General features: G+C 40.5%; 109 protein-coding genes, 1 pseudogene and 3 other annotated features (1 of these 113 only partly in view). Of the genes and pseudogenes, 79 read left to right on the top strand and 31 right to left on the bottom strand.

Going from position 1 to position 115,343, the window contains the following annotated elements; all coding sequences use genetic code 11:
• The 6 genes from sat to KYJ26_RS18140 all read right to left on the bottom strand — a co-directional run.
• A protein-coding gene (sat, locus tag KYJ26_RS18165; protein WP_219168796.1) for a sulfate adenylyltransferase crosses the window boundary here: on the bottom strand, positions 1-388 show its 5' portion. It extends 767 nt beyond the left edge of the window; 388 of the gene's 1,155 nt are visible here — the first part of the coding sequence; it begins with the start codon at positions 386-388; its stop codon lies beyond the left edge, outside the window.
• A gap of 455 nt (positions 389-843) precedes the next feature.
• Complete coding sequence (locus tag KYJ26_RS18160; RefSeq protein WP_257475140.1) at positions 844-1,578, bottom strand: sulfotransferase; 735 nt, start codon at positions 1,576-1,578, stop codon at positions 844-846.
• A gap of 50 nt (positions 1,579-1,628) precedes the next feature.
• Positions 1,629-2,402, bottom strand: coding sequence for a glycosyltransferase (locus tag KYJ26_RS18155; protein WP_219168794.1), 774 nt, complete (start codon positions 2,400-2,402; stop codon positions 1,629-1,631).
• A 12-nt stretch (positions 2,403-2,414) separates the two neighbouring features.
• On the bottom strand, positions 2,415-3,353 hold the full coding sequence (locus tag KYJ26_RS18150; protein ID WP_219168793.1) for a glycosyltransferase: 939 nt from the start codon (positions 3,351-3,353) through the stop codon (positions 2,415-2,417).
• Positions 3,354-3,912: 559 nt separating this feature from the next.
• The gene (locus KYJ26_RS18145) at positions 3,913-4,575 is read right to left on the bottom strand and encodes a galactosyltransferase-related protein (protein WP_219168792.1); all 663 of its coding nucleotides are present in this window, start codon (positions 4,573-4,575) and stop codon (positions 3,913-3,915) included.
• Positions 4,576-4,890: 315 nt separating this feature from the next.
• Positions 4,891-5,772: a glycosyltransferase gene (locus KYJ26_RS18140; RefSeq protein WP_219168791.1), complete on the bottom strand. Its 882-nt coding sequence runs from the start codon at positions 5,770-5,772 to the stop codon at positions 4,891-4,893.
• Positions 5,773-5,933: 161 nt separating this feature from the next.
• On the opposite strand from KYJ26_RS18140, the gene KYJ26_RS18135 reads away from it, so the two are divergent.
• Entirely contained in the window at positions 5,934-7,139 is a 1,206-nt protein-coding gene (locus tag KYJ26_RS18135) for a hypothetical protein (protein ID WP_219168790.1), read from the top strand.
• A 316-nt stretch (positions 7,140-7,455) separates the two neighbouring features.
• Here the strand turns inward: KYJ26_RS18135 and KYJ26_RS18130 are convergent, their stop codons facing one another.
• On the bottom strand, positions 7,456-8,496 hold the full coding sequence (locus KYJ26_RS18130; RefSeq protein ID WP_219168789.1) for a coiled-coil domain-containing protein: 1,041 nt from the start codon (positions 8,494-8,496) through the stop codon (positions 7,456-7,458).
• A 360-nt stretch (positions 8,497-8,856) separates the two neighbouring features.
• Here KYJ26_RS18130 and KYJ26_RS18125 point away from each other — a divergent pair, with 360 nt between their 5' ends.
• Positions 8,857-9,612 carry a CsxC family protein gene (locus KYJ26_RS18125; RefSeq protein WP_219168788.1) on the top strand — a complete coding sequence of 252 codons (756 nt, stop codon included), beginning with the start codon at positions 8,857-8,859 and terminating at the stop codon, positions 9,610-9,612.
• Positions 9,613-9,762: 150 nt separating this feature from the next.
• Here the strand turns inward: KYJ26_RS18125 and KYJ26_RS18120 are convergent, their stop codons facing one another.
• From KYJ26_RS18120 to KYJ26_RS18110, 3 genes are all read right to left on the bottom strand, one after another.
• On the bottom strand, positions 9,763-11,241 hold the full coding sequence (locus KYJ26_RS18120) for a hypothetical protein (RefSeq protein WP_219168787.1): 1,479 nt from the start codon (positions 11,239-11,241) through the stop codon (positions 9,763-9,765).
• Between the two features lie 90 nt (positions 11,242-11,331).
• A complete protein-coding gene (locus KYJ26_RS18115) occupies positions 11,332-12,087 on the bottom strand; it encodes a CsxC family protein (RefSeq protein ID WP_219168786.1) in 756 nt (251 codons plus the stop codon).
• A gap of 188 nt (positions 12,088-12,275) precedes the next feature.
• Complete coding sequence (locus KYJ26_RS18110; RefSeq protein WP_219168785.1) at positions 12,276-13,043, bottom strand: CsxC family protein; 768 nt, start codon at positions 13,041-13,043, stop codon at positions 12,276-12,278.
• 235 nt (positions 13,044-13,278) lie between these two features.
• On the opposite strand from KYJ26_RS18110, the gene KYJ26_RS18105 reads away from it, so the two are divergent.
• Positions 13,279-14,460 (top strand): ParM/StbA family protein, encoded by a 1,182-nt coding sequence (locus KYJ26_RS18105; RefSeq protein ID WP_219168784.1) that lies wholly within the window; start codon positions 13,279-13,281, stop codon positions 14,458-14,460.
• 12 nt (positions 14,461-14,472) lie between these two features.
• Positions 14,473-14,859 (top strand): hypothetical protein, encoded by a 387-nt coding sequence (locus tag KYJ26_RS18100; RefSeq protein ID WP_219168783.1) that lies wholly within the window; start codon positions 14,473-14,475, stop codon positions 14,857-14,859.
• Between the two features lie 45 nt (positions 14,860-14,904).
• Here KYJ26_RS18100 and KYJ26_RS18095 read toward each other — a convergent pair whose 3' ends face one another.
• Positions 14,905-15,477: a CotY/CotZ family spore coat protein gene (locus KYJ26_RS18095; protein WP_219168782.1), complete on the bottom strand. Its 573-nt coding sequence runs from the start codon at positions 15,475-15,477 to the stop codon at positions 14,905-14,907.
• A gap of 375 nt (positions 15,478-15,852) precedes the next feature.
• Here KYJ26_RS18095 and miaB point away from each other — a divergent pair, with 375 nt between their 5' ends.
• Positions 15,853-17,418 carry a tRNA (N6-isopentenyl adenosine(37)-C2)-methylthiotransferase MiaB gene (gene miaB / locus KYJ26_RS18090; protein ID WP_219168781.1) on the top strand — a complete coding sequence of 522 codons (1,566 nt, stop codon included), beginning with the start codon at positions 15,853-15,855 and terminating at the stop codon, positions 17,416-17,418.
• A gap of 1 nt (position 17,419) precedes the next feature.
• Positions 17,420-17,851 (top strand): YlbF/YmcA family competence regulator, encoded by a 432-nt coding sequence (locus KYJ26_RS18085; protein WP_098351694.1) that lies wholly within the window; start codon positions 17,420-17,422, stop codon positions 17,849-17,851.
• A 73-nt stretch (positions 17,852-17,924) separates the two neighbouring features.
• On the opposite strand, the pseudogene KYJ26_RS24255 reads toward KYJ26_RS18085, so the two are convergent.
• Positions 17,925-18,080: pseudogene (locus tag KYJ26_RS24255) on the bottom strand (hypothetical protein); the annotation flags it as partial.
• 211 nt (positions 18,081-18,291) lie between these two features.
• Between KYJ26_RS24255 and KYJ26_RS18080 the strand changes: the two are divergent.
• Positions 18,292-18,828 (top strand): outer spore coat protein CotE, encoded by a 537-nt coding sequence (locus KYJ26_RS18080; protein WP_138777630.1) that lies wholly within the window; start codon positions 18,292-18,294, stop codon positions 18,826-18,828.
• Between the two features lie 150 nt (positions 18,829-18,978).
• On the opposite strand, the gene KYJ26_RS18075 is transcribed toward KYJ26_RS18080, so the two are convergent.
• Positions 18,979-19,968, bottom strand: coding sequence for a YeiH family protein (locus KYJ26_RS18075; protein ID WP_219168780.1), 990 nt, complete (start codon positions 19,966-19,968; stop codon positions 18,979-18,981).
• Positions 19,969-20,117: 149 nt separating this feature from the next.
• Between KYJ26_RS18075 and KYJ26_RS18070 the strand changes: the two genes are divergently transcribed.
• The 13 genes from KYJ26_RS18070 to KYJ26_RS18015 all read left to right on the top strand — a co-directional run bounded on the left by KYJ26_RS18070 (position 20,118) and on the right by KYJ26_RS18015 (position 36,836).
• Positions 20,118-22,286: a DNA topoisomerase III gene (locus KYJ26_RS18070; protein WP_219168779.1), complete on the top strand. Its 2,169-nt coding sequence runs from the start codon at positions 20,118-20,120 to the stop codon at positions 22,284-22,286.
• Positions 22,287-22,386: 100 nt separating this feature from the next.
• Positions 22,387-22,905 carry an ankyrin repeat domain-containing protein gene (locus KYJ26_RS18065; protein WP_219168778.1) on the top strand — a complete coding sequence of 173 codons (519 nt, stop codon included), beginning with the start codon at positions 22,387-22,389 and terminating at the stop codon, positions 22,903-22,905.
• Positions 22,906-23,134: 229 nt separating this feature from the next.
• A complete protein-coding gene (locus KYJ26_RS18060; protein ID WP_219168777.1) occupies positions 23,135-24,583 on the top strand; it encodes a carbon starvation CstA family protein in 1,449 nt (482 codons plus the stop codon).
• Positions 24,584-25,007: 424 nt separating this feature from the next.
• Complete coding sequence (locus tag KYJ26_RS18055) at positions 25,008-25,898, top strand: nitrilase-related carbon-nitrogen hydrolase (protein ID WP_219168776.1); 891 nt, start codon at positions 25,008-25,010, stop codon at positions 25,896-25,898.
• Between the two features lie 72 nt (positions 25,899-25,970).
• Positions 25,971-27,326, top strand: a complete 1,356-nt coding sequence (locus tag KYJ26_RS18050) for an NAD(P)-dependent oxidoreductase (RefSeq protein WP_219168775.1) — start codon at positions 25,971-25,973, stop codon at positions 27,324-27,326.
• A gap of 24 nt (positions 27,327-27,350) precedes the next feature.
• Entirely contained in the window at positions 27,351-28,637 is a 1,287-nt protein-coding gene (preA, locus tag KYJ26_RS18045; RefSeq protein WP_219168774.1) for an NAD-dependent dihydropyrimidine dehydrogenase subunit PreA, read from the top strand.
• A gap of 16 nt (positions 28,638-28,653) precedes the next feature.
• On the top strand, positions 28,654-30,081 hold the full coding sequence (hydA, locus tag KYJ26_RS18040) for a dihydropyrimidinase (RefSeq protein WP_219168773.1): 1,428 nt from the start codon (positions 28,654-28,656) through the stop codon (positions 30,079-30,081).
• A 145-nt stretch (positions 30,082-30,226) separates the two neighbouring features.
• Positions 30,227-31,696 carry an NCS1 family transporter gene (locus KYJ26_RS18035; RefSeq protein ID WP_219168772.1) on the top strand — a complete coding sequence of 490 codons (1,470 nt, stop codon included), beginning with the start codon at positions 30,227-30,229 and terminating at the stop codon, positions 31,694-31,696.
• Positions 31,697-31,741: 45 nt separating this feature from the next.
• Positions 31,742-31,948 carry a hypothetical protein gene (locus tag KYJ26_RS24065; RefSeq protein ID WP_257475120.1) on the top strand — a complete coding sequence of 69 codons (207 nt, stop codon included), beginning with the start codon at positions 31,742-31,744 and terminating at the stop codon, positions 31,946-31,948.
• 19 nt (positions 31,949-31,967) lie between these two features.
• The gene (locus tag KYJ26_RS18030; protein ID WP_219168771.1) at positions 31,968-32,153 is read left to right on the top strand and encodes a hypothetical protein; all 186 of its coding nucleotides are present in this window, start codon (positions 31,968-31,970) and stop codon (positions 32,151-32,153) included.
• Positions 32,154-32,205: 52 nt separating this feature from the next.
• Positions 32,206-33,807: a PucR family transcriptional regulator gene (locus KYJ26_RS18025; protein ID WP_219168770.1), complete on the top strand. Its 1,602-nt coding sequence runs from the start codon at positions 32,206-32,208 to the stop codon at positions 33,805-33,807.
• A gap of 185 nt (positions 33,808-33,992) precedes the next feature.
• Positions 33,993-35,459: a CoA-acylating methylmalonate-semialdehyde dehydrogenase gene (locus KYJ26_RS18020; RefSeq protein ID WP_219168769.1), complete on the top strand. Its 1,467-nt coding sequence runs from the start codon at positions 33,993-33,995 to the stop codon at positions 35,457-35,459.
• Positions 35,460-35,480: 21 nt separating this feature from the next.
• Positions 35,481-36,836 (top strand): aspartate aminotransferase family protein, encoded by a 1,356-nt coding sequence (locus tag KYJ26_RS18015; protein ID WP_219168768.1) that lies wholly within the window; start codon positions 35,481-35,483, stop codon positions 36,834-36,836.
• A gap of 97 nt (positions 36,837-36,933) precedes the next feature.
• Here the strand turns inward: KYJ26_RS18015 and KYJ26_RS18010 are convergent, their stop codons facing one another.
• Positions 36,934-37,860 carry a VanW family protein gene (locus KYJ26_RS18010; protein ID WP_219168767.1) on the bottom strand — a complete coding sequence of 309 codons (927 nt, stop codon included), beginning with the start codon at positions 37,858-37,860 and terminating at the stop codon, positions 36,934-36,936.
• A 130-nt stretch (positions 37,861-37,990) separates the two neighbouring features.
• Between KYJ26_RS18010 and KYJ26_RS18005 the strand changes: the two genes are divergently transcribed.
• The 4 genes from KYJ26_RS18005 (at position 37,991) to mutL (ending at position 44,203) form a co-directional block, all read left to right on the top strand.
• Complete coding sequence (locus KYJ26_RS18005; RefSeq protein WP_219168766.1) at positions 37,991-38,809, top strand: hypothetical protein; 819 nt, start codon at positions 37,991-37,993, stop codon at positions 38,807-38,809.
• 133 nt (positions 38,810-38,942) lie between these two features.
• Positions 38,943-39,545 (top strand): DedA family protein, encoded by a 603-nt coding sequence (locus KYJ26_RS18000; protein WP_257475119.1) that lies wholly within the window; start codon positions 38,943-38,945, stop codon positions 39,543-39,545.
• A 158-nt stretch (positions 39,546-39,703) separates the two neighbouring features.
• Entirely contained in the window at positions 39,704-42,325 is a 2,622-nt protein-coding gene (gene mutS, locus KYJ26_RS17995) for a DNA mismatch repair protein MutS (protein WP_219168764.1), read from the top strand.
• Between the two features lie 12 nt (positions 42,326-42,337).
• Entirely contained in the window at positions 42,338-44,203 is a 1,866-nt protein-coding gene (gene mutL, locus KYJ26_RS17990) for a DNA mismatch repair endonuclease MutL (protein WP_219168763.1), read from the top strand.
• 49 nt (positions 44,204-44,252) lie between these two features.
• On the opposite strand, the gene KYJ26_RS17985 is transcribed toward mutL, so the two are convergent.
• The gene (locus KYJ26_RS17985; RefSeq protein ID WP_219168762.1) at positions 44,253-44,699 is read right to left on the bottom strand and encodes a DUF4385 domain-containing protein; all 447 of its coding nucleotides are present in this window, start codon (positions 44,697-44,699) and stop codon (positions 44,253-44,255) included.
• A gap of 183 nt (positions 44,700-44,882) precedes the next feature.
• On the opposite strand from KYJ26_RS17985, the gene KYJ26_RS17980 reads away from it, so the two are divergent.
• From KYJ26_RS17980 to spoVK, 5 genes are all read left to right on the top strand, one after another.
• Entirely contained in the window at positions 44,883-45,920 is a 1,038-nt protein-coding gene (locus KYJ26_RS17980; RefSeq protein WP_219168761.1) for a class I SAM-dependent methyltransferase, read from the top strand.
• A gap of 257 nt (positions 45,921-46,177) precedes the next feature.
• Entirely contained in the window at positions 46,178-48,562 is a 2,385-nt protein-coding gene (locus tag KYJ26_RS17975; RefSeq protein WP_257475118.1) for a penicillin acylase family protein, read from the top strand.
• Positions 48,563-49,054: 492 nt separating this feature from the next.
• On the top strand, positions 49,055-50,020 hold the full coding sequence (gene miaA / locus KYJ26_RS17970; RefSeq protein WP_219168760.1) for a tRNA (adenosine(37)-N6)-dimethylallyltransferase MiaA: 966 nt from the start codon (positions 49,055-49,057) through the stop codon (positions 50,018-50,020).
• 22 nt (positions 50,021-50,042) lie between these two features.
• Positions 50,043-50,279, top strand: coding sequence for an RNA chaperone Hfq (gene hfq / locus KYJ26_RS17965; RefSeq protein WP_219168759.1), 237 nt, complete (start codon positions 50,043-50,045; stop codon positions 50,277-50,279).
• 375 nt (positions 50,280-50,654) lie between these two features.
• On the top strand, positions 50,655-51,599 hold the full coding sequence (gene spoVK / locus KYJ26_RS17960; RefSeq protein ID WP_219168758.1) for a stage V sporulation protein K: 945 nt from the start codon (positions 50,655-50,657) through the stop codon (positions 51,597-51,599).
• Positions 51,600-51,649: 50 nt separating this feature from the next.
• Here spoVK and KYJ26_RS17955 read toward each other — a convergent pair whose 3' ends face one another.
• A complete protein-coding gene (locus KYJ26_RS17955; RefSeq protein WP_219168757.1) occupies positions 51,650-52,258 on the bottom strand; it encodes a trimeric intracellular cation channel family protein in 609 nt (202 codons plus the stop codon).
• A gap of 203 nt (positions 52,259-52,461) precedes the next feature.
• Between KYJ26_RS17955 and hflX the strand changes: the two genes are divergently transcribed.
• The 4 genes from hflX to glnA all read left to right on the top strand — a co-directional run bounded on the left by hflX (position 52,462) and on the right by glnA (position 56,938).
• Positions 52,462-53,715 carry a GTPase HflX gene (gene hflX, locus KYJ26_RS17950; RefSeq protein ID WP_219168756.1) on the top strand — a complete coding sequence of 418 codons (1,254 nt, stop codon included), beginning with the start codon at positions 52,462-52,464 and terminating at the stop codon, positions 53,713-53,715.
• A gap of 18 nt (positions 53,716-53,733) precedes the next feature.
• Positions 53,734-55,002 (top strand): methionine gamma-lyase family protein, encoded by a 1,269-nt coding sequence (locus KYJ26_RS17945; RefSeq protein WP_219168755.1) that lies wholly within the window; start codon positions 53,734-53,736, stop codon positions 55,000-55,002.
• A gap of 148 nt (positions 55,003-55,150) precedes the next feature.
• On the top strand, positions 55,151-55,567 hold the full coding sequence (locus tag KYJ26_RS17940) for a MerR family transcriptional regulator (RefSeq protein ID WP_219168754.1): 417 nt from the start codon (positions 55,151-55,153) through the stop codon (positions 55,565-55,567).
• A gap of 36 nt (positions 55,568-55,603) precedes the next feature.
• Complete coding sequence (gene glnA / locus KYJ26_RS17935) at positions 55,604-56,938, top strand: type I glutamate--ammonia ligase (protein WP_219168753.1); 1,335 nt, start codon at positions 55,604-55,606, stop codon at positions 56,936-56,938.
• 194 nt (positions 56,939-57,132) lie between these two features.
• On the opposite strand, the gene lexA is transcribed toward glnA, so the two are convergent.
• Positions 57,133-57,753, bottom strand: coding sequence for a transcriptional repressor LexA (gene lexA, locus KYJ26_RS17930; protein WP_206850846.1), 621 nt, complete (start codon positions 57,751-57,753; stop codon positions 57,133-57,135).
• 156 nt (positions 57,754-57,909) lie between these two features.
• Between lexA and yneA the strand changes: the two genes are divergently transcribed.
• The 9 genes from yneA to KYJ26_RS17885 all read left to right on the top strand — a co-directional run bounded on the left by yneA (position 57,910) and on the right by KYJ26_RS17885 (position 67,511).
• Positions 57,910-58,236: a cell division suppressor protein YneA gene (gene yneA, locus KYJ26_RS17925; RefSeq protein WP_219168752.1), complete on the top strand. Its 327-nt coding sequence runs from the start codon at positions 57,910-57,912 to the stop codon at positions 58,234-58,236.
• An 11-nt stretch (positions 58,237-58,247) separates the two neighbouring features.
• Positions 58,248-58,898, top strand: a complete 651-nt coding sequence (locus KYJ26_RS17920) for a YneB family resolvase-like protein (RefSeq protein WP_219168751.1) — start codon at positions 58,248-58,250, stop codon at positions 58,896-58,898.
• A 104-nt stretch (positions 58,899-59,002) separates the two neighbouring features.
• Entirely contained in the window at positions 59,003-59,236 is a 234-nt protein-coding gene (locus KYJ26_RS17915) for a DUF896 domain-containing protein (protein WP_219168750.1), read from the top strand.
• Positions 59,237-59,467: 231 nt separating this feature from the next.
• Positions 59,468-61,474 carry a transketolase gene (gene tkt / locus KYJ26_RS17910; protein WP_219168749.1) on the top strand — a complete coding sequence of 669 codons (2,007 nt, stop codon included), beginning with the start codon at positions 59,468-59,470 and terminating at the stop codon, positions 61,472-61,474.
• A 261-nt stretch (positions 61,475-61,735) separates the two neighbouring features.
• Positions 61,736-62,176, top strand: a complete 441-nt coding sequence (sirA, locus tag KYJ26_RS17905) for a sporulation inhibitor of replication protein SirA (protein WP_219168748.1) — start codon at positions 61,736-61,738, stop codon at positions 62,174-62,176.
• 84 nt (positions 62,177-62,260) lie between these two features.
• Positions 62,261-62,482 carry a YneF family protein gene (locus KYJ26_RS17900; RefSeq protein ID WP_034759902.1) on the top strand — a complete coding sequence of 74 codons (222 nt, stop codon included), beginning with the start codon at positions 62,261-62,263 and terminating at the stop codon, positions 62,480-62,482.
• Positions 62,483-62,662: 180 nt separating this feature from the next.
• On the top strand, positions 62,663-63,784 hold the full coding sequence (locus KYJ26_RS17895) for a CamS family sex pheromone protein (protein WP_219168747.1): 1,122 nt from the start codon (positions 62,663-62,665) through the stop codon (positions 63,782-63,784).
• Between the two features lie 169 nt (positions 63,785-63,953).
• A complete protein-coding gene (locus KYJ26_RS17890; protein WP_219168746.1) occupies positions 63,954-65,702 on the top strand; it encodes an ABC transporter transmembrane domain-containing protein in 1,749 nt (582 codons plus the stop codon).
• 3 nt (positions 65,703-65,705) lie between these two features.
• Entirely contained in the window at positions 65,706-67,511 is a 1,806-nt protein-coding gene (locus tag KYJ26_RS17885; protein WP_219168745.1) for an ABC transporter ATP-binding protein, read from the top strand.
• A gap of 106 nt (positions 67,512-67,617) precedes the next feature.
• On the opposite strand, the gene KYJ26_RS17880 is transcribed toward KYJ26_RS17885, so the two are convergent.
• Positions 67,618-67,797 (bottom strand): aspartyl-phosphate phosphatase Spo0E family protein, encoded by a 180-nt coding sequence (locus tag KYJ26_RS17880; protein WP_219168744.1) that lies wholly within the window; start codon positions 67,795-67,797, stop codon positions 67,618-67,620.
• Positions 67,798-68,062: 265 nt separating this feature from the next.
• Here KYJ26_RS17880 and KYJ26_RS17875 point away from each other — a divergent pair, with 265 nt between their 5' ends.
• The 9 genes from KYJ26_RS17875 to KYJ26_RS17835 all read left to right on the top strand — a co-directional run bounded on the left by KYJ26_RS17875 (position 68,063) and on the right by KYJ26_RS17835 (position 77,875).
• A complete protein-coding gene (locus KYJ26_RS17875) occupies positions 68,063-68,770 on the top strand; it encodes a cytochrome c biogenesis CcdA family protein (protein WP_219168743.1) in 708 nt (235 codons plus the stop codon).
• A 127-nt stretch (positions 68,771-68,897) separates the two neighbouring features.
• Positions 68,898-69,260, top strand: a complete 363-nt coding sequence (locus KYJ26_RS17870) for a response regulator (protein WP_219168742.1) — start codon at positions 68,898-68,900, stop codon at positions 69,258-69,260.
• Between the two features lie 120 nt (positions 69,261-69,380).
• Positions 69,381-69,860 carry a CcdC family protein gene (locus KYJ26_RS17865; protein ID WP_219168741.1) on the top strand — a complete coding sequence of 160 codons (480 nt, stop codon included), beginning with the start codon at positions 69,381-69,383 and terminating at the stop codon, positions 69,858-69,860.
• A 729-nt stretch (positions 69,861-70,589) separates the two neighbouring features.
• The gene (locus tag KYJ26_RS17860; RefSeq protein ID WP_219168740.1) at positions 70,590-71,591 is read left to right on the top strand and encodes a DUF3231 family protein; all 1,002 of its coding nucleotides are present in this window, start codon (positions 70,590-70,592) and stop codon (positions 71,589-71,591) included.
• A 416-nt stretch (positions 71,592-72,007) separates the two neighbouring features.
• On the top strand, positions 72,008-72,805 hold the full coding sequence (locus KYJ26_RS17855) for an alpha/beta fold hydrolase (RefSeq protein WP_219168739.1): 798 nt from the start codon (positions 72,008-72,010) through the stop codon (positions 72,803-72,805).
• Between the two features lie 236 nt (positions 72,806-73,041).
• Entirely contained in the window at positions 73,042-73,761 is a 720-nt protein-coding gene (locus tag KYJ26_RS17850) for a YwaF family protein (protein WP_219168738.1), read from the top strand.
• 66 nt (positions 73,762-73,827) lie between these two features.
• Positions 73,828-74,397, top strand: coding sequence for a glycerol-3-phosphate acyltransferase (locus tag KYJ26_RS17845; RefSeq protein WP_257475117.1), 570 nt, complete (start codon positions 73,828-73,830; stop codon positions 74,395-74,397).
• Positions 74,398-74,414: 17 nt separating this feature from the next.
• Positions 74,415-76,025 (top strand): aminotransferase class V-fold PLP-dependent enzyme, encoded by a 1,611-nt coding sequence (locus tag KYJ26_RS17840; RefSeq protein WP_219168737.1) that lies wholly within the window; start codon positions 74,415-74,417, stop codon positions 76,023-76,025.
• Positions 76,022-77,875, top strand: a complete 1,854-nt coding sequence (locus KYJ26_RS17835) for an LTA synthase family protein (protein WP_219168736.1) — start codon at positions 76,022-76,024, stop codon at positions 77,873-77,875. Before KYJ26_RS17840 ends, KYJ26_RS17835 begins: the two co-directional genes overlap by 4 nt.
• Positions 77,876-78,144: 269 nt before the next feature.
• On the opposite strand, the gene KYJ26_RS17830 is transcribed toward KYJ26_RS17835, so the two are convergent.
• From KYJ26_RS17830 to KYJ26_RS24060, 3 genes are all read right to left on the bottom strand, one after another.
• Positions 78,145-78,492 (bottom strand): hypothetical protein, encoded by a 348-nt coding sequence (locus KYJ26_RS17830; RefSeq protein WP_219168735.1) that lies wholly within the window; start codon positions 78,490-78,492, stop codon positions 78,145-78,147.
• A gap of 148 nt (positions 78,493-78,640) precedes the next feature.
• A complete protein-coding gene (locus KYJ26_RS17825) occupies positions 78,641-79,882 on the bottom strand; it encodes an ATP-binding protein (RefSeq protein ID WP_219168734.1) in 1,242 nt (413 codons plus the stop codon).
• Between the two features lie 107 nt (positions 79,883-79,989).
• Positions 79,990-80,121, bottom strand: coding sequence for a hypothetical protein (locus KYJ26_RS24060; protein WP_257475116.1), 132 nt, complete (start codon positions 80,119-80,121; stop codon positions 79,990-79,992).
• 229 nt (positions 80,122-80,350) lie between these two features.
• Here KYJ26_RS24060 and KYJ26_RS17820 point away from each other — a divergent pair, with 229 nt between their 5' ends.
• The 6 genes from KYJ26_RS17820 (at position 80,351) to KYJ26_RS17795 (ending at position 85,955) form a co-directional block, all read left to right on the top strand.
• The gene (locus KYJ26_RS17820; protein ID WP_374939780.1) at positions 80,351-81,208 is read left to right on the top strand and encodes a YitT family protein; all 858 of its coding nucleotides are present in this window, start codon (positions 80,351-80,353) and stop codon (positions 81,206-81,208) included.
• A 175-nt stretch (positions 81,209-81,383) separates the two neighbouring features.
• The gene (locus KYJ26_RS17815) at positions 81,384-82,205 is read left to right on the top strand and encodes an undecaprenyl-diphosphate phosphatase (RefSeq protein WP_219168732.1); all 822 of its coding nucleotides are present in this window, start codon (positions 81,384-81,386) and stop codon (positions 82,203-82,205) included.
• Positions 82,206-82,278: 73 nt separating this feature from the next.
• Positions 82,279-82,500, top strand: a binding site (T-box leader).
• Between the two features lie 34 nt (positions 82,501-82,534).
• Positions 82,535-82,753: a binding site (T-box leader), on the top strand.
• A gap of 52 nt (positions 82,754-82,805) precedes the next feature.
• On the top strand, positions 82,806-84,008 hold the full coding sequence (gene thrS / locus KYJ26_RS17810; protein ID WP_219168731.1) for a threonine--tRNA ligase: 1,203 nt from the start codon (positions 82,806-82,808) through the stop codon (positions 84,006-84,008).
• A gap of 235 nt (positions 84,009-84,243) precedes the next feature.
• On the top strand, positions 84,244-84,972 hold the full coding sequence (gene pyrH / locus KYJ26_RS17805) for a UMP kinase (protein ID WP_219168730.1): 729 nt from the start codon (positions 84,244-84,246) through the stop codon (positions 84,970-84,972).
• Between the two features lie 72 nt (positions 84,973-85,044).
• Complete coding sequence (locus KYJ26_RS17800) at positions 85,045-85,521, top strand: GNAT family N-acetyltransferase (RefSeq protein ID WP_219168729.1); 477 nt, start codon at positions 85,045-85,047, stop codon at positions 85,519-85,521.
• A 14-nt stretch (positions 85,522-85,535) separates the two neighbouring features.
• Entirely contained in the window at positions 85,536-85,955 is a 420-nt protein-coding gene (locus KYJ26_RS17795; protein ID WP_374939779.1) for a GNAT family N-acetyltransferase, read from the top strand.
• A gap of 43 nt (positions 85,956-85,998) precedes the next feature.
• Here KYJ26_RS17795 and KYJ26_RS17790 read toward each other — a convergent pair whose 3' ends face one another.
• From KYJ26_RS17790 to KYJ26_RS17775, 4 genes are all read right to left on the bottom strand, one after another.
• Entirely contained in the window at positions 85,999-86,292 is a 294-nt protein-coding gene (locus tag KYJ26_RS17790; RefSeq protein ID WP_219168727.1) for a 4a-hydroxytetrahydrobiopterin dehydratase, read from the bottom strand.
• A complete protein-coding gene (locus KYJ26_RS17785; RefSeq protein ID WP_219168726.1) occupies positions 86,289-88,019 on the bottom strand; it encodes an aromatic amino acid hydroxylase in 1,731 nt (576 codons plus the stop codon). The genes KYJ26_RS17790 and KYJ26_RS17785 overlap by 4 nt, the downstream gene beginning before the upstream one ends.
• A gap of 91 nt (positions 88,020-88,110) precedes the next feature.
• Positions 88,111-88,321: a binding site (T-box leader), on the bottom strand.
• Between the two features lie 147 nt (positions 88,322-88,468).
• The gene (locus KYJ26_RS17780) at positions 88,469-88,696 is read right to left on the bottom strand and encodes a hypothetical protein (RefSeq protein WP_219168725.1); all 228 of its coding nucleotides are present in this window, start codon (positions 88,694-88,696) and stop codon (positions 88,469-88,471) included.
• Positions 88,697-88,878: 182 nt separating this feature from the next.
• Entirely contained in the window at positions 88,879-89,325 is a 447-nt protein-coding gene (locus KYJ26_RS17775) for a DUF2062 domain-containing protein (protein ID WP_219168724.1), read from the bottom strand.
• Between the two features lie 209 nt (positions 89,326-89,534).
• On the opposite strand from KYJ26_RS17775, the gene pssA reads away from it, so the two are divergent.
• On the top strand, positions 89,535-90,209 hold the full coding sequence (gene pssA, locus KYJ26_RS17770; protein WP_219168723.1) for a CDP-diacylglycerol--serine O-phosphatidyltransferase: 675 nt from the start codon (positions 89,535-89,537) through the stop codon (positions 90,207-90,209).
• Between the two features lie 249 nt (positions 90,210-90,458).
• Here the strand turns inward: pssA and KYJ26_RS17765 are convergent, their stop codons facing one another.
• The 3 genes from KYJ26_RS17765 to KYJ26_RS17755 form a co-directional block, all read right to left on the bottom strand.
• The gene (locus KYJ26_RS17765; RefSeq protein WP_219169342.1) at positions 90,459-91,226 is read right to left on the bottom strand and encodes a nucleotidyltransferase domain-containing protein; all 768 of its coding nucleotides are present in this window, start codon (positions 91,224-91,226) and stop codon (positions 90,459-90,461) included.
• 324 nt (positions 91,227-91,550) lie between these two features.
• Positions 91,551-92,717 (bottom strand): chromate transporter, encoded by a 1,167-nt coding sequence (locus KYJ26_RS17760; protein WP_374939778.1) that lies wholly within the window; start codon positions 92,715-92,717, stop codon positions 91,551-91,553.
• A 33-nt stretch (positions 92,718-92,750) separates the two neighbouring features.
• Positions 92,751-93,056, bottom strand: coding sequence for a PadR family transcriptional regulator (locus KYJ26_RS17755; RefSeq protein ID WP_219168721.1), 306 nt, complete (start codon positions 93,054-93,056; stop codon positions 92,751-92,753).
• A 215-nt stretch (positions 93,057-93,271) separates the two neighbouring features.
• Between KYJ26_RS17755 and KYJ26_RS17750 the strand changes: the two genes are divergently transcribed.
• The 3 genes from KYJ26_RS17750 to KYJ26_RS17740 all read left to right on the top strand — a co-directional run bounded on the left by KYJ26_RS17750 (position 93,272) and on the right by KYJ26_RS17740 (position 96,950).
• The gene (locus tag KYJ26_RS17750; protein WP_219168720.1) at positions 93,272-94,744 is read left to right on the top strand and encodes an esterase/lipase family protein; all 1,473 of its coding nucleotides are present in this window, start codon (positions 93,272-93,274) and stop codon (positions 94,742-94,744) included.
• Between the two features lie 245 nt (positions 94,745-94,989).
• Complete coding sequence (locus KYJ26_RS17745) at positions 94,990-96,039, top strand: M14 family metallopeptidase (RefSeq protein ID WP_219169340.1); 1,050 nt, start codon at positions 94,990-94,992, stop codon at positions 96,037-96,039.
• A 143-nt stretch (positions 96,040-96,182) separates the two neighbouring features.
• Positions 96,183-96,950: an alpha/beta hydrolase gene (locus KYJ26_RS17740; protein ID WP_219168719.1), complete on the top strand. Its 768-nt coding sequence runs from the start codon at positions 96,183-96,185 to the stop codon at positions 96,948-96,950.
• Positions 96,951-96,980: 30 nt separating this feature from the next.
• Here KYJ26_RS17740 and KYJ26_RS17735 read toward each other — a convergent pair whose 3' ends face one another.
• A complete protein-coding gene (locus KYJ26_RS17735) occupies positions 96,981-97,397 on the bottom strand; it encodes a universal stress protein (protein ID WP_219168718.1) in 417 nt (138 codons plus the stop codon).
• A 269-nt stretch (positions 97,398-97,666) separates the two neighbouring features.
• Here KYJ26_RS17735 and KYJ26_RS17730 point away from each other — a divergent pair, with 269 nt between their 5' ends.
• Entirely contained in the window at positions 97,667-99,148 is a 1,482-nt protein-coding gene (locus KYJ26_RS17730) for a SulP family inorganic anion transporter (RefSeq protein WP_219168717.1), read from the top strand.
• A gap of 86 nt (positions 99,149-99,234) precedes the next feature.
• Here KYJ26_RS17730 and KYJ26_RS17725 read toward each other — a convergent pair whose 3' ends face one another.
• Positions 99,235-100,866 (bottom strand): M4 family metallopeptidase, encoded by a 1,632-nt coding sequence (locus KYJ26_RS17725; protein ID WP_219168716.1) that lies wholly within the window; start codon positions 100,864-100,866, stop codon positions 99,235-99,237.
• A 292-nt stretch (positions 100,867-101,158) separates the two neighbouring features.
• On the opposite strand from KYJ26_RS17725, the gene KYJ26_RS17720 reads away from it, so the two are divergent.
• From KYJ26_RS17720 to KYJ26_RS17700, 6 genes are all read left to right on the top strand, one after another.
• Positions 101,159-101,857, top strand: a complete 699-nt coding sequence (locus tag KYJ26_RS17720; protein ID WP_219168715.1) for a Type 1 glutamine amidotransferase-like domain-containing protein — start codon at positions 101,159-101,161, stop codon at positions 101,855-101,857.
• 47 nt (positions 101,858-101,904) lie between these two features.
• Entirely contained in the window at positions 101,905-102,645 is a 741-nt protein-coding gene (locus KYJ26_RS17715; protein ID WP_219168714.1) for a class I SAM-dependent methyltransferase, read from the top strand.
• A 183-nt stretch (positions 102,646-102,828) separates the two neighbouring features.
• The gene (locus KYJ26_RS24055) at positions 102,829-102,951 is read left to right on the top strand and encodes a hypothetical protein (RefSeq protein ID WP_257475115.1); all 123 of its coding nucleotides are present in this window, start codon (positions 102,829-102,831) and stop codon (positions 102,949-102,951) included.
• Between the two features lie 88 nt (positions 102,952-103,039).
• Positions 103,040-103,606, top strand: coding sequence for a GNAT family N-acetyltransferase (locus KYJ26_RS17710; RefSeq protein WP_219168713.1), 567 nt, complete (start codon positions 103,040-103,042; stop codon positions 103,604-103,606).
• A gap of 94 nt (positions 103,607-103,700) precedes the next feature.
• Positions 103,701-104,522, top strand: a complete 822-nt coding sequence (locus KYJ26_RS17705) for an MBL fold metallo-hydrolase (RefSeq protein ID WP_219168712.1) — start codon at positions 103,701-103,703, stop codon at positions 104,520-104,522.
• Positions 104,512-105,195, top strand: a complete 684-nt coding sequence (locus tag KYJ26_RS17700) for a serine hydrolase (RefSeq protein ID WP_219168711.1) — start codon at positions 104,512-104,514, stop codon at positions 105,193-105,195. The genes KYJ26_RS17705 and KYJ26_RS17700 overlap by 11 nt, the downstream gene beginning before the upstream one ends.
• 57 nt (positions 105,196-105,252) lie before the next feature.
• On the opposite strand, the gene KYJ26_RS17695 is transcribed toward KYJ26_RS17700, so the two are convergent.
• Positions 105,253-105,798 carry a GNAT family N-acetyltransferase gene (locus tag KYJ26_RS17695; protein WP_219168710.1) on the bottom strand — a complete coding sequence of 182 codons (546 nt, stop codon included), beginning with the start codon at positions 105,796-105,798 and terminating at the stop codon, positions 105,253-105,255.
• Positions 105,799-106,133: 335 nt separating this feature from the next.
• Here KYJ26_RS17695 and KYJ26_RS17690 point away from each other — a divergent pair, with 335 nt between their 5' ends.
• The 11 genes from KYJ26_RS17690 to KYJ26_RS17640 all read left to right on the top strand — a co-directional run bounded on the left by KYJ26_RS17690 (position 106,134) and on the right by KYJ26_RS17640 (position 115,184).
• Positions 106,134-106,400 (top strand): CD3324 family protein, encoded by a 267-nt coding sequence (locus tag KYJ26_RS17690; protein WP_219168709.1) that lies wholly within the window; start codon positions 106,134-106,136, stop codon positions 106,398-106,400.
• 169 nt (positions 106,401-106,569) lie between these two features.
• On the top strand, positions 106,570-107,211 hold the full coding sequence (locus tag KYJ26_RS17685; protein WP_257475114.1) for a FusB/FusC family EF-G-binding protein: 642 nt from the start codon (positions 106,570-106,572) through the stop codon (positions 107,209-107,211).
• 156 nt (positions 107,212-107,367) lie between these two features.
• On the top strand, positions 107,368-108,438 hold the full coding sequence (gene rlmN, locus KYJ26_RS17680; protein WP_219168708.1) for a dual-specificity RNA methyltransferase RlmN: 1,071 nt from the start codon (positions 107,368-107,370) through the stop codon (positions 108,436-108,438).
• A gap of 453 nt (positions 108,439-108,891) precedes the next feature.
• On the top strand, positions 108,892-109,935 hold the full coding sequence (locus KYJ26_RS17675; RefSeq protein WP_219168707.1) for an ArsR/SmtB family transcription factor: 1,044 nt from the start codon (positions 108,892-108,894) through the stop codon (positions 109,933-109,935).
• 16 nt (positions 109,936-109,951) lie between these two features.
• Positions 109,952-111,172 (top strand): MFS transporter, encoded by a 1,221-nt coding sequence (locus tag KYJ26_RS17670; RefSeq protein WP_257475113.1) that lies wholly within the window; start codon positions 109,952-109,954, stop codon positions 111,170-111,172.
• A 67-nt stretch (positions 111,173-111,239) separates the two neighbouring features.
• Positions 111,240-112,088 carry a DUF2785 domain-containing protein gene (locus tag KYJ26_RS17665; RefSeq protein WP_219168706.1) on the top strand — a complete coding sequence of 283 codons (849 nt, stop codon included), beginning with the start codon at positions 111,240-111,242 and terminating at the stop codon, positions 112,086-112,088.
• A gap of 15 nt (positions 112,089-112,103) precedes the next feature.
• Positions 112,104-113,468, top strand: a complete 1,365-nt coding sequence (locus KYJ26_RS17660) for an NAD(FAD)-utilizing dehydrogenase (protein ID WP_219168705.1) — start codon at positions 112,104-112,106, stop codon at positions 113,466-113,468.
• A 77-nt stretch (positions 113,469-113,545) separates the two neighbouring features.
• Complete coding sequence (locus KYJ26_RS17655) at positions 113,546-113,911, top strand: hypothetical protein (RefSeq protein ID WP_219168704.1); 366 nt, start codon at positions 113,546-113,548, stop codon at positions 113,909-113,911.
• 33 nt (positions 113,912-113,944) lie between these two features.
• Entirely contained in the window at positions 113,945-114,379 is a 435-nt protein-coding gene (locus tag KYJ26_RS17650; protein WP_219168703.1) for a hypothetical protein, read from the top strand.
• Between the two features lie 21 nt (positions 114,380-114,400).
• The gene (locus KYJ26_RS17645) at positions 114,401-114,685 is read left to right on the top strand and encodes a hypothetical protein (protein ID WP_219168702.1); all 285 of its coding nucleotides are present in this window, start codon (positions 114,401-114,403) and stop codon (positions 114,683-114,685) included.
• A 37-nt stretch (positions 114,686-114,722) separates the two neighbouring features.
• The gene (locus KYJ26_RS17640) at positions 114,723-115,184 is read left to right on the top strand and encodes a DinB family protein (RefSeq protein ID WP_219168701.1); all 462 of its coding nucleotides are present in this window, start codon (positions 114,723-114,725) and stop codon (positions 115,182-115,184) included.
• Positions 115,185-115,343: the final 159 nt, after the last annotated feature.

The following is a 115,343-nucleotide window of genomic DNA, read 5'->3' as shown; positions in this document are numbered from 1 at the left end:
AAACGAATAATGCTTCGGCTTTTTTACTGTATTGATAGATTTCTTCTATTTCCATCACTCCGTAAGTGACGTCATCTTCTCCCTTTAATGAAATGACTTGTCCAATGGACAACTTTTCTTTTGTCTCTTGTGAAACAGACAGAGTAATAGGAAGACTCCAAATTTCTCCAGTGCTTAGCCTCATTTCTTTTAGAACCTGCAGATAATCCTTTTGTTTCATGAAGCCATTTAATGGGCTAAAAGCCCCTATAGAAATTAGAACCAAATCGGAGAGACTCCATGCATCCAATGTAATAGAAAAAAAACTCTCTGCTTTTTCTAACAATTTAGTCCTACTTTCTCCTTCTGCTACCCGATTAACGAGGGTGCCTCCATGTGGAGATACCATAAAATCATTCTCCTTTCATTAGTAAATGTAGATATTCTTTCTATTATTTTATGTGATGGACATCATTTGGATAGGGCACTAAAGAAAAATGTTCAAATACCTATATCCAGTTAGTGGAAAGCATGTTGAAATAGATAGATGGTTTTTCAAAAGTAAAAGCACGGATCAAGCTTGGAATATGGCTTGCATTACTATCCTTACATATAGGTTCTTAATGACGAATATATAGTAACAGACTATAATACAACTGAGAAAATACATAAACTCGTTATTTTGAAAAAAGCAAACTTTGTATATATCAAATAAAAACAATGCCATATAGATTATTCGTACATGGCATTGTTTCCTATATTCACGTAAAAGGTAATTTTATTTTTGTTGGTAAATTTAATTTGGTGAAGTGGCTTTTTCATTTGAGTTTTATCAGATTCATGGCAAGAAAAAACCAAATGTTATTAATAACCAAATAGCTTCATAGTCTCACCACAAATGTCACGAATTCGCTTTTCTTGAATTTGTGGGATTTCAGTTGATGTGCTACTAATTTTTTTACCTATTACATTGTTAATCTGATTGATAGAAAGATCCCCTAATTTAGAAATAATCCGAAGAGCGTTTGGCTTCCTTTCTAATATATCCTCATATTTAATCAAATACATATTTGGATCTTTTTGGGATAGTTCATAATAATCTTTTGCTCTACTATTCCATTCATTAACGAATTGGTTGAATGGATTCTCATTCCTGGACCATGCACTACCATTCATACTTTTTCTTATGTCAATAGGGTTTCTTACTAATAATATGATTGGTGTATAAGGAAAACATTTTCTAAATAAATTTAATTCTTCTTTTCCATATCGTACTTCTTTAAATCCAATCTTATCGTACGAGTTTCTTTTTTCTGCATAAAGTTCATTTATAAAGGTCCTGACAGAGGTTTGCATGGCTTTTTCAATGTAAGACATATCTGGCATTAAGCAAGATGTTGAAATACCTGTATCTTCATTTTTGAAATATAATTTTCTTGTCCCTTTATGACGGTTGTAGAAAGCTGTCGTATTTTTATAAATATTATGAAAATCGGTTAATGCTCCAAAGTGTTCACCCCATATCAACGTATTTTTTCTTTCGTTAAATATCCTTTGCACTAATGTGGAACCTGTTCTTTGAGTAACGGCTGAAATCATGATATCCACTTGTTTTGCCTCCTTTAAGCGCTCTAATTCAAGCTTGCTGTTCAATTTTTTAACTTTACTGTTATTTGATAAGCACTTTCTAAATATTGTTGAGAATGAGAAACCCAATCATTTGATCTTTGATTTGAACTAGGAGTAGGAATTGGGCAATGAATTGCTATTGCATTCGTTGCAACAATTGTCTGATGAATATTCTTGTTTTTTAGTTCTAGAAAAAAGGCTTCATCATCCAAGGTATAAACCTTTGGAAAATTTATTATTGGCTCTATAGCTTTTCTGCACAACACGAGACAACCAAGAGGTCCCCAGTCTGCTATTTGAAAGTTTCTATAGACAGTTCGAAGTCGTTTGCGAATCAATGAATTTCCTTCGAATTCCATTTTTGCACCGAAAATCATCTCCGCACCACCAGGTCGCTTCATACCTGAAGAAAAAACGCTATGATGAGGATAGTAATTCATAGCTTCTTCTATATGCTCAAACCAATGTGGTGTAATTTGCATATCATCGTCCAGTGAAATGATAACGTCGTATTTACCTTTCATTGCTTGAAATAAATAGTGCCTTGACCCTCCAGCACCAACTCTTTCAGTATTGATTTCTCTCCGGTCATTCAAGACGATGATATCTACGTCATTTCTCTTACTACTCTTCATTATTCTTGTAAGCCTAACAGATAAAGGAGATGTGATATCGTTATAAACATACACTGTAAATGGCTTCTTTAAATAATTGAGTAGATGGAGGATTGTCCACTCCAAAGTTTTTTCTCTCCCGAGAGTTGTAGGAATCATAACCCCAATTCTGGTATTCATTTTATCTCCCCCTTATATTGATTCAGTTTCTAAAATCGAATGAATACTCTTCAGTAATTGTGCAGCTCTAATCTTTGTAGTATGATTTAGCCTGACCATTTTATATCCATTTTCAGCAATTCTTTCGCACTCTTTTTCATTTTTGGAATAATAATTCGATACTTCTACAAAGTTTGTTGAATTAATTTCAACAAAATGCTTGCCAGCAATAAACCCTAAATCTTTTAGTTCCGGAGATGATGGAGCTAATAAGAGGGTTCTACAAGCTAAAACTTGATAGTATTTAGAAACAGGATACTTATAAATAGAATCACATGTGAAAAACATCTTGGCACGATTGATTTCTTTTGCGTAATTTTCATAGATAAACAGTTTTTGCATTTCCTGTTTAGAAAACTTTCTATATCCCGGATGAGCATGGTAAACAAAATCTTTTTTGTTTTTCATAGTTTGAAGGATCTTTGCCCGAAGTGGGTATATTGAAGGGGATACAGAGCCCATTAATAATTTATTTATGCTCTTTGATAATCCATAATCTTTAAATAGCTCTGTATTTACGTGGTGCGGAAGCCATATGAGTTTATTTGCGAATTCAGGATAAAATTGGATAAAAGCATCCCTGTAATAAGAAAATATATAATCAATTTCATCCTGTAAAAACATTCTCTTTCTATTTGATTTCTCGTAATGAAGGTCATGAACAATTACCCCTTTAGGAATAGAGCTCGATCTTAAATTAGTGATTTTAGGTGTGAATTTTTCACCGTAGTCATTAATTAAGATGAAATCTGGTTCCTTGTCAATATTGAATAAAATCTCATTGATATCACTTGACTTTTGCCACAATATAATATTGGCACCCTTTTCAAGTTCATCCATAAGGTAATGAAAATCAGGAAAAGGTCTTTGTTTATAATCTGCACTAATGATTAAAATCGTTTTCTTCTGCAATTTTTCATCCCCCCTAAAAATCTGAGTTGTAATCAAATTTATTGTTCACCCCACTTCAGCTGTATAAATACAGTAGCAGTAGTTTACTATTGGATATTTAAACAGACTGATTGTCCATGAAATGTTCTGTATGAAGTAATATGGTGTTTTATCTAAGGACCACTTACTATTTCAAGGGTTTTCTCATTACAATTAAGAATTGTAATATATGATTAAGGAATTGCGATGACCGCATTTTAAACCTTGTCCCTCCTATCATTCACAATTTTATTCAGACGTAACTTTATTCTGTATATAATATACAAAGTCAGTGGCCAACGACAGGGCTGCTATCATTAAGAATTAATAATATTTAAGTGAACCAATATACACCTTATTAATGCTTTATCATATCTAAGTTTTTCTAGTCAATTGAGAGAAATTAGATAAGGGATTTAGAATTGAAGTCAATATAAAAAACTCCAATCAACATATATTAATTGGAGTTGTACTAAGAGGGGAAACCTTATTATTTTGAGAAATATGCTAATGTAGCTCTTTCTATTTTTAAACTAAGCACTTAATAATTATTTTTACTAATTTTGAAACTTTTACTTTCTTTAATTAGTTTTTGCATAGCGGTTATATCACCGCTCGAATTACAATATCGTAATGCAAGATTAACATTGTTATTATAATTTGGATTGCTCCTTGCTTTAGCAGGAGGGTGCCATAAGTGGAAAACATTTTGATCTATTCTAATAAAATCTCCACATATTGTATTCATTGCACAACGAAAGGCATCATCCTCTCCACCCCATCCAATGAATCTTTCATCAAATCCTTCAACAGAGTAAAAGGATTCTCTCTTTAGAATATTTATTCCACCAAAACTCACAAAATTTTTACTGCCTTTAAATCTTTTAGTTGACTTTATATTCGGTGGTAATGGCCACTTTGGCGTCTGAGTTAATAATTTTTTTGTACTGATGGGATAAATATCCTCAATATTTGTATAAGGAATAATCCATGTTGAATGTTTTAGTGTGTTAACGGCATTACGAATGACATATGGATTACAAATAATATCAGCATCTACAATGACAAACACTTCTCCAGATGCTTTCCTTGCAGCATTATTAATTGCTAAAGATCTTGAAAATTGATTAGTTGAGGAATGACCTATACAAATCTCAGCTTCAGGAAGTGTATTTTCATAAAATTTTACGAGCCATTTAAACAATAACTCTCGATCCTTGTTTGCTGGTTGGAAGGGAATAAGAATTGAAATCTTACTAATGTTAAACAACTCCTTTATTATTAATGTATGAATAAGGGTATAAGATAATATGGGACAAACATGGATATTTAAAAAAAGGGCTGAAACCCCCTTAAATTATCATTAACAATTAACAAAATTATTGTTGAATTTTTCTTTATATGAATCTAGAAATTAGAATGCCTTGGAAATATACAAGTGTTGTTAAATTACTAATTTTATGATGAGAATAAAAAACAGACCATTTCATTAGATGTAAGCAGAAATGGTCTGTTTCTTTTAAAAATGGATCTTAAAGTGTTTGAAATACCATTCGTCGTTATAAACCCTCTTTTGAAAATACTCTCTTCTTCTTTTTTCCACTCCATCTTTAAGAACCAGGCTTTCGATTTTTTTTGGACTCCGATGAATGATCAAATCCTTGGTTTTTTTAATTCTCTCCTGATCAAAGTGGAGGTAAGCCATCCTTAGTAAATTATAATAAACCCCGTCATAATCCACTTTGTATGGATGTGATTTTCTGAATAAATGCAGAATCGTGACTGATGGCTCACAGCTGCATCTGTAACCGAATAACCACAGTTTAATGGACAATTCTACATCTTCATGCCCCCAGGTTTTAAACCCAGTTTCGAATCCACCAACTTTGAAGAAGACATCTCGTTTGATCAAGAAACATCCCCCAGGAATAATCGCAGTATGGAATAAATAGGGCCTTTTCTTATGCCATTGTATTCTTAAACTACTATTTAAAGTTTGCCCGAACCCCACAATTTTCTGGTCGTCCATTGAGGCGATTGCAGGACAAACAACATCCGTCAAATCTGATTTCAAAGGAGTCAATAATTTATCTATCCAAAGAGGTTGGAATGTTAAATGAGCATCACAAAACATCAAGTAGTCAGAAGTAGCGCTTTCAGCCCCTATATTCCTGGCTACAGATGGCCCAACGCCCATTGTTCGAATTTTTTTCACTTTATTATTAAAGTGGGGTTGTTCCAGGAAATCACAGCATCCATCGTCAGAAGCATCGTCCACGATGATCACTTCATATTTAATATTAGTGGCAGTGGAAAATAGTGAGTTTAATGTTTTTTTTACATTGGAACCTTCATTTTTTACTGGAAAGATAATAGATACCTTTGAATGATCTTTATGCACTACATGCTCTCTCCTTTAATTTTTTATCCATCAATTTATCATATGTATATATGCTCTGTTGGTGTACATGGAATGAGAGATAGTGTTCATGCATCATAGTTGAACATATTGAGTCATAAGATAAAGAGACCAAATAAGAATGAAGAGCGGTGAGCATATTAATGAAATTAAAAATAAACAATTATGATTGGGGAACGATTCCGGCACATTCCATAGCTGCCATCCAACTTTACTGTGCGGAGAATAACCACCAATTTCATCTGAACGAAGAAGAACAAATGGTGGAAGTGAAAAGTTCGCTTCATGGAAAGAAAGTATGGTTATCAGTAACCACACCGAATGGTAGTATAAACAATCAAATTGATGAAAAAGTGACAGGGATATTAACCGATTATGGAATTGACGTTACTACAAAAAGTGATACCGGGAAAATCAGGAACGGGGATTTATTTATTGAACTAGTGTCGAGTAAAGGGAAGGGAGCCAGCAGAACTATATCTGTTGGTTATAATGAAAGACTGAATTCCATCAATGTCAAAAAAAGTCTCTCAATATATAAAGACGAGTTGCACTTTAAGGGATACTATTTGTTGTCGGAGAATCATTCCATTCCTCATTTGCGTTGTTCCATAAGTTGCGAAGACGAAGAGTTCTTGTTGAAAGAATCTCCTGCAATTCTAACCCAATGTATCTTGAAAACACTCCTCGGTAATCAAAAGCCCAGTTTACTGGATCTAAATATTCTCCATTTATTACAAACGAAGAGTAATCAAACAGGGCCAGCTGATCCAATTACGGTTGATAAGAAAAAGGCGAGTAAAGACATCCAAATGGATGATAAAACGTACGAAGAGATGAAAATGCGAAAAGCAAACCGAAAAATCCGTGAATCCCAGGAAAAGAAGCCCTATGCGGAAATATATTTTGATTACAATGTTATACCTAATCGAAAAACTGAACGTTATTCCATTAAAGCTGATTTTTTCATAAAGAACACAGGGAATGTAGATTTAACGAATCCGAAGATCTGCTTTCGGGTTGATCCACCTGATAAGATTGAAATTGGAGGACAGATTCTTCCACCTGAGATGAGCGAAATTTTTTCCATACAGGGGCAAAACGGTGCACAAGGATGGAAGTATATGGGGAAGGATTGGCTTGAAAAGGCATTCTCAACTGGAGAATATTGGGTTGAGTCGATACAGGAAACATTTATACCTCCAGGTGAAACGCTAGCAGTAGAAGGGCTACAATTTACGGTAGATAATCTTGAAGAACAGGAATCATCGACCATAATAGGGTTTGTTTTATTTGAAGATCAGGAACTCCAACTTTCTTCAAATAATAAAATCAAGATTACATTTTAACTAAAAGAGTCTGGGACAAAAGGGTTTCAGATAAAGAGAAATCCGAACGAGTGATTTGATAAAAATCTAACTCGTTCGGATTTTTAATTTTTATAATCCTTGTATTAAGCAGGTTCTAGATGTTGATTGGAGTGCAAGACGAAGACTCCTGCGGGAAAAGCGGAATAGGTGAGACCCCGCAGGAGCGCAAGCTGTGAGGAGGCTCGCCTTCCGCCCGAGGAAAGCGAAGTCTTGCACGGAAATCAACAGCGGTGTGACACGTAATCTCATTGTTCGTCTTTATAGTGTATAGATTTTGTTATGTCCCAGCCTCTTTTTATTCCTTCTCATCGTCAGAATATGGACTCTCAATCATTGTTGAGATCTTCTCTACAGAAGGTTTTTGACGTGCTGTTATAATATGTGTCTGACTGCGCTTTTGGCTCTCCACCAGCCTCTTAAGCTCAAATAAACTATGTGTCAATGTGGAATTATATTCACGTATGGAGTCGACTTCCGTAATGAAATTCAGAAACCTTTGCTCAACCTGCTCCAACTTCTCCTCCAACACCTCATTCTGTAGGGTAAACTGAATTTCTTGTTCCTGCTCGACCGCTTCAATTCGTTCATCCTGTTGTTTGGTTCGTTGATCTATATCCGCAAATTGGGAAGACAGCCACCATTCATTTTCTTCAAAGTGTTTTTGATATGAACTGATAAATGTCTTAATGTACTCCATCTTTTGTTTTTCTGCTTCTAATAATTGATCTTTCGCAATTTGCAATGAATCAATGGTATGTTTTCTCTCAGACATTACTTTTTCTAATTCTTCGGTTTTTGAAATCAGGTTATAAAAGATTTCTTTCTTTGTATCTTCAGAATGAGCCAGTGCCGAATTCAAATCTGAAATATGATTTTTTTTACCTTGGAGATCACTGTTTAAACTGTCAATTTTTCTTAGGTGGAGGATGTTCTCCTCCAGCAATGATTGATTTTTACTGGAGATGTCTTGTAGGTTCTTCTCTAATTCCGATATTTTCTGGGATAGCTGCTTCTGCTTGAGTCTGCTTGAAAGGAGCTCTTGTTGGAGTTCATTCTTGGTTACTTGATGCTGCTGCAGTAATTCTTCCTTGTCATGTAAAGCGTCATGAAGTGCCCGTACTTGAATTTCTAATTTCTCCTTGCCTTCTTGAAACAAGTTTCGGTCTTTAATGAGTTCACGTTCAACTGTTTCGTTCTCATCCAGGTGTCGGTGAGCAAGGGTCAATTCCTCCTGCACCTTTTGAAGTTGGTCCTTATGGTACTCATTTTCTGCATATAAATAACTACTTTTCAGCGTTCGGATCGTTTTATTCAGGCTCTCTATTTCAGATTTCAAATAAAGGACCTCTTGATCAGAAATCGTGTACATAGGTGATAATTTGGCTTCCTCCTTTATCGTAATCTCCTCCTATAGACTTTTACTCTATTGTATGGATCCATTTGGGTAAACGTTACAAAAAGCCCTGGCTGTTAAGATCATCTGTAGCTTACCTGAGTATGGGGCTTTTTGACTGAAGTTTACTAGAATAATAGAAGTAGTGCTAGAAATATGTTGAAGCCTACCGACACTCGTCCACTCATTTCATGAAAAAAATCATAGATTATAGTAAGTCGATAGAAAAGGAATATTCACTAACTTCGCAATACTTTTGGACTTTTCTATTGATAAATTTATGACTAACAGGAGTGAATAGATATGAAAAAGAATACAGGCTGCGGATTTGGTCAACATGGATGCCCTCCACAACCATCAAGCGATAAAGCAGAATCTAGAAGCTTATTTACAGAAACATACGTACCGGACCTTGACTTGGAAGAAGTAACGGTCGTACTTGGAGACGTATTTCTTCAATCTTTAACTGAAGCGGAGATTTATCTTCCAACTTATGCAAGTGCCATTAAAAACATCGAGAAAAACGTCTCACTCACCCAGTGTAAAGCAATTCCTGTACCAGGGTTCCCGGAATACGTGAAATTATTTGTAGAAGGAATCGTTCACAAGAACATTCAATATGTAGAAGGTTCCTACGGTGTAGTGAAAGATTATAGTGTTGACATTCCTTTTAAAGCGTATGACCGGGTGAGACTTGCTAATCCTGTCAATAAACCATTTGGAATTGACTTCAGCATTAAGGAAAATGTGTTGCAAAGAAGAGAACTTGCTAAAGATGGAATGGGTGCATCCCGTTGCGAATTTGGTTCATTAACGTTCGAAATCAATAACGAGCCTATTAAATGCAAACTTCTTGCATCTGCAGTAAATCAGTGGGATATTACAGAAAACTTTGATAATTGGGGACGTTTTAATAAAATCACAGAAAAGATGGACATTAACCTTCTTATTAAATTAACCCAAAAGAAACAACAAATGGCTGGAGATACTGATGCAGGTGAAGATCAGCAAGGTCCAGAAGTAGTCTTTGATCGTTTCCGAAACATCATCCAACGTTAATGATGAGATGTAACTGTTTTTAGGGAGACTCTATAACGCGGTTCTTACCGGTGGGCATGAAAAGAATACGAAGATAACAAATAGGATAAAGTTTATGAGGGCAAAAGGGGTTCACCTAGAGGGTGTACCCCTTCCTTTTTATACTTATCATTAAAGTAAATTTTCCGATTGAATCTGGACAAATTGTTCTTGTGTAAAATGAAGACATAACTGTAAACATCCTTGGATTTTTAAGGTTGCTCTTCCGTTTTGCTTTATACATTCTTGCTGACTGATAAACGTGTAATCTTGTAGAAAATGTTGAATAGAATCACAAAAGGAAGAATGACTTTCTTGATGAGTGATTGTATCTTGGCTGTCATCTTCGAGGAATGTATATTCTCTCTGATCACTCATAGGAATATTCGGTGGATGTATCCACCGTGTAGGACTGGTGTGATTCCATTGTATAGGGATTTTGACAGAATGAACAGAACTTGTTTCCCTTGAATTTACGTATTCAATCGAAGCAATAAGAGTCCCTTTCAGAAATACAATAGAAGACGGTGTAGGGATATGTGCCTTAAGAGATTTGATGGACCATTTGATGGACAGTATATGTTCAATTGGATAAGGTAAATCCAAATCTTCAAAAATGTCGACTTCAATGCGCAATGTAGACAGTACAACAGGGATCTTTACAGTCAACGAACGAGAACCAGAAAATGCTGTTTCGATCACATCTTCCGCGAGATGCTCCGCTGAAAGTAGTTCATGTTTGAAATGTTCTTTTAGTGCCGTCAGTTTAGTATCATCATGTTCGCTTTCCTTGATAATATCCTGAGTTTCGTTCATCTTTACCCGCTCAGTTGAAATTTTTTTGAGAACGGAGGTTAAGGAACCGATGGAACGAACGAAATCAGTGTTTTTACTTACTACCGGATTTGATTTTTTTTCACAGTAAATGGTTTCTAAAAATTGATTGAATGAAGGCTGATGATGATCAACAGAATCAAGATCCAGAATAGAGTTGAGATTACTTTCTTCAAATGTATCGTCGTTAGATATACCACTTTGTTCGATAGAGGATAGAGCATGTATTTGATCATTTTCTTGTACTTTAAGGAGATTTGCTTCTTCCTCCATCTCTTCCTCCAACATCATAAAGATCTCTTCTCTTATCGAGGCAGATTCAGTTCCTACTTCGAGATCCTCAATGGGAAGTTCATCAACCAATGAGGGCTCAATCTCGTTATCATCATCGGAAGTCAATTGATCGAGGCTGTGACTTTCATTAGGACTATCCATTTCCTCGTAATCCTGCACCAATTCCTTCATTTCCTTCGATTCATCTTCTGACCCATCGGTACCACTCATAGTCTCTTCTTGGTTTATTTCCACATCCATCACCTTTGGAGGAGGGAAAAATGTAGGGGAAGAATCACTCTTGACCTGAGATTCCCTGAGCAAAATAATATCTTTTGAAATATTCGTGTTATTCGTTACACTCTCTTCAACGGAAGAATCTTGTTTCTGGGTAAGATTAAATAGAGAAAATGAAGGCTGAGATGAATGATTATTAGTTATTTTTTGTCTGGTTTTTTCGTTTTCTTCCATCCGTTTCATGAAATGGTTTTCTATTTCATCCATGTTCTTATCTCTCATTTTCACGGGGATTGGTGCGCTTTAGGATTACACTCAATCCGCTGCCTCCTCTCAGTAATGAATGAATTGTCATTTTCAGTCGCAATCATCATTCGTAGTGGAGGTTACCCGGATTTGCTGGGTCTGAAGGACTTTAACACATAGGTCTATGACCATTTTTTCTTCAATTGTGCGGAAGTAGCCTTCTCCAATCGGACCGGAATGAGGAAGGGGACAGCGATCGATCGCTTCATCCCACTCGATGATTTTACTGGAAACTAATTCACAGTAAGGAATTTCGTTGTAATATTGATGACTTTCCTGATGGAACTGAGATAAATCGTGTGTTAGTAATTCATCTTTTTCTGGATACCCGGACGGCAATGGTTTCGAGATAAGGAAGTCAAATTCCTGACGATTATTTACTTCTGGCATGACAGGCATTGATAAGAAATGCTTAATGGCTGTCACACATTGAAAGGGTATATCTACGGTGTAAGAGTGAAGATCTGATGCGATCGAAAAGTTGGACGATTCTTCAATTTCTTTACAAGGGCTTGCATATTGGATGTTTTTTCGGACAAACCCTTTTACAAAGAGTTTATTAGAAGGAAGTAGAAGTCTGCACTGGGTTAATTTTATCGTTTTTTTAATATCTTTAATTTCCAGAACGGCTTCTGGAAAGGTAATCGTCGCATCTACATTTACCTGTAGTGTCAGTTCAGCCAATACAACAGGAACTTTGGTCACGATTTTTCCAATACTGACTTTTGGATGGTGACACTGGCTTTTACAATCATGCATATTTGACGTTGCATGACAATCAGACATTTTATTATGGTTATCAAACATAAGGGGCCTCCTAAAGCAAGATAATGCCATCTTATGATTTAGATTAATTGTTGTTTGGGCCTGAGCCTATATGTAAAAAGACAAATGAATCAAGAATGATTTACAACCACTTAGGGATACGTGAAAAAAAGCATTCCCCCTACTGTATTCATACAGTAGGGGGAGTGCTGATGATACTGGGCAACTGCTTATAATGCGTTAATACGGACTTGCTGTTTTTGTAATACTTTTACAGTAAAGTTGATGGACATTTTTTCAAGCATATTGTAAAAGTATCCTTCACCTACTGGACCTTCAGATACACGATCTGTAGATTCATCCCACTCTAGAATGCTGCTTGAAAGCAATTCGCAATATGGAAGTTGATTATAGTAATTCGTGCAGTATTGATGGAATTGGGAGATGTCATTTGATAAATATTGATCCTTTTCAGGATAGCCTGTCCCTAGTTCTTGAGCTCTAAAGAAATCAAATTCCTGACGGTTATTCGTTCTTGGGAGTTGGACTGGAGATTCAAGGGTAATCGTAGTCATGCATTTAAAAGGGACGCGGACCGTCAAGGATTTAATGTCTGAAGATACACAGGATCCATCGAATCCAGATCCCCCACATGGTGTAGCATATTGGATGTTTTTACGTACATAACCTGATAATAACAGGGGAAATTGTGTCCCATCTTCACTGAAGTCTCCATTGCTGGTTGGAATCGTCATTAATCGGCACTGGACAATTTCCACTTTCTTTTTCACATCTTTGATTTCCATCACTGGCTCAGGGAATTTAATATGTGCTTCAAGATTGCTAGATACACGATATACTCCTAAATCTACTGGAACATGGACAATTCTTTCACCTGCCGGGGTTAGAATGGGGTCGACTGTTGTGTTGTCGCAGTGATCGAGTGAAGCAGACTTATCTACGCTCACACAATTTCTATTCTTATTATAATCACTCATTTTTTTTCCTCCTATTTAATAAACATTATTTAAACTACACTTTATAGTATGCTGAAAGAATCTATTAAGAGTGGTTAAATGAATCAGTATAAGAGTGGAAATTTACTAGAGAAAAAGCTCCTAGTAGAAATCGTTCTTTTTACACATTACGATATAGGACTGAAAAATTTATGACTGGGTACGTGCACAGATGATTTCTATCCCGGCATAGGCTTTAAGGAAGGAGGAGGATGTAATGGATAGGCATAATTATGTTGCGGTGGACTTAGGGAACAGCTTTTATAAAGCGATTGTTTCAATAAAAGGTGAAACAACAGAGTATTTCATGCCAAATGCAATTGCTTTATTTGACGAGGAATTTTATGAGAAACCTTACGATGATGAGGATGTTTTATTAGAAGACAATTTAATTGTCGAAGTGAACAGTTCAGCGTTGTATGAGAAGAGAGATACCTTTTATATCGGTAAAGCAGCAGCGAGACAGCGTAATGTGAGCTTAACCTCGTTTAATAATCAGAAAGTAGACGAAGACCGTACTTATACCCTCTTGTTTGGACTGTTGGCCCATCATGCCGTAATAAACAATCAATCTGATACTGATGTCACTTTTGAAATCGATCAATTGGCGGTTTCATTGCCGACTACTCAATATAAAGAACGGAAAGATACATTGAAAAGCCGATTGATCGGGACTCATACCGTGTATCTCCATAAGGTTCCAGGAATGATCGCTCCTAAAGAAATTGTCGTAAGACTTCATATTAAAAATGCCATTATCGGTGCTGAAGGAGCCTGTGCCTACCTGGCGTTAACCCGGGATAGTGAGACATTGGGAGTGAAAGATGAATCTCTCTTACAGGATTCTGCCAAAGGAATCCTCATTGGTGATCTTGGGGGAGACTCAGTCGATTTTGTGGGGATCAAAAACAATAAGCCAGTGGCATCCATTGAGGGTGAGCCATTTGGGATTAACCAGTTTTTAGATCATATCATACAAAAGGTCAGTAAGTATGAGTTATACAAGTTCGATTCAAGATCTGAACTTGAGGAAAAGCTGGTGGCCGGTCAATCCGAGTGGTATGTAGAACCATTCGCAGGTGTGAAAAAGGATATAAGCAAATATATCATTCCACAGTTAAAATCATTGGCGATTAAATATCTGGAGCATTTCGACCGGGTCAGAAATAGCTCAAATGAAATCAAAGGGGCTGTCAAATACATTGCCGTAGGTGGAGCCGCTAAAATAGCCGAATCTCATATAAGGGAAGCGGCAGTGAAATGGGCAGAAAGAGGACGCCCAATAGAATTATTTTTCCCTTCCAATATGGAAAAGTTAAATGTGTCGGGTCTTATGATTCTTGCAAAATTAAATCAATTAAAAAACAATCCTGCACAAATTGAATATACAAAGAGCTAAAGGGTGATGGAAATGCCTAGGAAATACTCAGATTACTTTCAAGAAACGATTCTAACGATCCCAGAGAGTTTCATCAATGTAAAAACTGGGGAAACAGAAGCCATCACTTCAAAGATACAGGATCAAATCGCTTATCATTCTAAAAACAATACGTTGAGTCATTTTATTTTTTCTGCTTTGCATGATTACTTACATCACTCTAAAACTGTTCAAGGTAATGTGGCATCAGATCATGCCATACTTGAAGAATTATCAAGTTTAAAAAGACTTCTTCTTCAAAATGGATATGATTCCTCTAAGAGCTCAAACGAATGTACCATCGTGAGTCGAAAAGAACAGGATCCTACAACCGTAGGATTAAAAGAAATCGACGATTTGCTTGAGGCGTTTGGAGGATGAAAAAAGGTGAACGATTTTCGTTCACCTTTTTTTATGTGTGGATTTTTATAAATGGACGGCGGGCAGGCAGGTAATAGCACAGAAACAAGACAAGTCTACAGTGATACATATTCCGGTTTCCATCAAGTCCTCCACACTTTTGTGGTCTATCTGTTTACAAGGAGAAGAGAGTCCACACTTATGATCATGATGAGAGTGAGAATCACCCTTATGGTCCGATTTAAATGTTAATAATTCAAGGGTCGCACATTTGTGATCCAGGTCTATTATTTTGAAGACATAGGTTTCAATACATTTGAATGTTTTATTCTTTTTTGAATGACAATGATAGGTTGTGACACCAGTGCCTTTAAATGGCTCGCATCCACAATATAAAATAAAGGGGATGGTATTCTTTTTGTGTTTCTTTTTTTCACATAGCAAATCCTCAATGGACTTTTTACAGGATGTCTCGCAGCTGTGGTCTTTCTTTACTTTCTTCTGAGCTTCAAGGATGGCTTCTAATACGTCTTTGACGCAATGATCATAATGCTTGGAATGAGATTCCCGGCATTTATGGTTTGAATATTCCTCATGGAAATATGTGTCCTGGGTCTTTGAATTTTGACTATAACTCATTTTTTTACACTCCTTTACAATTTACTACTATTTATCATACGTCCATAAAGGAATATTCGATTGAGCCTCTAGCCTAAAACGATAAAAATAGACTTACGGTACAAAATCGCTCATTGTTTAACCTCAAAGGGCAGATGAAGATGTTTACCAGTTTGTTTGAAAAAGAATGGATATGTAGAGAAACTATCAAAGGACAGCTGATTTACTAGCTAAAATAGGAATGAAACATTTTTCAACACTTAAGCGCCTCTATTGTATGTAAGGTTGAAAACCTTTATACTATAGTAATGTGCAACAATGTATATCCTGTTAATTCGGCCGGCTTTATATATAGAAGAAAACGGTTTGGTTATAGAGGTAGAAAGGGGATTTTTCATGAACGAAGAGCAGCGGAAACATGGACAACAAGTGAAGTCTGTATCTCCAACGGACCAAAAATCTGATAAAGATTACAGCAAGTACTTTGAGAGTGTCTATATCCCACCTTCCTTAAAAGATGCAAAGAAGCGTGGGAAAGAAGAAATCAAATATCATAATGACTTTACAATCGATGACCTATATAGAGGACTTGGAGAAGGAAAGAAATTCTACATCCGGACCTATGGTTGTCAGATGAATGAACATGATACTGAAGTGATGGCCGGGATTTTCATGGCTCTTGGTTATGAAGCGACAAATTCGACAGACGATGCAGATGTCATCCTATTAAATACATGTGCCATCCGTGAAAATGCAGAAAATAAGGTGTTCGGGGAATTGGGGCATCTGAAACATTTAAAAAGGGAAAAGCCGGAGCTGTTGATCGGCGTCTGCGGATGTATGTCCCAGGAAGAATCGGTCGTAAATAAAATTTTGAAAACCTATCAACAGGTGGACATGATCTTTGGAACTCATAATATCCATCGCCTTCCTAAAATCCTTTCTGATGCTTATATGTCCAAAGCAATGGTCGTAGAGGTTTGGTCTAAAGAAGGTGACGTCATTGAGAACCTTCCAAAGGTACGCCGTGGCAACATCAAAGCTTGGGTCAACATTATGTACGGCTGTGATAAGTTCTGTACGTATTGTATCGTTCCGTATACACGAGGGAAAGAGAGAAGCCGTCGACCTGAAGAGATCATTCAGGAAGTAAGGCACCTTGCTGCACAAGGATATCAAGAAATCACTCTCCTGGGTCAAAATGTTAACGCCTACGGGAAAGATATCGAAGACATTGAATATGGTCTGGGCGATCTGATGGATGACCTTCGAAAAGTAGACATTCCGCGAATCAGATTTACGACAAGTCATCCAAGGGATTTCGATGATCATTTAATTGAAGTACTTGCCAAGAAAGGAAATCTCGTTGAGCATATTCACTTACCGGTACAATCAGGTTCAACAGATGTTCTCAAAATCATGGCACGAAAATATTCCCGCGAACAATTCTTAGAATTAGTGAGGAAAATAAAAGCCGCCATGCCGGATGTAGCTCTTACAACAGACATCATTGTTGGATATCCTAATGAGACAGATGAGCAATTCGAAGAAACCCTTTCGTTATACAGGGAAGTCGGATTTGAATCGGCATTCACATACATTTACTCTCCGCGTGAAGGCACACCTGCAGCAAAAATGAATGACAACGTGCCGATGGAAGTGAAAAAAGAACGACTTCAACGTTTGAATGCCGTCGTGAAGGAATACTCTGCTGAGGCGATGAAGAACTATACGGGTCAAATCGTAGAGGTGCTTGTGGATGGAGAAAGCAAGAAGAACCCCGAGATTTTGGCTGGCTATACCAGACGGAGTAAACTTGTAAACTTCAAGGCTCCTAAAACAGCCATTGGGAAGATAGTGAAAGTAAAGATCACTGATGCCAAGTCCTGGTCATTGGATGGGGAAATGGTTGAAGAAGGTCAAATTGGAACAGAATTTCAGGAAGCGGTAGAGGTGAAATAATATGGCAAAGTATACAAAAGACGATATTATGAAGCGGGCTGAGGAGCTTGCAACCATGATTGCTGAAACAGAGGAAGTGGATTTCTTTAAACGGGCTGAAGCACAGATCCATGAAAATCAGAAAGTCCGTGAAATGATCGCCAGTATCAAGAGTTTACAAAAACAGGCCGTTAACTTCCAGCACTACGGAAAAATTGAAGCACTAAAAATGGTGGAAGCAAAAATAGAAAATCTTGAAAAAGAAATCGATGAAATTCCGGTTGTCCAACAATTTAAGGAGTCACAAACAGATGTGAATGATTTACTTCAAATCGTTGCTTCGGTTATCTCTAATAATGTGACCGATCACATTATTGAAACCACCGGGGGAGACCTACTCCGCGGTGAAACGGGTTCTCATGTGAAAAACTCAACACCTGGAAGCTGTTCTTAACTGAAAAATAAAAACCAATAAAAAAACGATCTTTGCTTAAAGGGATATCATTTCCTGGCAAAGGTCGTTTTTTGTGTTTTGTCTGTTCTTTTAGCAATGATTCTTTTTTGGTTTTCGTTCTCCTCATCATGGTCGAAAAATCAGGAGTAGTACCCCGGTGAATCGATACGTCACGACCTGTATTCCGTAATTGATGGTCTCTTTTCTTCTTTGCTTTACTTTTTGCCATATTTGCTTCCTCCTCATTAATATGAACTTGAATTCTTTCTAAGTTTACCATTATTTCAATGTCAGCGTGAAGTGCATTCCGGAACCTTCAATGGGTATTCGCATACAATACATTATCTCGCAACAATCCCATTACGGAATTAAATTTACTCGCACAAACACCTAGTTAGTCGCATAAGATGAATTGAAAATGAATGAGGAGGTTCGCTCGAATGGCAGAATATAGAGAGATTATCACTAAAGCGGTCGTAGCGAAGGGACGCAAATTTACACAGTCTCATCATACGATTTGCCCGCCGCATAATCCATCGAGCATTTTAGGCTGCTGGATCATTAATCATCAGTATGAAGCACACAAAGTAGGCAAGAAGGTAGAAGTTCACGGTTCTTACGATATCAACGTATGGTACTCCCACAGCGACAACACAAAAACTTCCGTTGTCACTGAAAGAGTAGAATATACAGACTGCATCAAACTTAAATACCGTGACCCCGACTGCTTAGATGATATTGAAGTATGTGCTCGAGTACTACAACAGCCTAATTGCTGCGAAGCGGTAATTTCACCAAACGGTAACAAAATCATCGTTCACGTCGAACGAGAATTCCTAGTGGAAGTTATTGGAGAAACAAAAGTATGTGTCCTTGTGAATCCAGAAGGTTGTGACGATGAAGACTGGGATTGTGACTTGGATGATGAAGAGTTTGAAGAGTTAGATCCAGACTTCTTAGAAGGCGACGAAGAATAACGTTAACTAGGAAGACGGCCTCTTCCTAGTTTTCCTTCTTAGCTAATTTTATTCGTCGCAGAATGGATAAAGAAACAGCGGGCATCTGTCCAGATGCTCTTTTTTTATTCAAGAAAACCAATCACCGTGTGATGATTGGTTTTCTTTATGTTAAAGAATGAGAAATATGCTGATGATGGCACAAGTAAAAGAAGCAATAAGTCCCGTCAGGAGGGGTTTGATTCCTAAACGTTTGATATCATTCACTCTCACTTGAAGCCCTACAGCTGTCATGACCATGATGATCAAAAACTTGGAAGAATTCTGAAGAGCCGTCTCGATCGTGAAAGGTATCATTTCAAATGTGTGCAGCACGGACACAGCCAAGAACAATAACACAAACCATGGGAATACCTTTTTGTACTGAGATTCACCTGTGTGTTTCTTCCTTATAATGAAAGGGAGAATAAACATGACCGGAATAAGAAATAATGTCCTGGCTAGCTTGACCGTCGTCGCAACTTCCCCGGCATCATCTCCGTACGCATATCCTACAGCAACCGCAGAAGACGTGTCATGGACTGCTGTACCTGCCCAGATTCCAAAGGATAGATCTGACATATGAAGCAGGTGACCGATGACAGGGTAGGTGGCAAATGCAATAAGATTAAAGAAAACGACTGTAGAAAGCGCATAAGCGGTTTCATCTTCTTTTGCCCCAATGATCCCTTTTACGGCTGAAATAGCCGTGGCCCCGCATATACTGGTGCCGATACCGATCAACAGGCTCAATCGTTTGTCGACCCCCATCCATTTACCTACAAAATAAGTGGCGGTAATCCCGATTGAAACCGAGAAAAAGATTACCCAAAGTGCTTTTTGCCCAATATAGAAGATGTCATAGAGACTAAGTCCAACTCCAAGAAAAACGATTGCTACCTTTAATAGAATCTTTAAAGTGAACTGAATACCCGGATTAAAATCCTCAGGGAGATTCATTGTATTTTGGAGGAATGCTCCAATCAAGATTGCGAATAATAAGCTTCCGATCAGTGGGAAAAGCGTTCCAAGACCTTTAGATAGTATACTGATTAATAAAATGATGATAATGCCCCAAGCCTCATGAGGAAGGAAGGAGCTTTTTCGTGTATCTTGCTGCAATAGTCAATGGCTCCTTTATTAAAATCAACATTTCTAAGTATAGTACATTCTCCATGAAGTCGTGAACCAATATGCACTACTCTTTTTATTGTATGTTAAAATAGAAAAGATATAGAAAATATACACCCAGTAATGAAAGGATTTTTCACATGAAAAAGATCTTAGTCCTGGCAGAAAAACCTTCTGTCGGCAGAGATATCGCTAGAGTACTTCAATGCACGAAAAAAGGAAATGGATTTCTGGAAGGGGACGATTATATTGTCACATGGGCACTTGGCCACCTGGTGACCCTTGCAGAGCCTGAAAGCTATGATGATCGCTATAAATCATGGAAGCTTGAGGATTTACCCATGCTTCCACCAGCCCTCAATCTGGTAGTAATTAAGAAGACAGGAAAGCAATACAGTACAGTAAAAGCACAAATGAATCGTTCGGATGTAAAGGAAATCGTCATTGCGACAGATGCTGGTCGTGAAGGTGAGCTAGTTGCCCGCTGGATCATTGAGAAAGCCCGGGTGAACAAACCGTTAAAACGATTATGGATTTCTTCTGTGACCGATAAAGCCATAAAGGACGGTTTCCGCAATCTCCAAGATGCAAAAAGATACGAAAACCTATATGCGGCAGCTCAGGCTAGATCCGAAGCTGATTGGTATGTAGGGATGAATGCAACGAGAGCGCTTACAACCAAACATAACGCACAATTATCCTGTGGGCGTGTACAAACCCCAACACTAAGCATCATTGCTCAGCGGGAAGAAGAAATCAAGAATTTCAAGCCACAGACTTATTATGGAATACAGGCGGTAACAGAAAAAGGAACCTTCGTATGGACTAACAGAAAGAATAAAGATACACGAACGTTTTCAAAAGAAGAAATGACCTCAGTCATGTCATCAATTAAAGGAAAGAAAGAAATCACCATTCAATCAGTTAAGAAGACACTGAAGAAAAATTTTGCACCATCCCTTTATGATTTGACTGAATTGCAGAGAGATGCACATAAACTCTTCGGCTATTCAGCTAAAGAAACCCTTTCCATTATGCAAAAGTTATATGAGCAGCATAAGTTGGTGACTTACCCCAGGACAGACAGTCGACACCTATCGAGTGACATGGTGAGCACCCTTAAGGACAGATTAAGAGCTGTAAATGTACAGCCTTATCGAAAGATGGCGCATGTCGCATTACAGGGGCAGGTGCAACTGTCTAAAGCATATGTGGATGATCAGAAGGTGACAGACCATCACGCCATTATCCCTACGGAAGAAACACCTTCCTTACAGCGGTTACAGGATAGGGAAAGGAAAATCTATGATTTGATCGTAAAGCGCTTCATCAGCGTCTTTCTTGCTCCTTATCAGTATGAACAAACGACAGTAGAAGCTAAGATAGGATCCGAGTCTTTTCATACAAAAGGGAAAAGAATCGTTGAACCCGGTTGGAAAGAAGTATACGATTTTGACTCTGAAAACGAACAAATGCTTTCAAAAATGGAAGAAGGGGCTGTCTATGCTGTCCTCTCTATTAAGGAGACGGAAGGTCAAACAAATCCTCCAGGAAGATTTAATGAAGGTACCTTATTATCTGCTATGGAAAACCCTAAAAAGTTCATGAAAGAGACTGATAAAGACCTACTCGCCACAATCCACGAGGCAGGGGGGCTTGGTACCGTTGCAACAAGAGCCGATATCATTGAAAAGCTCTTCAATTCCGGAGTCATTGAGCCAAAAGGGAAAGACATTTTTATCACTTCTAAAGGAAAGCAGTTATTGGAACTGGCTCCTCATGAACTAAGATCACCGACTTTGACTGCAGAATGGGAGCAGAAGCTTGAAAAGATTGCTAAGGGATCTCTAAAAAAACAAGAATTTCTGAAGGAAATCAAAGATTATACGAAGAAATCCGTCAGTGAAATCAAGAACTCTACAAAGAAATTCTCACACGACAATCTTACTGGCACAAAATGCCCGGATTGTGGAAATTTGATGCTTGAAATCAACAATAAGCATGGAAAGAAACTTGTTTGCCAAGATCGTGAATGTGGACATCGTAAGAATATTAGCAAGAAAACCAATGCCCGCTGCCCGAACTGCCATAAGCGTCTGGAATTAAGGGGAGAAGGGGAAGGCCAAATGTTCACTTGTGTATGTGGGCATAGAGAAAAACTATCAACCTTCAACGATAGGAAAAAGAAAGAAAAGAATAGCAAAGCAACAAAACGGGATGTTAATAAATATTTGAAAACACAGCAAAAAGAAGAGCCTGTCAATACTGCTTTGGCCGATGCTTTAGCTAAGTTAAAATTAGATCAGTAATGATTCATAGGGATGACTGCCTATTTTGGCAGTCATCCCTATCTTTTGTTGAATGGAATTGGTAGAATATTTGTAATTATGAAAAAAAAGAGGTGAGTTCATGACAACTATAACAATTCAAGAGTTTTTTGAGGCAATCGAAAGAGGCGATAACACGAAAGTGGAACAAATGTTAAGAAATGATACAAATCTTTGTAACGCGGATAATGAACATGGTTTAACGGCCCTCGGGGTGGCGGCGCATTTCGATCATATGGAAATTGTTAAGCTCCTGCTTAATTTTGGAGCCGATATCAATTCCGTATCCAATTCAAAAGTTTCTTATATTCCTTCGAACTCCGCTTTGCATGCCGGAATTGCAGGTAAGGCTTCAAAAGAATTAGTGGAGTTTCTGCTTAACCAGGGAGCGAATGTAAATCAACCCGATTCATCGGGGCACACGCCTTTACATATTGCTGCTTTTGATGGGAGTGCAGAGATTGTGACTATGCTTCTTGCTTATGGAGAAGAACCATGCATGCAGTCAGAAAAGACTCAATCGCCCTTGGAGATTGCAACTGAAAAAAATAATAAAGAATTTTTGAAGGCTCATGAAGAATTTAGAAGAAGGAAGTTATAACAGTTTATGGAGTTGCGGCGCATTCCTGGAGGGGATGCGTTTTTGATTATATTATAAAAATTTTTTAACATAATGTATGCGTATTCATTATTGGTTTAATCAATTTTCATGAAATGATCTTTTATTGGTTTATTCTGAAAAAATAATATTTTTAGAAAATTCTGTTGTTATTTGTCGTTTTCCGTATTAAAATAAACGTTAATTTCAATTGTGAAGGGAGGACATCGTGATGCTCACATTTCTTGCATCCATCTGTATTCTAGTAGTTGGCTATTTCATTTATTCAAAGGTGGTAGAAAAGATTTTCGGTGTTGATGATTCAAATGTGACACCTGCATTTGCCAAAAAAGACGGCTTGGATTATATGCCTATGAGCTGGTGGAAAGCAAGCCTGGTTCAACTCTTGAACATTGCGGGGTTAGGTCCGATCTTCGGGGCAATACTAGGGGCATTGTATGGTCCTGTAGCCTTTATATGGATTGTTATCGGTACATTGTTCGCAGGTGCTGTTCATGATTATTTCTCCGGGATGCTTTCTCTTAGACATAATGGGGCACAGTTTCCTTTCATTGTAGGGAAATATTTAGGGAAGTCTCTCCAATCTCTCATGAATATTCTATCAATCGTATTAATGATTCTAGTAGCGGCTGCCTTCACTTCCGGACCCGCACAACTTATGGCAGAAGTGACACCGCTTAATTTTATGACATGCCTGGTCCTGATCTTTACATATTTTCTGATTGCAACAGTATTACCGATCAATAAAATCATCGGCAGGATTTATCCGGTTTTTGGAGCAATTTTAATTTTTATGGCGGTAGCAATCGGAATCGGTTTATTCTTCTTTGAACATCCGATACCGAATTTATCATTTAAAAACATGCATCCTGCTGAACTGCCTTTGTGGCCACTTTTGATGGTTACAGTTTCCTGCGGTGCCATTTCGGGATTCCATTCCACACAAAGCCCTATTTTGGCAAGGACGCTTAAAAGAGAGAGCGAAGGACGAAAAGTATTTTATGGGGCCATGGTTGCTGAAGGAATCATCGCTTTGATTTGGGCTGCAGCGGGTATGGCATTCTTCAATGGAACAGGCGGTCTTCAAGAAGCACTTGCTTCGGGAGGACCCGCAGGTGTAGTCAATGAGATAAGTAAAACGACATTGGGGACGCTCGGTGGAATACTGGCGATCCTTGGTGTTATCATTCTACCTGTGACAACGGGGGATACTGCACTCAGATCCTCCCGGATGATGCTTGCTGATTTATTAACTGACCTAACAAAGAAGGATGTAGAAGGAAAGTGGTTGCCGATACTTTTGGTTGTGCCAGTCGCAGTACCTACATTCCTCTTGACTCAAATCGATTATACCTTTCTATGGAGATATGTCGGCTGGTCGAACCAGGTAGTTGCGACAGTCATGTTATGGACGGCAGCCATTTATTTATTGCAAAAAGCAAAATTTCACTGGATATGCAGTGTGCCAGCTTTATTTATGACAGGGGTGGTGAGCACCTACATTTTTTATGCCCCAGAGGGGTTTGGGCTTTCCTATTCCACTTCGATGATGCTTGGATCGATCATATGGTTAGCTGTTTTGACTTGGTTTATTATACAAGTAAAAAGATACAGACCAGTAAGGCACCAATCACTGAAAATGAGATCTGTAAATTCATAACTTCGACAAAAAACAGCCTTTTCGATAGATTAGGCTGTTTTTTTATGATTGAAATTTATCCGCTGGAATGGTATCGATTAAGGGGAAGAGGGGGATGCTAAGAATTTTGTCGAATAAAAACTGAATATTTTTAATATTTAATTAAATTATTCTACAAAATTCGCAACGTGAGTATGGTACTTTATGAGAAACGGACAAGAAGACTTTTTTAAAAAAGAATATACATAGTGACAAATGATGAAGGACGTTCATTTTACAAAATGTTTAGTGCAATAAGAATCGGTACGAGTTAAAATAAAGTGAAAATAATAAAAATTCAGAAATTAATTATTCGTTGAAATCTAGTAAGTGTAAGTTCATGCAACAAAAAATAATGAAAGCGCTTACTATTTTTATATAATCTAAACGTATAGGGGGAAATGTAATGTCGGATTTGGTAACGATTGGCCTGATTCAGGCTTCTCATGATGTGGATGGAAGTGAGGCGGTTGAAACCCATAAGGAGCAGGCAATTAAAAAACATATATCCTTGGTGAGGGATGCAGCGAAAAAAGGTGCTCAAATAATATGCCTGCAGGAAATTTTCTATGGTCCCTACTTTTGCTCCGAACAAAATCCCAAATGGTATGATTCTGCTGAAGAAATCCCGAATGGTCCTACTACAAAACAATTTCAGGAATTAGCCAAAGAACTCAGTGTCGTAATCGTCCTGCCTATATATGAACGGGAAGGTATCGCCACTTATTATAATACGGCAGCAGTCATCGATGCAGATGGATCGTACCTTGGGAAGTACAGAAAGCAACATATTCCCCACGTGGGAGTCGGAGAAGAAGGATACGGATTCTGGGAGAAATATTATTTCAAACCAGGAAACCTTGGGTATCCGGTATTTGATACGGCTTATGCGAAAGTAGGGGTCTATATTTGTTATGACAGACATTTTCCTGAAGGAGCACGGTTACTGGGGTTGAAAGGTGCGGAAATCGTGTTCAATCCATCTGCGACTGTAGCCGGCCTTTCAGAATATTTATGGAAACTTGAACAGCCTGCTCATGCAGTGGCAAACGGTTACTATTTAGGAGCCATCAATCGAGTGGGGTATGAAGGTCCCTGGAATATGGGTGAATTTTATGGCCAATCGTATCTGGTCGATCCAAGAGGAGGCTTTGTTTCAGTTGGAAGCAGGGACCAGGATGAGGTGGTCATAGGAGAGATGAATAAAAAATTATTAAGGGAAGTACGGGATACATGGCAGTTCTACCGTGACCGCAGGCCGGAAACCTATAATGATATGACTGCTTTACTGCCTTAATATCATAAAGGTATGCATCGTTAGAACATAATCAGGTTTTTATCTCTATGAAATGAAGAGGGGGAAGTCAATATGTCCAGTACACCTTCGTTACTCAATCTCGAGAAGAATTTTCTTGAAGCTCATGAGGGCTTATCGGGCAGAGAGGCAGTGGAAGAGGCGAATCGTTGTTTGTATTGCTACGATGCGCCGTGCATTCAAGCCTGTCCCACTGGTATCGATATACCATCATTTATTAAAAAAATCGCTTCCGGGAACTTAAAGGGGTCCGCAAAGACAATCATGTCTGCCAATCCTGTCGGGGCCAGCTGCTCCAGGGTCTGTCCAACAGAGGAGCTTTGTGAAGGGGCTTGTGTATTGAACCATTCCACAAAGCCGATCATGATTGGGGACTTACAGAGGTATGCAACAGATTGGGCAAGGCATAATGAGACGGTTCTATTCGAAGCAGGAGAAGCAAATGGGAAGAGTGTGGGGATTATCGGAGGGGGGCCAGCCGGGCTTTCAGCTGCAAGAGAGCTTGCCCGATTTGGATATGCAGTCACCATATATGAGGCTGAAAAAGAGGCAGGTGGGTTAAATACCTATGGCATCGTTTCCTTCCGCCTTCCTCAAAGTATATCCTACTGGGAAGTGGAGCAAGTAAAGAAATTGAATGTTGATATCCGGACGAATGTAAAGGTAGGTCAAGATATTTCCGCTGAAGATATTACCTCAAGACATGACTTTGTCATTCTTGCTGCCGGAATGTCCGCTGTCCCGGATTTGAAAATTCAAGGAGAAGACCTGCATGGTGTGCATGATGCCATTGAATTTGTGAAGGAAACCAAAAGTGGCAGCTTGAATCACAATTATGTGGGTAAAAAAGTAGTCGTCATCGGTGCAGGGAACACTGCCATTGACGGAGCGACTTGTTCAGTGCGGTTAGGAGCGGAGAATGTAAAAATACTATACCGACGAACAAAAGAAGAAATGACAGCTTATGATTTTGAATATGAATTTGCCAAGCAGGATGGAGTTGAATTCCGCTGGCTGACGGCTCCTCAAAGAATCATCGGAAATGAAGCCGGTGATGTTACCGGGATTGAATGCATCAAAATGGAGCTTGGTCAAGCAGGAAGGGATGGAAGAAGACGCCCGATTCCAGTCAGGGGCTCAGAATTTACTTTACCTGTTGATGTCGTCATCAAGGCGATCGGCCAAACAAGACATTTGAATTTGATAGAACAATTCGGGTTAGAACACTCAGATGGTGTCGTTAAGGTTGACCGTGAAACCTTCCAAACGTCAAATCCAAGGATTTTTGCCTGTGGGGATATTGTATTTGGAAAAGGTGTAGGAGAGGCCATGGTCGTTACGGCAGCTGAACAAGGAAAACAGGCAGCCTATCATTTACATGAGAAATGTACAGCTGTCAAAGTGAATTAAGAGTGTATTAGAGGGGGGATTTTCATGGCAAACTTAAACATCGATTTAGCTGGAATCAAATCACCAAATCCTTTTTGGCTGGCATCTGCACCACCAACCAATTCGGGTTATCAAGTTCAAAGGGCTTTCGAGGCAGGTTGGGGAGGAGCGGTCTGGAAGACATTAGGCGAACCTATCATAAACGTTTCTTCACGCTTTGCAGCTGTTAGCTTTAATGGCCAAAGGGTGGCGGGATTCAATAATATCGAACTTATTACCGATCGCCCACTTGAAGTGAATCTGAAAGAAATATATGAGACGAAGAAGAGGTTTCCGAATCACGCCATCATTGCTTCATTAATGGTCGAACCGAAACAGGAGAAGTGGCATGAAATTGTAAAGAAGGTAGAAGATGTTGGGGTTGACGGGTTAGAACTTAATTTCGGTTGCCCCCATGGGATGGCTGAACGGGGTATGGGCTCTGCTTCCGGTCAGGTACCAGAGCTTGTTGAGAAACAAACCCATTGGGCCAAGGAAGTGGCAAAGACCCCTGTCATTGTAAAGTTGACCCCAAATATTACGGATATTACCGTGACAGCTGAGGCTGCTGTACGAGGGGGAGCAGACGCTGTAAGCATGATCAACACCATCAATAGTCTTGCCGGAGTTGATCTTGATTCATGGAATACCATCCCTCACGTTGCTGGAAAAGGGGCACACGGAGGTTATTGTGGACCCGCGGTCAAGCCAATCTCCCTGAATATGGTGGCGGAGTGTGCAAGGAATCCGAGAATCAATGTCCCGATTTCAGGAATGGGTGGAGTGTCAAACTGGCAGGATGCAGTCGAATTCATGTTAATGGGTGCATCGGGAGTACAGGTGTGTACGGCCGCCATGCATCACGGTTTCAGGATCGTGGAGGATATGCTCGATGGTTTGAATAATTACCTTGATGAAAAAGGCATATCATCCGTGCAGGAAATCGTCGGTAAATCCGTTCCTAGATTTTCCGATTGGGGTAACCTTGACCTCAACTATAGTGTTGTGGCCAAAATCAATAACGATGTTTGCATCAATTGTAATAAGTGCCACATTGCATGTGAAGATACTTCTCACCAATGTATCGACATGCTAAAGGACCCCAGCGGAAATAGCATCTTGAAAGTAAGGGAAGAGGATTGCGTCGGATGTAATTTATGCTCGATTGTCTGCCCGGTTGACGGTGCCATCGATATGATAGAAGTTCCGAGCGGCCAAATGCCGATGACCTGGAATGATCGTCAGGCTGTGATGAGTAATCTATCAGGATCCAAAATGAATGCAGTGAAATAAATCAGGAGGTATTGTAATGGATAAAATCATTCAAAATGGAACAATCGTAACAGCAACAGACACGTATAAAGCCGATGTCCTCATTCAGGACGGAAAGATTGCAGCAATCGGCAAAGGATTTGAAACAGACAAAGCAGAAGTGATTGATGCCAGAGGGAAATATATCTTCCCTGGTGGGATTGATCCACATACCCATCTTGAGATGCCGTTCGGAGGAACGGTTTCAAAAGATGACTTTGAGAGTGGAACGATTGCGGCTGCATTCGGAGGGACGACCACACTGATTGATTTCTGCTTAACCAATAAGGGAGAACCGCTTCAAAATGCCATTGATACTTGGCATGCCAAATCAAAAGATAAAGCTGTAATCGATTACAGCTTCCATTTGATGATCGGGGAAATTAATCAGGAAGTCCTCTCTCAGCTGCCAGAAGTCATGGAGCAGGAAGGAATCACATCATTCAAAGTATTTATGGCTTATAAAAATGTATTCCAGGCAGACGATGAAACGCTATTTAGAACATTGATTGCTGCCCGCGAACTGGGTGCCCTTGTCATGGTACATGCTGAAAATGGCGATGTCATCGAGTATTTAACCGAAAAAGCTTTAGAAGAAGGCAAGACCGAGCCTATCTACCATGCACTGACGAGACCTCCCGAATTAGAAGGGGAAGCCACTGGCCGTGCAGCTAAATTAACAGGATTAGCGGATTCCCAATTATATGTCGTTCATGTTTCATGCTCTGAAGCAGTTGAACAGATTTCAGCTGCAAGAAGCAAGGGTTTGAATGTATGGGGGGAAACGTGCCCTCAGTACCTGGTCCTTGATCAAACCTATTTAGAACGCCCGAACTTTGAAGGGGCCAAATACGTTTGGTCGCCTCCACTAAGGGAGAAATGGCATCAAGATGTTCTGTGGAATGCATTGAAAAGCGGGCAGCTCCAGACATTGGGCTCTGATCAATGCTCATTTGATTTCCAGGGCCAGAAGGATCTTGGGAAAGAAGATTTCACTAAAATTCCGAATGGCGGACCTATCATTGAGGACCGTGTTTCCATATTATTCTCAGAAGGAGTTGAGAAAGGGAGAATAAGCTTGAACCAATTTGTGGATATCATGTCTACAAGGAGCGCAAAGTTATTTGGCTTGTATCCGCAGAAGGGGACAGTTGCCGTAGGTTCTGATGCCGATATCGTCATCTTTGATCCTGATGCCGAAAGAGTCATTTCTGCCGAGACCCATCATATGGCCGCTGATTATAACCCATTTGAAGGCATGAAGGTGAAAGGTGAACCGGTTTCTGTTTTAACTAGAGGTAAATATGTCATAAAAGATAAACAATTCGTAGGGAAATTGGGTTCTGGAAACTACATTAAGAGAGCGAAATACGGTAAGCTTCTTTCAAACGAAGAGAGTGAAGCACTACAATCCTCCAAGTCCTGATCATGCATTTCTTAACACATCCAACTTAAATGTAGAACTACTCCTGTGAGCTGATTGGAAGGAAGTCCAATACCTCCATCAGCTTGCCACTCTTGTATAAAGATTGGTTTTGCCATTCGAAGCAAACGAAAATGGGGTGTTCAAGTTGAAAAGTAATTATTTAAAGTCTCCTGATCTACTACCGATTAAAGAAAGTGAAAGAAAAATCACAAAGCTTGGTTATTCATTTATGTGGGTGGGAATGGTTGTGGTTCTGGCAACCTTCGCCATCGGAGGGGCAGGAGTCGTATCATTGCCTTTACCACTTGTAGTTCTTGCCACGATCATCGGTTCTCTTGCCATCGGTTTTTTTATTACCTTAACCGGTGATATCGGGATCGAGCACGGAGTATCTTTCCCTGTCTACATGAGGGCACCATTCGGTACGATAGGAACCCACATCCCTTCAGTTGTTCGGGGACTCGCGGCTTCCATGTGGTTTGGAATCAACACATATTTTGGAGCGACAGCGATGAATGGAATTCTTAATATTTTATCTGGATTTGATAATTGGTTTGTTTGTTTCCTGATCTTTGCTGTTCTTCAATTGGTAAACACGGCCCTTGGAATAAAAGCGGTAGAACGTTTTGCAGACCTTGCTGCTCCGGTCATCATCTTGATTTCGGTTTGGATGTATTCTTCTTTATCTGAATCCGCTGCGAGTCAGGGAAGAGATATATGGAGCTGGGTGGAGAGTCCTGTGACGGGTGCTGCCACTATTACTGCATTTCTGGTTGTGATCTTTAGTAATATGGGATTTTGGGCGACACTCTCAGCTGATATCCCGTCCATTTCACGCTTCATGAAAGCTCCAAGTAATGAGCGAAACTGGTTCAAGAGAAATCGGAGTTCATTGATTGGTAACCTTGTAGCCCTTCCAATCACTCAAGCATTTATGGTATTGATAGGTGGAATCTCTTATATCGCCGTTTTAAATTATGATCCAGTGGTCGCCCTGCAGGAAGCAGCCGGCGGGTTTGTTTTAGGAATACTCCTGCTTATGATCGTTCTGGCACAGTGGTCCACGAATATTGCTGCGAATATTGTTCCTGCAGCCACTATCTTTTCCAATGTAGGAGGACCGAAATTCCCTTTCTGGGCAGGTGTCTTAACTGCAGGCATAGTAGGCACAATCGTACAGCCATGGAATCTTTTCGGTGTGATCATCCCGGTACTATTGTTTGTAGGGGGCATTTTATCCGCGATTGTCGGAATATTAATATCAGATTACTACTTCATAAGAAAAAGAAGGGTCAATGTACCTGATCTATACGAAGATAGAGGACAGTTCAGCTATATGAATGGAGTAAACCTTGCAGGTTTTATTGCATGGATACTTGGAGCGGTCGCTTCCTATTTCGTCCCGAATTTTTCGTTTTTAGTGGGATTTGGTGTCGGTGCCCTTTCTTATTACGTATTAGCAAAATTCTGGTGGTTCAAAAAATATGAGCAGGCAGAGCTTTCAGATCCTAGTGATGAGAAATATCTGGGGCTGTCTGTAGGTCGGGATTGGGTCATTGAAGAAGAGCATGAACCGGTCATCGAAAAATCCCCCACGGGCACAAGTTTTTCCTAAGTAGAAATAAAAATCCCCCATAGAAGATTATGAAAGGGTGTCGAGATGTCCGATTATCAAGAGTTTTTAAGTGAAAGGGATAAGATTGATTTTCTTTTGCAGAAAGGATTCAAAATTGAGAAAGTCACTGAAAATCTTAGTGGGGCGTTCGTCGTTTTTAAGCATACTGAAAATAAAAGAAGTGCCACTCTGCATGTGAAAACGGCGAATGCACGAAAGTATTTTTCAAATCTCTTATTTCATACACAATAAAAATACAGGGGGGCTTTTGATGAGTGACTTAATTTTCGATTCTGGTAATGAATGGTCACCGCGCACTCAAAATATGCAAACGACGGATGAATTCATAGACTGGCTGTTATCCGTCTTGTCTTCAGAACACCTGACAGAAGAAGATTTAGTGAAATGGTGGAATGAAGAGATACAGTTTGCAATCCCCCATTTTGAAGAAAAGTGAAGGATTGGTTCTGCCAATCCTTTTTCTCCATTTACTGAGAAAGGAGTAGAGGATGAAGAGTCATTACTATTTTTCAGTGGAAGATATTCTGGGAAGAAAATACTTTGAACATGCTAAAGTGATTGCTGGACAGAAGGGGCTCTCTAGACAGGTCAAATGGGTGCATGTAGTGGAAGTCACCTCGATAAAGAACCTGCTTAACGGAAATGAGTTAATTTTGTCAACTGGCCTTGCCCTGCAGGAAGAAGAGAGTTTCCTTTTTCTTATACATCAGTTGGTAGAGTGTGAGGCAGCTGCTATCTGTATCGAGCTTGATACGAATATCTCAACCATTCCGAAAACTGTATTAAAATGTGCCGATGCGTTTAATTTCCCTATCATTGTCTTTGAGAGAGAAGTTCCTTTTGTCAGTATCACACAGGATATACATGCTGTCATAATCAATCAACAATATGAGATGATTAAGAAACTTGATTCATTTGCTCAAAGTTTAAACAAGATGCTGCTTTCTATCAATCATTGTAAAGATATTCTTCAAGTGTTACATAAAGAGCTGGATGTAGTTGTCCTTTTTCAGGTGAAAGAGCAAGATGTAGAGGTTCACCCAAATATGTGTTCATCTGAAGAAAAGATCCTCCTTCAGAAATACTATAGTCACAAAAAGGCACAAGATCATCACTTTGCTTCGACGAAGGTGATCCTTTTTGATCAGGAATATGCCGAGCTTTTCATGTATCGTTTCAATCATCCTTTTAGTGAGTATGAGCTGTTAGTCCTGGATCGAACATCAACGGCACTCGCTCAATATCTAATGAGGGAACTGTATTTTCATGAACAAAAACGACTGGAAGAATCGAAATGGATCATGTCATGGTTAAAAGGGGATCAATCATACGAGAGACTTGCCACGTTCATGGATGAGCAGAATAGTGCAATTCATGGTGGAGTCGTATGTGTCTTACAGACTCATAACTTGGAAGAGAAAGAGACATTAGATTTAACCTTTTTCAACCTGGTGACAAAAAGTATTTTCGAACAATTCGGATTCCAACTCGTACCTGAAAGAATCGGGAAAGATTTAATCTTTATTCTCCTGGATACCCGGAGAAGCGGCGATTGGAAGTCCAGATTGACTAACGCGTATGAAAAGATTCTTAAATCAGGTTTCTTTACAACTTCAACCGATGCAGTATTTGCTACTGGTAAGTATCAATTGGAAATGATGGACATTCATAAAAGTTATGAAACGGCTAAAGAGACTCTTAAGTTCCGCTCAAAAAAGGCAGGAAGGGAAAATTATTTTTTCTTTGATGACCTTCATTTGCACAGGTTGATATCAATCGTAAATGAGAATGTGAATCTATGGGAAATGATAGAGGAGTATCTTTCCCCCTTACTCCATTATGACCGGGAGAATGCTGGGAATTTAATGAAGACCCTTAAAATTTTTCTGTCTTGTCAGGGGTCTAAACAAGAAACATCAAAAAAGTTATTTATTGTAAGACAAACACTTTACCATCGTCTTAAAAAAATAGAAGATCTCCTGGGCGAGGATTTCATGTCTTCGGATAAACGGGTGACAATTGAATTTCTGCTGGCTGCTCATGAGTACTTGCAGCCACTTAGCCTTATAGAAAAAACGAAGATAAATTAAAAGGGGTCCTTAGACGATTCATTTGGCCAACGAGTGAAAGTGTCCTATGAAAATGCATGGTTATTTTACACAATGTCTAATGAAACCCCTACCAACTTCTTTCATAATGAAAGTATCGAACATACAGAAAGTTCTGCACTTCGTTGAAAACATTTATTACAAAGAGTATTAAGGAGGAACTGAATATGACTGTAATAAAAAAGGATGTAGCCGTATTGAAGAATTATATTGGTGGTAAATGGGTGGATTCCCTCAGCTCACAAACTTTAGAGGTCCTGAATCCTGCCACGAATGAAGAGATTGCCAGAGTACCGATCTCAACGAAAGAAGATGTAGCGATGGCTGTGAAAGCCGCCAAGGATGCTTCACGAACATGGAAGAAGACTCCTGTGCCAAAACGAGCCCGCATCCTTTACAAATATCACTCCCTGCTTTCAGAGAATCACGATGAGTTGGCTAAGCTTGTGGTACAAGAAAATGGAAAAGCATTCAAAGAAGCTTATGGAGAAGTCCAGCGTGGATTGGAATGTGTCGAATTTGCTTGCGGTGCACCTACTTTAATGATGGGTGAGACCCTCAGCGGGATCGCGGAAGATATTGACTCGGAAATGTTTCGTTATCCCCTGGGGGTTGTAGGCGGGATTACCCCGTTCAACTTCCCTATGATGGTGCCGCTATGGATGTTCCCACTTGCCATTGCATGTGGAAATACCTTCGTATTGAAGCCGTCTGAAAGAACCCCGATTCTAGCCAACAGGCTGGCAGAGTTATTGACAGAGGCGGGTATGCCGGATGGAGTCTTAAATGTTGTCCACGGGGCCCATGATGTTGTCAATGGCTTATTGGAGAATAAGGATGTCGCCGCCATATCCTTTGTCGGTTCCCAGCCGGTAGCGAAGTATGTATACCAACAAGCGGCTTCTCAAGGGAAAAGGGTGCAGGCACTTTCCGGAGCAAAGAATCACCACATCGTCATGCCCGATGCGGATTTAAATAAAGCGGCAGAGCATATCATCAGCTCAGCATTCGGAAGTGCAGGTCAGAGGTGCATGGCTTGCAGTGCGGTTGTCGTGGTAGGTGAAAATGAAGAGTTCGTGCAGGCTTTAAGTAAAAAAGCAGATGAATTATGCATCGGCAATGGAATGGATGAGGAAGTACTGCTTACTCCGGTCATTCGAAAGGAAAATCGCGAAAAAACTCTTGGGTATATTGAAGAAGGAATCAAGGGAGGGGCGTCCCTCATAAGGGATGGCCGAAAAGAAATGGATGATTTCAAGGAAGGGAACTTCTTAGGTGCAACGATCTTCGACCATGTGACACCGGAAATGACGATTGCGAAGGAAGAAATGTTTGCCCCGATCCTTAGTTTATTGAGGGCAGAAGATTTAGATCAGGGATTGGATTACATCCGACAGTCAAGGTATGGGAATGGTGCAACGATATATACGAAAGACGCTGGCGCCGTTCGTCAGTTCAGGGAGGAAGCAGACGCAGGGATGCTTGGCATCAATGTGGGGGTACCTGCTACAATGGCATTCTTCCCATTTTCGGGGTGGAAGGATTCTTTCTATGGGGATATGCATGTAAACGGTAAAGATGGAGTAAATTTCTATACTAGGAAGAAAATGATTACTTCTCGATTTGATTTTTAATCAGGGTAAGGGGGAATCTTCATGGTAAAAGCAGGGCAATCTCAAGATGTATGGTCAAAGAGGGATGAAAAACTCATCTGGCACTCCATGAAACCATATAATCCCGACGGAACAATGGTTGTGACAGAATCCCACGGGTCGTGGATAACAGACCAGGACGGTAAGAAGTATCTCGATGGTATGGCGGGGTTATGGTGTGTAAACGTCGGGTATGGGCGACAGGAATTAGCAGAGGCTGCTTACGAGCAACTAAAAAAAATGGCTTATTTTCCTCTTACCCAAAGTCATCAGCCAGCCATTGAACTTGCAGATAAATTAAACGGGTTACTCGGTGATGACTATGTGATTTTCTTTTCTAACAGTGGATCAGAAGCCAATGAAACGGCCTTTAAGATCGCCCGTCAGTATCATCAGCAAAAAGGTGATCACGGAAAATATAAGATCTTCTCCAGGTATAGAGGGTATCACGGGAATTCTATGGGAGCACTAGCCGCTACAGGGCAGGCTCAGCGCAAATATAAGTATGAACCATTGGCTCCTGGGTTTCATCATGTTGCCCCTCCGGACGCATATCGTGATGAAGTGAAAGGCGGGGATTCCCGGGACCTTCCTGGAGTAAAGGCCATTGATCAGGCCATGACATGGGAATTGAGTGAAACAGTGGCTGCTCTGATTATGGAACCCATCATAACCGGCGGGGGGATCCTCATGCCTCAGGAGGGCTATATGAAGGCAGCCAAGGAAGTTTGTGAGAAGCATGGAGCCCTTCTGATAGTGGATGAAGTCATTTGTGGCTTTGGAAGGACGGGAAAGGCGTTCGGCTTTATGAACTATGACGTCAAACCGGATATCATTACGATGGCAAAAGGGATTACCAGTGCATATCTACCTCTTTCCGCTACAGCTGTAAAGCGTGAAATCTATGAAGAATTTAAGGGTTCTGAGGAATATGATTATTTTCGCCATATCAACACATTTGGAGGAAATCCTGCAGCCTGTGCCCTTGCTCTAAAAAACATTGAAATCATGGAAAATGAAAAGCTTTTTGAACGGTCGGCAGACCTGGGGGAAAAAGCATTAAACACGTTAATAAATCATCTGCAAGATCACCCGTATGTAGGGAATGTAAGAGGAAAGGGATTATTGATCGGAATCGAGATGGTGACTCTCAAGGATACCAAGGAACCATTAGACCTTGATAAGGTCAATGCTGTCATTGGATACTGTAAACAGCAAGGAGTCATCATTGGGAAAAATGGTGCCACTGTCGCAGGATTCAATAATGTTCTGACTCTATCCCCACCTCTAAATATTGAAGAAGAAGATCTAGATCGATTGGTATCAACTGTCATTGAAGGTATTCGGCAATTGAATTAATTAAGTGAAGGCATCTGCACATGCAGATGCCTTCTTTTTGATTTGAATGTTAGAATTTATTAGTATAGAATGCACCACTTGGAGTAGCGCGGTGCGTTTAATCTTGTAGTGAGTGATCGACTTGTTTTTCTTGCGGTAATTCCTGGGAAGCACTTGGAACCCTTCTTTTTTTCACATTGATGAGGTCCGAGGAATGGACGGTAATGATCACTTGCCCCCCTATTATTTTTGCCCGAATAAGAAGGGGCTGGTTGTAAGCATTCTTAAAGGTGAAGTCAGGACCGTACCAGCTGACCGTAGCATCCCTGCCTTTGGGTACGTATGGAACTCGTTTGGAATGGTGGTAACGTTCTAAAATGGAAACGCCCGCTTGATCCACTGCATTATATAAAGTGGATGATACCTGGCAGATACCTCCTCCAATATCTTCAGATAGTTCCCCTTTTACAATGACAGGCGCTTTTTTATATCCCTTTTCTTTCGTTCTTTTCCCCACTACTTTATTAAAAGAGAACACTTCCCCAGGAAACACCACCGTATTGTTGATTTTCTCGGTTGCCAAGGTTATATTTTCTGTCCTCTCTTCATTATGAGTATTAAAGTACGTGACATATTGTCCAATCTTTTGTGTTCGGATGTGCGCGAGAATCTCACTATCCACCTTGGGATAAAGAGTCAGCAAGGGAGGATCGACTCTAGCAGATCCCTTTGAGAAAAGGAAATCTTCCATCAGCTCACGAAATTTTCTTTCATTAAGCTTATATCCCGCCTCTTCGGAAACGATCCTGCCGTGTACGTTAATATAGGCATTTTGAGGAGGATGATAGACCATATTCTGCAGGTGAGAAACAACCTTCTCATAATGTTTTTCATTCATTAATGGTTCATCCAGCAACTTTACATCCAAGTCCTGTCGATCCACAGAAACAATTGCTTGATTTGGAATATCGATATGTATTTGATCAAGGTCTTCCATTGCCGGGATCACTAACAGTCCCATTGCAGCCAATTTAACCAATAGCATGTGAACCCTTCCTTTCGTTGGTAGTATCCGTTAAGTCGGTCCGTTTCATGTTCAGCTTTATTTGCCAAAAATTGAGTGAATGAAGTGGCAATTTCCTGACAAAAACTAAGGAAAAAAAGAGGTTTCGTACATGCTTTATATATTGAGAGTTGCCTTTGTCGCGTCATTGCTTTTATTCTTGGGAGGAGAGTCGGCAGGAGCTGTGCCAAGTTTTCAAGTGGAGATCCTTCCCTGGGAACAAGTAAAGGAAATCATTCCAAATAAATCCTATTTTACAATTATTGATGTGGAGACCGGACTGTCTTTTGAAGTCCAAAGACGAGCAGGAAGTAAACATGCGGATGTGCAGCCTGTTACAGAAAAAGATACGAAAATAATGAAGGAAATCTACGGTGGAACATGGAGCTGGGATCGTCGTGCGATACTTGTATTGGTGAATGACCAGCTCATTTCTGCATCCATGAATGGAATGCCCCATGGAGCCGGAGCCCTCCAAAATAATTTTCCAGGACATTTCTGTGTCCATTTTTATGGAAGTACGACCCATAAGACACCCACTCCAGATTTAGCCCATAAGGTCATGATATTGAAAGCGGGAGGTGAACTTGACAGGTTTTTGTACCGTTTAGATCCCTATGAATTAATCAGTGTCCTGGAGCTTGCTATTAATCAACAGGATGAAGAACTACTTTCACAAATAATGACGGGAAACAAACGTTTCATAAAAAAGAGCCTGGCATCCGTGAAGCATATCAAGGTTACACAAAGGTCGCTTCTTCCTGTAGAGGATTTGCCCTCCCTGGTGGCCATGAAATATCAGTTCAGGGTGAAATGGATCCGTTCCAATCAAGCCCAAGAGGAAAAACACATTCAGTTTTATTTTCGCAAAAATACATTGGAGGATCAGTGGAGAATAGATGGGCAAACATTTGCCAGTGAGATAAAGTAATGGAATCTTGAGCTAACATTATTTCCCTCCAGTGGATGAAATCTTATCCTTCATTTGTGTTATTTTAGGGCAAAACAGGGAAAAGGGTTTGTAAATGAATCGTGGAGGGAAAGAGTCGATGTTGGAGTTCGTCATGAATTTAATAAAGGAGTTAGGTATGTGGGGGTTATTCGCCGGAAATGCCATTGAAGCATCCTCGCTGCCTTTTCCAGGTGCCCTTGTCACGCTCACCTATGGATATGTACTGGATCCATCCTGGATAAAGCTAATCATCTTGGCAATCGCAAGCAGTGTAGTTTATACCATATTTAGTTACATCCCATATGGCATCGGATTTAAGCTAAAGGATAAAATAAAAGAGAAAACGAGCTCAAAGAAAATCGAAAAGGGTCAGAAATGGTTCCGGAAATGCGGTTTATGGAGCATAGCCATAACGAGGCCTCTTGGAATCGGTAATTATATCTCGTATGTTGCAGGGATCAGTAAAGTGAATAAATGGAAATTTGGTGGGTTAACTTTCATAGGAATATTCCCGATTACCCTCACGATGTTAATTGTCGGGAAAAATGGAAATTTGAAATCCGTCCAATCCATGATGAGCCATGTCCAAACCTATCTTCTGATCGGTGGAGCAGTCGTCATCACCGGTTACTTACTATATAAATATTTGTATAAGAGGAAAGCAAAATCCAATTGTTTACAAGATGAATCAAGTATTGCTAAGCAAGCAGAATAGCCCGTTGAAAGTTCGCTCCTGATGGTAGGAAGCGAATTTTTTTTGGATTTGGGTCATCCCATGCGCTTCCTCAATCTACTACATGCTTCAACCCTTGTCCGTATGATATAATGAATAGTCGAGAAAAGCAGATTTACTTGGAAAGGTTTGGATGAACCATGACACAATATACACCAATGATAAAACAATATTTACAAGTAAAGGCAGAATACCAGGATGCCTTTTTATTTTTTCGTTTAGGTGATTTTTATGAGATGTTTTTTGACGATGCCGTTAGAGCTTCGCAGGAACTTGAAATAACGTTGACAAGCCGTGATGGGGGAGGAAAGGAACGAATTCCCATGTGCGGTGTACCGTATCACTCTGCTCCTAATTACATAGAGCAACTTATCAATAAAGGATTTAAAGTAGCCATATGCGAACAGACAGAAGATCCAAAACAAGCCAAGGGGGTTGTCCGAAGAGAAGTGGTTCAGCTCATTACACCAGGGACGGTTATGGATGGTAAAGGGTTGAATGATAAAGAAAACAACTATATTGCTTCAGTAACCGATTTTGGAGATCACACCTATGGACTGGCCTATAGCGATTTAACCACGGGGGAAACAAAGGTTACCGTTGTGACAGACGGCCTTCAAGCTCTGTTGAATGAATTATCAACGATCGGGGGGAAAGAAGTCGTTATCCACCCAGATCTTTCGGAAGAAGTACAAGGAAAGATTAAAGAAAGAAATGATCTTACCTTATCATATGAAAAAGATTCCAGCCCCGGAGATGCTTTTTATCATCTCGTTGATCCATTGAAACAAGGAAAGCTCATTAAAGCTTCGTCCCTTCTATTTCATTATCTCTTCCGTACACAGAAGAGAAGCTTGGATCACCTTCAGATCGCGGAGCCGTATCAGCTTAATCATTATATGAAAATGGATTACTATTCAAAGCGGAACCTGGAGCTGACGGAAACAATCCGATCCAAAGGAAAGAAAGGATCCCTGTTATGGCTTTTGGATGAAACCATGACTGCCATGGGAGGTCGACTCTTAAAGCAATGGATCGATCGTCCACTCATTAACAAACAAGAAATCGAGAAGCGTCAGACCGTAGTGGAAGTATTATTGGAACGTTTTTTCGAAAGACAGGATCTGAGAGACCGTTTAAAAGAGGTGTACGATCTGGAGAGGCTTGCAGGGCGGGTTGCCTTCGGTAATGTCAATGCACGTGATTTAATCCAATTGAAGAAATCTTTGCAGCAAATACCCGTGCTAAAGCACCTTGTAGAGTCTTTGGGAAATGAAGCAACAGATGAGCTTGTCAATAGGCTGGATCCTTGTGAAGAATTGACAGATCTCCTGGAACAGGCATTAGTAGAAAACCCCCCCCTATCTATTAAAGAAGGAAGCTTGATTCAGGACGGATATCATGATGAACTGGATCAATATCGAGATGCTAGTAAAAACGGGAAATCGTGGATTGCACAGCTTGAACGGGATGAAAGGGAACGCACCGGGATCAGGTCTCTCAAGGTAGGGTTTAACCGGGTATTTGGTTACTATATTGAAGTGACGAGAGCGAACCTTCAACACCTTGAAGAAGGTCGCTATGAACGGAAACAAACGTTAACGAATGCTGAACGGTTTATCACCCCAGAATTAAAAGAGAAGGAATCGCTTATCCTGCAAGCTGATGAAAAGAGCGTGGACTTGGAATACGAATTATTCCTGGGGATTCGCGAGAGGGTTAAGGACTTTATCCCCCGTCTTCAACAACTGGCGAAACTTGTCAGTGAGTTGGACGTCCTGCAGTGTTTCGCAACAGTCAGTGAGAAACGTCATTACACTCGCCCTATTTTTAATGATGAAAGAAGGATCTTACTGAAAGAAGGACGTCATCCCGTGGTGGAAAAAGTCATGGGTGCCCAGGAATATGTCCCGAATGATTGTTATATGGATCAAGAAAGCGAAGTGTTCCTTATAACCGGGCCGAATATGTCGGGAAAGAGCACTTATATGAGACAGGTGGCCCTAACGAGCATCCTTGCTCAAATCGGCTGTTATGTCCCTGCCAGTGAGGCAAACCTGCCTATATTCGATCAAGTGTTCACCCGAATCGGAGCTGCAGATGACTTGATCTCCGGGCAGAGTACATTCATGGTAGAAATGCTTGAAGCGAAGAATGCGATTATTCACGCCACTCAACAGAGTCTCATTCTTTTCGATGAAATTGGACGTGGAACTTCAACTTATGACGGGATGGCACTGGCACAAGCGATCATTGAATACATTCATGAACATATTGGGGCGAAAACCCTGTTCTCCACTCACTACCATGAACTGACAGTGCTTGAGGAAGAGCTTCCAAAAGTGAGAAACGTTCATGTAAGTGCGATGGAGCAAAATGGTAAGCTTGTATTCCTTCATAAAATTAAAGAAGGTGCGGCAGATAAGAGTTACGGAATACATGTTGCGGAGCTTGCCGAATTGCCTGAAGTCTTAATTCGGAGAGCGAATGAAATTCTTCTTGATCTTGAACGGAAAGAAGACCAAATATCTTCCAATGAAGTGGCTGTTTCCAAGGAAACGACTTCAGAGATAAAGGAAAAAAGTGTAGAAGATCTTGCACAGCTATCCTTCTTTGAGACAGAGAAGTCAGGTGTAAAGGAAAAACTCACATCTAAAGAGAAGAAATGTTTGGATGAACTGAAGAAACTGGACATTCTGGAGATGACGCCACTGGACGCCATGAACACTCTATATGGTATCCAAAAGAAGTTAAAGCAGTAAGGGGGTGGGGTTTTGATGAAAATATTCCAGCTTGATGATTCGCTTTCTAACAAAATTGCTGCAGGGGAAGTGGTGGAACGACCTGCATCCGTTGTGAAGGAACTCCTTGAAAACAGTATCGACGCAGGTGGAACCGTCATTGAAATCCACATTGAGGAAGCAGGCTTACAGTCGATACGCATCATAGATAATGGGGACGGAATCGAAAAGGAAGATGTCACAACTGCCTTTAAGAGACATGCAACGAGTAAAATCAAGGATGAGAATGACTTATTCCGCATCCGGACATTAGGGTTCAGGGGAGAAGCCCTGCCGAGTATCGCTTCTGTTTCACACTTTTCTTTAAAGACGAGTACAGGAGATGGACCGGGTACGAGCATTGAACTTCAAGGTGGAGAGGTAAATTCAATAGAAAGCACATCTTCCAGAAAAGGGACAGATATCACCGTTTCACAACTATTCTTCAATACACCTGCGCGGTTGAAATACATGAAGACCATTCATACCGAGCTTGGGAACATAACGGATGTTGTGAATAGGATTGCCCTTGCTCACCCTAACGTTTCAATCAAACTGCTCCATAACGGTAAATCACTATTGCATACAAATGGAAATGGTGATGTCCTGCAGGTTCTGGCCGCCATTTACGGAGTGGGGATAGCGAAGAAAATGGTACCCATCGAAGTGGAGTCCCTTGACTTTAAAGTAAAGGGATATATATCCCTCCCTGAGGTTACACGTGCATCCAGGAATTACATTTCCACTATGATAAACGGTAGGTTCATCAAGAACTATGCACTGGCGAAAGCGATTGGGGAAGGTTATCATACACTTCTTCCGATAGGCCGTCACCCTATCGTGCTGCTCAGTATAGAGATGGATCCGATCCTTGTGGACGTGAATGTGCATCCGTCTAAGATGGAGGTCCGAATCAGTAAGGAAGCCGAGCTCAATGCGTTGGTGACAGAAGGAATCAAAGGGGTGTTTAAAGGGAAGGAACTGATCCCTGCAGGATCCGTCACCCCTAAAGCTCGCGAGCCGAAATCAGAGCAAACGTTTATGAACCTTGATCATTCAGTAAGACGACAGGAGGAGAGGCCAGGTAACGCAGACTCCGTTCGGGAGAGGCTGCTTCCTAATCAGGAGAAGGTTGAGTTATATGAGCCAGAGCACCCTGCCCCGGAAGTGAATGAAACAAGGAGACAGGTCCCCTATGAAAATCCCTCCTACGATCCGGTAGTAGAAGATACCATGGAACAGGAAATTGATCTCATAGAGGATGAAAAGGAAACACCGAGGGTTCCAGCACTTTATCTTGTTGGCCAAATGCACGGGACGTATATATTCGCTCAAAACGAACGGGGGCTTTATATCATCGATCAGCACGCAGCGCAGGAACGGATCAAGTATGAGTATTATAGAGAAAGAGTAGGGGAAGTAGCGAAAGAGCTTCAGGAACTTCTCGTCCCCCTCACCCTTGAATTTTCAACGGATGAGTTTATTAAGATCAACGAACACCGCTCGCTCCTTGAAGAAGTGGGAGTGTTTCTGGAAGATTTCGGATATAATAGCTTCATTGTACGTGCTCACCCTCAGTGGTTCCCTAAAGGGGAGGAGCAGCAAACCATTGAAGATATGATTGAGCAAATCCTTAAAATGAACAGGGTAGATATTAAAAAGTTGAGAGAAGAAGCAGCCATCATGATGAGTTGTAAAGGCTCCATCAAGGCCAATCATCACTTGCGAAATGAAGACATGCAGGCGTTACTGGATGAGCTGAGAGGGACAAGCGATCCTTTCACCTGTCCACACGGGCGGCCAATCATCATTCACTATTCAACCTATGAAATGGAAAAAATGTTCAAGCGAATCATGTAGGGAATGCAGCAGGGGATGGACCGATAAGCGGTTCATCCCCATTTAGTCATCATCCATATTTACGTTGGTGTTCTTTCTTACGCTTTAAATAGTCTTTATCCTCCCTCGCAAGCTTCCATGTGGATTCAAATATGGCGGCAGATTCGGCTTTCTGTTCATCTATTTTTCGATCGTTGATACCTCCATCATCATTATACTTCTTGCCCCCTGGATAATTGGCGTATCTTCTTGCCCTCGTGTAGCCCATCTGAAGGAATTTTCTTGCCATATCCATTCCTACGAAGTCATTGTCCTCTTTGTATTGAAGAAACATGTTATAGATGGTATTTGAAGATTCTTTAGCATGATCCGGTGTTTTGAAGCGCCACTCGGGGAGGATCTCGCTTTTGTATGGCTCTACGAGTAAAACGCCTTGTTCTCCACGACCGACACGGTATTTTTCTGGATTTTTTCGAAAGTCAATGGAATCAAAATCTAATTCGTAATCGAAGGACATGCGTCCACCTCCTAAATCCCTTCTACCCAATTCTCATATCATTATAAACGAGTTCAAAACTGATTAACGATAATAACATTATGGTAACTAAATACTTTTAGAAAAAAAGAAGGGTTTTGACACTTTTTCTTTAATGTAATTAAGGAGAAATGTAAGCGTTTTCTAAGAAGGGGGAAGGTTCGATTGATAAAGGTTGAAACATCATTAAACAATGAATCTTTTTGTGAAGAAACCTATCTTGAAGCATCTCATCGAGTGGATAAGAGGAAATTTTCTGAGAAGGAATATAATAAATTCGTAACATTGAAGGGTGTCAGAGATTGGTCCACCTTAACTTGGAAAGACGTTGGGAAGCCTTATGAGGTAACGACGTTTGCCAAAGAAAAAAAGAACTGGGAAGAGGAGAATCAGAAATCATTACCAGTCCATACGTCATGGGAAATGTTTAATCGTTCTTTCCACGAATGGTTTGTAAAGGACGTGCCTGCTGAATTGAAAGAGAGTAGAATCCGCTTAGTGAGGAACGCATTGAAGCTGGATGTGAAAAAATCCACAGAAGCGTTTGGGGATCACTTGAGGCTTCATTTATGGAATTATGTACATCGAGTCCAGGACGGGGTATGGGACCCCCGAGGGAAGAGAGCGTTGTTCAGTGGACTGGATGTCGTTAAGCCGAAAATACTATTTTTGGGAGCCGCGGAAGGATATGAAGCAATGCAGCTTTCAGCCCTATATCCTGGTAGTGAAATCGTTATGGTTGATTATGATCCATTTTGTCGTGCTACGCGCTTCGGCGAATTTCCGGAAAGCTACCCTTTCCTCGGGCCAAATCCTTCAACCGGCGGGTTAAAGACGTATTATAAAAGAGACTTCAATACGACATACATCGTTGCGGACATCAGGGACTTGGCCTTTGGAAGAGAGTTTGACATTGTTTTGAGCGTGGGACTATTAGAACATTTTCCGGATGAATTTAAATCTGAAGTAGTTGAGTGGCATCGTAAATTCCTGAAGCCGAATGGTTATATGGTCCTGACAACACCAAGAGCACAATTTAAATCGAAAGTGTATTACGAAGTGATGGCGGATGTGATGAACCACACTTACAGGGAATTGATGACCGTTGAACAAATGGGGCTTTACTTATATGAAAATGGGGCAGATATTTTACAGCACGGTTATATTAAGGTTCATAACGGTATCATTGCGAAAGCAAGGTAAGGGTTGAAGAGCTTTTGATTAATTCAATCAAAGGCTTTTTATGTTATTCACGGTAGGCGGATCATTGCCCGTAAATGTCAATGGGATGAAACCTAAATTGAAACGGCCTGTTCCCATCTGGGGTGAATAGCTTTGAAAGTAAATCGTTCATGATAAAATTCTCCTGCTTGGGAGAAGGAATTCCCCTCCTGAAGAGCTAATAATAGAGTTATGATTATTATTCAGAAAATTCTATATATAATTTAGGGGGAAATGAAATGAATGGAGGCATTGAGCTTCAGAAACAGAAAAAGAATAAGCGTCTTACCATTACATTGTGGACTGCAGGAAGTATTTTATTTCTCCTGCTTGGACTATTAATCTTTGTAAACTATTATATCGACAGGTCCCTTCCAGTTACATCAGGTACCATATCGTTGAGCGGTTTATCAGATGTTGTGGAAGTAGTAAGGGATAAAGACGGTGTACCGCATATTCATGCTCAAAATGATAAAGACCTCTATATGGCTCAAGGATATGTTCAGGCTCAGGATCGCTTATTCCAAATGGATCTAAGCAGGCGGCAGGCTTCGGGAAGATTAAGTGAGGTCGTAGGTGAGAAGGCTGTGGACCGGGACAAATTCTTCCGGACATTTGGCTTGAGAAGGGCAGCGGAAGTTTCCTTTACCGCATATCCCGATGAAGCAAAACAGCTTCTTGAATGGTATGCCGATGGAGTCAATGCCTATATGGAAGAAGCCGCAGACAAGGGCAGGCTCCCTGTCGAATTTACTCTCTTGGGGTATAAGCCTGAAGAATGGACTCCCATCGATTCACTGACGATTGGTAAATACATGGCTTTTGATTTAGGAGGTCATTGGCAGGGGCAGGCTTTCAGATATTGGGCACTCGAAAATCTTCCGAAGGAGAAGGCGTATGATTTATTTCCTTCCTATCCTGACGGAGCGCCTACCATTCTATCAGATATAGGTGAGAGTCAGGTAGATTTGGAGAAATCCTTTGCAGCAGCGGTTATCCCCCCTGAGTTTAACGGAAGCAATAATTGGGTGGTAAGTGGAGAAAAGACAGAGAATGGCAAGCCGTTACTTGCTGATGATCCTCATCTTTCATTAGGTACTCCTTCCATATGGTATCAGATGCACCTGGAATCCCCGGATGTGAATGTGAGTGGGGTGATTTTCGCAGGTATTCCAGGGATCATCCTCGGTCACAATGAACAAATAGCATGGGGTGTCACGAACACGGGGCCGGACGTTCAGGACTTGTATATAGAGAAACGGAATGAAGAGGATCCAGATCTGTTTTTGTATGATGGAAAGTGGGAAAAGGCGACTATTGTACAAGAACCGATTAAAGTAAAGGATAGTGAGACCATACCCTATACAGTAACCATAACGAGGCATGGGCCTGTGATTTCGGAGTTTGCCCATCAACAGGAGTCAGGGCAGGTCATGGCAATGCGATGGACAGCATTGGATCCAAGTCTTGAACTCTCTGCTATCATCAATATCAATAGAGCAAACAATTGGGCTGAATTCGAAGAGGCTTTGAAGGACTTTCATGTTCCCACACAAAATTTTGTATTTGCTTCTAAGGATGGCACGATCGCATACAAAGCAAATGGGAAAATTCCAATCAGGAAGAAAGGGGATGGACTACTTCCCGTTCCAGGCTGGGACCCTGATTATGAGTGGCAGGGCTTTATACCATTTGATGAACTTCCGAAAGTGATCAACCCTGAAGCAGGATTTTTAGCGACAGCGAATAATAAGGTTGTGACAGATGATTATCCATACCATATTAGTCATCATTGGGCACAACCATATCGCTATATGAGAATCTCAGAATACTTGAAAGATAAAAATAAACTGACTCTTAAAGATATGGAAAACCTGCAAATGGATCAAAAGAATTTACACGCCAGGGAATTTGTTCCTATGCTGACTGGAGATTTAGAAAAAATTACGATGACCGCTGAACAATCAGATGCTCTTGAGATTTTAAACTCATGGAATTATCTAGACGATAAAGATTCAGCAGCTCCCTTGATCTTTCATCAATGGATGAATGAAATCTCAACTGGGCTCTTTCAAAAAGAGGTACCGAAAGAAATGATGAAACTGTTTGAAGGACGCCAAAGTGTTGTCGATGAACTCATTCGTAAAGCACACGCTGGGAAAGAGTCAAAATGGTTTGAGGATCGAGGCGGATACGAATCATTTGTGGCTGCGTCACTCACAAAGGCTCTGAGTGAGCTTGAAGATGCATATGGAACTTCGATGGATGAATGGGAATGGGGGATGTATCATAAAGTGTATTTCGAACATCCATTATCAAGTGCCTCTCCTATCCTTAAAAAGTTCTTGAACGCTAAAGAGCCTATCCCTGTGGGAGGAAGCAGGGTGACAGTCGAGGCCGCAAGTTATAATGACGAAGGAATTGTCAATCACGGTGCTTCCTGGAGATTTGTGATTGATACTGCGGATATGGACAATGGATATCATATTGTAGGTCCAGGACAGGCAGGTCACTACAAAAGTGAGTGGTACCAAAATCAAATTGACGCTTGGGTAAAGGGAGAATATCATAAGACCTCCCTTGAAAAGTCCGGAGGTGATCATTTGATCATGAAGCCGGAATAAACATAGAGGCTGGGACAAAAAGGTTTCAGATAGGAAAAATTCGAACATCGATTTAACAAAACTCTAAATTATTAGTATTTTAATTTTTAAGTGCTAAAGCTTAATCCATGCATTAAGCAGGTTCTAGCTGTTGATTGGAGTGCAAGATGTAGACTCCTGCGGGAAAAGCGGAATAGGTGAGACCCCTCGAGGAGCGAAAGCTGTGAGGAGGCTAGCCTTCCGCCCGAGGAAAGCGGAGTCTTGCACGAAATCGGGCAGTGGTGTAACACGTGATCTCATTGTTCGTCATTAGAATGTATCGATTTAGTTATATCCCAGCCTCTTTATGACGTTTTAGTAAAGACAAAAAAGGGTACATTCTCTTCATAGAAGACATGATAGTTGGAATAAAACGCATGGAAACGGACATACTGACAAGATGTGATTTCATCCCCTCTATTATTATGGTACGATAATATGTAAAGAGATATTTACATAGAAAGCAGTGAATACATGACAAATTTGGTAAAAGAGAAAGTGATTGTCCTTATAGGCCCCACTGCAGTAGGGAAAACCAAGACGAGTATTGAGCTTGCTAAAAGGTTTGGTGGAGAAATCATAAGTGGTGATTCCATGCAAATATATAGAAAAATGGACATAGGGACCGCAAAAATCACCAATGACGAGATGGAAGGCGTGCCCCATCACTTGATCGATATTAAAAACCCTGAAGAATCATTTTCTGTGGCCGAGTTTCAGCAACTTGTAAGGAAGAAGATATCCGAGATTCATTCACGGGGGAAAGTCCCTTTGATTGTTGGAGGAACGGGGCTTTACATACAATCGGTCCTATATGATTATCAATTTACAGAAACACCAGGGGATGAAAAGTATCGGACAGAATTAGAAGCAGAGCTTGAAAAACATGGATCCGAATGGCTTCATCATAAGCTTACCGAGGTAGATCCTTCGTCGGCTGGTAATATTCATCCAAATAATACACGACGTGTCATCCGTGCTCTGGAGATTTTTCATTGTACCGGTAAAACTATGAGTGAGTTTCAGGAAAACCAAACACATGAGCTGCAGTACGATGTAGCGTTGATTGGTTTAACCATGGATAGGGAACTGTTATATAAGAGAATAAACTATCGAGTAGACCTTATGATGAATCAGGGTCTCCTGGATGAAGTGAAAGGACTATTCGATGAAGGCGTGAAGGATGTTCAGTCAGTCCAGGCAATTGGTTATAAAGAGCTTTATGATTACTTTGATGGTACCATTAGCCTGGTTCAGGCAATTGAAAATCTTAAGCAAAACTCCAGGAGGTACGCTAAGCGTCAACTCACCTGGTTCAGAAATAAAATGGAAGTAGCCTGGTTTGATATGTCAGAAGAAAGTAAGCATGCCAAAATTATTGAAGACATTTCAGAATTTATTGCAGGAAAGCTTCAATTAAAGTCGAATAAGTTAATGTAGAGATAGAAGAGGAGGACTAACCATGAAACAATCCATTAATATCCAAGATCAATTCCTGAATCAATTGCGAAAAGACAGTTCACTCGTAACGGTATTCCTTTTAAACGGCTTCCAGATCCGTGGGCAAGTAAAAGGGTTTGATAATTTTACCGTCCTATTTGAAACGGAAGGTAAACAGCAACTGGTATACAAACATGCCATCTCAACATTCGCACCACAGCGAAATGTTCAAATAAATTTTGAAGAACAAACGAATTAAGATTTATGCTAAAGCTGCCACTTGTGGCAGCTTTTTATATTATGGAGATTGTGATAAGCGCAAGAATAATTAATGAAATGCTCTATAAGTGAATAGGATGATAAGAGAGGCGTTTTTATTGCTACCATGAATAAAGAATGAACCTTGAAATCTGAAGATCGGGTGATTGGAAATAAATCACACAGGTTAATTGATAAACGAAAGGTACAGCACAAACCATTTATTCGCAACGTAATTCTATTTATTTCTCGGGAAAGCGCAGGAATAGACAGGATTCTTTTTATTTGTCGAAAAAAATCAACGTAGAATAGCAATCGTATCCTTCCCTTATAGTCTATATGCGGATATGGTTTTCAGAATGGTGAGGTGAAATGTTTGGATCAACCTATGAGAATGAAAAATAACGGTCAAATCAGCATTGTACTTAATTCTCAAAAAAGGAGTTCAATAAGAGAAACGCTGGAATCAGTCCCTCAATCCCTCCCTCAAGAGCACATGGCATTGAAAGAAATCGAAGAAGAACTTGGCTCTCTTGTTGGGATGGAAGACATGAAGAAAATGGTGAAAGAGATATATGCATGGATATATGTAAATAAAAAACGGGAAGCTATGGGCCTGAAAGCTGGAAAACAGGCTCTCCATATGATGTTCAAAGGTAATCCGGGTACAGGTAAAACAACTGTGGCAAGAATTATAGGGAAACTCTTCTTGAAAATGAATGTTCTTTCGAAAGGGCATTTGATCGAGGCAGAGAGGGCTGACCTTGTCGGTGAATATATTGGTCATACGGCACAGAAGACACGGGATTTGGTGAAAAAGGCTTTAGGCGGCATTCTATTCATCGATGAGGCTTATTCGCTTGGAAGAGGTGGAGAGAAGGATTTTGGAAAAGAGGCAATTGATACACTTGTGAAGCATATGGAAGATAAGCAGCATGATTTCATCTTGATTCTGGCAGGTTATTCGAGAGAAATGGAGCACTTTCTCACATTGAATCCAGGTCTTCAATCACGATTTCCCCTTGTGTTTCACTTTCCTGACTATTCAGTTGATCAGCTGATGGAAATCGGTAAGAGAATGCTGGATGAGAAGCAATATTTGTTGAGTCATGATGCAGAAAGGAAAATTCGCGAACATTTGAATGTAGCTAAAAATACTCTAACTCCAGTGGCATTTTCCAATGGCAGATATGTTCGAAATATACTTGAAAAATCGATTAGGGCTCAGGCGATGAGACTCTTGCTGGAGAATTGTTTTGATCGGCATGATCTGTTAACCATTCGGAGTAACGATCTCGTATTTACGAAGTCCTCAGAATAAATAAATGATAATCAAAAAACAATGCATTCAAATTTGAATGCATTGTTTTTTTATACATGGGCGCGTAAACTCCGATTCGGAAGCCTCCATTTATATAGATAGGAAAGAACGCGCAAAGCCGTCGTAATGACGAATAAGGAATACAATTCCAACGCAGTATGAACAACGCCAAGTCCTATTGCGGCTCCACAAAGAACGGCCCACACAGCATATATTTCAGATCTCAGAACTAAAGGCTTACGGCCTGCCAGAAGATCACGGATGATTCCCCCGCCACTCCCTGTCAACACGGCAGCAACGATAATCGCGCTGATGGGATGGTTCATCTGAGAGGCATATAATGCCCCTTGTATCGCAAAAGCGGAAAGACCGATGGCATCAAAGAAATTTCCCCATCTTCTCCAATGTTTTAAGAGATTGTTAGGAAATAGGAATACGGCTGTTATGGAAAGAAGGGCAATCTGAAACAGCATTCCTTGTTCCCAAAGTGCAGATACCGGTACACCAATCAGTAAATTCCGAATGGCTCCCCCACCGAAGGCAGTTACAATCCCTAATATATAAACACCGAGGATATCATATTCCTCTTCCATGGCGATGATAGCTCCTGAAATAGCAAAAGCAATGGTACCGATGATACTCAGTACTTCCCACGTCATACACATTCCTCCTCACCCTATTACAATATGCTACATGCCACTATGTAGAATCTTGAAGTGGTGTTATGTCATAATCAAACATACTGATTTTAACACGTATGTGCTTATTTGCAACCATTTTTCATTCCTTTTTACATAGAGTTTACGGGGAGGATTTGATATGATGAGAAATAGAATGAAAAGGAAAGAAAGAAGGATGATCATTGAAGAACGAAGCGATAGAAAAAGTCATACTGGGTGGGTGTCAGCTGGAAGAAGATGACTTGCGTTTTCAATATAGTTTAAGAGAGCTTGAAGATCTGACTGAAACCGCTCAAGGTAAGGTTATCGCTACCATCACACAAAAGCGCGACCGGATACACCCGAGTACATATATAGGAAAAGGAAAAGTGGAAGAACTGGTCCTTTTAGAAGAACAGCTTGAACCGGATATCATCATTTTTAATGATGAATTATCTCCCAGTCAGATAAGGAACTTATCGAGTGTGTTAGGTGCGAGGGTAATTGACCGCACCCAGCTGATATTGGATATTTTCGCCGGAAGGGCCCGTTCAAGAGAGGGGAAATTACAAGTAGAACTTGCTCAGCTTCAATATCTGCTTCCGAGATTAATCGGTCAGGGAGCATCCCTTTCAAGATTGGGAGGAGGAATCGGAACGAGGGGACCGGGTGAGACGAAGCTTGAAAGCGACCGACGTCATATTCACCGGAGAATCGATGAAATCAAGAAGCATTTACAAACGATTGTGGATCATAGAGAACGATACCGGGAACGAAGAAAACGTAATAAAGCCTTTCAAATCGCTCTCGTTGGGTATACGAACGCTGGTAAGTCCACATTGTTCAATAGAGTTTCTATGGCAGATTCGTATGAAGAAAATCAATTATTCGCTACATTGGATCCTATGACCAGGAAAATGACGTTGCCCTGCGGCTATCACACGTTACTTACAGATACGGTAGGATTTATTCAAGATTTACCGACCTCTTTGATCGCGGCATTCAGGTCCACCCTTGAAGAGGTTAAAGAAGCTGACCTTCTGCTTCATATAGTAGATAGTTCCAATCCTGATTACAGTCAGCATGAAAAGACTGTTCAATCTTTATTGGAGGATTTGAATATGGACGGTTTGCCACAATTAACGGTATATAATAAGAGGGATTCTATGATCCCGGAATTTGTGCCTGCCGGGGAATCGGACTGCATCCTGATCAGTGCCTTAAGCGAAAGAGATCGAGGAAAGCTATTATTAAAAATAGAAGATATCGTGAAAACACATATGGTACCTTATCATGCGTTTATTCCGGCTGATGAAGGAAAACTTCTTTCACAGTTGAAGAGTGAAACCATTTTAAAGAAATTGGAATTCCTGGAAGAACGTACTGTGTATGAATTGACCGGATTTCATCTTGAGGACCACCCAGTTGCAGGAAGCATCAAGAAATTTCATAGGTAAAAGGGGAACGAAAATCTTATGTTTGAACATTTAGTAAACGGAACTACATTAAAACCGCTGGTATCCAAAGTAGAGTCTGACATCAAGGAGATACACAAACAAATCGACGAACGTGCTGAAAGTAACCAATTCAACGTTCTAAGATCTTTTCAAAAACACCGGGTGAGTGATTCTCACTTTATCCCGTCAACTGGATACGGATATGACGATGCCGGGAGAGACACGTTGGAAAGTATTTACGCTGATGTATTCGGGGGAGAGGCGGGTCTTGTAAGGCCTCAAATCATTTCCGGTACACATGCGATCTCCATCGCGTTGTTTGGGGTGCTTCGACCTGGTGATGAACTTATTTACATTACAGGGAAGCCTTATGACACACTTGAGGAAATTGTCGGTATACGGGGAGAGGGGACAGGATCTCTCAAGGACTTCCAGATTGGCTATCAAAGTGTCGATTTAGATCAGTCAGGAAAAGTCGATTTTGAAGCGGTATCAAAGGCGATATCTACTAAAACGAAAATGGTGGGAATTCAGCGCTCTAAAGGCTATGCTAATCGACCTTCATTTACAATAGAAGAAATAAAGGAAATGATCAATTTCATTAAAGAAATCAACCCTGAAATCGTTGTGTTTGTAGATAACTGCTACGGTGAATTTGTAGAGGAACTCGAGCCTTGTCATGTCGGTGCAGATCTCATAGCCGGTTCCCTCATTAAAAATCCCGGAGGAGGTCTGGCTAAGACAGGAGGCTACATCGTTGGTAAGAATGAATACGTAGAAGCCTGTTCATTCCGGATGACTTCTCCCGGAATCGGTGCGGAAGCGGGAGCATCCCTGTACAGTCTGCAGGAGATGTATCAAGGATTCTTTCTGGCACCGCATGTGGTGGCGCAATCACTGAAGGGTGCTGTCTTCACATCGGCACTTTTAACAGAGATCGGGATGAACACTGATCCTTCACCATTTGCCGTTCGTACTGATTTAATCCAGTCGGTGCAATTCGATGATCGAGATAAGATGATTGCATTTTGTCAAGCTATTCAGTTTGCCTCTCCAATCAATTCACATTTCACTCCATATCCAAACTATATGCCTGGTTATGAGGACGACGTCATTATGGCGGCGGGAACGTTTATTCAAGGATCGAGCATTGAATTATCAGCTGATGGACCGATTAGACCTCCATATGTTGCCTATGTTCAAGGTGGATTGACTTATTCACATGTCAAAATCGCTGTTTGCTCGGCAATAGACAAGTTAATCCAAAAAGGTTTAATCACCATTTGAAAAGGATAATAAAGAAGTAATTGGATAGTCTAAAGTCGACTATCCTTTTCTAATGATTACTTATGTAAGAAAAGCTAACATTTGATTGACAGAACTCCTGACATTACATATAATATACTCAAGAAGGAAAACAAAAGGAGGAATCAAGATGAGCGGTAATGAAATTCGTCGAACGATGGCATTATTTCCTATTAGTATTGTCATGCAGCTCACGGACTTAACGGCTCGTCAGATTCGATACTATGAAGAGCACCAGCTGATAAACCCTGCACGAACTGAAGGGAATCGCCGGCTCTTTTCCTTGAATGACATTGATAAGTTATTAGAAGTAAAGGATCTGTTAGATCAAGGTATCAACATGGCCGGAATTAAAAAGATTTTTTCTGTGTCCAGTCATAATGAAAACAAAGTAGTATCTGACGTAAGTAATGAAAAGGAAGAAAAGGCACGACAGGATCTATCTGACGATGAGCTGCGTAAATTGCTTCGAAATGAATTAATGCATTCCGGTCGATTCAATCGATCATCCCTTCGTCAAGGTGATATGTCACGCTTTTTTCATTAAATAAACCTTTAATAAACTTGAGGAGGAATTACGTAAATGGCAAAGTATACTAGAGATGATGTGTTAAGATTAGCGAATGAAGAAGGAGTAAAGTTCATTCGACTACAATTCACTGACATTTTAGGGACGATAAAGAACGTAGAAATCCCTTTAAGTCAGCTTGAAAAAGCATTGGATAACAAGATGATGTTTGATGGTTCTTCAATCGAAGGATTCGTTCGTATTGAAGAATCAGATATGTACCTTTTCCCTGATTTGGATACATGGTTGGTTTTCCCATGGACAGCTGAAAAAGGAAAAGTGGCCCGATTGATCTGTGATATTTACAATCCGGATGGCACTCCATTCGAGGGTGATCCTCGTAACAACCTAAAACGTATCTTAGGTGAAATGGAAGAGCTAGGGTTTACTGACTTCAATCTTGGACCTGAGCCGGAATTCTTCCTCTTTAAATTAGATGTTAATGGTGAACCTACATTAGAATTAAACGATAATGGTGGTTATTTCGATTTAGCTCCTACCGATCTAGGGGAAAACTGCCGTCGTGATATCGCTTTAGAATTAGAAGAGATGGGCTTTGAAATCGAAGCATCTCACCATGAAGTAGCACCTGGTCAGCATGAAATTGACTTCAAGTATGCAAATGCATTAAAGGCTTGTGACGATATTCAAACATTTAAATTAGTGGTTAAAACGATTGCACGTAAACATGGTTTACACGCAACCTTCATGCCAAAACCATTATTTGGAGTGAACGGTTCAGGAATGCACTGTAATATGTCACTATTCAAAAACGGTGTCAACTCTTTCTTTGATGAAAAAGGTGATTTGCAACTAAGTGATACTGCCCGCCAATTCCTGGCTGGTATCATTAAGCATGCTACTGCTTTTACGGCAATTACAAATCCAACTGTCAACTCATACAAGCGTCTAGTTCCAGGATACGAAGCACCTTGTTATGTTGCATGGTCTGCACGTAACCGAAGCCCTTTAATCCGTATTCCGGCTTCTCGTGGATTAAGTACACGTGTTGAAGTGCGCAGTGTCGATCCTGCGGCAAACCCTTACCTGGCAATGGCTGTATTACTGGCAGCAGGATTAGATGGCGTGAAGAACAATCTGCCAGCTCCTAAGCCGATTGACCGCAACATCTATGTTATGGACAAAAAAGAGCGTGAAGAAGCAGGTATCGTAGATCTACCGGCAACATTGCATGCTGCTCTTGAAACTCTTAAAACAAATGAAGTAATCGTTAAATCTCTTGGAGAACACATCTTCGAACACTTCGTGGAAGCGAAAGAAATCGAATGGGATATGTTCCGTACACAAGTACATCCTTGGGAGCGCGAGCAATATATCCAAATGTATTAATAACAAGAACCCCCGACACTTTAGGTGTCGGGGGTTTTATCTTTCCGGAAACAGACTGTTCGTAGATTAAGTTCATAAAGTGAAGATAGATCAAAAAATCCGGGAATGGAGCACTGATCAGCTCCATTCCCGGATTTTTTAATGGTTATTATTGATGGTAAAGCTTTAGGCATGATGCATGCGGGATATGACTGTTAATGTACTTGACGATACACACCAACCACTTTGCCTAAAATGGAAACGTTTCGGAGTATGATCGGTTCCATAGTTGAGTTTTCAGGTTGAAGCCGGACGTAATCACGCTCTTTAAAGAAACGTTTAACTGTTGCCTCGTCTTCATCCGTCATGGCTACGACAATATCCCCATTATTCGCTGTTTGTTGTTGGCGTACAATGACAAAATCCCCGTCGAGGATCCCGGCTTCAATCATACTGTCCCCCATGATTTCCAACATGAAAACCTGTTCATCCGAAGGTGCCATCCGTTCGGGTAGTGGGAAGAATTCTTCGACATTTTCCACTGCTGTGATGGGTTGACCTGCGGTGACCTTCCCGATTAGTGGAACATTCACCACTCTTTGTCGAGGTATCGTATCCTCATCTAAGTCCAGAATTTCAATAGCCCTTGGTTTAGTGGGATCGCGCCGAATCAGACCTTTACTTTCAAGCCTGGCCAAATGTCCGTGTACGGTGGAACTAGAAGCAAGACCGACGGCTTCGCCGATTTCACGTACGGAAGGCGGATAGCCTTTTTCTCTAACTGATATTTTAATATATTCGAGTATGTCTTGCTGTCTTTTAGACAATTTTGTCATGTTCACGCACCTCTATTATAGATCTTATGTTCCCATTATAGCATGTCTCTTCCATTGATACAAACATAAGTTCGAATTTTCATTGACACCAAACGGATGTTCGTATTACAATGATCATAACGAAACAGAACAAACATTCGTATAGGGGGTAATTTTATGTTAACACATATCTGGTCTCGATTCTCATACATAATCATATTTATTGCTTTAGTTCTTTTATCAGCTGCCTATTTAGTCATCAACACAGCCAATCAGCCTTCATATCAAAGTATCACCGTCAAGGATGGAGACACTCTTTGGACTATTGCCAAACAGTATAATGAAGAATATTCTATGACAGTGGAAGAATTTATCGCCTGGGTGGGAGAGGAAAATGAATTAACCTCGTTTTCCATTAAGCCGGGTGATTCACTTGTACTACCAATAGAAAACCCAACCATATCAACACAATCAGACTACGAACTGGTAATGAATGAAGAATAGAGGGATAGAAGATGAAAGCTGTAATATACTGCAGGGTAAGTACAAAGAAAGATTCACAGGAGACATCCCTGGAGCGGCAGGAAATAGAGCTGATAAAATTAGCACAGGAGTATCATTCTGATATAGTGGCAGTAATTAAAGACCAAGCCAGCGGATTTGAATTGGATCGTCCAGGTGTATTAGAACTATTGGACAGGGTGAAAGACGATAGCATTGAAGCTGTCTTCATTCAAGATGAGACGAGGATCGGCAGGGGAAATGCAAAAATAGCCCTTATTCACTGCTTGTTAAAAGAGGGTGTAAAGATCATCAGCCATACCCATAATGGGGAACTTCACTTGTCCGAATCTGATTCTATGGTCATTAACATTGTCAGTATGGTAGAAGAATATCAAAGGAAACTTCATAATTTAAAAATCAAAAGAGGTATGAAAAGGGCTGTGGAAAATGGTTTTCAACCACATAAAAACTTGAAGAACAAAGGGAACATAGATGGCAGGGAACGAATTGAAGTTCCGGTTGGGGAAATAGTACGATTAAGGAAGAATGAATTAACGTTTGCAGAGATTGCCGCTACCTTAAGGGGGTTTGGCTATGATGTCTCTAAAGCTACGGTGCACAGACGTTTCAAGGAATATATGACGTCCCTTGATGAGGCTTAACCCTTGTTTTATCTCCTTTAATCTAGTAACATGGCGATAGAATACTGTACATTTTAAGTTAAATTCTATCGTATGCCGACTAAGCAATAAAGGAGTTTTTATAGATGCTTTCAAAAACAAAAATGAACCGTATCAACGAGCTTGCCAAAAAGTCAAAGAGCAGTGGTCTTACTGAACAAGAAGCAAAGGAACAGACCAAGCTTAGAAAAGAATATCTTGAAACGTTCCGTCAGTCGATGAAAGGAACAATCGAAAATACAAGGATTTTCGATCCGGAAGGCAATGAGGTTACACCAAAAAAAATTCAAGATATACAAACCAAAAAGAAAATGCACTAATCTAAAAGCTGACAGTCCCATTAAAAGACTTGTCAGCTTTTTGCATTGATTCACTCACAGCTCCCTTCTAGGTGATTGCATTTGCTTTTTAAACAGGGAATCACGATTACTTTTACAAGGGTTTTTGTTTTTCAACGGTGATAAAGTCATGTTATCATTCAAGATAGTTGTATAAACTATCAAAGAAGATTAATATTAATAAGGTACATTAAAAGGAAGGATGTCTGACATATGTTTGATAACACAGATCAATTAGCAATTAATACAATTCGTACATTATCAATCGATGCAATTGAAAAAGCAGGTTCCGGTCACCCGGGAATGCCTATGGGAGCAGCTCCGATGGCGTATGCCCTATGGACAAGATTCATGAATCATAATCCTAAAAATCCTGAATGGTTCAATCGTGATCGCTTTGTTTTATCCGCAGGTCATGGATCAATGCTATTATATAGCCTGCTTCATCTTTCTGGATATGATGTGTCCATGGAGGACCTTAAAGAATTCCGCCAATGGGGAAGTAAAACCCCTGGACATCCTGAGTATAAGCATACTGCAGGTGTGGAAGCAACGACAGGACCACTTGGTCAAGGGATTGCGATGGCTGTAGGTATGGCTTTAGCCGAAAGACATTTGGCCACTACATACAACAAGGACCAATACAATATGGTTGATCACTTTACATACTCAATTTGTGGTGATGGAGATTTAATGGAGGGTGTTTCTTCTGAAGCCGCTTCATTGGCTGCTCACTTAAAATTAGGTCGACTTGTTGTTCTATATGATTCAAACGATATTTCCCTGGATGGAGATCTTGATAAATCTTTCTCTGAAAGCGTTAAGGGACGTTTTGAATCATATGGCTGGCAATACATCCGCGTTGAAGATGGAAATGATCTCGAAGAAATCTCAAGAGCTATCGAAGCGGCTCAAGGGGATACAACACGCCCGACAATGATCGAAGTAAAAACGGTCATCGGATACGGCGCCCCAAATAAATCAGGTAAATCTGCGGTACACGGTGCTCCACTAGGGGAAGATGAAATGAAGCTAACGAAAGAAGCTTACCAGTGGACGTTCGAGCAGGATTTTCATGTTCCTGCTGAAGTGTACAGCCGTTTCGAAGAAAAGATTCAACAAGCCGGTTCTGAGAAAGAACAGGATTGGGCAAATCTGTTCATCAAGTATAAAGAGGAACATCCTGAATTGGCTACCCAATTAGAAGCAGCCATCAAAGGGGAACTTCCACAGGGATGGGATAAGGATATCCCTGTTTATGAAGAAGGAAAAGCACTGGCCAGCCGCGCTTCTTCCGGGGAAGTGTTGAATGCCATTGCTAAAAATCTTCCTTCATTCATCGGTGGATCCGCTGACCTTGCTGGTTCGAACAAAACAATGATTAAAGACGAGAAGGACTTCATGCCTGAATCATATGAAGGACGTAATATTTGGTTCGGTGTCCGTGAATTCGGTATGGGTGCTGCCATGAATGGAATGGCTCTTCACGGGGGTCTCCACGTATTCGGTGGAACATTCTTCGTATTCAGTGACTATTTAAGACCTGCTATCCGCTTAGCTGCTCTAATGGGCTTACCTGTCACGTATGTATTTACACATGACAGTATCGCTGTCGGTGAAGACGGTCCAACACATGAACCTGTAGAACAACTTGCATCCCTTCGTGCAATGCCAAATCTTTCTGTTATCCGCCCGGGTGACGGTAATGAAGTCGCAGCTGCCTGGAAGTTATCTTTAGAGTCTAAGGATCAACCGACGATGTTAGTTCTATCTCGTCAGGATCTGCCAACTCTTAAAGGCACGGCCGATAAAGCTTATAACGGGGTGGATAAAGGAGCCTATGTGGTTTCAGCTTCTGGCAAAGATCAGCCTGATGCCCTCCTGATTGCTACCGGATCCGAAGTGCATCTCGCTGTAGAAGCACAGAATGCCCTTGAAAAGGACGGTATTAGCGTGTCCGTTGTGAGCATGCCATCTTGGGACCGATTTGAGAAGCAATCAAAAGAATATAAAGAATCCATACTACCTAAGAGCGTTAAAAAACGTCTGGCGATTGAAATGGGCTCTCCGATGGGCTGGGATCGCTATGTTGGGGATGAAGGCGACATCTTGGCGATAAATGGTTATGGTGCGTCTGCTCCAGGAGCGAAAGTCATGGAAGAGTATGGCTTCACTTCTGAAAATGTTGTATCAAGAATCAAAGCTTTACTTCAGCAATAGTCAATGCATAAGGTCAGCTCCTTAGACTCTTTAAGGAGTTGACCTTTTTATATACATCCTCGCTTTGTAGGATCATGCTTTTTTTTGAGTTGTATGTTTTGAAAAGAATGGATGATGGGTAAGTAACTCTTATACGAATAATCTCCCATTAATCTTTAGGTAGAATGCCTTCGACAAAACTAGTGCAGATTTTCAACAATTTATGACAATGACTCCCTTCTAGTTGATTTATACTATATAAAAGAAAGGTAGGAGGGAGAAATGGTGCGAAATTATCAAATCTATTGGATTGAAGAATTGTTTGTACAGCACTATTATGGTCGGGAGAGAATGTTCTATCAGTTATTTTCTGATTGGGAATCGAGTACAGGGGATCAACACGATATTGTCTCAAAACAAGTAGATTACATTACGAAGCCTATTCCATACCTTCCTACACAGAGGCTTCTTAAGCAAGAAATGATGAAAGTTGAAGGTGCAGCCTGGATTGACTCCGTGGCCACTATTGAAAAAGAGGAATCGGGTGCCACCCTAGTTCTAAATGAAAAGTCTATGACTCTGCATGCGTGGGGGCAAGATATATCAGAGTATATCTTCTTTGAAATTTTACGGAGAAATATGGGCCAGTTATTGGCAATCGATATAAAAAATGAACAATTTGGCTGGTTAAAACCAATAAAGCAAAGAAAGTTTATATATTAATATGAAATTTTGACCAAAATATTGTATAATGTTTCAGGGTTTAGTACACTTTTAGAAGGACAACACGAAGGAGGAAGTAAGAATATGGGAACGACTGGATTACTCATTCTAGTAGGAGTTCTGGCACTGCTTGCTGGAGTTGCACTAGGATTTTTCATTGCTCGTAAATATATGATGAGCTACCTTAAGAAAAATCCACCAATTAACGAGCAAATGTTACGCATGATGATGATGCAAATGGGGCAAAAACCATCCCAGAAGAAAATCAATCAAATGATGAATGCAATGAATAAGAACATGAAGTAATAGATGAAAGCACTCAGGTGATGAGTGCTTTTTCTATTGATCGGGAATGCTGATGGTAGTGCCGCCCAATTCGTTCCGTTAGGATAATGGAATTATTTTTATGGAATTATAAAAACTTAAACATTATCCCTCAGGTTGAAATAAAATATATGATAAAATATAGTCCGGAGGGAGTCATATATGAAAAAATGGAGTATTGTTTCACTGTCTCTTTTGATTCTTGTTGCCGGATGCAGCAACAAGCCTCAAGAAGTGATCGATGAAGAAACGCTTGAAATTCAAAATAGTGCAGCAAGTGATGCACGGGAATATTTAAATTATAACGTAGATAAAGAAAAAAAATCGGTGAATCGCGGTTTGATTACCATGACAATTAATAATCGAAGTGATATGGATGAAATAGAGACGGGGCTAATGTCATTGTCCACTGAGCATTTTTCGCCTGAAAAATATGTTTATCAAGAGGGGCAATACTTAAAGAAATTGAGTTCATGGTTAGGAAGGGAATCCAAATCCAATAAATCAGGACTTAACCCTCCATTGAAGATTACAGACGATATGACATGGGAACAGCAGATGGAGCTTGAGAAGAAAAATCCTATGTACCTGGCGTATATTCATGAACAGAATTATGTAGATTCAGAAGGTGAAATTAAAGGGATTTCACTCGGGCTTGCCATGAATTCAGTGGATTATATCCGTGTGGAAGATGATCAGAAGCTTATGCACTTCGATGAAGCCAAAATAAATGAGAAAATGATGGAAGAATACGGCAAAAAAATAGCTGCCAAAGTTGCTGGTAGGGTAAAAGCGATAAAAGAATTAAAAAATGTACCGATCATGATTTCGATTTACAAGCTGCAACCATTAAACAGTGTCGTTTCAGGAAATTATATTGCAACAACCTATTTGGATGAGAACGATAACAGAATAAAAAAGTGGGATGATTTATCCGACAAATATTATTACTTCCCAAGTGATGAAGGGGAAGAGAAGGACCGCGATCTATATAATCGAATCCGGGATCTTGAAGATTATGTGTCAAAATACTTTTCACATCAGGATATTGAATTTGTCGGCAAAGGGTTATATAAGAAAGACTCGTTAAACAAACTCGTCATTGATGTACATACCGGCATGGTGAAAGAAACCGAATTGATAGGGTTTGCTCAGGCAATCGGTCCTGAAATCGTCGATTACTTCCCTCACACACCGGTTTATCTATACGTGAAAACACCAAAGGGTCTTAAAGCGACCATTGTCAAAGAAGTAGACCAGGAACCATTTGTAGAGATCCACTAAGGGTAAGAATATAAGTAGGAGCACCTCTCAATTTGAGAGGTGCTCTTTTTTATAGACAACAGAACGTTCCATGCAAAACCCTTTTAACCAAAATTAAAAATATATTTCTCATTATTTTGAAATTTGGTAAAATAAAGAGTCGATTAATTCATGATTCGGAGGGGACAGAATGAAGGTCTTTTTAGATTTGAAGTGGTTTTTTCTACAGGAGAAAAAGTCATATTTATCCGGAACCATCCTCCTGTTGTTGGTCGCATTTCTCCAATTGATTCCTCCCAAAATCGTTGGATTCGTGGTCGATTCAATAAAGGAACGGTCGTTGACAACGGAAGATTTGGTTAATTGGATATTAATTCTGATAACTACAGCGCTAACCATGTATGGTCTCCGTTTTGTGTGGAGAATCATGATCTTCGGTTCCGCTACGAAGCTTTCTCGAATATTGAGGAATGAACTTTATCATCACTTTACGAAAATGTCGCCGGCTTTCTATCAAAAAAGGCGTGTAGGGGATCTGATGGCTCACGCAACAAATGATCTGCAAGCGATTCAACAAACTGCGGGAGTGGGCGTATTAACACTTGTAGACTCTTTATCAACGGGAGGCTTTGTTGTGTTGGCTATGGCGTTTACTATCAGTTGGAAGCTGACGCTCATAGCTCTTATTCCTATGCCTTTCATGGCTGTTTTGACGAGTTATTATGGTACGCTCCTCCATAAACGGTTTCATCACGCTCAGGAAGCGTTTTCGGCATTGAATGATAAAACCCAGGAAAGTGTTACAGGCATTAAAGTGCTTAAGACCTTTGGACAGGAAAAAGAGGAGATTGAGTCGTTCAGGGTGCAATCAGAAGAGGTGGTTCAGAAGAATATGTCTGTTGCAAGGGTAGATTCTTTATTTGATCCGACGATCTCGATCATCGTAGGAATTTCCTTTTTTCTTTCAATTGTATTCGGATCGAGGTTTGTGATAAGCGGGGAGATGACAATCGGTGAGTTGATTTCTTTTACGACTTATCTTGGACTCTTAATTTGGCCTATGCTTGCATTCGGATGGCTATTTAACATTGTTGAGCGAGGACGTGCATCTTATGAACGTGTTTCAGCCCTTTTGAATGAACAAGTGGACATTCATGATGATCCAGATGCACTTGATCAAGCTCCATCAGGGGATATTGAATACCATATTGATTCTTACTCGTACCCGGGTGAGGAAGTCCAGGCCCTTCTAGATATTCATTTAACTATAAAGGAGGGTCAGACCGTTGGTATCGTCGGAAAAACAGGAGCGGGGAAAACCACTCTGTTAAGGCTCCTCTTGAGAGAATTTGAAGGATACATGGGAGAAGTCAGGTTCGGAGGCGAAATCGTCCAACGTTATAAATTAAGGTGTTTGCGTGAAAGTATCGGATATGTGCCTCAAGATCACTTTTTATTTTCTGCCACTATTGGTGAGAACATAGCGTTTTCTAATCCCTTATCATCAACAGAGGAAATCGAAATGGCAGCAAAACTTGCTCACGTACATGACGACATCAGCCGGTTTCCGAAAGGCTATGAGACAGTGGTGGGTGAAAGGGGAGTTTCATTATCTGGTGGACAAAAGCAGAGAATCTCCATTGCAAGGGCACTGTTATTAAAGCCTGAAGTACTAATCCTGGATGACTCCCTGTCAGCAGTGGATGCCAAAACCGAAGAGTCCATCCTGTCTTCCCTAAAACAAAATCGGGAAGGTAAGACGACGATGATCACATCTCATCGACTAAGTGCCATTCAACATGCAGACCTGATTGTCGTCCTGGAAGATGGGAGAATCATCGAAAGTGGTAATCATCTTCAGTTGATGAAGAAAAAAGGCTGGTATAAAGAAATGTATCTTCGCCAACAGTTAGAAGAACTCGTGGAACATGGAGGATAAGCGATGAATGGGATACAGACGATGTCACCGAAAGATCAGAGAAAAACTTTTTACCGCCTCATGAGGTATACAAAGCCCCATAAAAAGATGATAGTGGCCGCTTTTTCATTATTGCTTTTGACCACCACCGGAGATGTTTTTGGACCGATCATCATAAAAATATTCATTGATGATTATCTAACGCCGAGGGTATTCCCGTACGGCCCCCTTACAGGATTAGCCGGAGCATATTTATTGATTCAGGTTGGGAATGTGTTGATTACATATTTTCAGTTATTAACATTTCAACAGATCGCCCTGAAGATTATCCAGCAATTGAGGGTGGATGTTTTTACAAAGGTGCAAGGACTTGGTATGAAATACTTTGTTCATACCCCGGCAGGGAGCATTGTCTCCCGAGTAACGAATGATACTGAAGCAATCAAGGATATGTTCGTGAGTGTCCTTGTAGCGTTCATTCAAGGAGCTTTCCTTCTAACGGGTATTTTCATTGCCATGTTTGTTCTAAACCCCCGGTTAGCTTTCTTCTGTTTATTCATACTGCCGGTTATTTTCATGATTATGAAATTGTATCGTTCATACAGCTCCATTTTCTATCAGGATATGCGGGAGAGATTGAGTCAGCTCAATGCAAAGCTCAGTGAGTCCCTACAAGGGATGTCGATCATTCAAGTATTCCGGCAAGAAAAAAGAATGAGGGAAGAGTTCGGGGATATTAATGAGAAACATTATCTGGCAGGAATGAGGAATATCAAAGTGGACGGATTATTATTAAGGCCGGCCATCGATCTTGTGTATGTGGCTGCCTTAATTGTCGTTTTAAGTTATTTCGGTATAACATCAATGGATTCTCCGATTGAAATCGGTGTCCTTTATGCATTTGTGAACTATCTGGATCGCTTTTTTGAACCAGTGAATCAAATCATGATGAGGTTGTCCATGTTTCAACAGGCGGTCATAGCCTCCTCGCGTGTTTTCGACTTATTGGATGAAACTCAAGAATCACCTGAGCAGACCATACAGAATGAAAGGAGTGAAACGATACGGAAAGGAGAAATTACATTTGCCAATGTTTCATTCTCTTATGATGGGGAAATGGATGTTTTAAAAAATATATCATTCACAGCAAGACCGGGTGAAACAGTTGCCCTTGTTGGACATACGGGGAGCGGTAAGAGCTCCATCATCAATCTGCTTATGAGATTCTATGAATTTAACCGTGGTACCATTCTAATAGATGGCAGGAGCATCAAGACCTACCCGATGGATGAACTTCGTCAGAAATTGGGGCTGGTCCTTCAGGATCCTTTCCTCTTTTATGGGAACATAAGGGATAATATCAAGCTGCATCACGCCAACATGTCTGATAAACAGGTTGAAGAGGCAGCTACATTCGTACAGGCGAATGCCTTTATCGAGAAACTACCTGGAGGGTATGATCATCCTGTGGTTGAAAGGGGTTCTACTCTTTCAAGTGGTCAGCGGCAACTGCTCGCCTTTGCACGTACAATGGCAACCAGTCCTAAAATACTTGTACTTGATGAAGCCACAGCCAACATAGATACAGAAACGGAAGAGGCAATTCAAAGTGCCCTGACCAAAATGAGAAAAGGGAGAACAACCATCGCCATTGCCCACAGGCTGTCGACCATCCAGGATGCGGATCTTATCCTGGTTTTACACCAAGGAGAAATTGTAGAGCGCGGAAGTCATCAGGAGTTACTCCTTCAAAGAGGGATCTATCATAAAATGTATCTCCTTCAGAATGGTTTGACCCAAGGGATGGAAGATACAGTATCGGGGGATTAAAAGGATATGGGTAAACAAAAGGAGACTCCGTATAGGCAGGAGTCTCCTTTTGTTTAACGTTCTTATATTAAAATAGAAAATCATCAATTTATTTAAAAGGTTTTGATTAACTCATTTGGGGTGTGCAGCATTTTTTTATGTATTGAGAGTTGTAGCTATTTAACAGACGATCAAGTTCCTGACTAAATTGAATAGCTTGAGGTGACGTGAGTCCATTTTCAGCAACAATATCAATTAATTGAGCACGCTTTTTTTCAATTCGTTCGAGAAGCTCTTTTTTAGACACGGCTGTTTCCTTTCTTTTGTATGTCCTGTCAAGTGGAATACAAAACTAGTAATAACTGTAACTTTTTATTAGTATAACGAAAAGAGCACTATTTTTCAAAGTAAAATTAGCCGTTTTTAAAAAAGAAAAGAGACTTTAATACAAATGAAAGAGTCATATGGCATTGTAATCAAATGGTCACAAATCTTTCACACAATCATTCCTAATAGTTCAGGGCATTGTTTGATAGAATAGACATATATACTGAAAAGTAGGAGATGTAAAAATGTCTGACATTAATATTTTCTTAGCATTCGGGGCAGGATTCTTAAGCTTCATATCCCCATGCTGCTTACCCTTATATCCCGCGTTCTTATCTTACATAACCGGGATGAGTGTCAATGAACTGAAAACGGATAATGCCATGCTCCAGAGAAGAAGTTTATTACATACGTTATTTTTCTTGATCGGTTTTTCGGCCATTTTTATCGCCATCGGCTTTGGGGCATCATTAATTGGAAACTTCTTTTTGAACTATAAAGACCTGATTCGCCAACTTGGGGCTATTTTTATCGTCATATTTGGTTTAGTCGTCATCGGCGTCTTTACACCCCAATCATTGATGAAGGACCGCAGATATGAATTTAAGAATAGGCCTGCAGGATATATCGGTTCCGTTCTGATCGGTATGGCTTTCGCTGCCGGATGGACTCCCTGCACAGGTCCGATCCTTGCTTCGGTACTGGCTCTGGCGGCAACGAATCCAGGTTCAGGCGTCATGTATATGACAGCATACGTATTAGGGTTTGCCATTCCTTTCTTCATTCTGTCATTTTTTATCGGAAAGATGCAATGGATCAGAAAGAACAGCGGGAAGATCGTGAAAATAGGGGGATACGTCATGATTGCTGTAGGAATCATGCTATTCTTTGATTGGATGACAGTCATTCTTGCGTACTTTACGACGATATTTGGTGGGTTTCAAGGATTTTAATGAGTTTTCAGTTGAAGATTTACAGAATAAATTGAATAATCATTACGTTTTATGGTATAGTTTAAATGGATTATTCAGGTAATTTTACTCAATGGACATCGATAGTGTATACGAGGAGGAAACATCTGTGGCAACGATACTTGTAGTGGATGATGCGAAATTTATGAGATTGACTCTTGGAAACATGCTTGCATCCAGCGGTCACGCAGTAGTTGGGGAAGCTGAGAATGGACTTATTGCCGTAGAGAAGTATCGTGAGCTTCAGCCAGACCTGGTAACGATGGATATCACCATGCCTGAGATGAATGGGATTGAAGCGGTTAAGGAGATTCTGGAAGAGTTTCCTCAAGCAAAGGTGATCATGTGTTCTGCAATGGGACAACAAAAAGTTGTAGTGGAAGCCATTGAAGCAGGAGCCAAGGACTTTGTTGTTAAACCATTTGACGAAGTGCGTGTAGATGAAGCTATTAAAAGGGTGTTGGGATCATAAATCCATGGAGAGATTGAAGTTTCTATTCATTCTCTCTTTTTGTGTTTTCGTTTTTTCTTGAATTAAGCTATAATAAGGAAAGGTATTTTAAAGTAGATTATAAAAGGATGATGATGCTGTATGATGATTGCTTCATCCATTGTAGCGATTTGTATGGGATTTATGGTGATTTTTATTAGGATGAAAGCACAGAAAAGACCGGTAAGCGGTAAGAAGATTATCTTACCACCACTATTCATGAGTACTGGTGCCTTGATGTTCTTATTCCCAGTCTTCCGTGTCAATATAAGTGAATTCTTAGAGGCCATTACTGTCGGTATGGTATTTTCCCTATTGTTAATCAAAACCTCTAAGTTTGAAATACGTGAAAATGATATTTATTTGAAACGCTCCAAAGCGTTTGCGTTCATTTTGATTGGTCTTCTGTTAATCCGTATTGTTGCCAAGTCGATCCTCAGTGCTTCCATTGACTACGGGGAGCTGAGCGGAATGTTCTGGATACTTGCATTTGGGATGATTGTTCCATGGAGAATAACCATGTATTTTCAATATAAAAAGCTCCACCAGGAAAATCAGGATCTTACGACTAATTCAATTTAATACTTCATTAAAAGCAGGTGGACGCCACCTGCTTTTTTTGTTTTTTCTATTCATTTGGCTGTTTTCGTTAACATTGTTGCTTTTGGATGTAGCGAGTGGCGGTTGATTTCCGCTACAGGTGCTCGCTTTCCGCGGGGCTGGCGATGAGCCTCCTCGGCTGCGCCTGCGGGGTCTCACCTGTCCAGCTACGGCGGCTAGCCCCTCGAGGTCATAAGCTAAATGGCCCAAGAAGGCAAAAGAACGCCTTCTTAGCCCATTCATCTTATGCTTGTCGGGGCTAAACAAGCCGCCTCCGCTTTTCGTACTGTCCAGCGTTTCCCGCAGGAGTCGAGCACCTTCCGCTACAATCAACTGACGAAAAGTTTGACGATCACAAAGGAAAGGTGGAGATCGCGTATGCCACTGCTCTTTCATTCGTTGCAGTGACTGATTTTATTTCATAGTCCCTTACTCTTTTTAAACTGATGGTCACAAACCATTTGCTCTGTCAACACATACTACTCTAGAGGGTGAAGGGAACTGCGTAGACTCCTACGGAAAACGGGCGTGCCGAGACCCCGGAAGCGATTTGTGCTGAGGAGGCTCGGCCGAACGTCCGTGGAAAGCGGAGCAGTTCCCTTCACCCTCCTGCACCACAACTTAAATGACAGAGTATCGTAAATCTTAGTTTGTATGCGAATAGCAACAATCTTTGCGAAAACAGCTAAAAAAAAGAAAAGGAGTCTTAAGATGGGGGACCAAGACATCAGAATGACTACTGCAGAAATCTCCGCTTTATGGACGACGTATATTAAGTGCTCGGCGACAAATTGCTTCTATACTCATTTTCTTACATACCTGAAAGACGAGGGAATTAAAACCTTGGTAGAGGAAAATTTGAGAATCAATTTAGAAACGATGGAAAAAATCAGGAGTATCTTTTTATCTGAAGGCTTTCCGATTCCCGACGGCTTCACAGAAAAAGATGTCGATATATCTGCCCCCCCTCTGTATTCAGACCTATTTGCTTTAAGTTTTGTATATAGGGGGGGCCAGGTTACGAGCAGTCACTTCACAACGATTGTCGGAGCTGTCGCCCGTAATGATATATACGAATTTTTTGAAATATGCCTAAAGAAATCTCTATCTCTGTATAAACAATCTCTTCAATTAATGTTAGAAAAGGGGATCTATGACCGTCCACCCAAAATGAATTATCCTCAATCCATTGAGTATATTTCCCATCAGCCTTCTTTAATGGAAAGCTGGTTGGGGGAACGGAGGCCTCTCAATGCACTCGAACTGAGTGAGCTATTCTTTGTGATTGAACGTAATTGCATAGGAATCATCCTTTTAAGAGGATTTATACAAACATCTAAAGACAAAGAAGTCAAAGAATATTTAAAAAAAGGAAAGAAGCTGAGTGAAAGGCAGATTACGACGTTCAATAATGTGCTTGTGAAAGACGATGCATTTCCAACATATCCTGTCTCAATGGAAATCACTTCTTCCACAATAGCTCCATTTTCAGAGAAATTGATGCTGTTTTTTATCTCTTCGTCAAATTCAGTCGGCCTTTCGACACTCTGCCATGCGATTACGATGTCTACTAGAAAGGACCTGGCTGTTCATTACACGTTATTTGTGACTGAAATCATGAAATATGGTTCGGATGGTCTGAAATTATTAGTGGAAAGGGGCTGGATGGAGAAACCTCCCCAGGAGCATGGTTGGGGCAGCCTAAATGATTAAAGTAGAAGGAGGAGAATGATGTATTCAAAAATGGTTTTTGTATTCTTAGTAGCACTCCTTACGTTGCTTAATGTGGATGTTTTGAAGAATAGATTGAAAAACTTCGTGAGACATAAATTTTCTGTGGGCTTAGCGGCTTTTTATACTATAAGGTAGTCTTTTGAATATGTAAGAAATCCAATACTTTGTTAATATACTCCCTTACATCACAAAAAGTTCAGAATTTCCATAGATTCTATATGACAAAGAGCCTTTATGTAGGATAGAATAAAGATACATTAAGGTAAGGCTTCAAAAGTGTTGGGTGAATCGTGCAGATTTGTCAAAACCGTTATTTTCGATACTACGGTCCTTGGTTCATTTCCATGATTCATTCTATTCTTTTGGTAGGTTGTGCTGTTTTTAAGGAGAAATGGATGCTAGAATACATCGTACATCAGGGAGTCGGCAAAGAATATGTGGTATTCCTTCATGGAATAGGGGGAACATCAAAGATCTTTTGCAAACAATTGGAAACCTTCAAGAAGAATTACAATGTAGTGACGATTCACTTACCTGGTCATGGCAGATCACCAGGGGTTGAATCTTTTGATGAACCTTTTACGATTGATTTAATTGTACGTGAAGTCGTGGAGGTGCTAGATGAAATCAATATTGAACGGGCCCATTTTATCGGGATATCCCTCGGCTCAGTCGTCATTCACCATCTGATGCAGCAGAATCCCGATCGTGTTAAATCAGCTGTTTTGGGAGGGTGCATCACTCGATTTACACTGTTCTCAAACACCTTGTTGCAGATTGGTCATGCAGTAAAGAACATAATGCCGTTCATGTGGTTATATAAATTATTTGCCTATGTCATGATGCCAAGAAGCAATCATAGTATTTCAAGGAAATTGTTCATCCGGGAAGCGAAGAGAATGAAGCGGCAGGATTTTCTGGCGTGGTATAGACTTACACCATATATTAAAGCAACTTATGCCTCCGTACAGGAAAAGGCATCACATATTCCAAAGCTCTACATATCTGGGAAAGAAGATCATCTTTTCGTTGAATCACTTTATGAAGATACAAAAGGGGATCCCTCTGCCGTGATTGTATATCTTGAAGATTGCGGGCACGTTTGTAATGTAGAAAGGCCGACTGAATTCAACCGGCTTGCCCTTGATTTCATCTACAGAAATCAGAATCTCCCATTGCGGAAGGTTCAATAGTCTTGAATCCCATTTCAATTTTGGAATGGGATTTTTTTTTGCTTTTCTATTGGGAGGTGTTCTTATGAAAATATTTAATGGAAGGACACTGATGGGAGGTCCGTCCCTGTCAGATTGGTGGAAAATGGCTGTATATAAGGAATAGAAACTTGGAAAATGAGGTCCGTCCCTTAAAGGAAATGAAGGGGTGTTGGGAGAATATAGTATGGATGGTAGTTTGTTGGGGTGGTGAGGGTATGTTTCGGGAGATTTTGAATTTCAGGTATGGGGAGTATCCGTTTGAGTTGTTTTCGGTTTCTCATATTGCGGCCATTGTTGTTTCTGTGGGATGCATGATGGGGTTATACATAAGCAGAAACCAAATTCAGGGAAGTTTGTTGAAGTGGTTGCTGGTTGTTATACTTATTTTGAGTGAGGTTTCTTTTCAGGCGTGGTATTTCATAAATGGTCATTGGGACCTTACCATTAATCTTCCTTTCCAATTATGTTCACTATCCTTGTATCTCTGTACGATCATGTTATTAACCAATAGCTATAGAATCTTTGAGGTGAGTTTCTTTGCAAGTATGTCAGGTGCATTTATTGCCATTCTTACTCCAGAGTTGTTTTTTGGATTTCCTCACTTCAGGTATTTTCAATTTTTCCTGGCACATTTGACGATTGTATTGGCTTGTTTATACATGGTTTGGGTAGAGAAATTCAGTCTGACATTCGGTTCCTTGATCAGGGCATTCCTTGCTTTGAATGGAATTGCGATAGTAGCTTATACGGTTAATAAACTGGTAGGCGCGAATTACATGTTTCTAATGCATAAACCTAACAATGCAAGTCCGATCGACTATTTGGGGGAATATCCATGGTACCTCATTTCTCTTGAAGCGATCAGCTTTTTTATTTTTCTCATTCTCTATGCCCCTTTTTTCTTAATAAGGAGAAAAGAAGAGGGAAAAAGGTAAATTTATGAAACTTTTCACTTCATTCAAACGTCTATTAACATATATAAAAAGCAGGGAGCATGGAAGATGATTCATAGCTTGACAGTAAGTGTGATCCTAGTGATTTCTTACATGCTGGGCAGTATAACAGGAGCTTATTATGTAGTGAGGATACTCAGTGGAAAAGATATCAGGGAGGTTGGAAGCGGAAATGTAGGAGCTACTAATGCAGGAAGGGTGACAGGTAAGAAGGGGTTCTTACTAACAATCCTGATTGATGCAGGTAAAGTGATCCTGGCATTACTTATCACCTCCACCCTACTAAAGGGAGAGGGCTATCTAGTTTTAAGCTCGATTTTGGTGTTGATTGGTCATTTGTTTCCGGTACAACTTGGATTTCATGGAGGAAAAGGGGTTGTAGCATACTTGGCTTCAGCTTTATTTCTCTGCCCGCTCTGTATCGGAATCTTCGCCATCATGATGGGTGTTTTATATCTAGTCATCAGGAGGTACACCATGGCGGGCTTCATTTCAATGGGGACCATACCGATCACATCATTTCTGATTGAGGATTCATTCATATTATCAGCAGGCTTGGGGCTTCTATTCATGACTGTCCTTGTTTTCCACAATCGGTCATTTCATCATTCAGTTTAAACATAGGAGGTACAATAATGAGTAATCAGGCTCTTAAATATAAGATTGCTAGCGATCCAGATGAGTTTCAACAAATATATTCCTTAAATTATCAAACTTTTGTAGAGGAGATCCCTCAACATCAAAAGAATGATAGTCGCAAGCTTAAAGATAGGTTTCATGATGAGAATACATATGTGATAGCAAAGGCTGAAACTGAAGTTGTCGGAATGATCGCTGTTCGGTCAGAACGCCCTTTCTCGTTAGATCAAAAGCTGAAGGACTTGGATAAGTATTTACCTCAACATGCCGTTCCATGTGAAATCAGACTACTGTCTGTAAAAGAAGAGTATAGAAGTACGAGGGTATTTTATCAATTATGTGAATGCCTGGTATCATATTGTTTAGAGATGGGATATACGACTGCACTCATTTCAGGTACCGTTCGTCAACTTAAACTATATAAACGTATCGGCTTTCGTCCGTTTGCCAATCTTGTTGGTGATGAACATGCGAGGTTTCAGCCTATGTACCTGACTCGTGAAAGCTTTGAGAATTCGACAAAAGCGTTTCAGCGCTTAATGATTCGGAAGACGTTTGAAGAACGTCCATATTCACTACTCCCAGGTCCCGTACCTCGTCATAAAAAGGTGGAAGATGCATTTAAGACAGACGCATTATCTCATAGGAGCAGCGTTTTTCTGAAAGAAATGGAAGAAATAAGAAAGAACTTATGTGAAATGACACATGCGAATCATGTACAGGTTGCAGTGGGCACCGGTACCCTTGCGAATGACATGGTGGCCGCCCAATTGAAAAGTGCTGCTGGAAACGGCCTGATTCTTGCGAATGGAGAATTTGGATCGAGGTTGGTGGACCACGGAAAACGATTCGATTTATCTTTTCAAACCATTGAAAAGGAATGGAATGAAATAATTACAATAGAAGAAATAGAGGCTGTCCTTCAATGTGATCCGGGCATAAAATGGCTGTGGACGGTTCATTGTGAAACTTCTACAGGGTACTTATATGATATTGGGGAACTGCTTTCACTCTGCCATAAATACAATGTAGAGCTCTGTATAGATGCGTGCAGTTCAGTTGGGGCAGTTCCGATTGATCTTAAAAATGTTTACCTTGCCACCTCGGTTAGTGGTAAGGCACTCGGATCTTATCCCGGACTGGCGCTTATTTTTCATCGTGATGAAATGAAACCAAATCAATCGATTCCAAGATACCTGGATGTGGGAATGTATACGGAGAACAAAGGAGTCCCATATACTCACTCATCCAACCTTCTGAGTGCTCTAAAGGAAGCGATGAGGGTGGTCGATTATGAAAAAAATCTCGAACTATCAAAGAAAGTTAGGCAGTTATTAAAGGAAGGGGGGTTAACAATACTAGAAGGTGAATCGTATTCACCCGGTGTGATTACGATTGAACTAAATAGGGAACAGTGTAGTAGACAATTCGGGGATGCCTGTAAAAAGAATGGTATCTTATTAAGTTATGAAAGTGGATATCTCCTCAACAAAAATTGGGTACAGATAGCACTAATGGGATCGCATAATGAAAGAAAGGTTTTGAATGCAATGGCGATGATCAACAAAGAATTTCAGAAAATGATTGATACAAAGGTAATGCAATGAGTAGGGTGAAAGATTTTCTTATTGGATTAAGAAAAAATCAATTGCTGGGTGTTGCAATACTGTCACTATGGATAAAAACCGTCGTTGTATCGCTTATCGGTTTTAACCTTCAAATAGAATCTTTCCTGGACTTATTACTTATTGTTTTCAATCCGGTTGGATCGTTAATGCTCCTGATCGGATTCAGCTTTTACTTCTTTAAAAGGGTGAAACCATTTCTCCTTGTTCTTATTATGGGGATTGCAACCGGGCTCCTGTACGGGGACCTTCTGTACTTCCGGTTTTATTCGGATTTCATAACAGTCCCAATCCTTTTTCAGTTTAAAAATGTGGGGGGGATTGGCCCGAGTACCTTTGAATTGATGAGCCCCTGGGATGTTCTCTTATTGTCTGATCTCATATTAGCAGGCTGGATACTCAAGACAAAGAAGACGGAATCCGTCAATTTGTCACGAATATGGAAATTAAACTACTTAGGATTTAGTATGTTTTTATTATTGATTACTTTAATAATTGGATTACTAAAATCCCCATATTTATTTGCTGAGTCATATGACAGGGAGCAACTGGTGAAATCTGTTGGCCCATTTAATTACCACCTTTACGATATCGGGATTGCAGCAACGAACCCATTGTCACAGCTTCTTGCAAGTAAATCGGACACGGAGGCATCCATTCAATACACAAAATCCTCAAAGAAAAAACCTTCTGACTTATTTGGGGTTGCTGAAGGGAAAAACCTGATTTTAGTCAGTATGGAATCCACTCAGAATTTTGTTATCAACCAAAAAGTCAATGGAGAAGAAATTACACCGTTTCTAAATTCATTGATAAAGGACAGTTTATACTTCAGCAATATTTATGATCAGACGGCACAGGGGAAAACATCAGATGCAGAATTTATGATTGATACGGGATTATACCCTTTATCAAGCGGATCAGCTTTTGTAAGGAAACCGGATAATACATACAGGAGCCTACCTCATATCCTGAAAGAGAAGAAAGATTATTTTGCAGCGGTTTTTCACGGGAATGACCGGACATTCTGGAACCGTGAATACATGTATAAGGCTCTTGGGTACGATCGTTATTTCTCCAAGAGAGATTACAATGTAACGGAAGAAAATTCGGTGAATTACGGTATAAAGGACATTCCTTTTTTCGAACAGACGACGTCCCTTCTCGAGAAAATTCCCAAGCCATTCTATACCCGTCTTATCACATTGACAAACCATTTCCCTTTTCTGTTGGAAGAAGGAGATCAGTTCATTGAACAGGCGGACACGAGAGAAGATGTTGTGAACCGGTATGTGACAACGGTGCGATATGAGGATGAAGCGATTAAGGCTTTATTTGAGAATCTTAAAGCAAATGGGTTGTATGATGATACGGTTGTGGTCCTTTATGGTGATCATTACGGGATTTCCGAAAAATATGAACAAGGTGTGTTCGAGCTCCTAGGTCAGAAGGATACTCCAGTGAATCATGCCAAGCTTCAGCAGGTTCCCCTTATTATCCATGTTCCCGGACAAGAAGGTAAAACGATTGAAACCATTGGAGGAGAGATTGATATTCGGGCCACCGTCCTTCATTTATTGGGAATTGGATCGAAGGATACCCTTTCGTTCGGTCACAGTCTGTTCACCCGTGATGAAAATCATCCAGTCATTTTCAGAGATGGAGATTTCATTACTAAGGAATACATCTTTCAAGACAATGTTTGTTACAGTAAGAAGAGCGAGAAATCAGTCAGTGAATCAAGATGCGAACCATTTAAGGAATTGGTACGTAAAGAATTAAGGATGTCAGATGATATTTTGTATGGTGATTTATTAAGGTTTCTGGAATAGGAGCAATTAATGAGGCCGGGGCATAACTTTATATACCCAAGCCAGAAGTCTCCGTTGCACTCCTATCAACTGCTGGTACCTGGAAAATCCCTCAATATGGTTTTAATACAATAAAAATCCGAACGATTCGTTAACCTTAACAGGATTCGAATCCTCGTTCGGATTTTTATTTAGGTTGAACATTTTTGTCCTGGCCTATTGGTTTTAAATAGAAAAGGTGGAGAGTGTGGTTGACTGTAATTTGATTATGTAAATTAGTCGATTTCCTTTTACAGCTCCTCCTCAGAATGCAGGGGATAGAATCTGCCATTAAATCCAATCACATCGATCGTGATCATTTGCTCAGGATCATTTAAACTTTTATACTGTCTGTTTATGCGGAGAGTGAATAGACCGGGAGAATATGTCCCACTTGCATCAGAATATTTTATTCTTTCGGTTATGTCCCCATGAACACTCTCCAATTCTACGATGGAACAGTCTTCATTGCAGTCGATTTGATGCTCATTATAGAGCCACTTCTTAAAATCTTCTTCAGTCGGTTTGTTTAGAATCGAGAAAATACTGAATGCTATGATCACAGAGAATAAAAATAGGAACGTGCCTCTTTTGCTCACCAAATAATTCCTTCTTTCTATGAGATTATTGGAAAATCCTGATAATATAAGTGTATCATAGTTCAGTAGAATCAAGCGAAGACCAGCCCATAAGAAAAGAGCCTGGGAAAAACCGAGGCTCTTGCTCTTTAGAAGTTTATTTTTGGGATTAAACCGGCAGTCGAATCTTGACAACTGTTCCTCTATTTAATTCACTTTCGTATTCGATCATTCCACCCATTTCACGAATAAGCTTATTTGTAACCATACTTCCGAGTCCCGTCCCTTTGGTCTTAGTAGTATAAAAGGGTAAACCTATTTTCTTCAATTCATCTCCGGTCATTCCTTTTCCATTATCTGAAATAATAATGATGACGGATTGTGTAAAGGGATCTTCTTTGAGATTGATAGATATTTCGCCTCGGTCTTCAATGGATTCAATACCGTTTTTAATCACATTCATGATGGCTTGCTTCATATGATCCTCATCACCCTTAATATAGTGGGATCCGACCTTTTCGAAATGGATCGAAGTGTTGGAATACGCTGCAAACGGCCTTAACAAATCCACACAATCCCTAATAATATTATTAAGGTTGAGCCTGGATAATTTAAAGCTGCTCGGTTTTGCGACACTTAGATAATCTGTAATGATTTTGTTCGTTCGATCCAGTTCATTCAGGATGAGAGGAGAATATTTCTTTAATCGGTCATCCTCTGAATCCTCGCTTAGATGCTGTATAAATCCTCTCACAGTTGCAAGGGGGTTGCGTATCTCATGGGCTATCGATGCAGCCATCTGTCCGACCATATTCAGTTTATCCATATAGACCATCTCTTCTATTTGTTTATTCGTGCGGATCAAATGCTCAATAATGAATACCAACGCAAGAAATGTAAAGTAGAAAACGGAAAAATAAATGAAATAAAATGGCAGATGCAATATCGGGACGAACATGTTGATGATGATGATGTACAGAATGGCGTGAATGATAAAGATTATCGTACTTACTATTAACTTAAACTGTGTTTTCAATAGAAAGCTGCGGAAGAGGATACCAATCACAAATGCCAGCACTGAAACAGCAATCCCCACGCCGACGTAAGGACCACCGATAATATAGCGGAATATGATGACGCAAGAGAGGACGATAGATCCGGATAGTAAACCGGCATAGATCGTCACAATCAATATCGCAATCATTCTCAGATCGAAGTGAGTCTCTCCAAGGGTTTCAATTGGATAGAGCATACATAAGAGTGCGCCAAATGATGCAACCAGTCCATAAGTGATCTTGTGTTTATAGGCGGATTTTTGTGTATCCTTAAAAGGAAACAAAACATTGGCGTTATAAGTGAAAGAAAATAAAATCGTAATATTGACCAGTAATGATTTGATTAATGTAATCAAAGTAAAGCCTCCAAAAAACTACATAACTAAAGATCGCTGCTCAAAGCTCATAGAAACATGAACATACAAATACTAAAAATACTTCATTTTTCCGTATTAGTCAAATCCTACTGCCTTATGAGGGACGGACCTCCAATATCACTGTTATTTTGGAACCCCACCACGGAGAAATGTAGTGTTAAAGCACGATTGGGGTGGATGTAAGCACCTCGTTCCTGCTTGATGAGTGCTAAATTCAAGGTCCGTCCCTCCCTAATTAAAGGAATTTTAGCTCGGAGGATGGAATATATACATTATACAAGCTTTTTATGTGGGGTTGGTCAGGAAGGCAGCATACATAGTCGGTGTGATTTGGATTGAGGGTTTAGACATTTCCGTTTTTCAGCTGATGTAGAGTGAATGTATCTTTAAAGAGGAGGAATGGTGATGGAAGGTGAGATCATACATGAACCCCGGCAAGTGAAGGTCATGCATAAGAAGATCCCTTTGAAAGAGGTAGTGAAAAGGACGATTCTGATAACGATCGGAGCTGTGATCATGGCTGTCGGTCTTGAGATATTTCTTGTCCCCAACCAGGTCATCGATGGAGGAATCGTTGGTGTATCAATCATGCTTTCGCATATTACGGGCATTAAGCTAGGACTTTTTATCTTCATCTTGAACATCCCCTTTTTCTTCATCGGTTATAAACAAATCGGGAAAACCTTCGCATTCTCTACGCTTTATGGCATTGTCATTCTATCGATTTCTACAACCTTCCTCCACCCAGTTGCAGCCTTTACTCAAGATATTCTATTGGCATCATTATTCGGAGGAATCGTTCTTGGTATTGGGGTAGGCATGGTCATTCGATACGGCGGGTCCCTCGACGGAACTGAAATCCTCGCCATCTTATCCAGTAAAAGGCTTCCTTTCTCAGTCGGTGAAATCATTATGTTTGTGAATCTTTTCATTTTAGCTAGTGCAGGATTTGTCTTTAGTTGGGATAGAGCGATGTATTCGTTACTTGCCTATTATGTAGCGTTTAAAATCATAGATATTACGATAAAAGGGTTGGATGAATCTAAGTCCGTTTGGATCATCAGTGAAAATTACGAGGAAATCGGGGATGCCCTTCTTCACCGGTTAGGCAGGGGTGTTACTTATTTAAAGGGAGAAGGGGCTTTTTCAGGAGATGACAAGAAAGTGATATTCTGTGTCATCACGCGTCTTGAGGAGGCCAAGTTGAAGGACATCGTGGCGGAGCATGATCCTTCCGCATTTCTTGCCATAGCCGATATAGCTGAGGTAAGAGGGGGAAGGTTCAAGAAGAAAGATATCCATTGACCATACTACCTATTGGCACAGAAATAGGTTAGCACCTGTTTCTGTGTTTTTTTATGTGTATAAGTTCTTATTGTCCACTGGATTGAGTTGTAGTACTATATTCTAGATTGTAATGAGAAGAGCTTCTTTTTCAAAACAAGTGAAAAAACATCACCTATTTTAGAGGAGAAAAAACATGGAATATATTATACTGCTCAAGGCATTTATTCTCGGGATGGTAGAAGGACTGACGGAGTTTGCGCCCGTTTCCTCCACGGGGCATATGATCGTAGTGGACGACCTCTGGATCAAATCGAAAGAGGTATTGGGGAAGTACCCTGCGAATACGTTCAAAGTAGTTATACAGCTAGGGTCCATCCTTGCCGTGGTCATCGTGTTTCGGGATAGATTCAAAGACTTGTTGCGAATGAACACAAGAAACGAACAGAGATCATCCAAATTAAGACTAACTCATATATTCGTTGGGCTACTACCAGCGGTCATCCTCGGTTTATTATTTGAAGATTATATCGATGAGCATCTATTTTCTATCAACAGTGTCCTTGCAGGCTTAGTGATCGGCGCATTTCTCATGATCGCTGCGGATCTGTTCAGGCCAAAAGTAAAAACGGTGGAAACCGTTGATGGCATCACCCATAAGAAGGCTTTGATGATTGGACTGATTCAATGTCTCTCATTATGGCCAGGTTTCTCAAGATCCGGTTCAACGATTTCCGGAGGTGTATTACTCGGCTTAAGTTATCGGGCTGCTTCGGATTTCACCTTCATCATGGCAGTGCCGATTATGATGGGGGCAAGTGGGTTGTCACTTATGAAAAACTGGATGTATTTCAATGCGGAATTCATGCCGTTCTTAATAGTCGGATTTATAAGTGCTTTCCTTTTTGCTTATATTTCGATCCGCTTCTTTCTAAAAGTAATCAATAAAGTCAAGCTTTTACCATTTGCCGTTTACCGCCTTATTCTAGTCGGTATCATTTTGATGTTTTTTGTTTAATATGACTCTTGACAGTTAGAAAATACTCCCATATAATTTCAATAACACTTTTATCAGAATTCGAATATATTATACGAAAGCAAAGAAGAGGACATGATTCATTCGTAAATCTCTTGTTCAGAGATCAGGGTCACCGGCTGAGAGCCCTGAAGAGAAGTGAATGTTTTACCACCTCGGAGCTATTATGGGGAAGTTTTAGTATCCATAATCGGGATAACCGTTATCTTACTTAAGCGAAGTATGATATTTTACACTTCGAAATTAGGGTGGAACCACGACCGCACTCGTCCCTTGGTTAGGGATGAGTGCGGTTTTTTTATTGAACTGAATACAGTGCGAAGAAGAGGACATGAACATTTTGGCTTTCTTACCAGAGAACAGGGTCATCAGGCTGCAAGCCCTGAAGAAAGGAAAATGGTTTACCACCTTGGAGCTATTATGGGGAAGTTACAGTATCCATAATCGGGCAAACCGTTATCAACTTTGAGCGAAGGGCTATTTTGGCACTTCGGAATTAGGGTGGTACCACGACCGCATTCGTCCCTTGGTTAGGGATGAATGCGGCTTTTTTTATATAAAAAATCATAAGGAGGAAAATAGATGTCTATTCAATCAGAAGTAGAAAAGAGAAATCACAGGAAATTGGGTCAGGAGCTTGAATTATTCATTTCAATGGAGGAGGCTCCTGGGATGCCCTTTTTCTTACCGAAAGGAATGTTGCTGCGAAATGAATTGGAGGACTTTTGGAAGAAGGAGCACCTGAAGGCAGGTTATCAGGAAATCAGGACGCCGATCATGATGAAACAAGAATTGTGGGAGAAGTCAGGTCACTGGGATCATTATCATGAAAATATGTATTTCTCTGAAGTGGATGATCAGAAATATGCCATCAAACCGATGAGTTGTCCAGGAGCCGTGTTGATTTATAAGAGCAAGAGACGAAGCTACCGGGAGTTGCCTATCCGTTATGGGGAGCTTGGACTGGTACATCGTCATGAGCTATCAGGATCATTAAGCGGGTTATTGAGAGTTCGTTCCTTCACTCAAGATGATGCTCATCTTTTCGTAAGGGAAGATCAAATTCGGGCAGAGTTGCATAAAGTGCTCGATCTCATTGATCGATTCTATGGGAAATTCGGCTTCGATTATAAAGTTGAGCTTTCGACTCGCCCCGAGGATTTTATGGGATCAGTTGCCCTATGGAATCAAGCAGAGGGTGATCTTGAGGGCGTATTGCAAGATAGAGGCGTCGACTATCATATCAACCATGGAGATGGAGCCTTCTACGGACCTAAGATCGACTTTCATATTCTGGATTGCCTGGGGAGGAGTTGGCAGTGTGGAACGGTTCAACTTGATTTCCAGATGCCTGAAAAATTCCAGTGTGAATATATTGGTGATGATAATCAGGTTCAAAGACCGATAATGATCCATCGCGCTATCTATGGATCGATTGAACGTTTCATGGCCATCATCATTGAACATTTCGGAGGGGATTTTCCCCTTTGGTTAGCTCCACATCAGGTGAAGATTCTTCCAATTTCCGAAGTGCATATTCCATACGCACAAGAAGTGAAGTCTCAATTAGAAAGGGAAGGATTTAGGGTTGAACTAGACGATCGCGTTGAGAAAATGGGATTGAAAATCAGGGAGGCCGAGATGCAGAAAGTTCCTTATATGATGGTTATAGGGGATAAAGAAATCCAGCAACAATCGGTTGCGCTCAGAAAAAGGAAGGAGGGTAATCTGGGAGTACTTCAAGTAAAAGAAGTGATCCATAAACTGAATGGCGAGATGATGTAACAGAATAAATAGGGGAAATTTTCTTTTGCTGAAAAGGTAGAAGTTACTAATTTCCACTTGACCATTTCCTGTATTTTCTATAAACTAACAGAAGGAAAATTCAGAATAGAAAGAATGGGGGAGAAGAAATGAGCACTTTGCACCGGGACTCTAGCAGTATTTCTTCTTTTCTATGCAAGAGCTAAAAAGTAATTCTTTACTTTTTAGCTTTTTTTTATGTCAGGGAGGGAAGTAAATGGGATATAAGAGAGTGTTAATTAAATTAAGCGGTGGCGCATTGGCTGATAACGAAGGGAATAACTTTGGAACAGCAGAGCTAGAACATATTGCAAACGAAATCATGTCGATTGTAGACATGGGAATCGAAGTTTCGTTAGTGGTGGGAGGAGGCAATATCTTTCGGGGCAGTTTGGCAGATGCTTGGGGAATCGAGCGGGTAGAGGCTGACAGTATAGGTACGCTCGGGACAATCATTAACAGCTTGATGTTAAGGGGTGTTCTCAAAAGCAAAACAGATAAAGAAGTAAGAGTCATGACGTCAATCCCTGTCTCAACTGTCGCAGAACCGTATATACGTCTCAGGGCCGTCCACCATCTGGATAAAGGATACATCGTCATTTTCGGAGGGGGGAACGGGCAGCCGTTCGTTACGACGGATTATCCCAGTGTCCAACGAGCAATAGAAACGAATAGTGATGCGATCCTGGTAGCGAAGCAAGGGGTGGATGGTGTATTCACCTCTGATCCTAAACGGAATAAAGAGGCGAAGATGTATCATAATTTAAATTATGATGACGTCGTCAAAAATAATATAAAGGTCATGGATCAGTCAGCTCTCCTGTTAGCACGTGACTATAAACTGCCCGTGCACATCTTTAACTTTGAGCAGGTGGGAACAATGAAAAGAATTTGCTCAGGTAAGAAGTGGGGAACCTTGATTAATCATGAAGAGACCAAACTGTAAATTGTAAGGGTGAGAGGATTATAGGATTTAGAAGAAAAAAGTTAAAACTTTTTCGATGAAAAGGAGATTTTTATGAGTTATACGTTTCAAATCATGTCACAGGAGCAGGCTGAACATATTGCAGAAAAATGGAAATACGAGGGGGAATATGCTTTTTATGATATGGCGGCAGATGAAGAAGACTTAGCTGAATTCTTAGATGAAAAACAGCGTGGAAACTCGATTTATTCCGTATTTCAAAATGGTGAGATGATTGGTTTTTATTCATTTCATGTATTAAAGAATGAAACTGTAGATATCGGACTGGGAATGAGACCGGATTTCACTGGAAAAGGGAAGGGACAGGAATTTACGGAAGCTGGTTTGGAATTCGCAAGAACTCAGTATTCTGCAAGTTCCTTTAGTCTGTCCGTGGCGACTTTTAATGAACGTGCGATTAAAGTGTATACGAAAGTCGGGTTTCAAGCTTTAGGGAGGTTTATGCAACAAACAAACGGAAGCATTTATGAATTTTTGAAAATGAAATACTCTATTGAGAATATAGATTGAGGAGAGACTTAATGGTGAAAGTAACAATCGTTAACCAATTCGAAGAGGGTCAACTCCATGAAATCAAAGATGTGTATGAATCAGTAGGTTGGATGAAACATTCGATTGAAGTGATTTCTATCATATTTCAAAGGAGTGATGTTGTTTCCATCTCTGTCTACGATGGGCGCATTGTCGGAGTGGGAAGAGCACTGACGGATGGCGTTTTCAATGCGACGATTTATGATGTAGTCGTCCATCGTGATTACCAGCGAAGGGGAATCGCAAGTTATATTATGAGAGATTTATTGGAACAACTTAAAAACATATCATGTATTCAACTGATCTCGACTACAGGGAATGAAGCTTTTTATAGAAAACACGGTTTGAAAAATTTGAAGACCGGTATGGCAAGGTACTTAAATCCATCCCTGGCAGAAGAATATTTGGTTTAGCTCATAAAGAAGATGCAGTCTTCATATTGACTGCATCTTATGTTCAATTCAATTCAACAAATAATTGATCATACTTTTCTGCTAGAGCGAAATCTACATCGGTCAATCCCTTCTCATTCCAAGATGTCAATTCTACAATAATGAGCTTATACTGAATTGTAATAAAGGGATGATGATCCACTTTCTCGGCTAGTTCAGCCAATCGGTTTACAAACCTTATCCCTTCAAGGTACTCCTTGAAACGGTATTTCCTTACGATCCATTTTCCTTCTTTAAGCTGCCATTTTTCTAAGTTCTTCAGTTTTTGAGAAATGTATGACTCATTCAATTTCGTCATGCCGTGACGCCTTTCCTATCGTAGATCACATCAAGTCCGTTTTCAATCAGACGTGCAAATCGATCTTGTTTCTTTAATTCAAGCAATTCGTTAAGTAGTTCCTGCTTTATAAGGGACTCCGGTTCATACTCTTCAAGAAGTTCAAGTATTTCAAGTCTGAGAAGCCATTCTTCAGGAAATTCGACTTTTAATTTACCTACTACGCTATGAATGAGATCAATAGAGAAGGAGACTTCCCTCAGTTCTCTTACTTCTGCAAACAGATTCTCAAGTGGTGTAAGAGATGGAGATTCTCTGTCCTTATCTTCATCGCCCGAAGGTTTAATGTCGAAAAAAGCATCATAATCAGCGGCATATGGTCGAGCAGAAACGATTTCAGATCCGATGGCTAAATCAAATGCTCCCCAGGTAGGATGAAATAAAACGCGATCCCCATAAGTAACCAAACACTCATCAATGGTAAGGAGAATGATATGTCCATGGTGAAATACCATGTCCGTCACATGTCCCGAAACTTCAATACCGCTTTCAAAGGTGATTTGCATTAATTTATTTACTTCTATGCCTAGCTTCTTTAAATCAGCTTCAGTTTTATATACAAGAGAGGTTCCACCTTGAAGTACTCCGGTCGGAGCACCGAATCCGTCTGCATGTCGATCCGTTCCATGGTGTACCAGCTGCTCATTTTGGGCAGAAAGCGCGGTTGGACCGCTTGTCTTAACGTAAATTGCCTTACCGAGCTCATCTTTCATCACTTCTTTGAAGACCCCCGTTACCTGTAACCCTGAATTGAATTCTATGTGAGCGATTTGATTAGATCGAATGGCTTTCTCAATTGCTTCCGTACCACCTTTGCGAAAAGCCAATGTCTCTCCGAATTTCTCCACCATTTTAATGAGTTGTTCGAAGCTTTCACATACAAATAATTGCTGTTGCATAGAGGTGACATCATAGCTTGTTTGAATGGCTTCTTCGATGGAGAATGGACGCTTGGTCACGGAATTGGATAAACAGTGCTTGCTTTCACCGACTGACGAAAGGAGACCAGCACCGAAAATCTTCGGTTGATGCAAACCAGCAATCAAACCAAATTCGACAGTCCACCAAAAGATACGGGAAACTTGTTCTGCTTCAGAGAGCCCGGTTACAGCATCCTGCTTTTCCGCTAACACCCTTTTCGCCTCACAGATCTCTTCGTCTGCGGAATTGGGGTCCTCCATCACGATTGATAAATGTCTGGTTGCTTCAAATACTTCATGTTCTTCCTCCGTTGCAAAAGCGTTGGCTCCAATATTTCCAATCAGTTTAACAAAGGTTGAGTATGTTTCATCGAACAGGATCGGAGCATGGCCAGCCGCCTCATGCAAGATATCAGGGGCAGGTGTATACTCGATATTTGATTTTTGACGGATGTCTGTTGCAATCGGCAGAATTCCATGTGCCTGGAAGTCAAAGAAAGCTGTACCGGGAATTAATCCATCGACAGTCGCGGCACCCCAGCCTATTTTGGCCAAATGTCTGTTCATATCACTTACCTTGGGGATTTCCTCTATATTGATTCCGGATGATTTTAATCCTTCCGTAAATGCTTCATGGGCGGTGTCCTCAAGAAAGTGATGATTCTGTCGCATAACATATCGCCATACTGCATGGTCGATTGGGGTGTAGGCATGGTAATGCTGCTTTGCAACAAATGGACGTAAATGACTTGGAATAGATTGATTCATAATATTTTCTCCTCAGAATTAATTTGTTTAACACTTAAACGCTTTTATGCACCAAAGTAAAATCATACAAAAAATCCCTGCTGAAAAATTCAGCAGGGACGAAATTAATCGCGGTACCACCCTTATTGTAAGCTTGTATACTTACCACTCAAATTGATAACGGACAATTACCGTCCTGTTCAAACGAAGAACAGGAAGCTCCGGAAACGTAATTCATGTAACTCCTATGTGCCAGCTTCCAGCAACACCAGCTCTCTATAACAGGGAGGAGTCCACTACTGCAATTCCATCGTAGCTTAATAAATATGTATGATTACGATGCTTTATATCTTAAACGCTTTTAAGCGTTAAAGTCAAGAAGTATTTTCGGTTATTTGATAGGATGACTTACGAATTTGAAAAAAAGCCTGGATTTACCCATAACAAATAAAAACGCCATAGTGGCGTTTTTATAATGAAGTATGGGTTTTTTCTTTAGGATCTTCGAGGTTCATTTTTTCTAATTCAAGTCTCATTTTCTGAGTCTCGATGATGAAGTTCTCATGTTTCAATTTTTCAAGCTCGAGTTCATCTTCTATCATTTTCTGTTTATACTTGGATTGTTTTTGGAAATGGTCTGTAATGATACCGAGAATGGGTATGGAAAAAATCATGATTACTGCAATGGTTCCAGTCATTTCAATCCTCCTCTTTCTCATTTCATGCTCCACTTATAGTAGTTAAATTATAACAAAGTGAAAGATGAAATAGTGAAAAAATGGTCATCTGTCGAAAGGTTTTCTATAAGAATATACGGTTAAGAGGGAGGAATGGTTTCAACTATTTAATTGATGTTCAATTAAAAGGGAGAAAGAAATCTTCACACATTCCATTTCCTTTGTACAAATGTAAGCATTGTTACCCTGTATTTTTTCACTGCAGAATTCATGATGAAGTAGATCAGAGTGCCGAAGATAGGGATATTGATTAGCATACCGATAAAAAAGGCTTTCCCAATTTGCAGACCCACTCCTACTACATCACTCGTGGGATCCAATGGGAAGATGAGGTGGCCCATTGCAAGGTTCAGGTAAAAGAAAAAGGGGAATGCCCAAATTAAAGAGACACCACCAACTAATCCAGCGAATGAGTTACCCTTGAATATTTTTGCGCATGCTGTTGAGATGACCGGTCCGATGCCGAAGGATGGAACAAAATTAATCAATAGACCGACTGTGAATCCCAATGCGATACTATGTGCATTGTCCTTTAGACGAAGTAACTTTAATGTGAGGCACTTTAATTCCCGCAGTTTTTTTCTAATCATGTTCAAATCACCAAATATGTTGAAATTTTGTTCTTGTACTCATTTGTAATGGTCTTCTTAGTTTATAGTATGTCTAATTTAATCGAATGTAAATTGGAATTGTACTTTTTTAGGGGATTCATTGGATTTTTTTCACGATTTTCTTTATGAGTATAAATAAAGTGGTATTCTAGTAATAGTAGAATCTTTGACAGAGTGAGGACTGAAAAATGAAACTAACCAAAAAAATCCCCAATATGGTAACCCTGGGGAATTTATACTGTGGATTCTTATCCATTGGATTTGCAGCAAGTGGACAATTTAAAAATGCCGCGGTCTTGATCATTATTGGCATGATGCTTGATAGTATGGATGGAAGACTTGCAAGAATGCTTCATGCAGACAGCGTTCTTGGTAAGGAATTGGATTCTTTGGCTGATATTGTGACCTTTGGTGTTGCGCCATCATTTCTTGTATACTATACATACTTTTTTCAATTTGGATTATTAGGATTCATTGTAGCCGGCCTTTTCCCTTTATTCGGGGCATACCGTCTTGCCAGATTCAATACAAGCCCACCAAAATCGTCCCTGCACTACTTTGTTGGCGTCCCCATTACAGCTGCGGGAGGAATCCTGGCCATTCTGACATTATTCGGCGACTGGATTCCGAATATCGTAACAACGGTCATTTTTACGGCTATGTGTTTTTTAATGGTAAGCAGAATCAGGATCCCGAGTTTGAAGGAAGTCCCGTTGCCTAAGTATGGTACAATCGTGACGATATTCATCGGAGCATTACTATATGTCATTTTTAAGGGTACGTACGAGGAATTCCCATATTTGATTTACATCGCAACCCCGTTATATATAGCTTATTTGGCTTATCGTTTTATCAAAAAATAATACAAAATAAAAGAAAACACAAAACACAAGTAAGTTAAAACCAGAAAAAGCACAGTATTTTACTGTGTTTTTTCTATTACTAAAAAATATTAACTAACAAATATTCTCTAATATATGGGATTTTATGTTGAAGTTAAAATAGAAATTGTGTTGGTTTAAATTGTCTTGTGTAAAGGTATTGGATAACGTTTTGGCTGTCAATTTATCCAATTCATCATAGAAATTTAAATTCATGTCGTCAATTCGCTGTTAGGCGGAGGAAGTTCTGAAAGCAGCCAATGCAGTTAAAGCCTTCTCGATATAACTATATGCTTCTTCTGCAATCACCAGAAATTCTTCAACATCTACATTACTATCCAAGTAACACGAATACAGATAGTCAACTAAAGCTGAATCAATAGTGCAATAATCTGATATGGCACTCTTCATCTTAGTAATGTCATCTTGCCAAACCCCTGTATCTTCTAAAACCAAAGAGTATAATGCACGAATTAATTTCTTTGAGTAACCTTTGGTATATCTAGATTTCAATGCGTCATCATTGGCATTAGATAGAAAACCGCGAACGCGATCCACTGCCTCTTGAGTGTCTGAATTCAAGTCCAATATGAACTCAGGTGAAATAAGAATAGGCGGTACTTCTTCGCCAATATCAGTACCATGTATACAAACACAGATTATCTTGATCCAAAATCCCCATTCATTGGGCTTACTTCTTACATCATCCAGTGAACAAATAACCGTATCAACCTTAGTTACGAATCGATATTTTTGTAAAATCTGGTCCTTCAGACATGATACTCTATCATAATCTATATCTTCTGGTCTTTCACATACTATTGTAAAATCTGCATCAGACTTAAATGGCTTAGCAGTACCTTTAGGAATGGAGCCACACATATAAATACTGTGAATCTTCCCGCTGAACTCTGAAAGCAAGCTAGCTGTAAACTCCTCTACAAAAATCTTGTACTCACTCTGAATATTGATCTTCTTTATAACCTTCTCCAAAACCATATCTGGTCTCCTTTTATCTTCTAAAATCATTTTATCTCCCCCTGTTTATAAGTATATCATTTTACAAATTTTTCTCTTATTGCTTTTTTCACTATCCTGCTTGGTTAGTTTAAGAACATCATTTCACGATCTATTATTGTGCTAATATAAATTAAAGGCCAATAAAAAAAGAGACACCAATTCATATGGAGAATTGTGTCTCTAAAATGTGTTCTAATTACTATTTTGTACTCCAAAACCGAACACGTTAGAGAAAGTTCCCGGTTCTTTTATTTCTTTTAGCCTCTACCATGTGTATTCCAAATGATTGAAACACAGCGCACGTTACATCAACTCCAATATTAATCCGCCAAGTGCACCTGAAATGACGACAATCCATGGAGGAAGCTTCCAATAGACCAACATACTGAATAAAATCGCTGCGAGAGCAAAATCAGTCGGTGCCAGGATGGAAGAAGTCCAAATAGGATGGTAAAACGCGGCTATCAGAATTCCTACCACGGAAGCGTTGACTCCCATCAATGCCCCTTTGATCTTGGGATTCCGTCTAAGGGTGTCCCAGAAGGGCAATGCACCGGTGATGAGAAGGAAGGCGGGAAGGAATATTGCGACTGTTGCCAGTAATCCGCCTTTCCAGCCATTTATCACCGCACCAATATAGGCGGCGAATGTAAATAAGGGGCCGGGGACTGCCTGAGCTGCGCCATAGCCTGCAAGAAACTGTTCTTCTGTTAACCATCCTGTCGGAACAAACTCCCTTTCAAGAAGAGGGAGAACAACATGGCCACCGCCAAATACCAAGGCTCCGGATCGATAGAAACTATCGAAGAGCGCAACCCATTCCAATGAACTTATCTCTCTCAGAAAGGGAAGAACGATCAGTAATGATAAAAAGGCGGATAAGGAGATGACCGCAGTCTTTCGGGAAATCGGAAACTCCATTCGTACTTCATCATCTGCTGACTCGTTCTTATATAGTAGAAACCCTATGAGTGCAGATAGACAAATCACCACAACTTGTGAAATGACGGTTTGCCACATCAATAGAATCACTAAAGCAAGGAGGGCGATGGTCTTCCTCTTTAAGTCCGGAGTCAATTTAGCGGCCATCCCTAAAATCGCATGAGCCACCACTGCAACTGCTACAATCTTCAAACCATGTATCCATCCCATATTGGATACGTCACTTCCGACGAGAAGGATGGCAAACAGGATCAGGGCAATGACCGAGGGAAGTGTGAATCCCAAAAAGGAGACCATTCCACCAAGGATGCCGGCACGCATAATACCGATGCCCATCCCAACCTGACTGCTTGCAGGGCCTGGGAGAAACTGACATAATGCGACGAGATCGGCATAGCTTTTTTCATCCATCCACTTTCTCCTGCGTACATACTCTTCATGGAAGTAACCAAGGTGGGCAACTGGCCCCCCAAAAGATGTAAAACCCAATTTCGTTGAAATGAAAAGGATCTCTATTAATGTTTTAATTCTACTTGCTGTGTTCAATACTCATTCACCCACTTATTTTATTTCTTTAAAAAGCTCAAATGCTTTGTTCCTGGCTTCAATCAAAACCTCATTCCCTTTAGGAGTGGTTGTATAATATTTTCTGATTTTACCTTCGACATTTTTGTTTTCTTTCAGTAGCAATCCATCCTGCTCCATCGAATGAAGGATGGGATATAATGTACCCGAACTGATGCTGTACCCATGTTCTTTCAGTTCATCGAGCATCCATGTGCCATATATAGGCTCTTCTTTCGCATGGTGAAGAATGTGTATTTGAATGAATCCGAGGAATAATTTCCGCAAGACTCTTTCTTCCATAAAGACCCTCCTTTTTTATCGGAAATCAATATCGGTTTTCGATATCGGTTGTGTATTTAGAACTTAGCATGTTTCCTTCTATATTGAAAGAGAAAGTTGGGTGATGTACTTTTCTCCTGTTAGTGCTTTTTACACAATTTAGAAATGTGAGTCATATCTTTTTATCCCCACCGATATACTTTACATGTTTATCACATTGGAAAAGGAGAGAGGGTATGATCAAAAAGATTAGCATGACCGTTTTGGCTTTGTTTCTATTACTGCCATCCTGGAGTCAGGCGGGTTCCTGGACTGAAGACCCTTCAGGGGTGCCGGGTCAGTGGTATGTTGGCACGAGTCCATCATATGTGGCACCAGCCAAGCAGCCGATTCTATTTGTTCACGGTTTGAACAGCTCTTCCAATACTTGGTGGAATGAAAACAATATGTATGAAACCGCTTATCAAAACGGTTATGAAACCGCTTTTATCGATTTGTATCCAACAAAGAATATGTGGGACAACGGCGCACTGCTCTCTCAGAAGATCCGTGACATATACAATTATTACGGAGAAAAAGTGGTGGTCGTGGCTCATAGTAAAGGAGGCATCGACACTCAGTCAGCCCTTGTTCACTATGGCGCCTACCCGTACGTTTCAAGGGTCATCACCCTCTCGACGCCTCATTACGGATCTCAGCTGGCAGATCTCGCATATAGCTGCTGGGCAGGTTGGCTTGCCGGCATCCTTGGCAGCAAGAATGATGCCACCTACTCATTGCAAACAGGATATATGAGCTACTTTCGGTCTGAAACGGATCAGAATGCCAATGTAAGTAAGGTTCCATTCTATACGTTTGGTGGAACGAAGTGGGGAAGCTTTGGAAGTTCCCTATATTGGGGGGGATTATACCTCTCCGGATATGGAAGTAATGATGGGGCGGTTACAGTCAATAACTCAAGACTCCCTTACGCAACGGAATTGAAGGTGGGGGGATGGAATCACTACAGCATTAAAGAAGGTTCGTCGACCTTTAATTTATTTAAGGATTACTTGAACGAAACAACAATCAATTCCTCGAAAGCGTTGACTCAACGTGCATCCTTCAATAATGAGGCAGACTCATATTTCAGGGGTGGGGAATACAGTGGGAAAACTCAAGAGAAAATCCAAGTGGAAGAGGGTGCAAGTTCGGTCACTTTTGACTGGATGAGCAACAATCCTTCCTCCCGTTTGATTCTGAAAGATCCAGAGAATAAAATTTATTCTTCTTTTAATGTAAGTAAGGATGAAAGTGATTATTTTAACGGAGCCTATCATCATACACTTACGATTAAAACTCCGCCTCCGGGGGAATGGACTCTTGAATCTGACTCTCAAAGCCTGGATAAATATTTATTGAATGTTTCTTTTGATAGTATGATGAATGATGTTGTGAGCGTAAGTATGGATCAGGGCCAAATCAGTTTGAAGAAGAAGGATCGTGATGTGAGCATTCAAGAAGATATGACAATTGAATTTTATAAGAATGGTAAGATAAAAGAAAGTAAAATTAAGCCAAAGAAAGGGTTATTAAAACTGCCGTCACTTGGAGAAGGCGTCTATAATGTGACGATTGATATAACAGGGAAAAAGGGGAAGAATACATTCAATCGAACACTGGTCAAGACAGTTTATGTGAATGATAAAGGACGTGTTTTTGGTCAATAAGAGAACATAAGGTTTGATGAGGAGCTGATCATTACGGCTTCTCTTTTTTTGAGGAATTCACCTGATTAAATAGTCTCGATTCAATAGTTAGACAAAAATCAGCATTTCTCGGTTCAATCTAGGGATTAATATCCACCCGTTATTCCGTAAGTCAGTTCGAATGTTTCATTTTGAAGAACTGTAAAGGAATTCAAACCTTTTACATCCAAGTATATCAGGGAGACGAAATATACGAGGAGGAATACATAGTGAAGAAATTAATGATTGGAACTCTTTCAAGTGCTCTATTAGCTTCAGGAATCGCCTTTTCGACCCCTGGCGTGAACGTTTTGGCAGATGGACCGGATTACAAGGGGAATGAGACCATTAAGAACGAGCGTCTCCATAACTATGAAGAAATGGTGAGCATGCTTCAACATCTTGATCATAAATCAGATGCACTGACTTTAGAAGTTTACGGTCAGTCTGTTAAAGGAAGAGAGCTTTATCTTGCGAAATTCGGACACAATGAAGAAAATCCCACTGTTCTTTATTTGACCCAGCAACATGGTAATGAAGCCTTGACGACTGAAGGGGCACTTCAATTCATCAAGCATCTTACTTCAAACTCTAAAGAAGTGAAAGAAATGCTTGAGAACGTGAACATACTCGTTGCTCCACGTTTGAATGTCGATGGGGCAGAAGGAGACGTTGATTTCTCACTGGATGATTATGTGGCAGGAACCCACACAAGATACAATGCAAATGAAGTGGACTTGAATCGCGATCATGTGGATCGTAATCAACCAGAAACGAAGGCCCTTCATGAAAACGTACTTCAGAAATATAAGCCTGACTATATGATTGATCTTCATCATCAAGGAGCAGAAACCACTCTTGGTGACACTGATGAACTTGTCTCAGGGTCCATTTTATACCCAACCAATGAGAATGTAGATCCAGAAGTGGTAGAAAAATCAAAGCAGCTTGGTGCTGTCCTGTACAACACAGTTGAGGCCCGCGGGTTCGGTATCCTGTCAAAATACATCGGCGGCTCAGCTCCTACAATAAGCCGGAATGGCCTTGCTGTCGAGTATGGGATTGCAACACTTCTATTTGAAATGAGGGGGATGGCCGATCATTATAGAGAAGATTATGTCCTTGGACAAAAGAGCAATGGATATCTGATAAAGCAAGCAGTGATAAGTTTGGACGCAACGGCAAAGGCGATTGCTGATGGTTCCATTGAAGAAGCGGATACATCATTCTGGGATACACTGCCGGAGAGTTCTTATAATAGAAGCGAAAGCGAATGAAGCTGAGTGTAAAGGTGCATTTCCTTAAAGGATGTGCACCTTTTTACCTCTTCAGTATATATGAAATTTTCTCTATCAACTAAAGCCTTTCCAACACTTTTCATGCTACACTAAACATAAAAAACCTTGGAGGAACCAACCTGATGTATGAGCATTTTGAAGTCACTATGACCCCTTTGAATCGAAAAAGGACCGTTCGCGTTTATTTACCGGGAGATTATCATGAAACGGCAGCAAGGTACCCGGTACTGTATATGCATGATGGACAAAATCTTTACATTGATGAAGATGCAGGGTACGGGATGGCATGGAGAATTGGTGAATATATTGAAAAAGAAAAGCTGGATCTCATCGTGGTGGGAATCGACTGCAATGAAGGATTAAACAGGCTGGATGAATACGGTCCCTGGAAAAGCACGGCGATGACGGATGTATTTACTACCGATCGGACGTCGATTGGTGGAGAGGGTAAAGAATATATAGAATTCATTGTAAATGAGTTAAAGCCCATGATGGATGAAAAATATCGAACCCATCCTGAACAAACCAGCATGGCAGGTAGTTCAATGGGTGGACTGATCACTACATATGCTGCATGTAAATACCCTCATATTTTCAGAAGAGTCGCTTCTATTTCATCTGCATTTTGGTTCAATCAAAATGAAATCGAAGACTTTATTAAGGAAAGCGATCTATCAACAGTAGAACGTTTTTACATGGATATTGGAACAAAGGAAAATACAGAAAGCATCGATGATTTGACCTATATTGATTCAAGCAGGTACGTCTATAGAATACTTAAGGATAAAGTTCAGGACTGCCGTTTTGAAATTGTTGAGGGGGCAGTACATAACGAAAATGCATGGAGAGAAAGAGTTCCGATGATCTTTGATTATTTGTTCAAGGGTTAAAAAAAGACTTCCCTTACGGAAGTCTTTTTACTACTTTACGATCATAACGGGACATTTTGCCCTTTTGGCCACTTTATGGCTGACACTTCCAAGTACCATTTCCTGAAAGGTGTTCAATCCCCGGCTGCCAATGACCACTGCGTCAAATTCATGTTTATTCGCATACTCAACGATGGACGGTCCCGGTTCCCCATGCAGGAAGATGATTTCATAGAGTATCCCCTGATGTTTCGCTTTTTGTTCAAGAATTTGAAGCTTTTGCTTCCGCTTGTCACCTGCATCAAATCCCCAAGACTTAAGAACATCCTCTTTTGATTGTTTCCCATCTATGACATATACGATATCGATCTTGGAGCCTTCATGGCAAGCAGCGAGAGCAATTGCCTTCTCTCCTGCCCTTAATGAATGTTCGGACCCGTCTGTTGCGAGTAGGATATTTTTGAACATTACAATCTCCCTCATTTCATGAAAGCGTTTAGTATTTAGTTCTAGTTTATTCTCCATATTCCTCTAATGAACTGAAGATATTTTTTACAAGTTATTGAAATAGGGTAGAAATAAGGCGTAAATTGACGTAATAGAAAGGAAACATTTGGTGTTTGCGCTTTCTTTGAGGTTTCACAAATGCAAACATCCATTATATAATGTGCCTTGTGTTAAACGGCCCCGACTTTCATGAGAGTTGAAAGTCATAATATAATTGAAAGAGGTGCATTATGAATATTAGTGAAAAAATAAAATATGAATGGTTTGGAAATGTGAAAGGGGATATCCTTTCAGGGTTGGTCGTTGCCATGGCTTTGATTCCTGAGGCCATTGCCTTTTCCATTATTGCAGGGGTAGATCCGATGATCGGGTTATACGCTTCATTCTGTATTGCTGTAGTCATTGCGTTTGTAGGTGGACGTCCGGGTATGATCTCTGCTGCAACCGGTGCAACTGCGTTGTTGATGACGACTCTTGTGGCTGATCATGGGTTACAATATCTGCTTGCAGCAACGATATTGACAGGTGTGATCCAGATTATCATGGGTGTCCTCAAGTTAGGGCGGTTGATGAAATTTGTGCCACGTTCTGTCATGGTAGGATTCGTGAACGCCTTAGCCATCCTGATTTTCTCTGCCCAATTACCGCATTTCGTTGGCGAAACCTGGGTGATGTATGCCATGGTTGCCGGGGCACTTGCTATTATCTATATTTTGCCTCGCTTCACCAAAGCTGTGCCTTCTGCGCTGGTTGCAATTATTGCCGTGACAGTCTTCGCGGTGCTGACCGGGAGTGGAGTGCGGACTGTCGGGGATATGGGTGAATTAACCCAGACTCTGCCACTATTTCTGATCCCTGACATTCCTTTCACATTTGAAACTTTGCAAATCATTTTCCCTTATTCATTATCGATCGCGATTGTCGGTTTGGTAGAATCACTTCTGACTGCCTCTATCGTAGACGATATGACGGATACGACAAGTGATAAGAATAAAGAAGCAAGAGGCCAGGGGATTGCCAATATCGTTTCCGGGTTCTTTGGGGGGATGGCTGGCTGTGCGATGATTGGACAATCAGTTATCAACGTGAAATCGGGGGGGAGAGGAAGACTTTCCGCTCTAGTCGCGGGGGTATTCCTGATGGTCCTGATACTCGTATTGAATGATTTCCTTGTTCAGATTCCGATGGCTGCCCTGGTTGGTGTCATGTTCATGGTATCGATCGGGACATTTGATTGGTCATCTTTAAAGAACCTGCACAAAACCCCATTCACCGATACACTCGTTATGTTAGTAACAGTTGGAACCGTATTAATGACACATGACTTGTCCAAAGGTGTACTGGTAGGAATTATTTTAAGTGCCGTATTCTTTGCTTCTAAAATATCTAAAGTCAACATTACGACGATGGCTTCAGGTGAAACACACAAAAAGGTATATCGGGTTTCCGGTCAATTATTCTTTGCTTCTGTTACCGAGTTCGTAGAAAGCTTTGATTTTACAGAGGATATCAAAGAAGTGACATTAGATTTGACTCATGCTCATCTCTGGGATGATTCAGCGGTTGGCGCGATCGATAAAATTATGATCAAATACCATCAGAATGGTGTGAAAGTCAATCTAATAGGATTGAATACTGAAAGTAATAAATTAATTGATAAGCTGGCTGTCCACAAGAAGCCGGGTGGAATGGATAAAGCAGCAAATCACTAAATAAAAGCAGTAAAGTCCTTGATCAAAATGATCAAGGACTTTTTTTTATGGAAGCATTATTGATTGAATCTCTGCTTGGAAAATATTTAATTGATACCGACTGCGTCAAAGGAAAGGTTCACAGCATTCACTTCCGGAGAAGCGGCGCCATATAAATCCGCTGCTGATTGTACCGCTGCTGCTCTAGCTTGACTGAAAGTGGAGGAGGCAGTCAGATACACCGTATTCATGCGATAATAGATATCACCAAGTTTCTCACGTCCAATTCCCGGGACGGTCACACCATAATGAGTACCCCCTTCACTCAATAAATATGCCTGCTTATTGATGATACCGCTGTTTGTATGAACCCCGCCGTTGTCTGAGGTCCCTGTGTAACGTTTGGAATAATGATCAGGGTCCCCATATTTCGCCGGGTTGCTCATAGAGCGAAGAGCATCTCCGGAAGTGCCTGGAGTATAAATATCTTCCCCAATTTCGAAATCAGGATTAGACCCATTCTCATATTCGACCAACGTACCAAAAATATCTGAGATCGCTTCATTCAATGCCCCTGATTCATTCTGATAAACGAGGTCTGAAGAGAAATCAGTAACAGCATGTGTGAGCTCATGGGCCACGACGTCGATCCCACCTGAGAGCGGAACAAAGGTAGTGCCATCACCGTCACCATATACCATCTGTGAACCGTTCCAGAAGGCGTTGTTGTATCCGCTGCTGTAATGAACGGATGAAACTAATTTAGCACCTTGATTATCGTAGGAATTGCGATTGAAATGTTCTTTATAATAATCATACGTGACCCCTGCAAAATAATGTGCGTCAACAGCAGGTGCATCGTACGTGGCATTCAACACATTATCGCTATCCGACCAAAGGGTGCCCGGTAAGAAAAATTGCGGAAAGAAAGTACGGTTATTCATGTTGTATGTAAAAATACCAGATCCCCTTGTATTATCCTGGAGATAGTACTTTCCGCTTGAGAGAGTCGTGTTTAGGGGTTTTGAATCTCCCAGGACACCTTTCCCGGTCCCTACTTTGTTCGTCCCGCTGACTTCATGCATGTCATTATATTTATTCAGGATATCCCCGGTTTTGGCGTCTATAAAGTAATTCCAGTTACCCGGAGACGGCTCTAGGTAATTTAAATTAATAAAGTATGCCAATGAAGCCTTGTCACCATCAGCATAAATGACTAACTCCGGTTTTGCTTCTTTTTCTAATCTTGGATTTTGTCTTAGATCCTCCTTAGCAAGCTTTAATGCCTTCTTCGCGTTTATTTTCTTTTTTGAGGATGACATTTTTTCTTCAAGGTCTGCCACCATTGAACCGGAAAATGCCTGGAGAACCCCATTTTCCTGCACGACTGCTGACTGAGTTGATCCCCAAACAGGAATATCTTGATACGTTTGCTGAATGCGGACGACTGTATTTCCCAAGCTGTCTTTTTCAACAGAAAGTACCTTGAACTGCTCGTCCGCTTTTTTGTTTGAAAGCTTGAATGCAGATTTGTTTTGTTCTACGAAAGAAAGGACAATAGCTTCCGCATCTTTTCCAGAAGGAGCGGATAATTGGCCAGACACAAATTCAGGTGTGCCTGCTTTTTTGTTCATCTGGAAATGAGCATTGTTAGACGGAGCAGCAAGGGCACCTGAAGCCAACATCCCAGAAAGAATTCCGACGGATAGTCCCATACTTACGATCTTTTTCTTTTTCATTTCAATTCCTCCTCTTTTATCTAATAATTCAGGCAACTTAAGAGTATCACATGAAAGTAGAGCGCGGTATTGAGAAAATGCGGGACTATTTTCAGGTAAAAATCGCCCAAAAATCAGACAAACCAAGAAAATTTTCATGAAGGAACCGTCTTTTTCAGACTTAATATATAGAGAGGGACGGACCTCCAGTTTTAGAAGATATATTCGTTTGAACACTATTTATTGCTATAATTAACATTATTAGGGATTGGATTTTGGAGGTCCGTCCCTCCAATGGGAAGGGGGAAATGAGTTGAGTGTATTGTATCTTTCAGGTGGTGGGGATAAAGAGCAGACGCGGGAGATCGATCGGGTGTTCGCAGGTGAATTGGACGGAGGAAAGCCGTTGCTATATCTTCCGATAGCGATGGATCCTACTCAAATTTCATACGGGGATTGCTATCAATGGGTGCATAGTGTATTCGCACCGTTTGGAATAACGGACATAACGATGTGGGGGGATCTAAGAGGGAAGTCACTCAAGGACCTTAAGGAGTTTTCCGGTGTCTATATAGGCGGTGGAAATACGTTCAACTTGATGCATTCCATTCTTCAGGAAGGATTTCACACTTTATTGACCGCCTTCAAAGAGGAAGGTGGACTGATTTATGGTGGGAGTGCCGGTGCCATTGTAATGGGAAGTGATATCTCAACGTGTGAACATATGGATGAAAATGCAGTTCTCTTGAAGGGCAGAAGAGGTTTATCTTATCTGGATGATTATTCTATATGGAGTCACTATGATGGCGAACAGGACCCTCTGATTCATCGGTTCATAAATACATATCGTAAACCTGTCATAGCCCTGAGTGAAGAGACTGGCTTACGAGTTGAGAATGGCAGAATCAAAGTGTTGGGTACTCAACCTGCCTTTGTTTTTGATTCAACCATGAACAAGGAAGCGTTGGAGCCGGGTGGTGATTTCCTCCTCGCTGTAAACCTTCCTGATTAAGATCTGTTGTGCTTCAGAAACGATCAGTAGAGAAAGAAGGATGAAAAATGAAACAAAACATTTATAATGATCCCGTATTTTTTGAAGGGTATATGAATCTGCGGGAATCAGGGCGAACATATAATGATTTTCTTGAACAGCCTGCCATGAAAGAAGAACTTCAGGACCTATCGGGAAAACGAATAATGGATCTCGGATGCGGGACAGGAGGTTTATCGAAATACTGTATTGAAAAAGGAGCATCTTCTGTCGTCGGGGTGGATATTTCTCAAAACATGATATCACGAGCATTAAAAGATCATCCAGATAAAAAGATAACATACGTATGCAGCCCCATAGAGGATCTGTCATTTACGGGAGAGCCCTTTGAATTGATTGTTAGCTCATTGGCACTTCATTATATCGAAGACTACGAATCACTCATTCAGAAGCTCGCCACTTTTTTGGTACGGGGTGGAAGGTTGGTATACTCTATAGAGCACCCCATCGTGACTGCCCGTAAAGACATGAAGAATTGGTGGGAAGATGCTGATGGGGAACGGCTGCACTGGGCACTTGATCACTACCGGCATGAAGGGAAACGGGAGCAGCATTGGTATGTGGACGGTGTGATCAAGTACCACCGCACGATACCAACGTTGGTAAATGGTTTGATACAACAGGGATTTACATTGGAAAAACTGCTTGAGCCCCTGCCGACTCCTGAAGGCATTGAATTGATGCCTGGTTTAAAAAATGAAGAAAGAAGGCCATCGTTTCTTATCGTGAGTGCCCATAAGAACAGTTGAATAAATAGAAGAAATAAATGAATCCATCATTGAATAGACCAATATAGAGTATTGACAGGAAGAGAACCATTCCCTTATAATTTCAATAATTTAAAATATTACCAATTAAGCGTTGAAGAGAAATTCATTGTTATAGAAGTGATGAACAGAGAGCCCTGACGGTGGAAAGGGGACATCACGGTAATGATGATAAAAGGCTCGGAGCTGTGCGTGAAGCTGCTGCAGGCAGCCATTGCAACGGGAACTCCCGTTACAGGGTCCGGATACACGTTATCCGTTAAGGTCGGTATGGTGACATGCCGGTAAACTGAGGTGGTACCACGATACTCTCGTCCTCAAGATTCATTTCTTGAGAGCGGGGGTTTTTATTTTTTTATTAAGGGAGTGTTTAGAAATGAACCCAGTATTACTGGATATACCAACAATGATTGAAACTGAAAGATTAACGTTAAGAATGCCACGTCCTGGAGATGGCAGTACGGTTAATGCTTCAATTAAAGCATCCTTGTCTGAATTACAGCCGTGGCTGGGGTTTGCCCTATGTAACCCGGAGGTGGAAGACACCGAGTCCAACACACGTGAAGCACATGCGAAATTTCTTACTAGAGAAAGTCTGAGATACCTGATATTTTTAAAAAACACCGATGAGTTTGTCGGATCAACTGGATTTCACAACATCGACTGGAGTGTTCCGAAATTTGAAATCGGGTATTGGATCGATACAAAGATGAGTGGCAACGGTTATATGGCAGAGGCAGTCGGAAAATTAACGGAATTTGCATTAACCGAGCTCGGTGGAAAAAGGGTGGAAATAAGATGTGAGTCCACAAATCATAAAAGCAGGGCCGTACCTGAAAGACTCGGATACGAATTGGAAGGGACCCTGAGAAATGAAGATCTTTCCGTTGATGGAAAGCGGTTAACGGATACGTGTGTATATGGGAAGATTGCGGCAGAATAGCAGCGTCCATTCGTTGAGGAAAAATTTTCAAGTGAGGGGTATTTTGATAGAATGATAGTAAGTACTACTAATAAATTTACCCGGGGGTTTTTGTATGCAGAGATACATATGTGATACATGCGGTGTACAGTACAAAGAATCAATGGACGTACCTGAACATTGCCTGATTTGTGAAGAAGAAAGACAGTACGTAGGTCCTGCTGGTCAAACCTGGACCACCCTGGACAATATGAAGAGGGATTCTTTCCGGAATACGATAAGACTTGAGGAGTCAGGATTATATAGTGTGAAGACAACACCTGAATTCGCCATTGGCCAGACAGCTTATCTTGTTCAGGAAGACGGGTTCAACCTTTTATGGGACTGCATTTCTTATCTTGACGAAGAGACGATCAGTGAAATTACTAGACTTGGAGGTTTGGACGCCATAGCATTGTCCCATCCCCATTATTATTCCACACAGGTGGAATGGGCGGAAGTTTTTGACGTTCCCATCTATATCCACGAGGATGACCGGGAGTGGGTGATGAGGGAAAGTGAACGGATTGTATATTGGTCCGGTGATTCCTTGCAATTGCATAATGGTCTTTCCATTCACCGCCTTGGCGGACACTTCAAAGGCGGTGCCGTACTTCAATGGAAGGAAGGTTTCGACAACAAAGGTATTCTCCTTACAGGGGATATCATCCAGGTTGTCGCAGACAGGGAATGGGTAAGCTTCATGTACAGCTATCCAAATCTTATCCCACTACCTGCGAGAAAAGTGAGCGAGATGGCGGATGTGGTCAAAGACTTGAAATTTGACCGTTTATATAATGCGTTCCACCGGGTTGTGAAGGAAAATGCCCATGAGAGAGTGCAGAAATCTGCCGAGAGATACGTGAAGGCTTTGGAAGGTGTATGGTTTGAATCTTAGAGAGACTGAGAAATTAAAGAGACTAATCACTGAACAAGTTCCAGCCAATACGCTATTCGGTTTTTACCTGTATGATACGAACAGTAAGGAGACGGTTACCATAAATGAGGATGAGTGGTTTCCATTGGCAAGCGTTGCAAAATGGATTACCTCCATACTGGTTTCAAGGAGTAACTATTCAGTAGTAAACGAAGATCTGTATTTAGCAGTCTGTGAACATAGCAACGAGTCTTACATGAATTTGATTGAGGAACTCCCGGAACAGTACCTGAATGAATCTCTTGCACGTTTAAATGTTGAATGTAAAGTATCTGACCAAAATAGAGATAAAGTGAATAATATCGGAACTCCAAAGGGTTTGTTTCAAATGATGGATCTTTTACTCCACGAAAGCTCAAAACCTGATCACAGGGAGGCCATTCTTAAAGGAATGAAAAATCAGGAGGATCCAGATGGGTTTCGTTTTTCATTGCCTTGGTTCCACATGACGGGTGGATTAGAAGGTGTATGTAATGACATTGGGATCATAAAGACAGATGACTTGCAATTCATTGTCATCGGACTGCTTCACTGTCAGGATCCTTCAGTCGAGTGGACTGAGTTGGAGAAATTCATGAGGAAGATCGGAGAGGCGGTAGAGACGTGCATCAATAAAGGGTACAGTATAAGGTGAACACTAAACAACCAGCTTTAACTAGAAGAAGCTGGTTGTTTGTTAATATGTAATCTATCAAGACGCCTTCCAATCCCTTTTCAACAGACTATATGTCAAGATGTCTTCATAATGATCATATAACCATTGACCATCCCGGGTGATTCCTTCTTTTGTGAATCCCAATCGTTCCGGGATCCCCATGCTCTTCTTATTGTTGATGGCACATTGAATTTCCACCCTGTTTAAATCCATTTCGATAAATAGATAGTGTAGTAGTGAGGAAACGGCGCGGGTGATGATCCCATTTCCTTCAGCCTCTCGGGAAAGAAGGTATCCGATACTTGTACTCCTGCTTTTCCAATCGATATAATGAAGCCCGATCATACCGACTAATCTTCCTTGATACCGAATACCGGCATCAAATCCATCGTTATCTGCGTATTTTCGAATCCATATTGGAATGATCGGCTCCAAGTCCTCTGGTGATTGCCGTTTATCCACCCATAGAAGCCATCTGCGAAGATGATCCCGGTTTGAATCAATCAGTTCGTATAGCTCATTTTTATGGTGCTGTTGAAATAGCTCGATCGAGATCTCTTGATCTACGGTAAAAGAAAACATGCTAAACAACTCCTTAGTAAGATTTAGAAGATTATACCATATTAGAGTGCTTCTAAATTCAATATTTTTTAAAAATAAAAGTGTATCCTTGTAAGATAATGCTTAGAAACAGGAATTATCTTATAATAGAAGAAAATATTCTTATAGGGAGGTGGTGACATGGTAGTGAATACAAACATACCAGAGTCCCGAGCGTCTCATGCAAAGCCTATTATTAGAAAGGCGATACTTTGCATGGGGCGGAATATGATGTAATCGCCATGAAAGATCGTTTCTAGTAAGTCGGCTTTGCACCTTATTGACTGAATTCACAAGAAAATAAGGAGCTGACTGAAATGAAATATGTAAAAGCAGATAATGTGCTGCCTCCATCGTTAGTGAGCGAGATCCAGAAATACGTACAGGGGGAAACAATCTATATACCAAAACCGAAATCAGAGCACCTTAAGTGGGGGAGCCGTTCCGGTACTAGAAGGGTCATGGATGAAAGAAATGCTGAAATCAGAACAGCTTTCCGGAATGGAAAGTCAATTCATGAATTGGCTGATGACCATTACCTTTCAAGTGAAACAATCAAGAAAATCGTATACAAAAAGTGCTGAGAGAATCAGTGCTTTTTTTCTGTGTAATGATCAATTCTAAATGAAACTATACATACCCTGATGATCTGTAAAGGTATATAGTATAAGGAAACACCCTGTAGCAGGAATGATTGACCCGAGTTTATCGAAGAGTGCAGGGTATATAAAACACAGGTATTTAGGAGCGATTATGATGGAACCATTTATTCGGAATGATCAATATAATTTTATTTCTTATCAAACACAAGTGCTGATCAATGGATATGCAACCGTGAATGACTTGAGTGTCTTACAAGCTTTAAAGGGACTTGTGCAGGACAAAGTGACAAATCTGTTTGATAAACTTTCGCCTTCACAGCAAACGGTGCTTAAACCAATAGAAGATATCCGTGATACAGAACATGCTGAAGATTATTTAATCGGATTAAAGTCATATGTGATCCCCTTTCCGACAGTGAATGATCATGCAGTAAGAAAGTTATTTCCCAAGGTTAAAAAATTGAAGACACCTGACTGGGAAGATATTGATTTCCGGGACATCTCCTATTTAGGCTGGAATGATTACGGTCAGGAACGAAAATATATGATTGCAGAATACAACGGGGAATTAAAAGGATTTAGAGGAACGTTTAAAAACAGCAGTAAAAAAGGGATCTGCACCATTTGTAACACCTTTTCTAGTATTGGGTTTTACATGTCAGAATCCAAGGGATCTGCTCAAGGTACTTTTGTTAAAAAAGGGAATTATATATGCCAGGACAGTGATGAGTGCAATGACAAGCTGAAAAACAAAGAAAAATTGGACGATTTCATTCTTCGGATCAATCATTAAGACAAAAGAGGTAAACAAAAGGTGTATTTTTCTAATGTTATACTATATTACGGAATTCCAATTCTTCTCAACACTTATAAATCCCTTGAAACATTCCCATACTTTAAGTAGTATAGATAAGTAGAAAATTGTAGAGTTTCGAAATGAGGGTTTTAAATGGAAAAGAAATCCATATATGGATTAACATTAGATCAATTAACGTCTTGGCTCGTAGAGAACGGTCAAAAGAAATTCCGTGCAGCTCAAGTATGGGATTGGTTATATAAGAAACGTGTGACAAACTTTGCTGATATGAAGAACCTGAACGCTGATTGTGTTCAACTTCTTGAAGATCACTTCTATCTCCATACACTCACACAGGAAATCAAGCAGGAATCAAAGGATGGTACCATTAAATTCTTATTCAAGCTTGAGGATGGGAACCTGATTGAAACCGTCTTGATGCGTTTCAACTATGGATTGAGTGTGTGTGTCACAACACAGGTAGGTTGTAACATCGGTTGTACATTCTGTGCAAGTGGACTGTTAAAGAAGAATCGCGACTTATCAAGTGGTGAAATTGTGGAACAGATCATGAATGTTCAACATCACCTGGATGAAGCAGGGAACGGCGAACGTGTCAGTCATATCGTCGTTATGGGAATCGGTGAGCCGTTCGATAACTATGATAATATGATGGACTTCTTCCGAGTTGTAAATGACCAGAAAGGTCTTTCCATCGGAGCGCGTCATATTACCGTATCAACAAGTGGACTGGCAGATAAGATTTACAAGTTTGCTGATGAAAACATCCAAATTAATTTGGCTGTTTCCCTTCATGCGCCAAACAACGAATTGCGTACAAGGATCATGAAGATCAATCGTGCATATCCTTTAGAGAAACTCATGCCTGCGATTGATTATTATCTAGAGAAGACCAATCGTCGAATCACATTTGAGTATATCCTCTTAAGTGATGTGAATGATCATAAGGAAGAGGCACTTCAGCTGGCGAAGCTTCTGAAGAATAAGCGTCACCTTTCATACGTGAACTTGATTCCTTATAATCCGGTCGACGAACACAACCAGTATCAAAGAAGTACTAAAGAAGCAATTGTTGAATTCTATGGTACCCTGCTGGAGCATGGTATCAACTGTGGAGTGCGCGTGGAGCAGGGAACGGATATCGATGCTGCATGCGGTCAGCTGAGAAGTAAGCAGATCAAGAAAGATAAAGTTAAATCATAACACTTTTAATTGAAGCACATGAATTCCTGTATGGGATTTGTGTGCTTTTTTGCTGTGCAGTAGATCGGGGCGGAGAGAGGGCTGGAATTTCCATAATTTTCAAAAAGACGCAATTTACAAAGGATTTGACGCAATTCTTGTGATAATGACGCAATCGACATCCAAAATGATGCAATAAAGTAAATTATGACGCAATCAAGACAGAAAATGACGCAATTCCGGTAATGAACAACCTCACTCCCCATTTAGAAATGCATCTTTAAACCCTTTTTGTCCTTAAAAGCTAGTGAAAAACAATATTTTTGCTCCATCATCAGAAAGAAAAGTATCTTCAACGATTTTTTTATAAGAATTAACTCATTTGATTTTTTTGTTCGATTTATATTGAATTCACCGTTCGGCAATTATAGAATATTCATTAAGAAGAAATTTTTGGAAAAGGGGTGGATCAATATGGATGTGCTCCATATGACCAGTCGGAAAAGAGAAACATACGAAGTGAAAATGGAAGCTTCCCTTCTATGGGAATGTGCTTTGGGGATTGCGGCAATAACCAATACCAGGCTCATTGAAACGTTAGAAAAAACCAAAGAATCATGGGACAAGTTAAAAAAATCTTTATCCCGTTCACTGATTCAAGACTTGGAGTATGTAGAAAAGAATAATACCTGGAAATCCTTGCTCCTACTATTGCATCAAAAAGAATTCCGATCCTTGGATGAGTTCATTACCAATGTGGATGAATTGGAAGATGAAAAATTCAAATACCATTGCATTCCTTATATAGGAATGAAGTTGCAGGAATTTCGCATGCTCGCTTCTAAAGGTGATGTAGCATCACGGAACAGATTGAAACAAGAAAGTAATGATAACCCATATTATCCAGGTTATATTGAATTCATCTGCACGACGAATGTCCACAACCTTAAGAGGCACGTAAAGAGTGTGATGACCCGCTGGTATGAAGAAGTGATTCTACCTGAACAAGAGACACTGTCCGGAATATTAACAAGGGATATAAAGTCGAAGAAAGAGATGAGTGAAAAGCTCAATCCCGAAGCTTTAGTGGAATGGGCGACAGGCGGCATCACCTATTTGCCGGAGCCTGCAGTCCACACAGTCCTACTCATTCCACAATCCATTTACCGTCCTTGGAATGTTGAAGGAGATGTAGAAGGAGTCAAAGTGTTTTATTACCCTGTAGCCAATGAAAGTATCTACCCTGACGATAAGGATATGCCAGACTATTTTCTTGTACAGAAGCATAAAGCCCTCGGGGATGATGCGCGCCTCAGGATGGTGAAATTGTTAAAACGATCAGAACGCACCTTGCAGGAAATCACGAATGAACTGAGCATGGGGAAATCCACCGTCCATCATCATTTGAAAATCCTCAGATCAGCCAGGCTTGTCGACATCCAGGATGGAAAATACCGCTTGAAAGAGAACGCTGTAGAATCGCTGTCAAAAGAATTGATGCACTATCTAATGGACTAAAGGGGGAGGAAGTAACTTGGGAGAACCGTCGGTCAGTATTAATCAAATGCATGAACTACCGCCTTTAAAGAAAAACTATTCCGTTTTCAGATTCATGGGTGGGAATTTGATTTCATTTTTCGGGGACCAGATCTATTTAATCGCCATTCCTCTAATGGTACTGAGTATCACCGGATCACCTGTCAGCATGGGAATCGTAGCCGCTCTTGAGAGGCTGCCGATTTTACTGCAGCCATTTGCAGGGATACTGTCTGATCGGTTTAACCGTAAGCACTTGCTTCTACTATGTGATTTAGGGCGATGCTTACTTGTCGGTGTGATCGGGGTTCTCTTCATACTGGGAATTCTGGAAATGTGGATGATCTACCCTGCGGTGTTCGGTATTGGACTATTGAGTCAAATATATAATACATCTCAATTTGCCTCGATACCCGGACTTGTCAGGGGAGAAGACCTTCAGGCTGTAAATTCCGTGAATTCAGGGATTTTCAATTTAGCGGTGTTTATCGCCCCGGGGCTGGGAGGATTGATTATTTCCTTCTTTAATCCAGGCTACGCCTTGATGGTTAACAGCGTCAGCTTCCTGCTGTCTTTCCTTGCCATTGCAAGTCTGCGGATGAAGGAGAAGAAGGTTCCAGTGATTTCGATTTGGGGAGGGATCTGGGAAGGGTTTGTATACGTCGTAAAGACCAAACCGATTTTGTATACCAACCTCGCCATGGTAGCTTCTGTGTTCGGAACTACTTTATTCCTTACACTATTGGTGTTTCACCTTAAGGATTCCATCCAATTGAACACGGTTTCGATAGGATGGTTATTATCAATGGGAGGAGTAGGCGCTATTTTGGGTGCGGTGACGTCGAGCCTGTTCCGGAAGCGGTTCTCTTATCGCAGCATATTATTTGGTTCTTCTGTGATCGGAGGACTATCGATCCTTTGTTTCGGTTGGATGGAATCTTATACAGGGCTTGTCATCATGAATGCAGTCGGGACGTTCTGTGCATCGATGATGAGCCCGTGCATCATTACCATAAGGCAAACACTGACGCCAGATCACCTGTTGGGAAGAGTGCAGGCCACATGCCGTCTCATGACGTGGGTATTCATGCCCCTTGCCGCATTCCTGGCGGGACTATTGGCAGAATCCATCGGGACACACTATACAATCATGCTGGCAGGTGCCATCTCCACTCTCTCCTCCATTCCGTATTTGCATCATAGTTTAATAGATAAATAGAGGGACGGACCTCTCAAAGTGTTTTATGGTAGGATAGAAATAGATTTATTGCGGGGAGAATTCGGATATGATAACGGAAGAACATTTAAAAGAGAAAATGAGGAGAATCGATTTCACATGTCCAGACTCCATAAAAGACTGGGACATGGATGCATTATTAAAAGATATGGTCCACCACATTGGTTCCATCGATGGAGAATTAAGGGATTCGTTGATTTATACAAGCTTTTACAGATTGATGGAAGGAAACCACCTATCCCAAGAGCAAATGTTATTTCTATTTGATATTTGTATAGACGAAAGTCACTTATTTAATGAAATCGGAAAAAAGGAAGATGATTCGGTCTTCACACGGGCATTTTCATCTTTAGTACTGGCATTACTTTTGGCTAAAGACCGTGAACGGCCATTTTTACCCTCTGAAAAAGTCCAGGAAGCAATTCATGCCTGTTTTCATTATTTAGAGGCAGAAGTCGATACCCGGGGTTATGTCCAAAGGAAGGGATGGGCCCATAGCATTGCACACGGAGCCGATTATTTAACGGAAGTCATCAGACACCCCCAATTTCCAGAGGAGCTTCATCAGAGAAGTCTTGATATCGTCAAATCATGCATATTCAAAGAAGCAACTTATGTAGATAACGAGGATGGACGCTTATGTTCAGCCATTGAGGCACTGGTCGAAAAAGGGTTGACTGATGAAGAGCTGCATACATGGCTGATGAACTTGTCCGGTTCTGTAAATGAACGTTACACGGAAAATGGATATTCCCTATCCTTTTACAGAGAGCAAATGACTGTCCAACAATTCATGCAAACCTGTTATTTCCGTCTGAAATGGAAAGATACCGGGAGCAAATCAAGGGACCATATTGGTACCGTGCTGCAAAAGTGGCATAGGCACGTATTCAACTAAAAGGAGGAGCGGAGGATGCAATCAAATCATCATGACATCACTATCATAGGAGCAGGTGTGAGCAGTGTGTTTCTCGCTTACACCTTGATGAACCAAAATGAGCATCTCACCATCCATATGATCGATGTTGGCAAGGAACTGAGTGAGCGGGTGTGTGGATTAGATGCCGGTAGAGAGTGCACCTGTGTGGGTCTATGCAGTAAATATATCGGCTTTGCCGGCCTCGGTAAATCAGAAGGGAAGTTCAATTATACGAATGATTTCGGAGGAGAGCTTGGCAGGAAGATCGGAAAGCAGCATACCCTTGACTTAATGAAGGAAGTGGACAAGATCCTCTGTGAATTTGGTGGCGGCATCAGACCTATTTACAGTACAAAAAATAAGGATCTTTCGAATAAGGCCGTACAATCAGGCTTACGGGCACTATCAACGGAGGTTCGACATCTTGGGACAATTCTGGCGAATGAAGTGTTCCAAAAGATATATGAGTTTCTGAAAAACAGGGTTCATTTCCATTTTGAAACGCACGTTGATAGGGTATCAATACATAAATCAGGCTTTCGGATCCAAACCGATAAAGGTGAATTCACCACTGGAAAAGTAGTGATCGGAACCGGGATGAGCGGCAGCTCGTGGTTGAAAAAACAAGCCGCATCTCTTGGACTTCATCCTGGAGAAACCCGTCTGGATCTGGGGATTCGTGTAGAGATGAAAGGGGATCAGCTGCAGTCGATATTGCAGGATACGTTTGAAACGAAGTTGAAGATTGAAAGAGATTCCTTCAGTGCAACCACGTATTGTATGAATCCCCGTGGGAGGATCATCCGTAAACATCAGCATGGGGTTGTGATGCCGGATGGACAAAATGAACGTGAGAAGGAAAGCCCGAGTGCGAATTTAAATTTCAGCTTATTCGTGCCTCAATATTTCCCTTCCCATGATGAAGCCATGGAATATGCATTGAGTATTATTGGAAGCATCAATCAAGGACGGGAGAGGATTGTCGTTCAAAGGCTGGAAGATTTTCAGTTACATAGAAAGTCAAATTCGTTGGAAGGGAATCTTGTAGGTCCGTCCCTCGACGGGGAATGTGGGAATGTACGGGAAGAGGTTCCTGATCTGTATGGGAAGGCGCTTCTTGAGTTTATGGCTTGCTTGGAAGAGCTTATTGGTGAGAAGGTGCATCCTGATACACTCCTGTACGGCATGGATGCGAAGTTCTATGAGCCTAAATTACCGACGGACATGAACTTTGAAACGGAAGTCCCTGATTTGTTTTTGATTGGTGATTGCTCTGGAGAGTCCCATTCTTTATCTCAGGCAGCTGCGAGTGGTATATATTTAGGCAGATATTTGGGAGAAGATATTGCTAAAAAATGACAAATTTAGTATTGTTTGAAACCTTTCTGTTTGTTCTTTCGTAGTAGTAGGAAAGAACAGGCAGAAAGGATTTTTTTATGGAATTAAGAGTTGAAAAGAGCGATGTTGATTATGAAACGATTATAGATCATCATACAAAAAAACAGTTGAGTATGTATTCCCTTCTAAATTTACTGGGAGCGTTTATGCTGATTGGATTCGGACTGATGTTCTTCACGGTCCCACTGGATATCAACCAACAGTTGCAATGGGTTCATGTGAAGGGAGTCCATGTTGATAGAAAGTCGACGAGGGAATTCTTTGTATTCCTTTTCACTGCAGGATTCTTATATTTCACCTTGCTATTTTTGTACTTTAAAAGATACTGGAAGAAAACGTCTATACTCATCACTCTTTTATGTTTGGGAGTCATCGATGCTATCTTCTTCTTCTTTTCGTTTTAGGAGGTTAACTATTTATGAATGGAGGTCAATAAATTGTATTACTATTTTAATGTTTTACTAACGATCATCATCCTAATCATCGGGACGGGGATAGCATTCTTCATCGATCAATTCAGTAAACAATTAGAAAGAATCATACCTGCAAGATTCTTATTCCTTACGGTCGTATTGATTCTGTTTACGTTGATGTTGAGTTCTACCATAATGGTCAGCTCATTAAAAAATTGGAGTTTGATGGATACGGCCTTCATTTCCAGTCTCTGTTTCTTTGCACTTGGGTGGGTGACAAACATCTCGAAAAAGGCACAATTCAATCAGGCAGGTACTTTTGCTAAGTTTATCACGAATAATCAGTTCAAGTATGAATATGAATCCGCAAGCTCTTCGAATAAGAGTCCCTACTTCATTGCCAGTCTCTTGTTCCTCGTATTGAGTTGGGGACTTTCCTTTTGGGTTGCTTATAGTTAGAGATAAGAAGGAGATATTGGTATGAGTGATTGGGGCATATTGTTTCTTTTGGTAATGATGCTTGTGACGATTTTGCTATTCACCAATTTTTTAGTCGTGAAGGTTTCAGGAAGCAGTAAAAAGAAGCGGATATGGGCGGGGGTCACATGTTTCCTTCTCAGTCCTTTGATCATGCTTGTAACGGGTTTATCTGTAAGCCCATTTGATCCCTATGGTTTTGGAACGGGAATGACAATGCTGATTTATGGGACCTTTTGTGCATTGAATGGGTTACGGATCATTGTGGTTGGATTGTTCATGGAATAGCGGTATTAAATGACATAATGAAAGGATAGATGAGAGAATGATAGAACTTTTTTCTTATAATTGGGAAGTAAGGAGTGACTGGTTTGATTGGTGCAGGGAAATCGAGAATGAAGAATTGCTGAAAGAGCGGAAAGGCGGAATGGGAAGCATTCTAAAGAACCTTTATCATGTGGTGGATTGTGAACAGATTTGGATGAATCAGCTGCAGGGGAAACCCGTGCTGATGAAGGACATACATACCGTTTCAACATTAGACGAAGTCATTTGCTTTTCAGAAAACACCCGGCAACAAACTGAACAATTTCTCTCCTTATGGATCCCAGCCTATGACAAGAAAGAATTCAATATGAAAACAAGATCTGGTAGAACCTACAGTTTCACTTACAAAAAGGTTCTGCAGCATGTAGTGGCCCATGAAATCCATCACATCGGTCAGTTATCCGTGTGGGCAAGGGAAATCGGGAAAAAACCTGTGTCCAGTGATTATATTTTTAGATGAGGTTTTATATTAACAAGAAAAAGACGAATTGAACAGCGTGTAAAAAGAGTAAAGGACTATTATATGAAAATCAGTCACTGCAACGAATGAAAAAGCAGTGGCATACGCAATCTCCACATTTCTTTTGTGATAGTCAAACTTTTCGTCTGTTGATTGGAG

The sequence above is a fragment of the Rossellomorea orangium genome (assembly GCF_019334305.1).
Lineage (GTDB): Bacteria > Bacillota > Bacilli > Bacillales > Bacillaceae_B > Rossellomorea.
The sequence above is the reverse complement of the archived record's forward strand: the minus strand, read 5'-3'. Positions and strand labels throughout refer to the sequence as shown.

Bases quoted from the DNA above. Each gene is read 5' to 3' on its own strand.
- KYJ26_RS18155 (WP_219168794.1), bottom strand. From the start codon at position 2,402: ATGAATACCAGAATTGGGGTTATGATTCCTACAACTCTCGGGAGAGAA.
- KYJ26_RS17695 (WP_219168710.1), bottom strand. From the start codon at position 105,798: ATGTTTTCTTTTACCGTAGATCAAGAGATCTCGATCGAGCTATTTCAA.
- KYJ26_RS18085 (WP_098351694.1), top strand. From the start codon at position 17,420: ATGGCAAAGTATACAAAAGACGATATTATGAAGCGGGCTGAGGAGCTT.
- KYJ26_RS17715 (WP_219168714.1), top strand. From the start codon at position 101,905: ATGAAACAAAACATTTATAATGATCCCGTATTTTTTGAAGGGTATATG.
- KYJ26_RS18025 (WP_219168770.1), top strand. From the start codon at position 32,206: ATGAAGAGTCATTACTATTTTTCAGTGGAAGATATTCTGGGAAGAAAA.
- KYJ26_RS17840 (WP_219168737.1), top strand. From the start codon at position 74,415: ATGAGTAATCAGGCTCTTAAATATAAGATTGCTAGCGATCCAGATGAG.
- thrS (WP_219168731.1), top strand. From the start codon at position 82,806: ATGTCTATTCAATCAGAAGTAGAAAAGAGAAATCACAGGAAATTGGGT.
- KYJ26_RS17800 (WP_219168729.1), top strand. From the start codon at position 85,045: ATGAGTTATACGTTTCAAATCATGTCACAGGAGCAGGCTGAACATATT.
- KYJ26_RS17955 (WP_219168757.1), bottom strand. From the start codon at position 52,258: ATGACGTGGGAAGTACTGAGTATCATCGGTACCATTGCTTTTGCTATT.
- lexA (WP_206850846.1), bottom strand. From the start codon at position 57,753: ATGACAAAATTGTCTAAAAGACAGCAAGACATACTCGAATATATTAAA.
- miaA (WP_219168760.1), top strand. From the start codon at position 49,055: ATGACAAATTTGGTAAAAGAGAAAGTGATTGTCCTTATAGGCCCCACT.
- KYJ26_RS17780 (WP_219168725.1), bottom strand. From the start codon at position 88,696: ATGACTGGAACCATTGCAGTAATCATGATTTTTTCCATACCCATTCTC.
- KYJ26_RS17975 (WP_257475118.1), top strand. From the start codon at position 46,178: ATGAATGGAGGCATTGAGCTTCAGAAACAGAAAAAGAATAAGCGTCTT.
- KYJ26_RS17675 (WP_219168707.1), top strand. From the start codon at position 108,892: ATGGATGTGCTCCATATGACCAGTCGGAAAAGAGAAACATACGAAGTG.
- KYJ26_RS18010 (WP_219168767.1), bottom strand. From the start codon at position 37,860: ATGCTATTGGTTAAATTGGCTGCAATGGGACTGTTAGTGATCCCGGCA.
- KYJ26_RS17940 (WP_219168754.1), top strand. From the start codon at position 55,151: ATGAGCGGTAATGAAATTCGTCGAACGATGGCATTATTTCCTATTAGT.
- KYJ26_RS18105 (WP_219168784.1), top strand. From the start codon at position 13,279: ATGGATAGGCATAATTATGTTGCGGTGGACTTAGGGAACAGCTTTTAT.
- KYJ26_RS18115 (WP_219168786.1), bottom strand. From the start codon at position 12,087: ATGTTTGATAACCATAATAAAATGTCTGATTGTCATGCAACGTCAAAT.
- KYJ26_RS17860 (WP_219168740.1), top strand. From the start codon at position 70,590: ATGGGGGACCAAGACATCAGAATGACTACTGCAGAAATCTCCGCTTTA.
- KYJ26_RS18060 (WP_219168777.1), top strand. From the start codon at position 23,135: ATGCTCACATTTCTTGCATCCATCTGTATTCTAGTAGTTGGCTATTTC.
- KYJ26_RS18050 (WP_219168775.1), top strand. From the start codon at position 25,971: ATGTCCAGTACACCTTCGTTACTCAATCTCGAGAAGAATTTTCTTGAA.
- KYJ26_RS17685 (WP_257475114.1), top strand. From the start codon at position 106,570: ATGATGGAACCATTTATTCGGAATGATCAATATAATTTTATTTCTTAT.
- KYJ26_RS17640 (WP_219168701.1), top strand. From the start codon at position 114,723: ATGATAGAACTTTTTTCTTATAATTGGGAAGTAAGGAGTGACTGGTTT.
- KYJ26_RS17655 (WP_219168704.1), top strand. From the start codon at position 113,546: ATGGAATTAAGAGTTGAAAAGAGCGATGTTGATTATGAAACGATTATA.
- KYJ26_RS18005 (WP_219168766.1), top strand. From the start codon at position 37,991: ATGCTTTATATATTGAGAGTTGCCTTTGTCGCGTCATTGCTTTTATTC.
- KYJ26_RS17890 (WP_219168746.1), top strand. From the start codon at position 63,954: ATGAAGGTCTTTTTAGATTTGAAGTGGTTTTTTCTACAGGAGAAAAAG.
- hfq (WP_219168759.1), top strand. From the start codon at position 50,043: ATGAAACAATCCATTAATATCCAAGATCAATTCCTGAATCAATTGCGA.
- KYJ26_RS17985 (WP_219168762.1), bottom strand. From the start codon at position 44,699: ATGTCCTTCGATTACGAATTAGATTTTGATTCCATTGACTTTCGAAAA.
- KYJ26_RS17710 (WP_219168713.1), top strand. From the start codon at position 103,040: ATGAACCCAGTATTACTGGATATACCAACAATGATTGAAACTGAAAGA.
- KYJ26_RS18070 (WP_219168779.1), top strand. From the start codon at position 20,118: ATGAAAAAGATCTTAGTCCTGGCAGAAAAACCTTCTGTCGGCAGAGAT.
- KYJ26_RS17815 (WP_219168732.1), top strand. From the start codon at position 81,384: ATGGAATATATTATACTGCTCAAGGCATTTATTCTCGGGATGGTAGAA.
- KYJ26_RS18120 (WP_219168787.1), bottom strand. From the start codon at position 11,241: ATGGATGAAATAGAAAACCATTTCATGAAACGGATGGAAGAAAACGAA.
- glnA (WP_219168753.1), top strand. From the start codon at position 55,604: ATGGCAAAGTATACTAGAGATGATGTGTTAAGATTAGCGAATGAAGAA.
- KYJ26_RS18000 (WP_257475119.1), top strand. From the start codon at position 38,943: ATGAATTTAATAAAGGAGTTAGGTATGTGGGGGTTATTCGCCGGAAAT.
- KYJ26_RS17900 (WP_034759902.1), top strand. From the start codon at position 62,261: ATGGGAACGACTGGATTACTCATTCTAGTAGGAGTTCTGGCACTGCTT.
- KYJ26_RS17820 (WP_374939780.1), top strand. From the start codon at position 80,351: ATGCATAAGAAGATCCCTTTGAAAGAGGTAGTGAAAAGGACGATTCTG.
- KYJ26_RS17665 (WP_219168706.1), top strand. From the start codon at position 111,240: ATGATAACGGAAGAACATTTAAAAGAGAAAATGAGGAGAATCGATTTC.
- KYJ26_RS18095 (WP_219168782.1), bottom strand. From the start codon at position 15,477: ATGAGTTATAGTCAAAATTCAAAGACCCAGGACACATATTTCCATGAG.
- tkt (WP_219168749.1), top strand. From the start codon at position 59,468: ATGTTTGATAACACAGATCAATTAGCAATTAATACAATTCGTACATTA.
- sirA (WP_219168748.1), top strand. From the start codon at position 61,736: ATGGTGCGAAATTATCAAATCTATTGGATTGAAGAATTGTTTGTACAG.
- miaB (WP_219168781.1), top strand. From the start codon at position 15,853: ATGAACGAAGAGCAGCGGAAACATGGACAACAAGTGAAGTCTGTATCT.
- KYJ26_RS17705 (WP_219168712.1), top strand. From the start codon at position 103,701: ATGCAGAGATACATATGTGATACATGCGGTGTACAGTACAAAGAATCA.
- KYJ26_RS17865 (WP_219168741.1), top strand. From the start codon at position 69,381: ATGATGATTGCTTCATCCATTGTAGCGATTTGTATGGGATTTATGGTG.
- KYJ26_RS17835 (WP_219168736.1), top strand. From the start codon at position 76,022: ATGAGTAGGGTGAAAGATTTTCTTATTGGATTAAGAAAAAATCAATTG.
- KYJ26_RS18015 (WP_219168768.1), top strand. From the start codon at position 35,481: ATGGTAAAAGCAGGGCAATCTCAAGATGTATGGTCAAAGAGGGATGAA.
- KYJ26_RS17915 (WP_219168750.1), top strand. From the start codon at position 59,003: ATGCTTTCAAAAACAAAAATGAACCGTATCAACGAGCTTGCCAAAAAG.
- rlmN (WP_219168708.1), top strand. From the start codon at position 107,368: ATGGAAAAGAAATCCATATATGGATTAACATTAGATCAATTAACGTCT.
- KYJ26_RS18135 (WP_219168790.1), top strand. From the start codon at position 5,934: ATGAAATTAAAAATAAACAATTATGATTGGGGAACGATTCCGGCACAT.
- KYJ26_RS17855 (WP_219168739.1), top strand. From the start codon at position 72,008: ATGCTAGAATACATCGTACATCAGGGAGTCGGCAAAGAATATGTGGTA.
- KYJ26_RS17755 (WP_219168721.1), bottom strand. From the start codon at position 93,056: ATGGAAGAAAGAGTCTTGCGGAAATTATTCCTCGGATTCATTCAAATA.
- KYJ26_RS17730 (WP_219168717.1), top strand. From the start codon at position 97,667: ATGAATATTAGTGAAAAAATAAAATATGAATGGTTTGGAAATGTGAAA.
- KYJ26_RS17875 (WP_219168743.1), top strand. From the start codon at position 68,063: ATGTCTGACATTAATATTTTCTTAGCATTCGGGGCAGGATTCTTAAGC.
- pyrH (WP_219168730.1), top strand. From the start codon at position 84,244: ATGGGATATAAGAGAGTGTTAATTAAATTAAGCGGTGGCGCATTGGCT.
- KYJ26_RS17850 (WP_219168738.1), top strand. From the start codon at position 73,042: ATGTTTCGGGAGATTTTGAATTTCAGGTATGGGGAGTATCCGTTTGAG.
- KYJ26_RS17775 (WP_219168724.1), bottom strand. From the start codon at position 89,325: ATGATTAGAAAAAAACTGCGGGAATTAAAGTGCCTCACATTAAAGTTA.
- KYJ26_RS24055 (WP_257475115.1), top strand. From the start codon at position 102,829: ATGATGATAAAAGGCTCGGAGCTGTGCGTGAAGCTGCTGCAGGCAGCC.
- KYJ26_RS17895 (WP_219168747.1), top strand. From the start codon at position 62,663: ATGAAAAAATGGAGTATTGTTTCACTGTCTCTTTTGATTCTTGTTGCC.
- mutS (WP_219168764.1), top strand. From the start codon at position 39,704: ATGACACAATATACACCAATGATAAAACAATATTTACAAGTAAAGGCA.
- KYJ26_RS17660 (WP_219168705.1), top strand. From the start codon at position 112,104: ATGCAATCAAATCATCATGACATCACTATCATAGGAGCAGGTGTGAGC.
- KYJ26_RS17725 (WP_219168716.1), bottom strand. From the start codon at position 100,866: ATGAAAAAGAAAAAGATCGTAAGTATGGGACTATCCGTCGGAATTCTT.
- KYJ26_RS18160 (WP_257475140.1), bottom strand. From the start codon at position 1,578: ATGATTTCAGCCGTTACTCAAAGAACAGGTTCCACATTAGTGCAAAGG.
- hydA (WP_219168773.1), top strand. From the start codon at position 28,654: ATGGATAAAATCATTCAAAATGGAACAATCGTAACAGCAACAGACACG.
- KYJ26_RS18100 (WP_219168783.1), top strand. From the start codon at position 14,473: ATGCCTAGGAAATACTCAGATTACTTTCAAGAAACGATTCTAACGATC.
- KYJ26_RS18065 (WP_219168778.1), top strand. From the start codon at position 22,387: ATGACAACTATAACAATTCAAGAGTTTTTTGAGGCAATCGAAAGAGGC.
- KYJ26_RS17645 (WP_219168702.1), top strand. From the start codon at position 114,401: ATGAGTGATTGGGGCATATTGTTTCTTTTGGTAATGATGCTTGTGACG.
- KYJ26_RS18020 (WP_219168769.1), top strand. From the start codon at position 33,993: ATGACTGTAATAAAAAAGGATGTAGCCGTATTGAAGAATTATATTGGT.
- KYJ26_RS17740 (WP_219168719.1), top strand. From the start codon at position 96,183: ATGTATGAGCATTTTGAAGTCACTATGACCCCTTTGAATCGAAAAAGG.
- KYJ26_RS17765 (WP_219169342.1), bottom strand. From the start codon at position 91,226: ATGGTTTTGGAGAAGGTTATAAAGAAGATCAATATTCAGAGTGAGTAC.
- KYJ26_RS18030 (WP_219168771.1), top strand. From the start codon at position 31,968: ATGAGTGACTTAATTTTCGATTCTGGTAATGAATGGTCACCGCGCACT.
- KYJ26_RS17790 (WP_219168727.1), bottom strand. From the start codon at position 86,292: ATGACGAAATTGAATGAGTCATACATTTCTCAAAAACTGAAGAACTTA.
- pssA (WP_219168723.1), top strand. From the start codon at position 89,535: ATGAAACTAACCAAAAAAATCCCCAATATGGTAACCCTGGGGAATTTA.
- KYJ26_RS18110 (WP_219168785.1), bottom strand. From the start codon at position 13,043: ATGAGTGATTATAATAAGAATAGAAATTGTGTGAGCGTAGATAAGTCT.
- KYJ26_RS18080 (WP_138777630.1), top strand. From the start codon at position 18,292: ATGGCAGAATATAGAGAGATTATCACTAAAGCGGTCGTAGCGAAGGGA.
- KYJ26_RS17735 (WP_219168718.1), bottom strand. From the start codon at position 97,397: ATGTTCAAAAATATCCTACTCGCAACAGACGGGTCCGAACATTCATTA.
- KYJ26_RS17920 (WP_219168751.1), top strand. From the start codon at position 58,248: ATGAAAGCTGTAATATACTGCAGGGTAAGTACAAAGAAAGATTCACAG.
- KYJ26_RS17945 (WP_219168755.1), top strand. From the start codon at position 53,734: ATGTTTGAACATTTAGTAAACGGAACTACATTAAAACCGCTGGTATCC.
- KYJ26_RS18055 (WP_219168776.1), top strand. From the start codon at position 25,008: ATGTCGGATTTGGTAACGATTGGCCTGATTCAGGCTTCTCATGATGTG.
- KYJ26_RS17885 (WP_219168745.1), top strand. From the start codon at position 65,706: ATGAATGGGATACAGACGATGTCACCGAAAGATCAGAGAAAAACTTTT.
- yneA (WP_219168752.1), top strand. From the start codon at position 57,910: ATGTTAACACATATCTGGTCTCGATTCTCATACATAATCATATTTATT.
- KYJ26_RS24065 (WP_257475120.1), top strand. From the start codon at position 31,742: ATGTCCGATTATCAAGAGTTTTTAAGTGAAAGGGATAAGATTGATTTT.
- KYJ26_RS17845 (WP_257475117.1), top strand. From the start codon at position 73,828: ATGATTCATAGCTTGACAGTAAGTGTGATCCTAGTGATTTCTTACATG.
- KYJ26_RS17750 (WP_219168720.1), top strand. From the start codon at position 93,272: ATGATCAAAAAGATTAGCATGACCGTTTTGGCTTTGTTTCTATTACTG.
- KYJ26_RS17690 (WP_219168709.1), top strand. From the start codon at position 106,134: ATGAAATATGTAAAAGCAGATAATGTGCTGCCTCCATCGTTAGTGAGC.
- preA (WP_219168774.1), top strand. From the start codon at position 27,351: ATGGCAAACTTAAACATCGATTTAGCTGGAATCAAATCACCAAATCCT.
- KYJ26_RS17785 (WP_219168726.1), bottom strand. From the start codon at position 88,019: ATGAATCAATCTATTCCAAGTCATTTACGTCCATTTGTTGCAAAGCAG.
- KYJ26_RS18125 (WP_219168788.1), top strand. From the start codon at position 8,857: ATGAAAAAGAATACAGGCTGCGGATTTGGTCAACATGGATGCCCTCCA.